Origin of the sequence: Enterobacter cloacae complex sp. CARB60, from assembly GCF_036487345.1 — a bacterium.
Lineage (GTDB): Bacteria > Pseudomonadota > Gammaproteobacteria > Enterobacterales > Enterobacteriaceae > Enterobacter > Enterobacter asburiae_D.
Window position 1 is genome coordinate 1 of record NZ_JAZKLC010000002.1, and the last position, 115343, is coordinate 115343.

Below are 115343 nucleotides of genomic sequence, written 5' to 3' on the forward strand. Positions count from 1 at the left end.
AACGGTGAGCTTAACGCCGCGTTGCAACTGCTCTTTAACAATTTATCAGACAATCTGTGTGGGCACTCAAAGTGACATGGATTCTTAACGTCGCAAGACGAAAAATGAATACCAAGTCTCTGAGTGAACATACGTAATTCATTACGAAGTTTAATTCACGAGCATCAAACTTAAATTGAAGAGTTTGATCATGGCTCAGATTGAACGCTGGCGGCAGGCCTAACACATGCAAGTCGAGCGGTAGCACAGGGAGCTTGCTCCTGGGTGACGAGCGGCGGACGGGTGAGTAATGTCTGGGAAACTGCCTGATGGAGGGGGATAACTACTGGAAACGGTAGCTAATACCGCATAACGTCGCAAGACCAAAGAGGGGGACCTTCGGGCCTCTTGCCATCAGATGTGCCCAGATGGGATTAGCTAGTAGGTGGGGTAACGGCTCACCTAGGCGACGATCCCTAGCTGGTCTGAGAGGATGACCAGCCACACTGGAACTGAGACACGGTCCAGACTCCTACGGGAGGCAGCAGTGGGGAATATTGCACAATGGGCGCAAGCCTGATGCAGCCATGCCGCGTGTATGAAGAAGGCCTTCGGGTTGTAAAGTACTTTCAGCGGGGAGGAAGGCGATAAGGTTAATAACCTTGTCGATTGACGTTACCCGCAGAAGAAGCACCGGCTAACTCCGTGCCAGCAGCCGCGGTAATACGGAGGGTGCAAGCGTTAATCGGAATTACTGGGCGTAAAGCGCACGCAGGCGGTCTGTCAAGTCGGATGTGAAATCCCCGGGCTCAACCTGGGAACTGCATTCGAAACTGGCAGGCTAGAGTCTTGTAGAGGGGGGTAGAATTCCAGGTGTAGCGGTGAAATGCGTAGAGATCTGGAGGAATACCGGTGGCGAAGGCGGCCCCCTGGACAAAGACTGACGCTCAGGTGCGAAAGCGTGGGGAGCAAACAGGATTAGATACCCTGGTAGTCCACGCCGTAAACGATGTCGACTTGGAGGTTGTTCCCTTGAGGAGTGGCTTCCGGAGCTAACGCGTTAAGTCGACCGCCTGGGGAGTACGGCCGCAAGGTTAAAACTCAAATGAATTGACGGGGGCCCGCACAAGCGGTGGAGCATGTGGTTTAATTCGATGCAACGCGAAGAACCTTACCTACTCTTGACATCCAGAGAACTTTCCAGAGATGGATTGGTGCCTTCGGGAACTCTGAGACAGGTGCTGCATGGCTGTCGTCAGCTCGTGTTGTGAAATGTTGGGTTAAGTCCCGCAACGAGCGCAACCCTTATCCTTTGTTGCCAGCGGTCCGGCCGGGAACTCAAAGGAGACTGCCAGTGATAAACTGGAGGAAGGTGGGGATGACGTCAAGTCATCATGGCCCTTACGAGTAGGGCTACACACGTGCTACAATGGCGCATACAAAGAGAAGCGACCTCGCGAGAGCAAGCGGACCTCATAAAGTGCGTCGTAGTCCGGATTGGAGTCTGCAACTCGACTCCATGAAGTCGGAATCGCTAGTAATCGTAGATCAGAATGCTACGGTGAATACGTTCCCGGGCCTTGTACACACCGCCCGTCACACCATGGGAGTGGGTTGCAAAAGAAGTAGGTAGCTTAACCTTCGGGAGGGCGCTTACCACTTTGTGATTCATGACTGGGGTGAAGTCGTAACAAGGTAACCGTAGGGGAACCTGCGGTTGGATCACCTCCTTACCTTAAAGAACCTGCCTTTGTAGTGCTCACACAGATTGTCTGATGAAAAACAGCAGTAAAAATCTCTGCAGGCTTGTAGCTCAGGTGGTTAGAGCGCACCCCTGATAAGGGTGAGGTCGGTGGTTCAAGTCCACTCAGGCCTACCAAACTCCTTTTAAAGGATGAGCGGTACAGAGATTAAAAACGATGGGGCTATAGCTCAGCTGGGAGAGCGCCTGCTTTGCACGCAGGAGGTCTGCGGTTCGATCCCGCATAGCTCCACCATCTTTTACTGCGAACACAAGAAAACTTCAGAGTGAACCTGAAAAGGTGCACTGCGAAGTTTTGCTCTTTAAAAATCTGGATCAAGCTGAAAATTGAAACGACACATCTTAAATGATGTGTTCGAGTCTCTCAAATTTTCGCAATTTGATGGTGAATCGAAAGAAACATCTTCGGGTTGTGAGGTTAAGCGACTAAGCGTACACGGTGGATGCCCTGGCAGTCAGAGGCGATGAAGGACGTGCTAATCTGCGAAAAGCGCCGGCGAGGTGATATGAACCTTTGACCCGGCGATGTCCGAATGGGGAAACCCAGTGTGATTCGTCACACTATCGTTAACTGAATACATAGGTTAACGAGGCGAACCGGGGGAACTGAAACATCTAAGTACCCCGAGGAAAAGAAATCAACCGAGATTCCCCCAGTAGCGGCGAGCGAACGGGGAGCAGCCCAGAGTCTGAATCAGCTTGTGTGTTAGTGGAAGCGTCTGGAAAGTCGCACGGTACAGGGTGACAGTCCCGTACACGAAAACACACAGGCTGTGAACTCGAAGAGTAGGGCGGGACACGTGGTATCCTGTCTGAATATGGGGGGACCATCCTCCAAGGCTAAATACTCCTGACTGACCGATAGTGAACCAGTACCGTGAGGGAAAGGCGAAAAGAACCCCGGCGAGGGGAGTGAAAAAGAACCTGAAACCGTGTACGTACAAGCAGTGGGAGCACCTTCGTGGTGTGACTGCGTACCTTTTGTATAATGGGTCAGCGACTTATATTCTGTAGCAAGGTTAACCGTATAGGGGAGCCGAAGGGAAACCGAGTCTTAACTGGGCGTTAAGTTGCAGGGTATAGACCCGAAACCCGGTGATCTAGCCATGGGCAGGTTGAAGGTTGGGTAACACTAACTGGAGGACCGAACCGACTAATGTTGAAAAATTAGCGGATGACTTGTGGCTGGGGGTGAAAGGCCAATCAAACCGGGAGATAGCTGGTTCTCCCCGAAAGCTATTTAGGTAGCGCCTCGTGAACTCATCTTCGGGGGTAGAGCACTGTTTCGGCTAGGGGGCCATCCCGGCTTACCAACCCGATGCAAACTACGAATACCGAAGAATGTTATCACGGGAGACACACGGCGGGTGCTAACGTCCGTCGTGAAGAGGGAAACAACCCAGACCGCCAGCTAAGGTCCCAAAGTCATGGTTAAGTGGGAAACGATGTGGGAAGGCACAGACAGCCAGGATGTTGGCTTAGAAGCAGCCATCATTTAAAGAAAGCGTAATAGCTCACTGGTCGAGTCGGCCTGCGCGGAAGATGTAACGGGGCTAAACCATGCACCGAAGCTGCGGCAGCGACGCTTATGCGTTGTTGGGTAGGGGAGCGTTCTGTAAGCCGTTGAAGGTGTCCTGTGAGGGGTGCTGGAGGTATCAGAAGTGCGAATGCTGACATAAGTAACGATAATGCGGGTGAAAAGCCCGCACGCCGGAAGACCAAGGGTTCCTGTCCAACGTTAATCGGGGCAGGGTGAGTCGACCCCTAAGGCGAGGCCGAAAGGCGTAGTCGATGGGAAACAGGTTAATATTCCTGTACTTGGTGTTACTGCGAAGGGGGGACGGAGAAGGCTATGTTAGCCGGGCGACGGTTGTCCCGGTTTAAGCATGTAGGCGGGAGTTTTAGGTAAATCCGGAACTCTTTTAACGCTGAGGTGTGATGACGAGGCACTACGGTGCTGAAGTAACAAATGCCCTGCTTCCAGGAAAAGCCTCTAAGCATCAGGTAACACGAAATCGTACCCCAAACCGACACAGGTGGTCAGGTAGAGAATACCAAGGCGCTTGAGAGAACTCGGGTGAAGGAACTAGGCAAAATGGTGCCGTAACTTCGGGAGAAGGCACGCTGATATGTAGGTGAAGCCCCTGCGGGTGGAGCTGAAATCAGTCGAAGATACCAGCTGGCTGCAACTGTTTATTAAAAACACAGCACTGTGCAAACACGAAAGTGGACGTATACGGTGTGACGCCTGCCCGGTGCCGGAAGGTTAATTGATGGGGTTAGCGGCAACGCGAAGCTCTTGATCGAAGCCCCGGTAAACGGCGGCCGTAACTATAACGGTCCTAAGGTAGCGAAATTCCTTGTCGGGTAAGTTCCGACCTGCACGAATGGCGTAATGATGGCCAGGCTGTCTCCACCCGAGACTCAGTGAAATTGAACTCGCTGTGAAGATGCAGTGTACCCGCGGCAAGACGGAAAGACCCCGTGAACCTTTACTATAGCTTGACACTGAACACTGGTCCTTGATGTGTAGGATAGGTGGGAGGCTTTGAAGCGTGGACGCCAGTCTGCGTGGAGCCGACCTTGAAATACCACCCTTTAATGGCTGGTGTTCTAACGTAGACCCGTAATCCGGGTTGCGGACAGTGTCTGGTGGGTAGTTTGACTGGGGCGGTCTCCTCCCAAAGAGTAACGGAGGAGCACGAAGGTTAGCTAATCCTGGTCGGACATCAGGAGGTTAGTGCAATGGCATAAGCTAGCTTGACTGCGAGAGTGACGGCTCGAGCAGGTGCGAAAGCAGGTCATAGTGATCCGGTGGTTCTGAATGGAAGGGCCATCGCTCAACGGATAAAAGGTACTCCGGGGATAACAGGCTGATACCGCCCAAGAGTTCATATCGACGGCGGTGTTTGGCACCTCGATGTCGGCTCATCACATCCTGGGGCTGAAGTAGGTCCCAAGGGTATGGCTGTTCGCCATTTAAAGTGGTACGCGAGCTGGGTTTAGAACGTCGTGAGACAGTTCGGTCCCTATCTGCCGTGGGCGCTGGAGAATTGAGGGGGGCTGCTCCTAGTACGAGAGGACCGGAGTGGACGCATCACTGGTGTTCGGGTTGTCATGCCAATGGCATTGCCCGGTAGCTAAATGCGGAAAAGATAAGTGCTGAAAGCATCTAAGCACGAAACTTGCCCCGAGATGAGTTCTCCCTGACTCCTTGAGAGTCCTGAAGGAACGTTGAAGACTACGACGTTGATAGGTCGGGTGTGTAAGCGCAGCGATGCGTTGAGCTAACCGATACTAATGAACCGTGAGGCTTAACCTTACAACGCCGAAGCTGTTTCGGCGACGAGAGACAGACAATCAATTTCAGCCTGATACAGATTTAACAGAATTTGCCTGGCGGCTTTAGCGCGGTGGTCCCACCTGACCCCATGCCGAACTCAGAAGTGAAACGCCGTAGCGCCGATGGTAGTGTGGGGTCTCCCCATGTGAGAGTAGGGAACTGCCAGGCATCAAATTAAGTAGTAAGCCGGTGCATAAATCCGGTGGTTACAAGCAGTCTTCGGTGGAGCGGTAGTTCAGTCGGTTAGAATACCTGCCTGTCACGCAGGGGGTCGCGGGTTCGAGTCCCGTCCGTTCCGCCACTTATTAAGACATTAAGCCTGCCTTACTGGCAGGCTTAATGGCAAAAAACTTTAGGGGCGTAGCTCAGTTGGTAGAGCACCGGTCTCCAAAACCGGGTGTCGCGAGTTCGAGTCTCTCCGCCCCTGCCATATAGAATCCTTTGCTTCGGCAAAGGATTTTTTTTTGCCTGAAACGCTGCAGAAAACGCTCTTCTTAATTTTCAGCCAGCATCTCTGCTGGCTGATGTCTCAATCCATTACATTGATTTTTAGCAGATCTTTTATCTGCGATTGCTTATCACTGTTTTGCAGCCAAATCGCATACAGCGGTCTGGTAAGCGTGGTGGAATCCATCACGGTGTGCAGCCCAGCTTTAGTGTCTGCCCAGCGAACAGGTAACCAGGTACAACCTTTCAGCAGGGACAGCTGCTGACAGGCGATCTCTGCAGAACTGGTCGTTAACTGTGGGACATCATCAGGTGCAATCAACCCCGTCTCGTGCTGCTGAAAATCCGGCCCCCATTCCAGGCGTAAATAGGTCAGGTCTGCCTTCATCATCGAAGGCTCAGAGGCATAAAGCGCAAGGCCAAACTGCCCCACAATCTGGCTGCTAAATTCGTCCATCTTGGGGGCTTCCGTAGTGATCAGAAGATCAAGCTGGCGCTCATGAAGTTGCTTAACCAGCGACTGCCGCTGTGCAATCCTTGCTTCAAATTGTAGGTGCCCGTGTGAATGATACAGCCTGGTAAGCCACTGACTTAGCATGCATTCCCACAGAGAAGCGCTGGCCCCTATCGAGAACTCATTATGCCTCGAAGTATGTGCCACCTCTTTACGTGCCGCCTGCCAGGTATTCATCAGCGTTTCTGCGTACGGCAGCAGTTTCTCGCCGGCAGGCGTTAAGCGAATATTGTTACGATGGCGGGTAAAAAGATTCACACCCAATTGATTTTCCAGCTGTCGAATACGAAAACTGACTGCTGACTGCGTCAGGTAAAGGGCTTCAGCTGCTCGCCCAAAGTGGCGTGTTCTGCTCACTTCAAGGAAAGTTTTAAGCAATTCCGTATCCACATCTTTCTCCGCAAAATTATTTGTCGTTATGATTTAAATGTTTTGTTTTACACTCTGTCAAGCGTAACTAATACTCCGCGCCATAAATAGCTCGGCCAAAGAATTAGGAGCGTGTAGGATGGCGGAAAGCTTTACGACGACTAATCGTTTTTTCGACAATAAACATTATCCGCGCGGGTTCTCTCGTCACGGCGATTTCACCATCAAAGAAGCTCAACTGCTTGAGCGCCATGGTTATGCCTTTAACGAGCTGGATCTGGGGAAGCGTGAACCTGCTACCGAAGACGAAAAACAGTTTGTTTCTGTTTGCCGTGGTGAGCGTGAGCCGGAGTCTGAAGCGGAACGTGTATGGATCAAGTACATGGCGCGCATTAAGCGTCCAAAGCGCTTCCATACGCTGTCTGGCGGCAAGCCGCAGATGGAAGGTGCAGAAGACTACACCGAGTCTGATGACTAAAATGAAGAGAAGGGGCTACGGCCCCTTTTTTTATGCCAGCAATTTCTGCAAATGCAGCAGTAAACGATCGATAGCGCGGTAGCTCAGCGCCTCCTGCAAATGTTTCCTCTCAATGTCAGTACATCCCTCCACGTCAGCAATGGTTCTGGCCACTTTCAACAAACGCTGCCACGCGCGTATAGACAGCCCGAACCGCGTCAACGTCTCCTCCAGCCATCCCGCATCCTCAACGTTAAGAGAACAAAACTGCCGGATCCCGGCATTATCCAGCCGTGCATTCAGCCTGTTCTGACGAGCGTACTGCCGCGTCTGGGCTGCAATCACCCGCTCGCGTACATCCGCTGAGCTTTCACCCGTCATGCCCGTTTGCCTGAGCAGACCCGGCGGGGGAAGGGGTATTTCGAGGGATAAATCGAAACGGTCGAGGAACGGGCCGGATAATTTACCCAGATAGCGCAACGTCTGCTCTGGCGTACAGCGGTTATGGTTGCCCTGGTAGTGACCCGTCGGGCTGGGATTCATCGCCGCGACCAGCTGAAACCGTGCGGGATAGCTTATTTTGGCTCGCGTACGTGAGATATGTATCTCGCCGGATTCAATGGGTTCCCTCAGTGCATCCAGCACGCGGCGCTCAAATTCAGGCAGCTCATCAAGAAATAGAATGCCATTGTGTGCCAGCGAGATCTCTCCCGGCCCGGGGATAGACCCTCCGCCGACCATTGCCGTCAGTGAAGCGCTATGATGCGGAGAACGAAAAGGACGACGGCGCCACTGTTTTTGCAACGACGTCGAACTGATAAGGCTATATATGGCGGCGCTTTCCAGCGCTTCATGATTATTGAGCGGTGGAAGCAACCCACTCAACCTGCTTGCCAGCATCGTTTTACCCGTACCCGGTGGACCAATTAACAGAAGATTGTGTCCACCTGCGACCGTAATCTCCAGCGCCCGTTTCCCTTGCTCCTGTCCCATAATCTCGCTGAGATCCTCGGGTGCATCCGCTATAACATCATCACACTCCTCCGGCTCGGACAGTTCATGACGCCCTTCCAGCCAGGCACAAACTTCCTGTAAATGCCCCGCGATGAGGCACCCCTTCTCGGCGATAAGACTCACTTCAGATGCGTTTTCATTGGCGACAATGATTTGCCGCCCTGCACGTATGGCTTCCAGCGCTCCCGATATCGCACCGGGAACCCCTCTTAACGCGCCTGTGAGCGCGAGTTCGCCAACGAACTCATACGAGCCTAGCCGTGTCGTATTAAGCTGCTCAGAAGCCGCGAGAAGGGCAATTGCGATAGGTAAATCGTATCGTCCCCCCTCTTTAGGCAGATCGGCGGGCGCAAGGTTGATGGTGATCTTCTTCGCGGGGAAGGTATAACCGCTATTTATTATTGCGCTGCGAACGCGATCCCTGGCCTCTTTAACCGTCGTTTCAGGTAACCCGACAAGCGTGAGTCCGGGGAGTATTAGACGTCAACTAGTTTTGCCGACTGGCGCCAACTACTCTGGCCGCATCCATTGAGCGAGGTTTTAAGCCACGCTGGTTACTGCCTTCGATGTCTTCTTCCGGTAACTTTCTCCTTTTAGCTCGAACATATATCCGTGATGGATCAGCCTGTCCGCTGCCGCCACCGCCATCGTTTCATCCACGAAGATGCTGCCCCACGTGCTGAACGGATGATTGCTGGTTATGACCAGACTGCCGCGCTCATAACGATGGGCGATCAGCTCGAACAGCACACCCGTTTCCGCGTTGTCGCGTTTGACATACCCGAGGTCGTCTATCACTATCACCCGGTAGCGATCCAGTTTCAGCAGAAGCTCGTTCAGTTTCAGTTGTGTCCGCGCTTTTCGCAGCTCCTGCAGCAGCTCTCCGGCACTGTAGAACCGGGCCCGGTAGCCCAGTCCTACAACGCCATCCACGATCGCTGCCGCCAGATGGCTTTTCCCCAGGCCGCTGGCACCGAACAACAGGACATTTTCTCCGGCATCAACCCAGTCTGTCGTTTCGCAGAGCTGCCGGAACTGAGCGTTATTCAGTTCCGGCACCTGGCTGAAGTCATACTCACCCAGCGTTTTCGCCACCGGCAACCGGGCTTCCTTTTTATAGCGGCGCAGTTTTTCGCTCTCGCGCCACAGGAGTTCTTCATTGCACAGCGTCAGCAGATAGCGTGACGGGGTCCAGCCCTCTGCCAGAGCCCGTTTCTCCAGCGCATGCCATTCAGCGCTGACGCGGGTCAGACGCAGTTTGCGCAGACTACGCTCAAGGTGGTGGATATTGCTCACTGCAGACCTCCTTTGCCGCGCAACAGCTGTTCATAACTACTCAGGTTGTGCTGAACCACACTGACTGTCGGCAGCTCCTTTTCCTTTATCCCCAGGAACCGCATCAGGCGGTGCAGATCCAGCTCACCCGGGGTATTCAGCATCTGTTCCATCCCCCGTGCCACGATCGAGATATCGTCATAGCCCGCCGCCAGTTTCAGGGCGTGTACCATCAGGCGACCAGCCATCTCTGGCTCCAGATGATTGCACAGGCGACGCCACAGTTTTCGCCATTCATCGTCCGGCAGGATGTCATTTCTCAGCGTGGCATGGCAGAACGCACCAGGCTTTTTCGCCAGACTGTCGATCACATGCCGGAAGTCGATGCACCTGGCCCGGGTTTTCCCTTTTTCTGGCCTGACGCGGGCGCAGCTCATCACTTCACTGCTACCCACGTAACAGCTCAGGCGATCATCCCACAAGCGGACGCGTAACAGCTGACCGACAAGTCTGGAAGGGACGCTGTAGACGACGTGCCTGACGTTGATGGTACTGCTGCTACTGACCCTCACCGTCAGTTCGTCATAGTCGGCGCTGCGACGCAGCGGCAGTGGTTTCAGATGGGGGCGCTCTTCTTTCACCAGATCCTGGTTGTTGCGGTTGTGGCGCATGACCTGCTGAGTGATGAAGGCCTGGTATTCTTCCACGGTGCTGAAGTCGTTACTGCCCCTAAGCATCAGCGCCTGGCGGATCCGTCTTTTCAGATGCCCGTGGGCGCTTTCAACTGAACCATTTTCGTGGCCACGACCGGCGTTATTGTGCACGCCCTGCATACCGTAGTGCTGGCAGAGGGCAGCATAGCGCTCAGTCAGCTCGCGGCGACCGTCTTCACCCTGGTGTTTCCATGCTGCCCGCAGGCTGTCCGTTTTATGCTCTGTTGGTACGCCACCCAGTTGCCCGAGGGCTTCCTGCAGGCCTTCAGCCAGGGCAGAGAAGCTCTCACCACCCAGTACAACCCGCATCCAGCTCCAGTGGCTCCACTCCAGGCGGAAGTGATACAGCTTATGCGTCAATAACTTGCCACCGATGGTGACAACTACACCTTTCAGCTCGGTAAAGTCCGACAGGCCGCGCAGGCCAGGCTGATGAAGTTGCCGGAACATCACTTCCTGCTCGGCACCATACTGCAGCTTCCACTCGCGCACCCGCCGTTGCATCGTCCTGCGAAGGCTGCTGGGGTACTGACCGGGATATTTATCCTGCAGCATTTCCAGCAGGGTCGTGGGCATCAGAGCAGGTCTTTCCTTCAACAGGGGAACAAGCTCGCTGTCCCAGACGGCCTCAAGCGGATCTTTACGTGTCCGCCAGTGACGATTACCGGTTTTAGACCACTGATCTTTTTCGATCCTGCGACCTGAGCGAACAGAGATACCGGCCTTCATGGCCGAGATATGCTGGGTTACACCTTTTTTACGCTGAGTCATGTAATAACTGACCTGATGAGTATTGAGCGTCACGCCATTTCCTGTGGGATCATGAACATGGTGCTCAGATTACAAAATCGGCCAGAATAATCAGCGCTAACCGGACTGAGTTATTGTCGCCTAATAGGGGAGTCCATTACTCAAATGAACCTCGACGGAAATAAGCGGTGCCTTTACCCCGAGAGCCGCACGCGTAAAAACAACTGACAGTGACATTTGCACTACCTCCTGGTGTGACTATGCCAGCGCCTGTTTTGTCTGTTTAGCGTTATTTTGCTGATTTACGCCGCCTGTTCAGAGATTTTAAGCGCACACTGAAACCATTGCATAACCGTGGAAGCCTCCTCGCAGAATATAAAAAGCCCCGTTTTGACGCTTAAAACCGCAGTAAAAAATGAAAAATATTCATTTTCTATTTTCCTCATATAAAACAACGATTTTAAGAAATATGATTTGCTGGCTAATCAAATGAGCCATAAATAAATCTTGTGTTTGTTTTGAATTCTGTGATAACTCTTTAGGTATTCCTTCGAACAAGATGCAGAAAGAACTGAAAATGACAGCCCTTCTACGAGTGATTAGCCTGGTCGTGATTAGCGTGGTGGTGATTATTATCCCACCGTGCGGGGCTGCACTTGGACGAGGAAAGGCTTAGAAATCAAGCCTTAACGAACTAAGACCCCCGCACCGAAAGGTCCGGGGGTTTTTTTATGACTAAAAAACGTAAATGAGGAGCAGAGAATGACGACTAGCACAAAATTCTGTTTATCCCGATTTATGACGGAGAACTAACTATGAATGGGGCACAGTGGGTAGTACATGCGTTGCGCGCACAGGGAGTCGAAACAGTATTCGGTTATCCGGGTGGCGCAATTATGCCGATTTACGATGCACTGTATGACGGCGGCGTGGAACATCTCTTGTGCCGACACGAGCAGGGCGCAGCGATGGCAGCCATTGGCTATGCCCGAGCGACCGGTAAAACCGGCGTGTGTATGGCGACTTCAGGCCCGGGTGCAACTAACCTCATCACCGGCCTGGCTGACGCGCTGCTGGATTCCGTTCCCGTTGTCGCCATCACCGGGCAGGTGGCGTCTCCGTTTATCGGTACCGATGCTTTCCAGGAAGTCGACGTCCTCGGTTTATCGCTGGCATGCACCAAACACAGCTTCCTCGTCCAGTCTCTGGAAGAGCTGCCGCGCGTAATGGCAGAAGCGTTCGAAGTGGCAAGCTCTGGTCGTCCTGGTCCGGTTCTGGTGGATATCCCGAAAGATATCCAGGTGGCACTCGGCGATCTGGAGCCGCACTTCTCTACCGTTGAAAGCGACGATGCGTTTCCGGATGCGGAAGTGGAAGAGGCCCGTCAGATGCTGGTGCAGGCGAAACAGCCGATGCTGTACGTCGGCGGTGGCGTAGGCATGGCGCAGGCCGTTCCAGCCCTGCGCGAATTTATCGCAACAACGCAGATGCCAGCGACCTGCACGCTGAAAGGTCTCGGTGCTGTCGACGCGGATTACCCATACTATCTGGGCATGCTGGGGATGCACGGCACCAAAGCGGCAAACCTGGCGGTGCAGGAGTGCGATCTGCTCATCGCCGTAGGGGCTCGTTTTGACGACCGCGTCACCGGCAAGCTGAATACTTTTGCGCCGAACGCCAAAGTCATCCATATGGATATCGACCCGGCGGAGATGAACAAGCTGCGTCAGGCGCACGTTGCGCTGCAGGGCGATCTCAACGCGCTGTTACCGGCATTGCAGCAGCCGCTGGATATCAACGCATGGCGTCAGCACACCGCAGACATGCGTGCCGAGCACGCCTGGCGTTACGACCATCCCGGCGAGGCCATCTACGCGCCGCTGCTGTTGAAGCAGTTGTCCGACCGTAAGCCGGCTGACAGCGTTGTCACGACCGACGTAGGCCAGCACCAGATGTGGTCCGCGCAGCACATGACCTACACCCGCCCGGAAAATTTCATCACCTCCAGCGGGTTAGGGACGATGGGCTTCGGTCTGCCAGCAGCCGTTGGCGCGCAGGTTGCCCGCCCTAACGATACCGTTATCTGTATCTCCGGTGACGGCTCCTTCATGATGAACGTTCAGGAGCTCGGCACCGTTAAGCGTAAGCAGTTGCCGCTGAAAATCGTCTTGCTCGACAACCAGCGTTTAGGAATGGTTCGCCAGTGGCAACAGCTCTTCTTCCAGGAGCGCTACAGCGAAACGACGCTCACCGATAACCCCGATTTCCTCACCCTGGCCAGCGCCTTTGGCATCCCTGGCCAGCACATCACCCGTAAAGATCAGGTTGAAGCGGCGCTCGACACCCTGCTGAACAGCGACGGGCCTTACCTGCTTCATGTCTCAATCGACGAACTCGAGAACGTCTGGCCGTTGGTACCGCCTGGTGCCAGTAACTCACAAATGATGGAGAAATTATCATGATGCAGCATCAGGTCGCCGTACAGGCTCGCTTCAACCCGGAAACCTTAGAGCGCGTTTTGCGCGTGGTGCGTCATCGTGGTTTTCAGATTTGCTCTATGAATATGGAAACGGCCACAGACGCCCAAAACATCAGTATCGAATTAACCGTTGCCAGCCCGCGGTCGGTCGACTTACTGTTTAGTCAATTATCAAAGCTGGTAGACGTTGCCCATGTTGCCATCTGCCAGAGCACAACCACATCACAACAAATCCGCGCTTAAGCGTGACAGGACGAAAAAATGACGACAAAAAAAGCTGATTACATTTGGTTCAACGGTGAGATGGTTCGCTGGGAGGACGCGAAGGTCCACGTTATGTCCCACGCGCTGCACTACGGTACCTCCGTATTTGAAGGCATCCGCTGCTACGATTCTCACAAAGGGCCAGTGGTGTTCCGCCATCGCGAACATATGCAGCGTCTGCATGACTCAGCCAAAATTTATCGTTTCCCGGTTTCTCAAAGCGTCGACGAGCTGATGGAAGCCTGCCGCGATGTGATCCGCAAGAACAACCTGACCAGCGCCTATATTCGTCCGCTGGTGTTCGTGGGCGACGTCGGTATGGGCGTGAACCCGCCAGCCGGCTATACCACCGATGTGATCATTGCCGCGTTCCCATGGGGTGCCTACCTGGGTGCAGAAGCCCTGGAGCAGGGGATCGACGCAATGGTCTCTTCCTGGAACCGCGTGGCGCCAAACACTATCCCGACCGCCGCGAAAGCAGGCGGTAACTACCTCTCTTCACTGCTGGTCGGTAGCGAAGCGCGCCGTCACGGCTATCAGGAAGGTATCGCTCTGGACGTAAATGGCTACATCTCTGAAGGTGCGGGCGAAAACCTGTTTGAAGTGAAAGACGGCATCCTGTTTACGCCGCCGTTCACCTCGTCCGCGCTGCCGGGCATAACCCGCGACGCCATCATCAAGCTGGCGAAAGGTCTGGGTATCGAAGTGCGCGAGCAGGTGCTGTCCCGCGAATCCCTCTATCTGGCGGATGAAGTCTTTATGTCCGGAACGGCGGCTGAAATCACGCCGGTGCGCAGCGTAGACGGTATCCAGGTGGGCGAAGGCCGCTGTGGCCCGGTCACTAAACGTATTCAGCAAGCGTTCTTTGGCCTCTTCACCGGCGAAACAGAAGATAAATACGGCTGGTTGGATCAGGTTAATCACTAAGCATAAATTTGGGACGGCACGCACCGTCCCATTAAATAGTCAGACGGGAGTAAATAAAGCATGCCTAAGTATCGTTCAGCCACCACCACCCACGGCCGTAACATGGCGGGTGCCCGCGCACTGTGGCGCGCCACCGGAATGACCGACGCCGATTTCGGCAAGCCGATTATCGCCGTGGTGAACTCCTTCACCCAGTTCGTACCGGGCCACGTGCACCTGCGCGACCTCGGTAAACTGGTTGCCGAACAAATCGAAGCGTCCGGCGGCGTGGCGAAAGAGTTCAACACCATTGCGGTGGATGACGGTATCGCGATGGGTCACGGGGGTATGCTCTATTCACTGCCGTCGCGCGAGCTGATCGCCGACTCGGTTGAGTACATGGTAAACGCCCACTGCGCCGATGCGATGGTCTGTATCTCCAACTGCGACAAAATCACCCCGGGGATGCTGATGGCCTCCCTGCGCCTGAATATTCCGGTGATCTTCGTCTCCGGCGGCCCAATGGAAGCGGGGAAAACCAAGCTCTCCGACAAAATCATCAAGCTCGACCTGGTCGATGCGATGATCCAGGGCGCGGACCCGAAAGTCTCTGACGAGCAAAGCGATCAGGTGGAACGTTCCGCGTGCCCGACCTGCGGCTCCTGTTCCGGTATGTTCACCGCGAACTCCATGAACTGCCTGACCGAAGCGCTGGGTCTGTCTCAGCCGGGCAACGGCTCGCTGCTGGCGACCCACGCTGACCGTAAGCAGCTGTTCCTCAACGCCGGTAAGCGCATCGTTGAGCTGACCAAACGCTACTACGAGCAGGACGATGCCAGCGCGCTGCCGCGCAACATCGCCAGCAAAGCCGCGTTTGAAAATGCAATGACGCTGGATATCGCGATGGGCGGCTCCACCAACACCGTTCTGCACCTGCTGGCCGCCGCGCAGGAAGCCGAAATCGACTTCACCATGAGCGACATCGACAAGCTGTCCCGCAAAGTGCCGCAGCTGTGTAAGGTCGCACCGAGTACCCAGAAGTACCATATGGAAGACGTACACCGCGCGGGCGGCGTGCTGGGCATTCTGGGCGAGCTGGATCGCGCCGGGCTGCTAAACCGTGAAGTGAAAAACGTGCTTGGCCTGACGCTGCCTGAGTCGCTGGACCAGTACGACGTGATGCTGACCAAAGACGACGCGGTGAAAAAAATGTTCCGCGCGGGTCCTGCCGGTATTCGTACCACTCAGGCCTTCTCGCAGGACTGTCGCTGGGATACCCTGGACGATGACCGCGCCGAAGGCTGCATCCGCTCGCTGGAACACGCCTACAGCAAAGACGGCGGTCTGGCCGTGCTGTACGGTAACTTCGCGGAAAACGGCTGCATCGTGAAAACCGCAGGCGTGGACGACAGCATCCTGAAATTCACCGGTCCGGCAAAAGTGTACGAAAGCCAGGACGATGCGGTAGAAGCCATCCTCGGCGGTAAAGTTGTCGCTGGTGATGTGGTGGTGATCCGCTACGAAGGACCGAAAGGCGGCCCGGGCATGCAGGAGATGCTCTACCCAACCACCTTCCTGAAATCCATGGGCCTCGGCAAGGCGTGTGCGCTGATCACCGACGGACGTTTCTCCGGCGGCACCTCCGGCCTCTCTATCGGCCACGTTTCGCCGGAAGCGGCAAGCGGCGGCAACATCGCCATCATCGAAGACGGCGACCTGATCGAAATCGACATTCCGAATCGCGGCATTCAGCTCAAGCTGAGTGACCAGGAGATTGCGGCCCGTCGTGAAGCGCAGGAAGCCCGCGGCGACAAAGCATGGACGCCGAAAGATCGCCAGCGCGAAGTCTCCTTTGCCCTGCGCGCCTACGCGAGCCTTGCCACCAGTGCAGATAAAGGCGCGGTGCGCGATAAATCTAAACTTGGGGGCTAATGATGGCCGAGTCACAACCCTTATCCGCCGCCCCCGAGGGGGCGGAATACCTGAGAGCGGTGCTGCGTGCGCCGGTCTATGAAGCCGTGCAGGTTACGCCCCTGCAGAAAATGGAAAAACTCTCTTCGCGCCTCGACAACGTGATCCTGGTGAAGCGCGAAGACCGTCAGCCGGTGCACAGCTTCAAGCTGCGCGGCGCCTACGCGATGATGGCCGGGCTGACCGACGAGCAGAAAGCGCGCGGCGTGATTACCGCGTCGGCGGGTAACCACGCCCAGGGCGTAGCGTTCTCGTCTGCCCGTCTGGGGCTGAAGGCGCTGATCGTGATGCCGGTCGCTACCGCAGACATCAAAGTCGATGCGGTCCGCGGCTTCGGTGGTGAAGTGCTGCTTCACGGGGCTAACTTTGACGAAGCAAAGGCCAAAGCGATCGAGCTGGCGCAGCAGCAGGGTTTCACCTGGGTGCCGCCGTTCGACCACCCGATGGTGATTGCCGGGCAGGGCACGCTGGCGCTTGAACTGCTGCAGCAGGATGCCCATCTTGACCGCGTTTTCGTTCCCGTTGGCGGCGGTGGCTTAGCCGCGGGCGTGGCGGTGCTGATCAAACAGCTGATGCCGCAGATCAAAGTCATCGCCGTTGAAGCGGAAGACTCAGCCTGCCTGAAGGCGGCGCTGGATGCGGGTCATCCGGTAGACCTGCCGCGCGTCGGGCTGTTTGCCGAGGGCGTGGCGGTGAAGCGCATTGGGGATGAAACCTTCCGCCTGTGCCAGGAATATCTCGACGATATCGTCACGGTTGATAGCGATGCTATCTGCGCGGCAATGAAAGACTTGTTCGAGGATGTGCGTGCGGTAGCGGAACCTTCCGGAGCGCTTGCTCTGGCGGGAATGAAGAAATACATCGCGCAGCACAACATTCGCGGTGAGCGTCTGGCGCACGTGCTGTCTGGTGCCAACGTGAACTTCCACGGCCTGCGCTACGTTTCCGAGCGCTGCGAGCTGGGCGAACAGCGGGAAGCGCTGCTGGCGGTGACGATTCCGGAAGAGAAGGGTAGCTTCCTGAAATTCTGCCAGCTTCTGGGCGGTCGTTCGGTGACGGAGTTTAACTACCGTTTTGCCGATGCCAAAGACGCCTGTATTTTTGTCGGCGTGCGCCTGAGCCGCGGCGTGGAGGAGCGCAAAGAGATCCTCAACCTGCTGCATGAGGGCGGCTACAGCGTGGTCGATCTTTCTGACGACGAGATGGCGAAGCTGCACGTGCGCTATATGGTCGGCGGGCGTCCGTCGAAGCCGCTCAGGGAACGTCTGTTCAGCTTCGAGTTCCCTGAATCGCCGGGCGCGTTGCTCAAGTTCCTGCACACGCTGGGTACGCACTGGAATATCTCTCTGTTTCACTACCGCAGCCACGGCACCGACTATGGCCGCGTGCTGGCGGCGTTTGAACTTGGCGAGCACGAGCCGGATTTCGAAACGCGGCTGAACGAGCTGGGCTATGAGTGTCACGACGAAACCCATAACCCGGCGTTCAGGTTCTTCCTTGCGGGCTAGGGTGCTCGGGAAAATGCCTGATGGCGCTGCGCTTATCAGGCCTACGTTCTTTCGAGCCGTAGGCCGGATAAGGCGCTCGCGCCGCCATCCGGCTAGTGGTTGGGTAGAATATTCCAGAACGCATCAATAAGCGGCTCATGCAGCCGCTTTTTTTGCACGCACACGCCAAGCTCAAATGGCGTCTTCTCGTCGCTGCGCTCCAGAATCATCACGCGATTGCGTACCGGTTCCGGGCTATTTTCCAGCACTACTTCCGGCAGCAGCGCCACGCCGCAGCCCAGCGCCACCATCGACACCATCGCCTCATGGCCGCTGACCGTGGCGTAAATCGACGGGTTGCTGATCTTCTGACGACGGAACCACAGCTCAATGCGGCGGCGCACCGGACCCTGATCGGCCATGATAAACGGCACCGTGGACCAGTCCGGTTTTTCCACCGACACCTGATTGCGCACCGGGCAGGGCAGCGCCGGGGCAATCAGCACCACCGCCAGATTCTCCAGCATTGAGAATGCCACCGCGCCCGGCAGGGTTTCAGGTTTCCCGGCAATGGCGAGATCCGCTTCGCCCGTCACCACTTTTTCCATTGCGTCGGAGGCGTCGCCGGTCGTGAGCTTAATTTCAACCGACGGATGCGCCGCGCGGAAGCGGTCCAGAATGGGCGGCAAATGGCTATAGGCGGCGGTCACGGAGCAGAAAATATGCAGTTCGCCGGAAAGTGATGGCCCCTGCTGGTCAATCGAGTGCCGCAGCTGCTGGTACTGCAACAGTGTCTGCTGGGCAAAAATGCGCAGTTCTTCACCCGCTTCCGTGAGGGTGACGGTGCGGTTGTCGCGCACAAACAGCGGCTGGCCGAGGTCTTCCTCAAGGCGCTGGATCTGGCGTGAAAGCGTGGAGGGGCTAACGTGCATCGCCCGGGCGCTGCGGCCAAAATGGCGGCTTTCCGCCAGGTGCAGGAACATTTTCAGATCGCGTAAATCCACCGATTCCACTCCCTCTTTTTACATTGCAAAAATTGCAACATGACGTTGTGAATATATCAATTTCCGCAATAAATTTCCTGTTGTAATGTGGGTACATTCTCGCTGAAACGCGAACCGAACAATAAGACACACAACATCACGAGGTATCACCCATGGCTAACTACTTTAATACACTGAACTTGCGCCAGCAGCTGGCGCAGCTGGGCAAATGCCGCTTCATGGCGCGCGACGAATTTGCCGATGGCGCGAGCTACCTTCAGGGTAAAAAAGTGGTCATCGTCGGCTGTGGCGCACAGGGTCTGAACCAGGGCCTGAACATGCGTGACTCCGGTCTGGATATCTCCTACGCCCTGCGTAAAGAAGCGATTGCTGAGAAGCGTGCTTCCTGGCGTAAAGCGACCGAAAACGGCTTCAAAGTGGGTACCTACGAAGAGCTGATCCCGCAGGCGGATCTGGTGGTTAACCTGACGCCAGACAAGCAGCACTCAGACGTTGTGCGTTCCGTACAGCCGCTGATGAAAGATGGTGCCGCACTGGGTTACTCCCACGGCTTCAACATCGTTGAAGTGGGCGAGCAGATCCGTAAAGACATCACCGTAGTGATGGTGGCACCGAAATGCCCGGGTACGGAAGTACGCGAAGAGTACAAGCGTGGCTTCGGCGTGCCGACCCTGATCGCGGTTCACCCGGAAAACGATCCAAAAGGCGAAGGCATGGCGATTGCCAAAGCATGGGCTGCGGCGACCGGCGGCCACCGCGCGGGCGTTCTGGAATCGTCCTTCGTTGCCGAAGTGAAATCTGACCTGATGGGTGAGCAGACTATCCTCTGCGGTATGCTGCAGGCCGGTTCTCTGCTGTGCTTCGACAAGCTGGTGGAAGAAGGCACCGACCCTGCCTACGCGGAAAAACTGATTCAGTTCGGCTGGGAAACCATTACCGAAGCGCTGAAGCAGGGCGGTATTACGCTGATGATGGACCGTCTGTCCAACCCGGCAAAACTGCGTGCTTACGCGCTGTCTGAACAGCTGAAAACCATCATGGCACCGCTGTTCCAGAAACACATGGACGACATCATCTCCGGCGAATTCTCTTCCGGCATGATGGCGGACTGGGCGAACGACGATAAAAACCTGCTGACCTGGCGTGAAGAGACCGGCAAAACCGCGTTCGAAACCGCGCCACAGTATGAAGGTAAAATCGGCGAGCAGGAGTACTTCGATAAAGGCGTACTGATGATCGCGATGGTGAAAGCAGGCGTTGAGCTGGCGTTCGAAACCATGGTGGATTCCGGCATTATCGAAGAGTCTGCGTACTACGAATCTCTGCACGAGCTGCCGCTGATCGCGAACACCATCGCCCGTAAGCGTCTGTATGAAATGAACGTGGTGATCTCTGATACCGCAGAATACGGTAACTACCTGTTCTCTTACGCCTGCGTACCGCTGCTGAAAGAGTTTATGACCACTCTGCAGACGGGCGATCTGGGCAAAGCGATTGCGGAAGGTGCGGTTGATAACGCGCAGCTGCGCGATGTGAACGAAGCGATTCGCAGCCATCAGATCGAGAAAGTGGGCCATAAACTGCGTGGCTACATGACCGATATGAAGCGTATCGCGGTAGCGGGCTAACAACCTTGTCGGGTGGCGCTTCGCTTACCCGACCTACAAAACCGTAAGATGTAGGCCGGGTAAGGCGCAGCCGCCACCCGGCTTTTTTATTTGCGATACAGAACTTTGATAATGTGATACCCGAACTGGGTGTGCAGCGGGCCGGTTGGCTCCAGCACCGGGCAGGAGAACACCACTTTATCGAACGCCGGAACCATCTGGCCCTGGCGGAACTCACCGAGTTCGCCGCCGCGTTTGCCTGACGGGCAGATGGAGTGCTTCTTAGCCAGCTTGCCGAAGTCGGCACCGTTTTTAATCTGCTCCAGAAGATCTAAAGCCAGTTTCTCTTCTTTAACGAGAATGTGCACTGCTGCTGCTGTTTTTGCCATGATCGTGCCTTGAATAGGTTGAAATAAATCGGGGCGCAATATACCACGCGTCAGCGGCGATAAAGCACCTTAATGATATGGTAGCCAAATTTGGTTTTTACCGGGCCGTAGGGCTTCAGAAGCGGGCAGCTAAAGACCGCCTGATCGAACGGGCCGACCATCGCACCTTGTTGAAACTCGCCGAGATCCCCGCCATTGCGCCCGGAAGGGCATTTAGAGTAACGCTTCGCCAGATGATCAAAGCTGATGCCGCGCTCCAGCTTGGTCAGGATCTCCTGGGCCAGTTTCTCTTCTTTTACCAGAATATGCAGGGCTGCTGCGGTCTTTTTCATGGTTATGCTCTACGGGTTAAACGCGATTTCTCCACTTTATCATTAGCCGGTAAATCTGCGCCCGGCTTTCTGCTACAATCCACACCCCGTTCGAAGATTGAGCAACACTCCCATGCGTTTAAACCCTGGACAACAACAAGCGGTCGAATTCGTTACTGGACCATGCCTGGTGCTGGCAGGGGCCGGTTCGGGTAAAACCCGCGTGATCACCAACAAAATCGCCCATCTGATCCACAACTGCGGGTATCAGGCGCGACACATAGCGGCGGTCACCTTTACCAATAAAGCGGCGCGCGAGATGAAAGAGCGTGTCGGTCAGACGCTGGGCCGTAAAGAGGCGCGCGGCCTGATGATCTCCACCTTCCACACGCTGGGGCTGGATATCATCAAACGCGAGTATGCGGCGCTGGGAATGAAGTCCAACTTCTCGCTCTTCGATGACACCGATCAGGTGGCGCTGCTCAAAGAGCTCACCGAGGGGCTGATCGAAGATGACAAAGTGCTGTTGCAGCAGCTGATCTCGACGATCTCGAACTGGAAAAACGATCTGATGACGCCGGCCCAGGCTGCGGCGATCGCCAAAGGCGAACGGGATCGGATCTTTGCCCACTGCTACGGTCTGTACGATGCACATATGAAAGCGTGCAACGTGCTGGATTTTGACGACCTGATCTTGCTGCCGACGCTGCTGCTGCAGCGCAATGAAGAGGTGCGCGAGCGCTGGCAGAATAAAATCCGCTACCTGCTGGTGGATGAATATCAGGACACCAACACCAGCCAGTACGAGCTGGTGAAGCTGCTGGTGGGACAGCGCGCGCGTTTCACCGTGGTAGGCGACGACGATCAGTCAATTTACTCCTGGCGCGGTGCGCGCCCACAAAACCTGGTGCTGCTGAGCAAAGATTTCCCTGCCCTGCAGGTGATTAAGCTGGAGCAGAACTACCGCTCCTCCGGGCGTATCCTGAAGGCAGCAAACATCCTGATTGCCAATAACCCGCACGTATTTGAGAAGCGTCTCTTCTCCGAACTGGGCTACGGCACGGAGCTGAAAGTGCTCAGCGCCAACAATGAGGATCATGAAGCGGAGCGCGTGACGGGCGAACTCATCGCTCACCACTTCGTCAACAAAACCGAATATAAGGATTACGCGATCCTCTATCGCGGCAATCACCAGTCGCGCGTCTTTGAAAAGATGCTGATGCAGAACCGCATTCCGTACAAAATCTCGGGCGGCACGTCGTTCTTCTCACGACCAGAAATCAAAGATCTGCTGGCCTATCTGCGCGTGCTCACTAACCCGGATGATGACAGCGCGTTTCTGCGCATTGTGAATACGCCAAAACGCGAGATTGGCCCGGCAACGCTGCAAAAGCTCGGCGAGTGGGCGATGACCCGCAACAAAAGTATGTTTACCGCCAGCTTCGACATGGGGCTGAGCCAGACGTTAACCGGACGCGGGTATGACTCGTTAACCCGCTTCACCCACTGGCTCGGCGAAGTGCAGCGTCTCGCGGAGCGCGAGCCGGTGGCGGCAGTGCGCGATCTCATTCACGGCATCGACTATGAGTCCTGGCTGTATGAAACCTCAGCCAGCCCGAAAGCGGCTGAGATGCGCATGAAAAACGTTAACCAGCTCTTCAGCTGGATGACCGAAATGCTGGAGGGCTCTGAAATCGACGAGCCGATGACCCTGACGCAGGTGGTCACCCGCTTTACCCTGCGCGACATGATGGAGCGCGGCGAGAGCGAAGAAGAGGCCGATCAGGTTCAGCTGATGACCCTGCATGCGTCTAAAGGGCTGGAATTCCCGTATGTCTATCTGGTCGGCATGGAAGAGGGTTTGTTGCCGCACCAGAGCAGCATTGATGAAGACAACGTCGACGAGGAGCGCCGCCTGGCCTACGTTGGGATCACCCGTGCGCAGAAAGAGCTGACGTTCACGCTGTGTAAAGAGCGCCGCCAGTATGGTGAACTGGTCCGCCCGGAGCCGAGTCGTTTCCTGCTGGAACTGCCGCAGGATGACCTGATCTGGGAACAGGAGCGCAAAGTGATTACGATTACCGCAGAAGAGCGGATGCACAAGGGACAGGCTAACGTAGCAAACATCCGCGCCATGCTGGCAAAAGCCAAAGAGAAAGGATAAGTCCGAAGGGCTTGTAGGCCGGGTAAGCGCAGCGCCACCCGGCATTTTTCACGCTCTTACTTTACTTCCAACACCCAGTGCACATAGCTCTGCCACTGGCACTCCTGCTCGATCATCTCGGCCCCTAACGGGTGACGATCAATCCAGTTCTCCGGCAGCGTCAGCGAAAGCTTCTCGTCATCGGCCACCAGATGAATGGCTGGCAGCAAATCATCGCGGCGGCGGCTGGCAAACAGGATCGCCAGACGCAGCAGGCGGCACAGATGCTCTGCTACGCGCGGCGGTACGGCGTTTTGCTGATGCAAAGAGGAGAGGTCTACGGCGTTGGTCTGGTTCAGCAGCAGCGTTGCCAGCAGCTTTTTCTGTGCTGGCGTGTAGCCCGGTAAATCCAGGTTTCGCACCAGATACGCGGCATGAGCCGGTGCCTGCTTAAAATCAATGCTCAGCCCCACTTCATGAAGCGCGCAGGCGCTCAGCAGTAAATCCCGGCTCAGATGATCAAGATCCCAGACGTTAGCGACCCGATCGGCGAAGCGTGACGCCAGCTGGGATACGCGTCCGGCCTGATCGATATCAACCAGAAAACGACGCTGCACGTTGCGCAGGGTACGGCTGCGGATATCCTGATCGACCGACAGATGCAACATCCCGTAAACCAGACCTTCGCGCAGCGCGCCGCCGGCCAGGGTCATGCACTGGATGTTCAGCTCGGTGAAAATAGCGATAAGAATGGCCAGCCCGCTCGGGAAGACCAGCGCGCGTTCCAGCGTCAGGCCTTCAATTTCCAGCTCTTCCAGGCGTCCGCACTGAATGGCACGCTGTTTCAGCTGCTGAAGTTTGGCAAGCGTAATTCGCTCGTCCATTCCCTGCGCCATCATGATTTCCTGCAGAGCCTGCACGGTACCCGAGGCACCCACGCAGACTTTCCAGCCGTGATAGCGCAGCTCGTCCATCACTGGGCGTAACACTTCGCGCGCGGCATTTTCTGCCTCGTCGAAGTTCTCTTTCCCCAGGTTGCGATCGGTAAAGTAGCGCTCAAGCCAGGTCACGCAGCCCATTGACAGGCTGAACAGCGACGTTGCCTGCGCGCCGGTGCCGGTAACGAGTTCGGTACTGGCACCGCCGATATCCACCACCAGGCGGCGATCGTCACCCCCCGTGGTGTGTGCAACACCCTGATAAATCAGGCGAGCTTCCTCTTCTCCGCTGATAACCTGGACAGGACATCCCAGGATTTCCTGCGCTCTGGCAATAAAATCCACGGCGTTAACGGCCAGACGGAGCGTCGCAGTGGCGACCACGGTGATTTGGGCATGCGGAATATCCTGCAGACGCTCGGCAAAGAGTCGCAGACACTGCCAGCCACGTTCCATGGCTTCAGGTGAGAGGTGATTGTCACTGCTCAGGCCCGCCGCGAGGCGGACCTTGCGCTTAATACGCGTCAGCGTTTGTATGCTTCCCGCCACCTCGCGCACAACCAGCATATGAAAACTATTCGAGCCGAGATCGATTGCTGCAAAAAGCGAGGTGGAGCTGAGCATATTTTCTTAACCTGAACGACGACGATTACGCGGCGCGCCGCCGGAACGACGCGGACCATTGCCGGAGCGTGGGCGGGTTAGACGCTTAGGCGGCGGCAGTTCGCTTAACAGCGCTTCCGGATTGTATTTGCTCTGCGGAATAGAGTGACCGATATACGTCTCAATGGCTGGAAGATTCAGCGCATACTCTTCGCACGCAAGGCTAATTGAGTGACCGCTTGCGCCCGCACGACCGGTACGACCGATACGGTGTACGTAGTCTTCGCAGTCGTCTGGCAGATCGTAGTTAAAGACGTGCGTCACGGCCGGAATGTGCAGACCACGAGCAGCAACGTCGGTTGCGACCAGAATATCGAGATCGCCACGGGTAAATTCTTCAAGAATACGCAGGCGTTTTTTCTGCGCCACGTCGCCGGTCAGCAGGCCAACGCGGTGACCGTCTGCAGCCAGATGGCCCCAGATGTCTTCACAACGGTGTTTGGTGTTCGCAAAGATAATGGCGCGATCTGGCCACTCTTCTTCGATCAGCGTTTGCAGCAGACGCATTTTCTCTTCATTGGAAGGATAGAAGAGCTCTTCTTTAATGCGGTGACCCGTTTTCTGCTCAGGTTCCACTTCTACATATTCGGCGTTGTTCATCTGTTCGAACGCCAGTTCGCGAACGCGGTAAGAGAGGGTTGCAGAGAACAGCATATTCAGACGCTGATTGGCCGGAGGCATACGGCGGAACAGCCAGCGGATGTCTTTAATGAAGCCCAGATCGTACATGCGGTCAGCTTCATCAAGCACCACAACCTGGATTGCGCCGAGGTTGATGTGGTTTTGTTTGGCGTAGTCGATAAGACGGCCGGTGGTCCCGATCAGGATGTCCACACCGCTTTCCAGCACTTTCAGCTGCTTATCATAGCCGTCGCCGCCATAGGCCAGGCCAAGCTTCAGGCCGGTAGACTGCGCCAGAGGTTCAGCGTCTGCGTGGATCTGTACCGCCAGTTCTCGCGTCGGGGCCATAATTAGCGCGCGCGGCTGGTTAACTTTGCGGTCTGCAATCGCTGGGTGAGAAAGTAAATAATGAAACGTTGACGTTAAAAACGCCATCGTTTTGCCGGTACCGGTTTGCGCCTGCCCGGCAACATCGCGACCGGCCAGCGTCAGCGGCAGCGCGAGGGCCTGAATGGGCGTGCAGTTATGAAAGCCTTTGGTTTCAAGGGCTTCAATCACTTTCGGGTGCAGCGCGAAGTCGGAAAACTTCTGTTCAGTTAAATGTGTTTTGCTCATAGTGTGGTAGAATATCAGCTTACTATTGCTTTACGAAAGCGTATCCGGTGAAATAAAGTCAACCTTTAGTTGGTTAATGCGACATCAACACGTCGTTGGTGGAGACAAAACCAACGTACCAGGCTTATTCCTGTGGAGTTATATATGAGCGATAAAATTATTCACCTGACTGACGACAGTTTTGACACGGACGTACTTAAAGCTGACGGGCTGATCCTCGTCGATTTCTGGGCTGAATGGTGTGGTCCTTGCAAAATGATCGCCCCGATTCTGGATGAGATCGCCGACGAATATCAGGGCAAACTGACCGTTGCCAAGCTGAACATCGACCAGAACCCGGGCACCGCACCAAAATACGGTATCCGTGGCATCCCAACCCTTCTGCTGTTCAAAAACGGCGAAGTGGCAGCGACCAAAGTGGGCGCGCTGTCCAAAGGTCAACTGAAAGAGTTCCTGGACGCTAACCTGGCGTAAGGTTTCTCCGCTGTGCGTTCAGAGCTCCCGGCTAAATGATGTGGAACTCTGGACGCCCGGCTGAAGTCGTGCTAAGTTAGCTATGACTTCGTTTTAAACATATCTTGTTGTTTGAATCTTGTTTTACCCGATACTTCCCGTTGTTGACATGAACAGTGCGTGAAGTGGCTAAATTCCGGGCTTGTCACTCAATCCGTCTTGTCGTTTCAGTTCTGCGTTCTTTCCCTGTGACCAGACAGCGAACAGACATGAGTTGATGGCCGCTAAACAGGCATGGATGACCCTGCCATACCATTCACAACATTAAGTTCGAGAATCACCCCGAGTTTAAGAACCCACACCATTATGAATCTTACCGAATTAAAGAATACGCCGGTTTCTGAGCTGATCACTCTCGGCGAAAATATGGGGCTGGAAAACCAGGCTCGTATGCGCAAGCAGGACATCATTTTCGCCATCCTGAAGCAGCACGCTAAGAGTGGCGAAGATATCTTTGGCGACGGTGTGCTGGAGATATTGCAAGACGGATTTGGTTTCCTCCGCTCTGCAGACAGCTCCTACCTCGCCGGCCCTGACGACATCTACGTATCCCCTAGCCAAATCCGCCGTTTCAACCTCCGCACTGGTGACACCATTTCAGGTAAGATTCGTCCTCCTAAAGAGGGTGAACGCTACTTTGCGCTGTTGAAAGTTAATGAAGTTAACTACGACAAACCGGAAAACTCGCGTAATAAGATCCTCTTTGAGAACTTAACGCCGCTGCACGCGAACTCTCGCCTGCGCATGGAGCGTGGTAACGGTTCTACCGAAGACTTAACCGCACGTGTTCTGGATCTGGCATCACCAATTGGTCGTGGCCAGCGTGGTCTGATTGTGGCACCGCCGAAAGCGGGTAAAACCATGCTGCTGCAGAACATCGCGCAGAGCATCGCCTACAACCACCCAGACTGTGTGCTGATGGTGCTGCTGATTGACGAACGTCCGGAAGAAGTGACCGAGATGCAGCGTCTGGTGAAAGGTGAAGTGGTTGCTTCTACCTTCGACGAGCCAGCTTCTCGCCACGTTCAGGTTGCGGAAATGGTTATCGAGAAGGCGAAACGCCTGGTTGAGCACAAGAAAGACGTGATCATCCTGCTCGACTCCATCACCCGTCTGGCGCGTGCCTACAACACCGTGGTGCCGGCGTCCGGTAAAGTGCTGACCGGTGGTGTGGATGCTAACGCCCTGCATCGTCCGAAACGCTTCTTCGGTGCTGCACGTAATGTGGAAGAGGGCGGCAGCCTTACCATCATCGCGACGGCGCTGATCGATACCGGTTCAAAAATGGACGAAGTGATTTACGAAGAATTTAAAGGTACAGGTAACATGGAACTGCACCTCTCTCGTAAGATCGCTGAAAAACGCGTCTTCCCGGCTATCGACTACAACCGTTCCGGTACCCGTAAAGAAGAGCTGCTCACCACCCAGGAAGAGCTGCAGAAAATGTGGATCCTGCGCAAAATCATCCATCCAATGGGTGAAATTGACGCGATGGAATTCCTCATTAACAAACTGGCGATGACCAAAACCAACGACGATTTCTTCGACATGATGAAACGCTCGTAACGCAAATAAAGCCAGCGAACGCCACGTTTTTACGTGGCGTTTTTCTTTTATGGACTATACGCTAGTACCACCAACTCCCATTTTTGACTGGTCAGTGCGACAATAAGATAATTCGCACAGTAAAAACATTAATAGCTTGAATAATAAACAAATGGAACTGAAAGAGGTTTGCTTTATAACTTCAGGCTCAGCGCCTTGATGGTTATACTTCCTTGACTAACATTTGTTGAGAACATCCATTGTGAACCTACTTGATACGTTTACTGAACTAACCAGTATTTTCTTGTTTACCACCTGCTTTTTGTTTCTGGCACGTAAGGTGGCGAAATATCTGGGGTTAGTGGATAAACCCAACTTCCGTAAGCGTCATCAAGGCATGATCCCTTTGGTCGGGGGCATCTCTGTTTTCGCGGGGATCTGCTTCACGTTCGCCATTGCGGATTACTATATTCCACATGCCAGACTGTACCTGACCTGCGCGACGGTGCTGGTGGTGGTTGGCGCTCTTGACGATCGTTATGATATTAGCGTCAAAATCCGCGCCTTCGTTCAGGCCGCTGTGGCTATTGCTATGATGGTGTTCGCTAAGCTGCACTTGAGTAGCCTGGGCTATATTTTTGGCTCCTGGGAGATGGAGCTCGGTCCGTTCGGCTATTTCCTGACACTTTTTGCCGTGTGGGTGGCGATTAACGCGTTCAACATGGTTGACGGTATTGATGGTTTGCTGGGAGGTCTGTCCTGCGTCTCATTTGCCGCAATTGGTTTCATTTTATGGTTCGATGGTCAATACAGCCTTGCTATGTGGTGTTTTGCCATGATTGCGGCCATCCTGCCTTATATCCTGTTAAATCTCGGCGCATTGGGCCGACGCTATAAAGTATTCATGGGTGATGCGGGTAGCACGCTTATCGGCTTTACCATTATTTGGATCTTGCTGGAAACTACTCAGGGTGATGTTCACCCCATTAGCCCGGTAACGGCATTATGGATTATCGCTATCCCGTTAATGGATATGGTTGCGATCATGTATCGCCGCCTGCGTAAAGGGATGAGTCCTTTCTCTGCTGACCGTCAGCACATTCATCATTTGATCATGCGAGCCGGATTCACTTCCAGGCAGGCATTTGTGCTTATTACGCTGGCGGCTGCTATTCTAGCGGCGATTGGCGTGACGGCGGAATATACACATTTTGTGCCTGAATGGGCTATGTTGGTATTGTTCTTGCTAGCTTTTTCTCTCTACGGCTACTGCATCAAGCGCGCATGGAAGGTAGCACGCTTCATTAAACGTATTAAGCGCAGGATGCGTCGTAACAGTGGCAAACATACAACATTAACTAAGTAAAACCGGGACTATGATGACTCAACCGTTGGCGGGAGCGAAATCAGTGGTAACTGAGAATGAGCTGGATATTCGGGGTTTGTTTCGCGTGTTATGGGCAGGCAAACTTTGGATTGCGGGGATCGCGCTGGGGTTTGCACTGCTAGCGCTGGCCTATACGTTCTTTGCAAAACAAGAGTGGAGCGCCACGGCAATCACGGACAGGCCAACGGTTAACATGCTCGGGGGGTACTATTCCCAGCAGCAATTCCTGCGAAACCTGGATATCAAAGCCAATCTTGCCACACCTGACCAGGCTTCCGTTATGGATGAAGCCTATAAAGAGTTTGTAATGCAGCTGGCTTCGTGGGATACGCGTCGCGACTTCTGGTCCCAGACGGATTACTACAAGCAGCGTCGGGTTGATAACACCAAGGCCGATGCCGCGATGCTGGACGATCTCATTAACAATATTCAATTTATGCCGGGCGATGCGCTACGTAACGTCAACGACAGCGTCAAGCTGATTGCAGAAACCGCGCCGGACGCCAACAACCTGTTGCGCCAGTACGTCGCGTTTGCCAGCCAGCGTGCCGCAAGCCATCTGAATGAAGAGCTTAAAGGTGCCTGGGCAGCCCGCACCATCCAGATGAAAGCCCAGGTGAAACGTCAGGAAGAGGTGGCAAAAACCATTTTCGGTCGCCGCGTGCATAACATTGAGCAGGCGCTGAAAATTGCGGAACAGCACAATATTTCCCGTACTGAGACGGACGTGCCGGCTGATGAACTGCCTGACTCTGAAATGTTCCTTCTTGGTCGCCCTATGCTGCAGGCGCGTCTGGAAAACCTGAAGGCCGTAGGGCCTGATTTTGACCTCGATTACGATCAAAATCGCGCGATGCTTAATACGCTTAATGTCGGCCCATCCATGGATCCGCGTTTTCAGACCTATCGTTATTTGAGAACGCCTGAAGAACCTGTAAAACGCGACAGTCCGCGCCGCGCATTCCTGATGATCATGTGGGGGATTGTGGGCGCACTCGTTGGTGCTGGCGTGGCGTTAACGCGTCGTCGTACAAACTAAGAACGCCGTTTACGATGAAGGCTACGGCCTTCATCGCCTAATCGAAGAGAATCGATGTGAAAGTACTAACCGTATTTGGCACCAGACCGGAGGCCATAAAGATGGCGCCTCTGGTTCATGCGCTGGCCAGCGATCCTGATATTGATGCGAAAGTCTGCGTCACGGCCCAGCACCGTGAAATGCTCGACCAGGTTTTAACGCTCTTTTCCATCGTCCCGGATTACGATCTGAATATTATGAAACCGGGGCAGGGTTTGACGGAAATCACTTGCCGCATACTGCAAGATCTCAAGCCCATCCTGGAGTCATTCAAGCCCGACGTCGTGCTGGTGCATGGTGATACCACAACAACGATGGCAACAAGTCTGGCTGCGTTTTACCAGCGTATTCCCGTCGGCCATGTTGAGGCGGGTCTGCGTACCGGCAACCTTTATTCTCCGTGGCCGGAAGAGGCCAACCGTACGCTGACCGGCCATTTGGCAATGTACCACTTTGCGCCAACCGAGAACTCGCGTCAGAACCTGCTGCGCGAAAATATTGTCGATAACAAAATCTTTGTGACCGGCAATACGGTCATTGATGCGTTGATTTGGGTACGTGACCGCGTCCTGGCAAACAGCGAATTGCAGGAACAACTTGCCGCCCGCTATCCATTCCTGAATAACGGCAAAAAAACCATTCTGGTTACTGGCCACCGTCGCGAAAGCTTTGGCCGGGGTTTTGAGCAAATCTGCCACGCGCTGGCTGAAATCGCCGCGCAGAACGACGATGTGCAAATTGTCTATCCGGTACACCTTAACCCTAACGTCAGCGAGCCGGTGAACCGCATCCTGGGCCATGTCGAAAATGTTCTTCTGATTGAACCTCAGGACTACATGCCGTTTGTCTGGCTGATGAACCATGCCTGGCTGATCCTCACTGATTCCGGCGGCATTCAGGAAGAAGCGCCCTCTCTCGGCAAACCGGTACTGGTGATGCGTGAAACCACTGAACGTCCGGAAGCGGTGAAAGCGGGAACGGTGCGTCTGGTTGGCACCAACGCGCAACTCATCGTCGAAGAGGTCACGCGCCTGCTGCACGACGATGAAGCGTATCAGGCGATGAGTCGGGCCCACAATCCGTATGGAGACGGGCAGGCTTGTGGTCGTATTTTGCATGCACTTAAACACAATCGGGTATCGCTATGAGTTTTACTACCATCTCTGTCATTGGTCTTGGCTACATTGGCTTGCCCACCGCGGCGGCGTTTGCCTCTCGTCAAAAACAGGTTGTCGGTGTGGATATCAACGCACGCGCGGTGGAAACCATTAACCGTGGCGAAATTCATATTGTGGAGCCCGATCTTGACCGCGTGGTGAAAGAGGCGGTGGAGGGCGGTTTCCTGCGTGCCAGCACGACCCCAGTTGAAGCGGATGCCTACCTGATTGCCGTCCCTACCCCGTTTAAAGGCGACCACGAGCCGGATATGGTTTACGTCGAGGCGGCGGCAAAATCCATTGCACCCGTGCTGAAGAAAGGGGCGCTGGTGATCCTTGAATCGACCTCTCCGGTTGGTGCTACCGAGCAGATGGCACAGTGGCTGGCCGAGGCGCGCCCTGATTTACGTTTCCCGCAGCAGGCGGGTGAGCAGGCGGATATCAACATCGCCTACTGTCCGGAGCGCGTGCTGCCGGGTCAGGTTATGGTCGAACTGATTAAAAACGACCGCGTGATTGGCGGTATGACGCCCGTCTGTTCCGAACGTGCCAGCGCGCTCTATAAGATTTTCCTCGAAGGCGAATGTGTGGTGACCAACTCCCGCACCGCCGAGATGTGCAAGCTGACGGAAAACAGCTTCCGCGACGTCAATATCGCCTTTGCGAACGAACTGTCGCTGATCTGCGCCGATCAGGGGATTAACGTCTGGGAGCTGATTAGCCTGGCGAATCGCCATCCGCGCGTCAACATTCTCCAGCCCGGCCCGGGCGTAGGCGGACACTGTATCGCCGTCGATCCGTGGTTTATCGTGGCGCAGAATCCGGCGCAGGCGCGCCTGATCCGTACCGCGCGTGAAGTGAACGACAGCAAGCCTCACTGGGTGCTCAATCAGGTTAAAGCGACGGTTGCGGATTGTCTGGCAGAGAGCGGCAAGCGCGCCAGCGAGCTGAAAATTGCCTGCTTTGGTCTGGCATTTAAACCGAACATTGACGATCTGCGTGAAAGCCCGGCAATGGAAATTGCTGAGATGATTGCCGAATGGCACAAGGGCGAAACGCTGGTGGTTGAGCCGAATATCCATGAGTTACCGGCAAAACTGGCGGGGCACTGCACGCTGACGGCGCTGGACGACGCGCTGGCGGCGGCGGACGTGCTGGTGCTGCTGGTGGATCATAAAGAGTTTAAAGCGACGTCCGGCGATGCCGTTCGTCAGCAGTATATTGTGGATACCAAAGGTGTCTGGCGTTGAACAGCCTGAATGGGGTGCTTGAGTCCCTGCAGTGGGAGAGTGCCTTTTTCGGCCTGCCGTCGGCCATTGTGCGTCTGCGCGATGACGCGCCGGTGCTGGCTGAATCAGATTTTATCGCCTGGCAACGGGTGCAGGCGAAGATCCCTGCGGAGCGTGCCGATCTGCTTGACGCGCTCCAGCAACACGGCTTTCAGCTGGTTGAAGGTGAGGTAGACCTTTCCATTACCCTCACCCGGCACGATGCGTCCGGCGCGGAAATTGCAACGGATCGGGACATCCCCGTGCTGCGTCAGATGGCGGCCCGGGCGTTTGCGCAGAGCCGCTTTCGTGCGCCCTGGTATGCGCCTGACGATAGCGGACGTTTCTATGCCCAGTGGATAGAGAATGCGGTCAAAGGTACCTTTGACCACGTCTGCCTGGTTTTCCGTGCAGGGGACGGTCAAATCCAGGGGTTCGTCTCGCTGCGTAAGCTCAACGAGCGCGAGGCGCGCATTGGCTTATTAGCCGGGCGCGGCATGGGTGAGAAACTGATGCAGGCGGCGCTGCACTGGGCGCAGCAGCAGCAGCTTGTGACGCTGCGGGTCGCGACCCAACTGGGCAACACCGCCGCGCTTAAACGTTATATTGCGAGTGGTGCCAATGTCGACGCCACCGCCTACTGGTTATACAGGTGACAAGATGATTCCATTTAACGCACCACCCGTTGTCGGAACTGAACTCGACTATATGCAGTCTGCCATGGGCAGCGGCAAACTCTGCGGTGACGGCGGTTTTACCCGTCGCTGTCAGCAGTGGATGGAGCAGCATTTTCACAGCGCCAAAGTGCTGCTGACCCCGTCCTGTACGGCATCGCTGGAAATGGCGGCGCTGCTGCTGGATATCCAGCCCGGCGATGAAGTGATCATGCCGAGCTATACCTTCGTTTCCACGGCGAATGCGTTTGTTCTGCGCGGGGCGAAAATCATCTTTGTGGATATCCGCCCGGACACCATGAACATTGATGAGACGCTGATCGAAGCGGCGATCACTGACAAAACGCGCGCGATCGTGCCGGTTCACTACGCGGGCGTGGCCTGTGAAATGGACACCATCATGGGCATCGCCCAAAAACATAATCTGTTCGTGGTGGAAGATGCCGCGCAGGGCGTGATGTCCACCTACAAGGGACGCGCGCTGGGCACTATCGGCCATATTGGCTGCTTTAGCTTCCACGAAACCAAAAACTACACGGCGGGTGGAGAAGGTGGCGCGACGCTGATTAACGACCGGGCGCTCGTAGAGCGTGCGGAAGTGATCCGCGAAAAAGGCACCAACCGCAGCCAGTTCTTCCGGGGTCAGGTAGACAAATACACCTGGCGCGATATCGGCTCCAGCTATCTGATGGCGGATCTGCAGGCGGCGTACCTGTGGGCGCAGCTGGAAGCGGCGGAGCGTATCAATCTGCAGCGCCTTTCCCTGTGGCAAACGTATTATGATGCGCTTGAGCCTCTGGCCAAAGCCGGCCGTATTGAACTGCCGACCATCCCGGCAGATTGCGTCCACAATGCGCATATGTTCTACATCAAGCTGCGCGATAACGACGATCGCAGTCAGTTAATTGCCTGGCTGAAAGAGGCCGACATTATGGCGGTGTTCCACTATATTCCTCTGCATTCCAGTCCGGCGGGCGAGGAGTTTGGGATGTTCGCGGGTGAAGACCGTTACACCACCAAAGAAAGTGAGCGTTTGCTTCGCCTGCCACTGTTCTACAACCTCGCGCCTGTTAACCAGCGTACGGTGATTAATACCCTTCTGAGTTATTTCGGCTGATATGTCTCTGGCAAAAGCATCGGTGTGGACCGCCGCGTCCACGCTTGTAAAAATTGGCGCCGGGCTGCTGGTCGTCAAGCTGCTGGCCGTCTCATTTGGCCCCTCAGGCGTGGGGCTGGCGGGTAATTTCCGCCAGCTTGTCACCGTCCTTGGGGTGCTGGCCGGTGCCGGTATCTTCAACGGCGTGACCAAATACGTTGCGCAGTATCACGATGATGCGGCTCAGCTGCGCAGGGTGGTGGGCACCTCCTCGGCGATGGTCACGGGTTTTTCGACCCTGATGGCGATTGTTTTTCTGGTGGCGGCGGCCCCCATCAGCCAGGGGTTGTTCGGGCACACCCATTACCAGGGGCTAGTGCGTCTGGTCGCGTTGGTTCAGATGGGCATTGCCTGGGCTAACCTGCTGCTGGCGCTGATGAAAGGATTTCGTGATGCTGCCGGGAACGCGCTTGCCTTAATCCTGGGCAGCATAATCGGCGTGATTGCCTATTACTTCTGCTTTCGCCTGGGCGGCTATGAAGGCGCACTGCTTGGGCTGGCGCTGGTCCCGGCGCTGGTTGTTGTGCCTGCGGCATTTATGCTGATGCGTCGGGGCGTCATCCCTCTGAGCTACCTGAAACCGCAATGGGATAAGGTGCTTGCCAGCCAGCTGGGTAAATTTACCCTGATGGCGCTCATCACTTCCGTCACGCTGCCGGTGGCCTACGTGATGATGCGAAACCTGCTGGCGGCGCATTATAGCTGGGATGAAGTGGGGATCTGGCAGGGCGTAAGCAGTATTTCCGACGCCTATCTCCAGTTTATTACGGCTTCCTTTAGCGTTTACCTGCTGCCAACCTTATCGCGTCTGACGTCCAGACAAGAAATAACGCGTGAGATTTTCCGATCGCTGCGCTTTGTGTTACCCGCTGTGGCGGCTGCCAGCTTTACCGTTTGGTTATTGCGCGATGTCGCCATCTGGCTGCTGTTCTCTGCGAAGTTCACCGCCATGCGCGATCTCTTTGCCTGGCAGCTGGTGGGTGATGTACTGAAAGTGGGTGCTTACGTTTTCGGCTATCTGGTGATAGCAAAAGCGTCCCTGCGGCTGTATGTCCTGGCGGAAATTAGCCAGTTTGCGTTACTGACAGCATTTTCACACTGGCTGATACCTGCGCACGGTGCGCTGGGGGCGGCTCAGGCCTACATGGCAACCTATATCGTTTATTTCGCCGCCTGTTGCGGCGTATTTTTATTGTGGCGTAAATGCGCATGACTGCACTGATTCACATCCTGGGATCGGATATCCCACACCATAACCAGACCGTTTTGCGGTTCTTCAACGACGAGCTGGCATCGGGTAATCCTGATGCGCGTGAGTTTATGGTTGCAGGTCAGGATAAGGGCCTGAGCGCAGCATTTCCGGCGCTAACTGTTCGCTTCTGGCCGGATAAGGCCGCGCTGGCGAAGGCGGTTGTTGCCAAAGCCAAAGCGGATCGTAAGCAACGTTTCTTTTTCCATGGGCAGTTCAATACCGGCCTGTGGCTGGCGCTGCTCAGCGGGGGGATTAAACCCTCCCAGTGCAGCTGGCATATCTGGGGAGCCGATCTCTACGAAGTCTCCCGCGGCTGGAAATTCCGTCTTTTCTATCCGCTGCGCCGCATGGCGCAGGGGCGCGTAGGCAGTGTGTTTGCCACCCGTGGCGATCTCAACTATTTTGCTAAACAGCACCCGAACGTGCGCGGCGAGCTACTCTATTTCCCAACCCGCATGGATCCTGCGCTGAACGCCATGGCGAATGACACGGTGCGTGAAGGCAAGCTAACGATCCTGGTGGGGAATTCCGGCGATCGCAGTAACGAACACGTCGCGGCGCTCAGGGCGGTGCATCAACAGTTCGGCGACGCGGTGAACGTGGTGGTGCCGATGGGCTATCCCGCCAACAACGACGCCTATATTGATGAGGTTCGCCAACAGGGACTTGCGCTGTTTAGCGCAGAAAATCTGCACATCCTCAGCGATAAGCTGGAATTTGACGAATATCTTGCGCTGCTGAGAAAATGCGATCTTGGCTATTTCATCTTTGCCCGGCAGCAGGGAATTGGCACACTGTGTTTGCTGATTCAGGCGGGTGTACCGTGCGTGCTCAACCGCGACAACCCGTTCTGGCAGGACATGGCCGAACAGCATCTTCCGGTGCTGTTCACTACCGATGTGCTCAATGAAGAGGTTGTTCGGGAAGCACAGCGGCAGCTGGCTCTGGTGGATAAAAATTCCATCGACTTCTTTAGCCCGAATTACATTACGCCGTGGCACCGTGCGCTGCGTATCGCAGCAGGAGACAAAGCATGAGTCAGTTGCAATTCAGCGGCTTACTGGTTGTCTGGCTTCTGAGCACTCTGTTTATCGCCACGCTTACCTGGTTTGAATTCCGCCGGGTGCGTTTCAACTTTAACGTGTTCTTCTCGTTACTGTTTCTGCTGACCTTCTTTTTCGGCTTCCCGCTAACCAGCATTCTGGTCTTCCGTTTTGACGTGAGCGTCGCGCCGCCGGAAATCCTGCTCCAGGCGCTTCTGGCGGCGACCTGCTTCTATGCGGTTTACTACGTCACCTATAAAACGCGTCTGCGTTCAGCACAGGCTACTGCCCCGCGTCGGGCGCTTTTTACCATGAATCGGGTGGAGACCCACCTGACGTGGGTGATGCTGATGACCATCGCCCTGGTCAGCGTCGGTATCTTTTTCATGCATAACGGCTTCCTGCTGTTTAAGCTCCACTCCTACAGCCAGATTTTTTCGGCTGAAGTCTCGGGCGTGGCGCTTAAGCGTTTCTTCTACTTCTTCATTCCGGCGATGCTGGTGATCTTTTTCCTGCGCCAGGACAGCAAAGCGTGGCTGTTCTTCCTGGTCAGTACCGTCGCGTTTGGCATCCTGACCTACATGATTGTGGGCGGCACGCGTGCGAACATTATTATCGCCTTCGCGATCTTCCTGTTTATCGGCATCATCCGCGGCTGGATCTCGCTGTGGATGCTGGTTGCGGCAGGGGTGTTTGGCATTGTGGGGATGTTCTGGCTGGCGCTGAAGCGCTACGGGATGAACGTGGCGGGCGATGAGGCGTTTTACACGTTCCTCTACCTGACGCGCGATACCTTCTCGCCGTGGGAAAACCTGGCATTGCTGCTGCAAAACTACGACAAGATTGACTTCCAGGGGCTGGCGCCGATTGTTCGCGACTTCTACGTCTTTATCCCTTCCTGGCTATGGCCGGACCGGCCCGGCGTGGTGCTTAACACGGCAAATTACTTTACCTGGGAAGTGCTGAACAACCATTCCGGTCTGGCAATCTCGCCAACGCTGATTGGTTCCCTGGTGGTGATGGGGGGGGCGTGGTTCATTCTGCCCGGGGCGGTTGCCGTGGGGCTGATTATCAAGTGGTTCGACTGGCTTTACGTGCGTGGCAACGAAGAGACCAACCGCTATAAAGCCGCCATTTTGCACAGTTTCTGCTTTGGTGCCATTTTCAATATGATCGTTCTGGCGCGCGAAGGGCTGGACTCGTTCGTGTCGCGCGTGGTGTTCTTCATGGTCGTTTTCGGCCTCTGCCTGTTGCTGGCCAAACTGCTGTACTGGCTGTTTGACAGCGCAGGGCTTGTGCACAAGCGCGAGCGGCAGGGCAGCACAACGCTGTCGCAAGTCTAAGTAAGGATAGTAATGACTGATAAAATTTCTGCACCGCGCTATGCGCTACGTGGCCTGCAGCTTATTGGCTGGCGCGACATGCAGCACGCGCTGGACTTTCTGTTCGCCGACGGCCAGATGAAATCCGGTACGCTGGTGGCCATCAACGCGGAAAAAATGCTGGCGGTTGAGGATAATGCGGAAGTCAAAAGCCTGATTGAAGCGGCTGAATTTAAATATGCGGACGGGATCAGCGTGGTCCGCTCTATCCGTAAAAAGTATCCTGACGCTAATGTTTCCCGCGTGGCGGGTGCCGATCTCTGGGAGCAGCTTATGGCCCGCGCAGGTGCGCAGGGCACGCCCGTGTTCCTGATTGGCGGGAAGCCGGAGATACTGGCCCAGACGGAGGAGAAACTGCGTCGTCAATGGAATGTTAATATTGTCGGCAGCCAGGACGGTTACTTCAAACCGGAAGATCGGCAGGCTCTGTTTGAGCGCGTTCGTGACAGCGGGGCGAAAATTGTCACCGTGGCGATGGGGTCCCCGCGCCAGGAGATCCTGATGCGCGACTGCCGTCTGGTCTGTCCGGATGCCCTCTACATGGGCGTCGGCGGCACGTACGACGTCTTTACCGGCCACGTGAAGCGTGCGCCCAAGGTCTGGCAAAATCTGGGGCTAGAGTGGCTGTACCGCCTGCTATCGCAACCGACGCGCATTAAACGACAGATCCGTCTGCTTCGCTACCTCACCTGGCATTACACCGGGAAAATGTAATCAAAATGTAGCGCGATATGCTATTCGCGCTGCAACTCGCCTGCAAAACTGCTGATAATCTGTGCAATGCATTCATTTTTTTAATGCATCGTTTGCCATTTGGCAGATTTTAAGAAACCATTCGCTCCGTATTTTAGTACCCCTAAAAAACAATACCCGGTCTTAAGCCGGGAAACAGCAAACACAACCGAGGATCTATGGCAGAGAAAAAACCGGAGCTACAGCGTGGGCTGGAAGCTCGTCATATTGAATTGATAGCGCTGGGCGGCACTATCGGCGTGGGCCTGTTTATGGGCTCCGCAAGTACGCTCAAATGGGCAGGCCCTTCCGTATTACTGGCGTATATTATCGCCGGGCTGTTTGTCTTCTTCATTATGCGTTCCATGGGCGAAATGCTCTTCCTGGAGCCGGTAACCGGCTCCTTCGCCGTTTACGCGCATCGTTATATGAGCCCGTTCTTCGGCTATCTGACGGCGTGGTCATACTGGTTTATGTGGATGGCGGTGGGCATCTCAGAGATCACCGCGATAGGGGTCTACGTCCAGTTCTGGTTCCCGGACATGGTCCAGTGGATACCCGCGCTCATTGCCGTGGGGCTGGTGGCGCTGGCAAACCTGGCCGCCGTGCGCCTTTACGGTGAAATTGAGTTCTGGTTCGCTATGATCAAAGTCACCACGATTATCGTGATGATTGTCGTCGGCCTGGGCGTGATTTTCTTCGGCTTTGGCAACGGTGGACACGCTATCGGCTTTGGCAACCTGACCGAAAATGGCGGCTTCTTCGCCGGCGGCTGGAAGGGCTTCCTGACGGCGCTGTGTATCGTTGTGGCCTCGTATCAGGGCGTGGAGCTGATCGGTATTACCGCCGGTGAAGCGAAAAACCCGCAGGTCACGCTGCGTAGCGCGGTAGGCAAAGTGCTGTGGCGTATCCTGATTTTCTATGTGGGCGCGATCTTCGTCATCGTGACCATCTTCCCGTGGAACGAAATTGGCACGACCGGTAGCCCGTTTGTATTAACCTTCGCCAAAATTGGTATCACGGCGGCGGCGGGTATCATCAACTTTGTGGTCCTGACGGCAGCGTTGTCTGGCTGTAACAGCGGGATGTACAGCTGCGGGCGTATGCTCTATGCGCTCTCGAAGAACAACCAGCTGCCTGCGGCGATGAGCAAAGTCTCACGTGCTGGCGTGCCGGTGGCGGGGGTGGCGGTCTCCATTGTGATCCTGCTGATTGGCTCTTGCCTGAATTACATCATTCCTAATCCGCAGCGCGTGTTCGTTTACGTCTACAGCGCCAGCGTACTGCCGGGCATGGTGCCGTGGTTTGTTATCCTCATTAGCCAGCTGCGTTTCCGTCAGGCGCATAAAAAGGCGATTGAAAGCCATCCGTTCCGCTCAGTTCTGTTCCCCTATGCGAACTATTTGACGATGGCGTTCCTGATTTGCGTATTAATCGGGATGTACTTTAATGAAGATACCCGCATGTCGCTGTTTGTCGGGGTGATCTTCCTTGCGGCTGTAACGGCTGCATATAAGCTTTTTGGCCTGGGTCGCCGTGCCACCACGCATAAAGTGGAGGAATAAGCGGCAAAATGTGCAAACCATAACCAAACGCGCATTTTTTTCAAAAAAGCACTAGACAGCGGGGACGGAGGTACGTAATATCCAGCCCCGCAACGGCGCTAAGCGCCCGTAGCTCAGCTGGATAGAGCGCTGCCCTCCGGAGGCAGAGGTCTCAGGTTCGAATCCTGTCGGGCGCACCATTTACCCGGTGCTGGAGCTGCGGTGGTCTGAGAAGTAGTCAGTACCGCGTGAGTTAAGAATACAGTGGTGGCTATAGCTCAGTTGGTAGAGCCCTGGATTGTGATTCCAGTTGTCGTGGGTTCGAATCCCATTAGCCACCCCATTATTTGAAAGAGTTGTGAATTGCGAAGGTGGCGGAATTGGTAGACGCGCTAGCTTCAGGTGTTAGTGTCCTTTGGATGTGGGGGTTCGAGTCCCCCCCCTCGCACCACGACTTTTTAAATGAATTGAACTAAAAATTCAAAAAAGCAGTACATCGGCGAGTAGCGCAGCTTGGTAGCGCAACTGGTTTGGGACCAGTGGGTCGGAGGTTCGAATCCTCTCTCGCCGACCAATTTTGAACCCCGCTTCGGCGGGGTTTTTTGTTTTCTGCGATTCTTCATCCCCGTCGTCATTCCCCCAACAACGTCCTTTTTCATTGTCGCAATCCAGCGACATGCAACTTGTTGAAATTTAAATAAATAACTATTTATGGGTTTTGCTGTCTCCTCCTGACGACATATTTCTGCGTTTACCGATATGTTGTAGAGATTAAGACGGCGCTCAACAGCATAATTTCCTTTTATCTTAAAATGTTGCGTCATGTAAAACTTCTGGATGTCATGTTGGCACGTTACGTGCAATAATATGCGTGTAGATGCTCATTCCATCTCTTATGTTCGCCTTAGTGCCTCATAAACTCAGGAATGACGCAGAGCCATTTACGGTGCTTATCGTCCACTGACAGATGTCGCTTCGGCCTCATCAGACACCATGGACATAACGTTGAGTGAAGCACCAAATATGTTGTCTTACAGACCTGTTTTAACGCCTGCTTTTATAGCAGGCGTTTTTTTATGGGCGTAAAAAAGGAGGCCGTCTGGCCTCCTTTTTCTTTACTGCTGCGTACCGTTATTTTGCAGCGTCAATAGCAACCCATCACGCCGCATGGCGGCTGCCTCTTCCGGCTTATGCTGCTTGTCCAGCGTATCGGCAAGCCATGCGTAGTCAAAGGCATCAGGACGCTGTTTCAGCGCCGCGCGGAAGGCGAGGCTCGCCTCCTGCCATTCGCCGTGCTTCATCAGCGATTGACCAAGCGTGCTCCACAGCAGCGGGCGGTCACCGACGGTTTTAATCTGCTGACGCAGTATTTTTTCGATTTGCTCAGGGTTATTGGTTTTCAGGCGTGGGATTACCATCACCAGACGATCGTCGTACTGGCGCTTCAGACCGTCGAGAAGGATTTCCTGAGCCGTGTCATGATCGTCACATTCAATGAGATGTTCCGCCATGGCAACCTGCAGAGGAACCTGCTGGCGCGTTTTACGGCTCTGATTCTTCCACCACGTTTTCAGACCGTCGCTGCCCAGGTCGGCGCGCGCCTGATCCATCAGACCAATCCATGCCAGACGCTGAAGCTCATCACGATGTTCATCGTCGCCTACCTCGGCCTTCGCCATTGACGGAATGATGTCCAGCAGCGAGCCCCACGCGCCGGTACGAATATAGGCCTGCTCGGCAAGACGCAGCACTTCCGGATGGCGTGGCGCAACTTCCAGCAGACGATCGATACCGTGGCGAGCCGCGTGATTTTCATTGCGCGCCAGCTGCAGACGAACGCGCGTGATTTCTACCGGAATCGGGTCGCCGTGAGCCAGCTCAGCCGCCCGCTCCAGGTGCTGATTGGCGCGGGCTTCGTCACCGCGCTGCTGCGCCGCTTCGGCTGCGAGCAGATAATTCACCACCGGCTGTTCGGCATGGTCGGCGTTTTTCGACATCAGCTTTTCAACCTGCTGATAGTCACCCTCGGCAAGCTTAAGCAGCGCCTGTTCGGTCTGCTTACGGGCGCGGCGACGTTTACGGCCAACGAACCAGCCGCGCGTGTGGGCACCGGTGCGGAAAATACGGCGCAGGATCCACTCGATCGCAAACAGCACCACCACGCCGAGGATCAGAATGATCGTCAGGCCCGTTACGCTGGTTTCGATGTTGTAGTTATCGGTCTGGATCAGGACGTAGCCCTGATGACCCGCAAGCATGGGGCCCAGCACGATCCCGGCGATCAGCAGGACGAAGAGTAAGAGAACTTTTAGCATCATTACTCTCCCTGCGGTGCGCTTTCAGACGCGGGTGCGGAAGCAGGAGCGGCTGCCGCTCCGCCCGACGGCTCTGCCGGCACGCCCGGCTGCGCCAGAAGGTTACGTACGCGCGTCTGCATCAGTTTCTCCAGAATCGGCTGGCTGGCCAGCTTATCCGGCACGTTCATGGTGATGTTCTGCTGGCTCAGCTTATCAATGTCTTCGAGGAAGGCGGTGGTCGTCGCATCATCGGTGTTGTAGTAGGCGCGTACCCACGTTGAGACGTTATCCAGCGCCTGTTTGTAGGTCTCTTCCTGATGACGCGGCACGGCCTGCGCCGCCACCAGCAAGCGGGAACGAATGTTCTCGCGCAGATAGATATCCTGGTTCGGCGCCAGCAGCGGCACGGCGGTTTCGTCGCGACGGCGGATAGTGATGAAGCTGTCCATAAAGTTCTGCCAGCTTTTCTGCAGGTTTATGCGCCATTCGCTCAGGGAGCTGGAAAGCTCGGTACCGTCGGAATCCATCGGGGAGTCGTCGTCGTTATTATCCGCCAGCTGCAGGTTATCAATCTGATTCGAAAGCTGGTTCACCTTGAGGATAATGCCGTCGTAATCCACCTGCGAGACGGCGGAGAGGCTGGCGATATCTTCGGTGATCGCGCGACGGGCAGCGATGAGGCTCGGGTCGTTCATGTCTGCCAGGCTCGCATCGGCGCTTTTCAGCAGCGCGGCGGCAGTGGTGACGTCCTGATCGCTCCAGAGCTTACGTCCGGCGAGCTTCACCAGGAAGTCAGCCTGCGAGAGCAGCCAGGTTTTGGCATCGGTGCCGGAAATCGTGGCGACTTTCTGCTGCACGTCACCCAGCTGTTTGGTCAGCTCTTCCTGTTTGCTGTTCGCCTCGGCAAGCGCGGCGGCCTGCTGCTTAATCACCGCTTCCAGCTCGGTTTTCTGCGTCTCCTGCGCTTTTTGCAGGGCGGTGAGCTGATTCACCAGCGCATCGCTGGTGGACGTTTGATTAGCCCCCTGTTGCTTCACCAGACCGTACAGGCCCACCCCTGCTGCCAGCGCAATGGCGATGGCAATCGCGCTCAGCGTGAGGCTCGTTTTGTTGCTGCCGTTTTTCTTCTCAGCGGTTTTCTCTGTCGTCTCTGGCTGTGGCGTCGTCTCCACAGTCTCCCTGGTCTCTTCAACCACGGCGGAGGATTTGTCGTGTTCCGTCATTATGGCTTCCCATTTGAGAGTTATTGTAATGCGCGCAGCAGCGCATCGTTGTCGGCGTTATCAGCGATCCGAATATCCTGCCAGCCCAGTTCCCGGGCCTGGTTCGCCAGACGCTCACTGACGACCAGAAGCCGACAGCGGAGTAACCAGTTTTCGCGATACCAAAGCGGTATCAGCGACCAAAGCTGTTGTAACATTTCACCGCTGGTGACCACCAGCGTATTAATGCCGCGCGCGTGCCAGCGCATCGCCTCTTCCGCGCCATCGTAGTGTTTTGCACAGCGCTGATAGCACTCAATGAACGTCACGTCTGCACCACGCTCACGCAGCGTTTCGCCCAGCAGTTCGCGGCCACCGTTACCGCGCAAAATGAGCGCACGCTTTCCGGCAACAGTTTGTAATTCAGGTAATTGTAGCAAGACTTCGCTGATTTCCCGATCTAAAGGGTAACGAACGTCCGCGCTGCTTACGGTATGCAGCGCCAGTGCCGTTGTGCGGCCAATCGCGAAATAGCGGGGGGCGGTTGGCCAGGTCAAACCCTGCTGTTGCAGCTGCGCGTGGGCAAATTCTACGGCATGTTGCGACAGCGCAAACAGCAGGTCGCCTTCCTGAAGGGTATTCATCTGGTCGGCGAGCGCAGAGAGCTCCCGACCGGGGGAGAATTCAATGAGCGGAAAACTCCAGGCCACCTGCCCCAGTGCGCGCAGACGGCTCACTAACTGCTCTCCTGCGGGAGAAGGGCGGGTGACGAGAATACTCATGCAGGGGGCTCTCCATTATAAACGTCAGCCAGAATCTCGCGGGCGCCGTTATCCAGCAGCTCTTCAGCCAGCGACACGCCAAGCTGCTCGGCATCTTGCGCTTTACCGCGACGTTCGCCGCGTACCATCTGCGAACCGTCAGGGGCGCCCACCAGCGCGCGCAGCCACAGTTCACCTTCTGTTAATTCAGCATAGCTGCCAATCGGTACCTGGCATCCCCCTTCGAGGCGGGTATTCATTGCACGCTCGGCTTTTACGCGAATAGCGGTCTCGTCATGGTTCAGCGGTGCCAGCAGTTCGCGGGTACGCACATCGTCCAGACGGCACTCGATGCCGACGGCTCCCTGGCCCACGGCCGGCAGCGACAGCTCTGGCGGCATCGCCACGCGAATGCGCGACTCCAGCCCCAGACGCTTCAGGCCGGCAACGGCGAGAATAATGGCATCGTACTCGCCGTTATCCAGCTTGCCCAGACGCGTGCCGACGTTACCGCGCAGCGAGCGAATGATCAGGTCAGGACGACGTTCTGCGAGCTGACACTGACGGCGTAAACTGGACGTGCCAACCACGCTACCTTCTGGCAGCGCGTCGAGGGAGTCATAGTGGTTAGAGACAAACGCATCGCGCGGATCTTCGCGCTCGCAGATGGTCACCAGCCCCAGCCCTTCAGGGAACTCGACGGGCACGTCTTTCATCGAATGTACGGCGATATCGGCGCGGTTCTCAAGCAATGCCAGTTCCAGTTCTTTGACAAACAGGCCTTTGCCGCCCACTTTCGCCAGGGGCGTATCGAGGATCACGTCACCGCGCGTGACCATCGGCACCAGCTCGACGCGCAATCCACTGTGGCAGGCTTCAAGGCGCTGCTTCACATAATGTGCCTGCCAGAGCGCGAGAGGGCTTTGGCGTGTGGCAATTCTCAAAACATTGTCTAACATGCTTGTTACCGTCATTATCAATCGCTAACCATCCTAACATTGTTGACTCTGGGATGGCAGTTTTACGGTTGATGAAGCGTGAGAGGGACAAGGCGGCGTATTCGTCAGCCATAGCCGTATTCAGGAATTTACACGTACAGAACGGTGCTACACTTGTATGTAGCGCATCTTTCTTTACGGTCAACCGGCAAGGTGTTAAATTGATCACGTTTTAGACCATTTTTTCGTCGCTACCACCAAAAATGATAAGGGCGAAAAAGGGTAACGGTTATCTTTTTGAAATACTGCGGGCCCGCTGTTATTCGTGTTTTGAATAGCTTGCGCCACCCGGAAACATCAGGCGATACGTCTTGTACCTCTATATTGAGACTCTGAAACAGAGACTGGATGCCATAAATCAACTGCGTGTGGATCGCGCGCTTGCTGCCATGGGCCCTGCTTTCCAGCAGGTATACAGTCTGCTGCCGACATTATTGCACTATCACCATCCGCTGATGCCTGGCTACCTTGACGGTAACGTTCCCCAGGGCATTTGCCTTTTCACGCCTGATGAAACCCAACAGCATTACCTGAACGAGCTGGAACTCTACCGCGGCATGCCGCCACAGGAGTCCCCGAAAGGTGAACTGCCGATTACCGGCGTTTACTCTATGGGGAGCACCTCATCGGTAGGGCAAAGCTGTTCTTCGGACCTGGACATCTGGGTCTGTCATCAGTCCTGGCTCGATAACGACGAGCGTCAGCTGCTGCAGCGCAAGTGCAGCCTGCTGGAGAGCTGGGCGGCCTCGCTCGGTGTGGAAGTGAGCTTCTTCCTGATTGATGAAAACCGTTTCCGCCATAACGAAAGCGGCAGTCTGGGTGGTGAGGACTGCGGCTCGACTCAGCACATCTTATTGCTGGATGAATTTTACCGTTCTGCTGTGCGTCTGGCCGGGAAGCGTATTCTGTGGAATATGGTCCCGTGCGAAGAAGAAGAGCATTACGATGACTACGTCATGTCGCTTTACGCGCAGGGCGTACTGACGCCAAACGAATGGCTGGACCTCGGCGGTCTGAGCTCTCTGTCAGCAGAAGAGTACTTTGGCGCAAGCCTCTGGCAGCTCTATAAAAGTATCGACTCACCGTACAAAGCGGTGCTGAAAACGCTGCTGCTGGAAGCCTATTCCTGGGAATACCCTACGCCGCGCCTGCTGGCGAAAGATATCAAGCAGCGTTTGCACGACGGGGAGATCGTCTCCTTCGGGCTGGACGCCTACTGCATGATGCTGGAGCGCGTGACCGAATACCTGAAAGCCATTGATGACACCACGCGTCTTGACCTGGTGCGTCGATGTTTCTATCTCAAAGTCTGTGAGAAATTGAGCCGCGAGCGCGCCTGCGTGGGCTGGCGTCGTGAAGTGGTCAGTCAGTTAGTGAAAGAGTGGGGATGGGACGAAGCGCGTCTGTCCATGCTCGACAACCGGGCCAACTGGAAAATCGATCAGGTGCGTGAAGCGCACAACGAACTGCTCGATGCGATGATGCAAAGCTACCGTAACCTGATCCGCTTTGCGCGCCGTAACAACCTCAGCGTTTCCGCCAGCCCGCAGGACATCGGGGTCTTGACCCGTAAGCTGTACGCCGCGTTTGAAGCGCTGCCGGGTAAAGTCACCCTGGTTAACCCGCAGATTTCGCCAGACCTGTCAGAACCAAACCTGACCTTTATCTACGTACCGCCGGGCCGCGCAAACCGCACCGGGTGGTATCTGTATAACCGTGCGCCAAGCATGGATTCGATCGTCAGCCATCAGCCGCTGGAATATAACCGCTACCTGAACAAGCTGGTGGCCTGGGCCTGGTTTAACGGCCTGCTGACCTCGCGCACGCGCCTGTTTATCAAAGGCAACGAGGTGGTTGATCTCGCTAAGCTGCAGGAGATGGTCGCGGATGTGTCGCACCACTTCCCGCTGCGTCTGCCTGCCCCAACGCCGAAAGCGCTCTACAGCCCGTGCGAGATTCGCCATCTGGCGATTATCGTCAACCTGGAATACGACCCGACGGCGGCCTTCCGCAATCAGGTGGTCCACTTTGACTTCCGCAAGCTGGACGTCTTTAGCTTTGGCGAGCAGCAAAACTGCCTGGTGGGCAGCGTGGACCTGCTGTACCGCAACTCGTGGAACGAAGTGCGTACCCTGCATTTCAACGGCGAGCAGGCGATGATCGAAGCGCTGAAAACCATTCTCGGCAAGATGCACCAGGATGCCGCACCGCCGGACAGCGTTGAAGTGTTCTGCTACAGCCAGCATCTGCGCGGTTTAATTCGTACCCGCGTGCAGCAGCTGGTTTCTGAATGTATCGAACTGCGTCTCTCCAGTACCCGTCAGGAAACCGGGCGCTTTAAAGCGCTGCGCGTCTCCGGCCAGACCTGGGGCCTGTTCTTCGAGCGCCTGAACGTGTCGGTACAGAAGCTGGAAAACGCCATCGAGTTCTACGGCGCGATTTCACACAACAAGCTGCATGGCCTGTCGGTGCAGGTGGAAACCAACCACGTTAAGCTGCCGCAGGTGGTGGACGGATTCGCCAGTGAAGGGATTATTCAGTTCTTCTTTGAAGAGTCGGGCGAGGACGCCGGGTTCAACATCTATATTCTGGATGAGACCAACCGCGCCGAGGTGTATCACCACTGTGAAGGCAGTAAAGAGGAGCTGGTGCGCGACGTCAGCCGCTTCTATTCCTCTTCGCATGACCGTTTCACCTACGGCTCAAGCTTTATCAACTTTAACCTGCCGCAGTTCTACCAGATCGTGAACGTCGATGGTCGTACGCAGGTGATCCCGTTCCGGACCCAGGCCGTAACGCCTGCCGTGCCTGCCAATCAGGAAACCGCGCCGCTGTTGCAGCAGTATTTCTCCTGAGCCTTTTCGCCGGGTGGCGCTGACGCTTACCCGGCCTACGGTTCGAGCCGTTGTAGGCCCGGTAAGGCGTAGCCGCCACCGGGCAACAAAACTACCTGAAACTCACAGCCTCACCCGCCTGCGCCGTCGCCGCCTGTTCCAGCAGATCCCAGAACGGTACCCCGCTACGGTCGCAAACCCATTCCCCGTCTTTCAGATCGAAATGATAGCCGCCCTGTTTAGCGGCTAACCAGACCTGGTGAAGCGGCTCCTGGCGGTTAATAATAATTTTGCTGCCATTTTCGAAGCTCAGGGTCAGAATGCCGCCGTTGATTTCACAATCGATATCGCTGTCGCCGTCCCAGTCGTCAAGACGCTCTTCGATGGTCATCCACAGGTTGTCGGCAAGGCGATGGAATTCACTGTCGTTCATGGTTTTGTTCCTGTTTTTCGTGATGCCGGCAGTATAACCCTAAATAATTCCCGTTGCAGGAAAGCGGCAAACTCTTGCTTTTGTGTCTTCTCCTGCGATGATAGAAACAGATTTGAACTTACGGGCAACTTTATAATGAAAAACGCTTTCCGAACGCTTGCCGTTCTCATCACGCTGTTTAGCCTGACTGGCTGCGGACTGAAGGGACCACTTTACTTCCCACCTGCGGATAAAACCGAGCCGCCGCCGACGAAACCCGTGCAAAGCGGTATTGAGTCTACCACGCCAAATACTAACGATCGTGGCGACAACGGTGGCCCGACTCAGGTTAATCTCTGACGAAAACGTTCTGTACCCGCGCAATGGAGCAAATGATGCAGTTCTCTAAAATGCATGGCCTTGGCAACGATTTTATGGTCGTCGACGCGGTAACGCAGAATGTGTTTTTCTCCCCGGAACTGATCCGTCGCCTGGCGGATCGGCATCTGGGCGTGGGGTTCGATCAGCTGCTGGTGGTCGAGCCACCGTACGATCCCGACCTTGATTTCCACTACCGTATTTTTAACGCCGACGGCAGCGAAGTTAACCAGTGCGGCAACGGCGCGCGCTGTTTTGCCCGCTTTGTCCGCCTGAAAGGGCTGACCAACAAGCGTGATATTCGCGTCAGCACGGCCAATGGTCGCATGGTGCTCAGCGTCACCGATGATGAACTGGTGCGCGTGAACATGGGCGAGCCAAACTTCGAGCCCTCCGTCGTGCCGTTTCGCGCAAACAAAGCGGAAAAGACCTATATTATGCGTGCGGCCGAGCAGACAGTATTGTGCGGCGTCGTCTCAATGGGTAACCCACACTGCGTGATTCAGGTTGATGATGTGGAAACCGCCGCGGTCGAAACGCTCGGCCCGGTGCTGGAAAACCACGAACGTTTCCCTGAGCGCGCAAACATCGGCTTTATGCAGGTGGTGCAGCGCGAGCACATTCGCCTGCGGGTTTACGAGCGCGGCGCGGGCGAGACGCAGGCCTGCGGAAGCGGCGCCTGTGCTGCGGTGGCCGTGGGCATCTCTCAGGGGTTACTGGCAGAAGAGGTTCGCGTTGAGTTACCGGGCGGTCGGCTTGATATCGCCTGGAAAGGACCGGGTCATCCACTGTACATGACTGGCCCGGCGGCACATGTCTATGACGGGTTTATCCATCTATGAAACAACCAGGGGAAGAACTGCAGGAAACAGTGACGGAGCTGGACGACAGAGCTGTTGTTGATTATCTGCTGCGCAATCCTGAGTTTTTTATTCGCAATGCACGCGTCGTCGAAGAGATGCGCGTGCCGCATCCGGTCCGCGGGACCGTGTCGCTGGTCGAATGGCACATGGCGCGCTCGCGCAACCACATCAATCAGCTTGAAGAGAACATGACGCTGCTGATGGAGCAGGCCAGCACCAACGAAAGCCTGTTTTATCGACTGCTGAATCTGCAGGCGCGTCTGGCGTCGGCGCACAGTCTCGAAGAGTTCCTCAGCCGCTTCCACCGCTGGGCCCGGGAGCTGGGGCTGGCAGGCGCAACGATTCGTCTGTTCCCTGACCGCTGGCGCATTGGCGCGCCGTCGGGGTTTACCCATCTGGCGCTCAGCCGTCAGGCGTTTGAACCGCTGCGCATTCAGCGTCTGGGCCATGAACACCACTACCTGGGGCCGCTGAACGGGCCTGAGCTGCTGGTGGTATTACCGGAAGCCAAAGCGATTGGCTCGGTAGCGATGTCGCTGATGGGGCGCGATGGCGATCTGGGGGTGATGTTATTTACCAGCCGCGATGCGCATCACTATGAGCAGGGGCAAGCCACGCACCTGCTGCAGGAGATCGCCCTGATGCTCCCCGAGCTTCTGGAGCGCTGGATTGAGCGCGTATGACGGACGGACTGCTCGCCACTGACGTCTCGCGCTTTCTGCGCTATCTGGGCGTGGAGCGTCAGCTTAGCCCCATTACCCTGCTCAACTACCAGCGTCAGCTTGATGCCATCATGCAGATTGCCGACGAAATCGGCCTGAAAAGCTGGCAACAATGTGACGCTGCGACGGTACGCGGGTTCGTCGTGCGTAGCCGTAAAAAAAATCTCAGCCCGGCGAGCCTGGCACTCAGGCTCTCAGCGCTGCGCAGTTTCTTCGACTGGCTGGTCAGCCAGGGGGGCTTAAAAGCCAACCCGGCAAAAGGGATCGCCACGCCGAAAGCACCGCGCCATCTGCCTAAAAATATCGACGTCGACGACGTAAACCGCCTGCTGGATATCGACCTTAACGATCCGCTGGCCGTGCGCGACCGCGCGATGCTTGAGGTGATGTACGGTGCCGGGCTGCGTCTGTCAGAGCTGGTTAATCTTGATATAAAACACCTCGATCTGGAGTCCGGTGAAGTGTGGGTGATGGGTAAGGGCAGCAAAGAGCGCCGCCTGCCGATTGGCCGCAATGCGGTCTCCTGGATTGAGCACTGGCTTGACCTGCGCGGGCTGTTTGGCACCGAAGAGGATGCGCTGTTCCTGTCGAAACTTGGCAAACGGATCTCGGCGCGTAACGTGCAGAAGCGCTTTGCGGAGTGGGGCATTAAGCAGGGGCTGAACAGCCACGTTCACCCGCACAAGCTGCGCCACTCCTTTGCGACACACATGCTTGAGTCGAGCGGCGATCTGCGCGGCGTGCAGGAACTGCTTGGTCACGCAAATCTGTCGACCACCCAAATCTATACCCACTTAGACTTCCAACACCTTGCCTCGGTGTATGACGCGGCGCATCCACGCGCCAAACGGGGGAAATAATGCGTTTTTACCGCCCACTTGGTCAGATCTCAGCCCTGACGTTTGACCTTGATGACACCCTTTATGACAACCGCGAGGTGATCCTGCGTACCGAGCAGGAGTCGCTGGCGTTTGTGCAGAACTACCATCCCGCGCTGAAAGCGATACAGAACAAGGACTTTCAGAAGCTGCGTCAGTCCCTGCGTGAGACCGAGCCGGACATTTACCACGACGTGACCGAATGGCGTCGTCGTGCGGTTGAGCAGGCGATGCTCAACGTGGGCCTGAGCGTGCAGGACGCGGCCATCGGGGCCGAAGCGGCAATGGAAAACTTCGCCAAATGGCGCAGCCGTATCGACGTGCCGCAGGAGACCCACGAGACGCTGGCGAAGCTTGCTGAAAAGTGGCCGCTGGTGGCCATCACCAACGGCAATGCCCAGCCCGAGCTGTTTGGCCTCAGCGATTACTTTGAATTTGTGCTGCGCGCAGGCCCTCACGGGCGCGCGAAGCCGTTTAGCGATATGTACCATCTGGCGGCGGATAAGCTTAACCTGCCGCTGGGTAACATTCTGCACGTGGGGGATGACCTGACCACGGACGTGGCCGGGGCTATCCGCTGCGGCATGCAGTCCTGCTGGATCAAGCCGGAAAACGCCGACCTGATGACCACGCTGGACAGCCGTCTTCTGCCGCACGTGGAAATTTCACGGTTGGCATCCCTCACGACGCTGATATAATCACCAGTAATATTGTATAAATTACCAGGGGTTTGCAGTTGTAGGCCCGGTAAGCGAAGCGCCACCGGGCGTTTTGCTGTGTTCCTGAATACTATGTGACGGTGCCAATGGACGTTTCTTACCTGCTCGACAGCCTTAATGACAAACAGCGTGACGCGGTTGCCGCCTCGCGCACCAACATGCTGGTGCTGGCTGGGGCGGGCAGTGGTAAGACGCGCGTGCTGGTTCACCGTATCGCCTGGCTGCAAAGCGTGGAGAACTGCTCGCCGTACTCCATCATGGCGGTGACGTTTACCAACAAGGCGGCGGCAGAGATGCGCCACCGTATTGCCCAGCTGATGGGCACCAGCCAGGGCGGCATGTGGGTCGGCACCTTCCACGGCCTGGCGCACCGCCTGCTGCGCGCGCACCATATGGACGCCAACCTGCCGCAGGATTTCCAGATCCTCGACAGCGAAGACCAGCTCCGCTTGCTGAAGCGCCTGATCAAGGCGATGAACCTCGACGAGAAGCAGTGGCCGCCGCGTCAGGCAATGTGGTACATCAACGGCCAGAAAGACGAGGGGCTGCGTCCGCATCACATTCAGAGCTTCGGTAACCCGGTCGAGCAGACCTGGCAGAACGTCTACAAGGCCTATCAGGAAGCGTGCGATCGCGCCGGTCTGGTGGATTTCGCTGAACTGCTGCTGCGCGCCCACGAGCTGTGGCTCAACAAGCCGCATATTCTGCAGCACTACCGTGAACGCTTTACCAATATCCTGGTGGACGAGTTCCAGGATACCAACAACATCCAGTACGCGTGGATCCGCCTGTTGGCCGGCGATACCGGCAAGGTGATGATCGTGGGCGATGATGACCAGTCGATTTACGGCTGGCGCGGGGCGCAGGTAGAAAACATCCAGCGCTTCCTCAACGATTTCCCCGGCGCGGAAACCATCCGTCTGGAGCAGAACTACCGTTCAACCAGCAACATCCTGAGCGCGGCCAACGCCCTCATTGAGAACAACAACGGGCGTCTGGGTAAAAAGCTGTGGACCGACGGCGTCGACGGCGAACCGATTTCGATTTACTGCGCCTTCAACGAGCTCGACGAAGCCCGCTTCGTGGTGAACCGCATTAAAACCTGGCAGGACAACGGCGGCGCGCTGGAGCAGTGCGCCATTCTCTACCGCAGCAACGCCCAGTCGCGCGTGCTGGAAGAGGCGCTGCTGCAGGTGAGCATGCCGTACCGCATTTACGGCGGCATGCGATTCTTCGAGCGTCAGGAGATCAAAGATGCGCTGTCGTATCTGCGCCTCATTGCTAACCGCAACGACGACGCGGCGTTTGAACGCGTGGTCAACACGCCAACGCGCGGCATTGGCGACCGCACGCTGGACGTAGTGCGTCAGGCCTCGCGCGATCGCCAGTTGACGCTGTGGCAGGCGTGCCGCGAGCTGCTGCAGGAAAAAGCCCTCGCCGGGCGCGCCGCCAGCGCATTGCAGCGCTTCCTTGAGCTGATTGACGCCCTGGCGCAGGAAACTGCCGACATGCCGCTGCACGTGCAGACCGACCGGGTGATTAAAGACTCCGGCCTGCGCACTATGTACGAGCAGGAAAAAGGTGAAAAGGGCCAGACCCGTATTGAGAACTTAGAGGAACTGGTGACGGCAACGCGCCAGTTCAGCTACAACGAAGAAGACGAAGACCTGATGCCGCTGCAGGCGTTCCTCTCCCACGCCGCGCTGGAAGCGGGTGAGGGGCAGGCGGACACCTGGCAGGATGCGGTTCAGCTGATGACCCTGCACTCCGCCAAAGGCCTGGAGTTCCCGCAGGTGTTTATCGTTGGCATGGAAGAGGGGATGTTCCCGAGCCAGATGTCGCTGGATGAGGGCGGTCGTCTGGAAGAAGAGCGTCGTCTGGCCTACGTGGGCGTGACGCGTGCGATGCAAAAGCTGACGCTGACCTACGCGGAAACCCGCCGTTTGTACGGCAAAGAGGTCTATCACCGTCCGTCGCGCTTTATTGGCGAACTGCCGGAAGCGTGCGTGGAAGAGGTGCGTCTGCGTGCCAGTATCAGCCGTCCGGTCAGCCATCAGCGCATGGGCTCGCCGATTGCGGAAACCGACACCGGCTACAAGCTGGGCCAGCGCGTGCGTCATTCGAAGTTTGGCGAAGGCACCATTGTGAATCTGGAAGGCAGCGGCGAGCACAGCCGTCTGCAGGTGGCGTTCCAGGGGCAGGGTATCAAATGGCTGGTGGCGGCCTATGCGAAGCTGGAAACAGTCTAACATTCAGAAAAATATCATTATTTTGTAATAATCTGCTAGCCTTATACATTGAAGGTCAATTAATGCCCTTCAGCGTTCCGTTGCGTGTTGACGCCACAGTTATAGCTGGCGTAACATGCGCGCACGATTACGCTAAGAGGACATTCGCCTTGGACACACCCAGTAGATACTGGCTCAATTCCCTGTCATCCAGGAACAACTCCTAAGGCTATCTCCTCTTGCTGATGGCCTTAGTGGTTGTCAGCGACCTGCATTATTCCCGTCGCGCTGAGTCAGGCTGTTTAATGGTCTGAAACCCAATTTGTTTCTGTGTGCCCACCGAACTGTCCGATATTTTTTGCATTGGGAGTCCCGGTCATGTTGAGCGCATTTCAACTCGAAAATAACCGACTGACTCGGCTTGAAGCCGAAGAGTCACAGCCCCTCATTGATGCCGTATGGGTGGATCTGGTCGAGCCGGACGACGATGAGCGCCTTCGCGTACAATCTGAGCTGGGGCAAAGCCTGGCAACCCGCCCGGAACTGGAAGACATCGAAGCATCCGCGCGTTTTTTTGAAGACGAAGACGGTCTGCATATTCACTCCTTCTTCTTCTTTGAAGATGCGGAAGACCACGCGGGTAACTCCACCGTGGCGTTTACCATTCGCGACGGCCGTCTGTTTACCCTGCGCGAGCGCGAGCTGCCGGCATTCCGTCTCTACCGCATGCGCGCCCGCAGCCAGGCGATGGTGGACGGTAACGCGTACGAGCTGCTGCTCGATCTGTTCGAGACCAAAATTGAACAGCTGGCGGACGAAATTGAAAACATCTACAGCGACCTGGAAAAGCTGAGCCGCGTGATCATGGAAGGCCATCAGGGCGATGAGTACGATGAAGCGCTCTCCACGCTGGCGGAGCTGGAGGATATCGGCTGGAAGGTGCGCCTGTGTCTGATGGATACCCAGCGCGCGCTGAACTTCCTGGTGCGCAAGGCGCGTCTGCCGGGCGGTCAGCTGGAGCAGGCGCGTGAAATCTTACGAGATATCGAATCCCTGCTGCCGCACAACGAATCTCTGTTCCAGAAGGTGAACTTCCTGATGCAGGCGGCGATGGGCTTTATCAACATCGAGCAGAACCGCATCATCAAGATCTTCTCGGTGGTGTCCGTGGTGTTCCTGCCGCCGACGCTGGTGGCATCCAGCTACGGGATGAACTTTGAGTTTATGCCGGAGCTGAAGTGGAGCTTTGGTTACCCGGGGGCGATTATCTTTATGATCCTCGCGGGGCTGGCGCCGTATCTGTACTTTAAGCGTCGTAACTGGCTGTAAAAATCTGGCGGGTGGCGCTGCGCTTACCCGCCCTACGATCGAATTCCCTCTCCCTGTGGGAGAGGGTTAGGGTGAGGGCAACATCACAGTCCTTTGCGTACCCTGCGCTGGGTATAAATCGCATCCGCGACGAAAATCGCCAGCGCCACCCAGATAAAGGCGAACGTCACCATCTTATCCGCCCCCGGCACTTCGCCGTAAAACACCACTGCCAGCAGGAACATCAGCGTCGGGCCAATGTACTGAAAGAAGCCCAGCGTGGAGAGACGCAGACGCGTCGCTGCACCGGTGAAGCACAGCAGAGGTATGGTGGTCACCACGCCCGCCGCCATCAGCATCAGGTTCAGCGACCACGGGTTACTGCCCATATGGCTGGTGGCGCTGTCGGCGATGCCGAAGAGATAAATCGCCGCCACGGGCAGCAGCCACAGGGTTTCAAACAGCATCCCGGTTTGGGCTTCCACCGCAATCTTCTTACGCACCAGGCCGTAGAAGGCAAAGCTGAACGCCAGGCCGAGGGCAATAATCGGCAGCGAGCCGAAGGTCCAGAGCTGCACCAGTACGCCGCAGAAGGCCAGAATCACCGCCACCCACTGCATCCGGCGGAAGCGCTCACCGAGGAAAATCATCCCCAGCACGATGTTCACCAGCGGGTTGATGAAGTACCCCAGGCTCGCTTCGAGCATGTGATGGTTATTCACCGCCCAGATAAACAGCAGCCAGTTGCCGCCAATCAGCACCGCTGAAAGCGCCAGCAGGAAGACCTTTTTAGGGGTTTTAAACAGCGTTTTAACGCCCGACCACTGACGGCTGAGGCTCATCAGCGCAATCATAAAGAAGAACGACCAGATAACGCGGTGAGTCAGGATCTCATCGGCCGGAACGTAGGCGATAAGCTTGAAATACGCCGGGGCGATACCCCAAATAAAATAAGCGGCAAGGGCGAGTAAAACGCCCTGCCGCGTCTGTTTAGCATCCATCGGGAAAATCCGTTACAAAGAAGTGAATTAATTTTACCCGATTTTGCCGTATCAACCCACCATATAAGTGGCGGTTGCGCTGGCGATATACACCTGTTCTTCGTTGTGTAACTCAACGCGCGCCACGGCAACTTTATTCCCCGCGCGCAGCAGGCTGCTGGAACAGGTAAAGCGATTTCCGCGCCCCGGGCGAAGATAGTCGACGCGTAAGTCGATAGTACCCATACGCGCCAGACGCTGGCGGAGTTCGTCTTCGTTGATGGTGTCATGGCGGGTCAGCGTACTGCCCACGCAGACCAGGCCTGCCGCCACGTCCAGCGCGGAGGCGATCACGCCGCCGTGCAAAATACTTTGCGCCCAGTTACCCACCATCATCGGCTGGTTGTTGAAGCTCAGTTGGGCGAAGTCTTTCTCGTAACGCTCCAGCTCCAGTCCCAGCGCGCGGTTAAACGGCATATGGTAAACAAAAATCTCGCCCACGAGTTTTAACACTTCTTCGGCGGTAAGCATGGCTGACATGAGGCATCACATCCTTATTGTTAACGAAATGTTGATTTTATGCCTCAGCAACAAGGAATTCCACTTTCAGAAACGAGGATGCAGCAGTTGTCGCAGAAGTCTGTAGAATGTCCGCCACATAACTATTCAGCTAATTTTACTCTTTTGCAGGAGAACACCACCGATGCGGACGTATCTGGCCTGGTTACTGGCGGCGGTTGCGCTGCCCCTCACAGCATATGCGCAGGAAGCGACGATCAAAGAGGTGCATGATAAACCTGCCGTTCACGGCAGCATTATCGCGAACCTTCTTCAGGAGCATGACAATCCGTTCACGCTCTATCCGTATGACACCAACTACGTGATTTACACCCAGACCAGCGATCTCAACAAAGAGGCGATAAGCTCATATAACTGGTCTGATAACGCGCGTAAAGATGAGGTGAAGTTCCAGCTCAGCCTCGCGTTCCCGTTCTGGCGCGGTATTCTGGGGCCGAACTCGGTGCTCGGGGCGTCTTACACGCAGAAATCCTGGTGGCAGCTCTCTAACAGCGGCGAGTCCTCACCGTTCCGTGAAACGAACTACGAGCCGCAGCTGTTCCTCGGTTTTGCAACGGATTATGAGTTTGCGGGCTGGACGCTGCGTGACGTCGAAGTGGGCTTTAACCACGATTCCAACGGCCGCTCTGACCCTACCTCGCGCAGCTGGAACCGTGCCTATACGCGTCTGATGGCGCAGAACGGTAACTGGATGGTGGAAGTGAAGCCGTGGTATGTGGTGGGCGAAACCGATGATAACCCGGATATCACCAAATATATGGGCTACTACCAGCTCAAAGTCGGCTACCAGTTAGGTGATGCCGTGCTCAGCGCCAAAGGCCAGTACAACTGGAACACCGGCTACGGTGGTGCGGAAGTGGGCTTAAGCTATCCAATGACGAAGCATGTCCGTATCTATACGCAGGTGTATAGCGGTTACGGCGAGTCGCTTATCGATTACAACTTCAACCAGACCCGCGTCGGCGTGGGCGTGATGCTGAACGATATTCTCTAGTCTGCTCGAATGTTTTTGCGTTAAACGTTGAAGTTTCTCTCTCAGGCGCTGAAAATAGCGCCTGTTTCATTTCAGGCATATGGGGTTAACGTGGCGCAGGCGGAAGTATTGAATCAGGAGTCGCTGGCTAAACAGGTTTTGCATGAAACCTTTGGCTACCAGCAGTTCCGCCCCGGCCAGGAAACCATCATTGAAACGGTGCTGGAAGGTCGTGATTGCCTGGTGGTGATGCCGACCGGCGGCGGTAAGTCCCTCTGCTATCAGGTGCCCGCGCTGGTGCTTAACGGCCTGACGGTCGTGGTATCCCCTCTTATTTCTCTGATGAAAGACCAGGTTGACCAGCTGCTCGCCAACGGCGTGGCGGCAGCCTGTCTTAACTCCACGCAAACCCGGGAGCAGCAGCAAGAGGTGATGGCCGGGTGCCGCACTGGACAGATCCGCCTGCTGTATATCGCCCCGGAACGCCTGATGCTGGATAACTTCCTCGACCATCTTGCGCACTGGAACCCGGTGCTGCTGGCGGTAGATGAAGCGCACTGTATTTCCCAGTGGGGCCACGATTTCCGCCCGGAATACGCTGCTCTCGGCCAGCTGCGTCAGCGCTTCCCCGAGCTGCCGTTTATGGCGCTCACCGCCACGGCGGATGACACCACGCGGCTGGATATCGTTCGTCTGCTGGGGCTGAACGACCCCTATATTCAGGTCAGCAGCTTCGACCGCCCCAACATCCGCTATATGCTGATGGAAAAGTTCAAGCCGCTGGATCAGCTCTTACGTTACGTGCAGGAGCAGCGCGGCAAGTCCGGCATCATCTACTGCAACAGCCGCGCGAAGGTGGAAGACACCGCCGCGCGTCTGCAAAACCGAGGCTTTAGCGCCGCCGCGTATCATGCCGGGTTAGAGAATCACATCCGCGCCGACGTGCAGGAGAAATTCCAGCGCGACGACCTGCAAATCGTCGTCGCGACGGTGGCGTTCGGAATGGGCATCAACAAGCCGAACGTGCGCTTTGTGGTGCACTTCGACATCCCGCGCAATATCGAATCCTACTATCAGGAAACCGGCCGCGCCGGGCGTGACGGCCTGCCTGCGGAAGCGATGCTGTTTTACGATCCGGCGGACATGGCGTGGCTGCGCCGCTGTCTGGAAGAGAAACCGCAGGGACAGCTGCAGGATATCGAGCGCCACAAGCTCAACGCGATGGGGGCGTTTGCCGAAGCGCAAACCTGCCGCCGTCTGGTGCTGCTCAACTACTTTGGTGAAGGGCGCCAGGAGCCGTGCGGCAACTGCGATATCTGCCTCGACCCGCCGAAACAGTACGATGGCCTGATGGACGCGCGTAAGGCGCTCTCGACCATTTACCGTGTGAACCAGCGCTTCGGGATGGGCTACGTGGTGGAAGTGCTGCGCGGCGCCAATAACCAGCGTATCCGCGACATGGGGCATGACAAGCTGCCCGTCTACGGTATTGGCAAGGAGCAGAGCCACGAGCACTGGGTGAGCATCATTCGCCAGCTGATCCACCTTGGCTTCGCCACGCAGAACATTGCCCAGCACTCCGCCCTGCAGTTGACCGAAGCGGCGCGTCCGGTACTGCGCGGTGACGTTGAGCTCAAGCTCGCCGTGCCGCGCGTCATCGCCCTGAAGCCGCGCGTGATGCAGAAATCCTACGGCGGCAACTACGACCGCAAGCTGTTCGCCAAACTGCGCAAGCTGCGTAAAGCCATCGCCGACGAAGAAAACATCCCGCCTTACGTGGTGTTCAACGACGCGACGCTGATTGAGATGGCCGAGCAGATGCCGCTCAGCGCCAGCGAGATGCTCAGCGTCAACGGCGTGGGGACGCGCAAGCTGGAGCGCTTCGGTAAAGAGTTTATGGCGCTCATCCGCTCTCACGCCGATGGTGATGATGAGGAGTAGTCAGCCGGGCGAAAAAGTGCCAGGATGATGACTCACTGAATTATTTCCCCGCGAGTTAATTATGTTGATGCTATTTCTCACCGTGGCGTTAGTGCACATCGTTGCGCTGATGAGCCCCGGCCCAGACTTTTTCTTCGTATCACAAACGGCCGTCAGCCGCTCCCGCAAAGAGGCGATGATGGGCGTGCTCGGTATCACCATGGGCGTTATGGTCTGGGCGGCCGTTGCGCTGCTCGGTCTTAACCTTATCCTGGCGAAGATGGCCTGGCTGCATAACATCATTATGGTCGGCGGCGGGCTGTACCTGTGCTGGATGGGCTACCAGATGCTGCGCGGTGCGCTGAAGAAAGAAGAGAAAAAACCGGAAGAGCCAAAGGTGGAGCTGGCAACGGGCGGCCGCAGCTTTGTCAAAGGGCTGCTGACCAATCTGGCGAACCCAAAAGCGATTATCTATTTCGGCTCGGTGTTCTCGCTGTTTGTCGGCGATAGCGTCGGTGCGGGCGCACGCTGGGGCATCTTCCTGCTGATCGTCGTTGAAACCTTTGCCTGGTTTACCATCGTGGCCAGCCTGTTCGCCTTACCGGCGATGCGCCGCGGCTACCAGCGTATCGCGAAGTGGATTGACGGCTTCGCCGGCGCGCTGTTCGCCGGCTTCGGCATTCATCTCATCATTTCTCGCTAAGCATGACGCGCTGACGCAAGCAGCGCGCCAACCAGCATAAACAGCGAGCCAAAGACTTTATTCAGGGCCTTCATCTGCTTAGGCCCTTTAATCCACGCCGCAATTCGCTGTGCCAGCGTCGCGTAACCAATCATCACGATGATATCGACGATAATGGTGGTCGCGCCCAGCACCACGTACTGCATCACCTGAGGCTGATGTGGCACGATAAACTGCGGGAACAGCGCGGCGAGGAAAACGATGCTCTTCGGGTTGGTCAGGTTGACGAACACCGCGCGCTTAAACAGATGGCCGCGGTTTTGCGTCTGAGCGAGCGTATTTAGGTTGATGGAGCCTGCCGCGCGCCACTGCTGGATGCCCAGCCAGATCAGATACGCTGCCCCGGCCCATTTCAGCACCTCAAAGGCCAGCACGGAGCGGGAGAACAGGGTCCCCAGACCAATCCCGACCAGCACAATATGAATGCCGAGCCCGGTCTGCAAACCGGCAATCGACGCCGCCGCACCGCGATAGCCGTGGTTGATGGAGGTGGTCATGGTGTTAATGGCGCCCGAGCCCGGTGAAAGACTAAGGATGATGGATGTCAGCAGGTAAGCGAACCACCACTCGAAGGTCATTTGAAACTCCCGAATCGTCTGTTTTTATGCCACAATACGCTATTGTTGAGTCATTTTGTGACCGGTTACGAAAAAACGATATTCCTTGGCTTAGGTGAGTAGAAACCCGATGTTTCAGCAGAAAAAGGACTGGGAAACACGAGAAAACGCATTTGCTGCTTTCTCCATGGGGCCGCTGACCGATTTCTGGCGCCAGCGTGAGGAAGATGAGTTTACGGGCGTCGGCGATATTCCGGTACGCTTTGTGCGTTTTCACGATAAGAAAAATGACCGGGTCATTGTGGTCTGCCCCGGACGTATTGAGAGCTATATCAAATACGCCGAACTGGCCTATGACCTGTTCCATCTGGGCTTCGATGTGTTGATTATCGATCACCGCGGGCAGGGGCTTTCTGGCCGCCTGCTATCGGATACGCATCGCGGCCACGTGGATAACTTCAGCGATTACGTCGACGATCTCGCCGCGTTCTGGCAGCAGGAGGTCGAGCCTGGCCCCTGGCGGAAGCGCTATATTCTGGCGCACTCTATGGGCGGTGCGATTTCAACGCTGTTTTTACAGCGCCACGCGCACCAGTGCGACGCCATTGCGCTCACCGCGCCGATGTATGGCATCGTCATGCGTTTTCCTGACTGGATGGTACGACATATTCTTGACTGGGCTGAGGGCCATCAGCGCATTCGAGAAGGCTATGCCATCGGGACGGGGCGCTGGCGTGCACTGCCGTTTGCGATGAACGTGCTGACCCACAGCCGACAGCGCTATCGTCGTAACCTGCGTTTTTATGCCGATGAACCGCGCCTGCGCGTGGGCGGTCCGACCTATCACTGGGTGCGGGAAGGTATTCTTGCCGGTGAGCAGGTGCTGGCTGGCGTTGGCAATGACGACACGCCAACACTGCTGATTCAGGCTGAAGAAGAGCGTGTGGTGGATAACCGCATGCATGACCGTTTTTGTGAACTCCGCGCTGCCGCCGGCCACCCTTGTGAAGGGGGAAAACCGCTGGTTATTAACGGCGCTTACCATGAGATCCTTTTTGAAAAGGACGCTATGCGCTCAGTCGCGCTCAACGCCATTGTTGAATTTTTCAACAGGCATAATTGATTCTTGTTTTCCACCAGAGGTTGAAATCCCTATGTACCAGGTTGTTGCATCTGATTTAGATGGCACGCTGCTTTCCCCCGACCACACCCTCTCGCCTTACGCGAAAGAGACCTTAAAACTCCTGACCGCCCGTGGCGTGAACTTCGTGTTTGCCACCGGTCGCCACCACGTGGACGTGGGGCAGATCCGCGATAATCTGGAAATCAAATCGTACATGATCACCTCCAACGGTGCGCGCGTGCACGATACTGACGGCAACCTGATCTTTACCCACAACCTGGATCGCGATATTGCCGCCGATCTGTTCGGCGTGGTGCACAATAACCCGAATATTGTCACTAACGTCTACCGCGACGACGACTGGTTTATGAACCGCCACCGCCCGGAAGAGATGCGTTTCTTCAAGGAAGCCGTATTCCAGTACTCACTGTACGAGCCGGGCCTGCTGGAGCCGGAAGGGATCAGTAAGGTGTTCTTCACCTGTGTAAACCATGAGGAATTGCTGCCGCTGGAGCAGGCGATCAACGCCCGCTGGGGCGATCGCGTTAACGTAAGCTTCTCAACCCTGACCTGCCTGGAAGTGATGGCGGGGGGCGTCTCCAAAGGTCACGCGCTGGAAGCCGTCGCGAAACGTCTGGGCTTCGAGCTGAAAGACTGTATCGCCTTTGGTGACGGCATGAACGATGCCGAAATGCTTTCGATGGCAGGCAAGGGCTGCATTATGGAAAATGCGCACCAGCGTCTGAAAGACCTGCACCCGGAGCTGGAAGTGATCGGCACCAACGCAGACAACGCGGTGCCGAAGTATCTGCGCAAACTGTTCCTTGAATAATCTTCATTTGGTTGTTTATTGCTCAGATGTCAACTAAAGAGTTCGCTACAATGCCTCTCCTTCTTTTTGAGAGACAAGCATTGTGGCGCTACTCATTATCACCACTATCCTGTGGGCCTTCTCCTTTAGCCTGATTGGCGAATACCTTGCCGGTTCGGTCGACAGCTACTTCTCGGTGCTGATGCGCGTGGGGCTGGCGGCGCTGGTGTTCCTGCCGTTTCTGCGCACGCGCGGGCAATCGCTGAAAACGATTGTGCTGTACATGCTGGTGGGGGCGATGCAGCTCGGCATCATGTATCTGTTTAGCTTCCGGGCCTACGTCTACCTGTCTGTCTCCGAGTTCCTGCTCTTTACCGTGCTGACGCCGCTCTATATCACTCTGATTTACGACCTGCTCAGCAGGCGCCGCCTGCGTTGGGGATACCTGTTGAGCGCGGCGCTGGCGGTGATCGGCGCGGCGATTATTCGTTATGACAAAGTCAGCGATCACTTCTGGACCGGGCTGATGTTCGTCCAGCTCGCCAACATCAGTTTCGCCATCGGCATGGTGGGCTACAAACGCCTGATGGAGACGCGTCCGATGCCGCAGCATAACGCGTTCGCCTGGTTTTATATGGGGGCCGCGATTGTCGCGGTGGCGGCGTGGTTTATGCTCGGCAATCCGCAAAAACTGCCGACTACCTCCGTGCAGTGGGGCGTTCTGGTCTGGCTGGGCGTAGTGGCGTCAGGGCTGGGGTACTTCATGTGGAATTACGGCGCTACGCAGGTAGACGCCGGTACGCTGGGGATCATGAACAACGTGCACGTTCCGGCAGGGCTGCTGGTCAATCTCGCCATCTGGCAGCAACAGCCGCACTGGCCGAGCTTCATTATTGGGGGAGCGGTGATCCTGGCTTCGCTGTGGGTCCATCGCCGATGGGTCGCTCCGCGCTCCGCACAAACGGAAGATGGTCGCAAGCGTGGTTCCGCGCTGAGCGAATAAACGCCTCCGTAATCGGCTGACGCTGCTCGCCATCGCGCACGGCGGCGTACAGTCGGCTCCACAGTCCTTCACCCAGGGTTTTGGTCTGTACCAGACCCTGGCGTTCAAAACTCTCCACCACCCAGTGCGGCAGCGCCGCGATACCCATTCTGGCCGCCACCATCTGAATCAGCAGCAGCGTGTTATCCACGCTTTTCAGCTGCGGGCTAATGCCTGCGGGCTGCAGGAAGTGGCGCCAGATATCCAGACGACTGCGCTGGACCGGATAAATCAGCAGCGTTTCTGTCGCCAGGTCTTCCGGCGTGATGCGCGTTTTACTCGCCAGCGGATGGTCCGGCGCCAGCACCAGGCGCACTTCATAATCAAACATCGGCGAATAGTGCAGGCCGCTGCGCGGCAGGATGTCAGAGGTCATCACCAGATCCAGCTCACCCTGCTGCAGCGACGGCTGCGGGTCAAAGGTCACGCCGGATTTGAAGTCCATCTCCACCTGCGGCCACTTCTGACGGAAGTTCTCAAGCGCGGGGGTCAGCCACTGAATACAGCTGTGGCACTCAATGGCGATACGCAGTTTGGTTTGCTGCGGTTCGTTGCAGGACTGCAGCGCGCTGGCGATTTGCGGCAGCACCTGATTCGCCAGCTGAAGAAGAATTTCACCTTGCGGCGTAAAGCGTAGCGGCTGGCTCTTACGCACAAAAAGACGGAAGCCGAGGCGTTGTTCCAGATCGCTGAACTGGTGAGAAAGGGCGGACTGGGTCTGATGCAGCGTGGCCGCCGCCGCCGCGAGCGAGCCGCAGTTCCGCAACGCTTGTAGCGTTTTCAGGTGTTTTATCTCGATCATGAAAGTCCTTCACTTCGCCATGAACATTTTGCGCTTGAGGAATATACAGTACCTGCCAATTATAGATGTGTAAACATCTGGACGTCTAAATAACGAATTTCACAAGGGGCATACCATGACAATCCGCAATCACACTCTCGGTTTCCCTCGCGTTGGCCTGCGTCGCGAGCTGAAAAAAGCGCAAGAAAGCTACTGGGCGGGAAACTCCACCCGTGAAGAACTGCTGGCGGTGGGACGCGAGCTGCGCGCCCGTCACTGGGATCAGCAAAAACAGGCGGGCATTGACCTGCTGCCGGTGGGCGATTTCGCCTGGTACGACCATGTTCTGACGACCAGCCTGCTGCTTGGCAACGTGCCGGCTCGTCATCAGAACAAAGATGGATCGGTAGATATCGATACCCTGTTCCGCATCGGCCGTGGCCGCGCGCCAACGGGTGAGCCAGCGGCAGCGGCGGAAATGACCAAGTGGTTTAACACCAACTATCACTATATGGTGCCGGAGTTCGTGAAAGGCCAGCAGTTCAAACTGACCTGGACGCAGCTTCTGGATGAAGTGGACGAAGCGCTGGCGCTGGGCCATCAGGTGAAACCGGTGCTGCTCGGGCCGGTAACCTACCTGTGGCTGGGTAAAGTGAAAGGTGAGCCGTTTGACCGACTCAGCCTGCTGAAGGATATTCTGCCGGTCTACAAACAGGTGCTGATTGAGCTGGGCAAGCGCGGCATTCAGTGGGTACAAATCGACGAACCGGCGCTGGTGCTCGAGCTGCCCCAGGAATGGCTCGATGCCTTCAAACCGGCGTATGACGCGCTCTCCGGGCAGGTGAAGCTGCTGCTCACCACCTATTTTGAAGGCGTGACGCCGAACCTGAAGACCATTACCGCGCTGCCGGTGCAGGGCCTGCACGTTGACCTCGTACACGGTAAAGATGATGTGGCGGAGCTGCACAAGCGCCTGCCAGCGGACTGGCTGCTTTCGGCCGGGCTGATTAACGGTCGTAACGTCTGGCGTGCCGATCTCACTGAGAAATACGCACAAATAAAAGACATCGTCGGCAAACGTGAGCTATGGGTGGCCTCTTCCTGTTCCCTGCTGCACAGCCCGATCGATCTGAGCGTGGAGACCCGCCTGGATGCCGAGGTGAAAAGCTGGTTTGCCTTCGCCCTGCAAAAATGCGAAGAGCTGACGCTGCTGCGCGACGCGCTGAACAGCGTCGACACGGCGGCGATTGCCGAATGGAGCGCACCGATCCAGGCGCGTCGTCACTCGGCGCGCGTGCACAATCCGGCGGTGGAAAAACGCCTGGCGGCCATCACCGCTCAGGACAGCCAGCGCCATAGCCCGTACGAGGTGCGCGCCGAAGCCCAGCGCGCCCGTTTCAACCTGCCCGCCTGGCCGACCACGACTATCGGCTCTTTCCCGCAAACCACGGAGATCCGCGGTCTGCGTCTGGACTTCAAAAAGGGCAATCTGGATGCGAATCACTACCGCACCGGCATCGCGGAACACATCAAGCAGGCGATTATCGAGCAGGAACGCCTGGGGCTGGACGTGCTGGTGCACGGCGAGGCCGAGCGTAACGACATGGTGGAATACTTCGGTGAGCACCTGGACGGCTTTGTCTTTACCCAGAACGGCTGGGTGCAGAGCTATGGCTCCCGCTGCGTGAAGCCGCCGGTGGTCATTGGTGACGTTAGCCGCCCGGAAGCGATCACCGTGGAGTGGGCGAAGTATGCCCAGTCCCTGACCGACAAGCCGGTAAAAGGGATGCTGACCGGTCCGGTAACCATTCTCTGCTGGTCATTCCCGCGTGAAGACGTGACCCGTGAAACCATCGCCAAACAGATAGCCCTGGCGCTGCGTGATGAAGTGGCGGATCTGGAAGCGGCAGGGATTGGCATCATCCAGATTGACGAGCCGGCGCTGCGCGAGGGTTTACCGCTGCGCCGCAGCGACTGGGATGCCTACCTGCAGTGGGGCGTGGAAGCGTTCCGCATCAACGCCGCGGTGGCGAAGGACGACACGCAGATCCACACCCACATGTGCTACTGCGAATTTAACGACATCATGGATTCGATTGCCGCGCTGGATGCCGACGTGATAACCATCGAGACCTCGCGTTCGGATATGGAGCTGCTGGAGTCGTTTGAAGAGTTCGACTACCCGAATGAAATCGGGCCGGGCGTGTACGATATTCACTCCCCGAACGTACCGAGCGTGGAGTGGATTGAAGCCCTGCTGAAAAAAGCGGCCCAGCGTATTCCGGCAGAGCGCCTGTGGGTGAACCCGGACTGCGGACTGAAAACCCGCGGCTGGCCGGAGACGCGTGCGGCGCTCGCCAACATGGTGAAGGCGGCGCAGAATTTGCGTCAGGTGTAGTAATGCTGGATTGCCGGGTGGCGCTATGGCTTACCCGGCCTGTCTGTAGGCCCGGTAAGGCGTAGCCGCCACCGGGCTTTTTTCTTTATGCTTTCTTCCCGCCGTACTGGCTAAACCAGTCCAGCATCCGCTGCCAGCCATCTTTGGCTGATTCTGCGTGATAGCTCGGACGATAGTCGGCGTTAAACGCATGCCCGGCATCCGGGTAGACCACAATCTCCGCCTTCGCATTAGCCGCACGGAGCGCATGGCGCATGGTCTCTACCGAATCAAGCGAAATACCGGTGTCCTGACCGCCATAAAGCCCTAACACGGGGGCATTTAACTCGGTGGCAATATCGACGGGATGTTTCGGTGAATTCAGCGTTTTTTCACCCACCAGTTTGCCGTACCAGGCGACAGCGGCTTTGAGTTGCGGGTTATGCGCGGCATACAGCCAGCTAATGCGTCCGCCCCAGCAGAAACCGGTGACCAGCAGACGATGCGGATCGCCGCCGTTGCGCGCCGCCCAGCTGGCGACGTGATCGAGATCGGCCAGCACCTGAGCGTCCGGGACTTTGCTGACCAGGTTGCTGAGCAATGTTGGAATATCGCTGTAGTCGTTCGGATCGCCCTGACGGAAGTAGAGCTCTGGCGCAACGGCCAGATACCCTTCCAGCGCCAGCCGGCGGCAGAGGTCGCGAATGTGTTCGTGGACACCAAAGATCTCCTGAATCACAATCACGATGGGCAGCGGACCGTCTGCCGATTTTGGCCGTGCGTGATAAGCAGGCATATTCTCCCCCTGCGAGGGAATGGAGGTCTCGCCCGCGGTAATTGCCGCTTCTGGCGTCGACACTATGGTTGAAGCATGTGGGGCCGCAGCAGGTGCAAAACCGGTTTTTTCAGTCATGGCATTCTCCGTACCAATGAGTTAGCGCAAAGGTAAATATAGACACCAGGTTAACAACTCACAGTGCCTTAAACGGTCTATCTTTTGTGCAGCACCTGGCGATATAACTTGTTAATGTGATGTGAATCACCTTTTTATGGAAATTCAATGTAATCATTTTCATTCATGGTGAGGTGCGTCACGAAAATATGCTTACTGCTTCTGTAAAGTACCGTTTTACTTCTTCTGACTAACCGACCCACAGAGGAGTCACCTATGTCTAAGTCTGATGTTTTTCATCTCGGCCTCACCAAAAACGATTTACAAGGGGCTACGCTCGCTATCGTCCCGGGCGATCCTGAGCGTGTGGAAAAGATCGCCGCGCTGATGGATAAGCCGGTCAAGCTGGCTGCCCATCGTGAGTTCACCACCTGGCGCGCAGAGCTGGATGGCAAAGCGGTGATCGTGTGCTCTACCGGTATCGGTGGTCCGTCTACTTCTATTGCTGTTGAAGAGCTGGCGCAGCTGGGCATTCGTACTTTCCTGCGTATCGGTACCACCGGCGCTATCCAGCCGCACATCAACGTTGGCGACGTCCTGGTCACGACCGCGTCCGTCCGTCTGGACGGTGCAAGCCTGCACTTTGCACCGATGGAATTCCCGGCAGTGGCTGATTTCGAATGCACCACCGCGCTGGTTGAAGCCGCGAAGTCCGTAGGCGCAACCACCCACGTGGGCGTAACCGCCTCTTCCGACACCTTCTACCCGGGCCAGGAGCGTTACGACACCTTCTCAGGCCGCGTGGTAAGCCGTTTCAAAGGCTCAATGGAAGAGTGGCAGTCCATGGGCGTGATGAACTACGAAATGGAATCCGCAACGCTGCTGACCATGTGCGCAAGCCAGGGTCTGCGTGCCGGTATGGTGGCGGGCGTTATCGTCAACCGTACCCAGCAGGAGATCCCTAACGCCGAAACCATGAAGCAGACCGAAAGTCATGCAGTGAAAATCGTGGTGGAAGCCGCGCGTCGCCTGATCTAATCCTCTCTTCTGAAATCAAAGGCCGACACGTTCGGCCTTTATTTTTTGCGTAGCGCCTCGCAGGAAAACCCTTTCAAACTGGACGTTTATACAGCACAATTCTATTTTGTGCGGGTAATACGTTGATGCAGGGGGCATTGTGGATATCTCAATCCTGATTTACGCGGTGATTGCGCTGGTGGGCGTGGTGATAGGCTGGCTCATTTCCAGCTACCAGCATGCACAGCAGAAGGCCGACCAGCTGGCAGAGCGAGAAGAGATGGTCGCCGAGTTAAGCGCGGCAAAGCAGCAGCTGGCGCTCAGCGAACACTGGCGCGACGAGTGTGAATTGCTCAATAACGAGCTGCGCAACCTGCGTGATATCAACACCTCGCTGGAGGCCGATCTCCGCGAAGTGACCACCCGCCTTGAATCCACCCAGCTGCATGCGGAAGACAAAATCCGCCAGATGATCAACAGCGAGCAGCGCCTCAGCGAACAGTTTGAGAACCTCGCCAACCGTATTTTCGAGCACAGCAACCGCCGCGTTGACGAACAGAACCGCCAGAGCCTGAACGGTCTGCTGACGCCGCTGCGCGAACAGCTTGACGGTTTTCGTCGTCAGGTGCAGGACAGCTTTGGGCAGGAGGCGCGCGAGCGGCACACGCTGGCGCATGAGATTCGCAATCTCCAGCAGCTGAATGCCCAGATGGCGCAGGAAGCGGTCAACCTGACCCGCGCGCTGAAAGGGGATAACAAAACCCAGGGCAACTGGGGAGAAGTGGTGTTGACCCGCGTACTGGAAGCCTCTGGCCTGCGGGAAGGATATGAATACGAAACGCAGGTGAGTATCGAAAACGACGCCCGCTCGCGTATGCAGCCGGATGTGATTGTGCGGCTGCCGCAGGGTAAAGATGTGGTGATTGACGCCAAAATGACGCTGGTGGCCTACGAGCGCTACTTCAATGCGGAAGATGACTACACCCGCGAGTCGGCGCTGCAGGAACACATCGCCTCCGTGCGTAACCATATTCGTCTGCTCGGCAGAAAGGATTATCAGCAGCTGCCGGGCCTCCGCTCGCTGGACTATGTCCTGATGTTTATCCCGGTAGAACCCGCGTTTCTGCTGGCACTCGACAGACAGCCCGAGCTTATCACCGAAGCGCTCAAAAATAACATTATGCTGGTCAGCCCCACCACGCTGCTGGTGGCGTTACGCACCATTGCGAACCTGTGGCGCTATGAGCACCAGAGCCGCAACGCGCAGCAGATTGCCGATCGTGCCAGCAAGCTGTACGACAAAATGCGCCTCTTCGTGGACGACATGTCCTCTGTCGGGCAGAGCCTGGATCGTGCGCAGGATAACTACCGCCAGGCGATGAAAAAACTCGCCTCCGGACGCGGCAATCTGCTGGCACAGGCCGAATCATTCCGCAGCCTGGGGGTAGAGGTTAAGCGCGAGATTAATCCGGAATTGGTCGAACAGGCCACCGCCCAGGACGACGAGTTTCGCCTGCGAGAAGGGGCGGACGAACAAAAGACAAACAGTGAAGACAACACGTTAGCGGCGGATTTATCACCAGACGAGACCCCAGCGCGTTTCTTTCGCGGTGGTTGAAACGTAGGGCAAACGCGCCCAATCTGTTACACTTCACGAACATTTTACTGATAAGCAGGCTCTAAGATGGCTGACGATTCACAAGACACAACGCACTTTGGCTTTCAGACTGTCGCCAAAGCGCAGAAAGCTGACATGGTGGCCCACGTATTTCATTCCGTGGCGGCGAAGTACGATGTGATGAATGACCTGATGTCGTTCGGCATTCATCGCTTGTGGAAGCGCTTCACCATTGACTGTAGCGGCGTTCGTCGTGGACAAACGGTGCTGGATTTAGCCGGCGGTACGGGCGATTTAACCGCGAAATTCTCTCGTCTGGTGGGCGAAACCGGTCGCGTTGTTCTTGCCGATATTAATGACTCCATGCTGAAAATGGGACGCGAAAAGCTGCGTAACATCGGCGTGGTGGGGAATGTGGAATATGTGCAGGCAAACGCCGAAGCGCTGCCATTCCCGGATAACACCTTTGACTGCATCACGATCTCTTTCGGTCTGCGTAACGTGACCGATAAAGAAAAAGCGCTGCGCTCCATGTACCGCGTGCTGAAGCCGGGTGGACGTCTGCTGGTGCTCGAGTTCTCTAAACCGATCATTGAGCCGCTGAGCAAAGCCTACGACGCCTATTCCTTCCACGTGCTGCCGCGTATTGGCGAGCTGGTGGCTAACGACGCTGAAAGCTACCGTTATCTGGCGGAATCTATCCGTATGCACCCGGATCAGGACACATTAAAAGCCATGATGCAGGATGCAGAATTTGAAAATGTTGAATATTTCAACCTGACGGCGGGCGTCGTCGCGCTGCATCGCGGTTACAAATTCTGAGTGGAGGTGTCCCGTGCCCTTTAAACCCTTAGTCTCCGCAGGCGTCGAGAATGTACTGAACGCTTTTCTGTATCGCGCTCCGGCGCTGAAAGCTGCACGTCAGCGGCTAAACGGGAAGGTATTACGCATTGTTTTAAAAGAGTTCTCGACGCCGCTTGTGCTGGTCTTCAGCGAACGCCAGCTTGACGTTCTGGGGGCGTGGGAAGGTGAAGCCGACTGCTCGGTCATTACGCACATGAGCGTGCTGCCAAAACTGCGCGATCGCCAGCAATTAACGGCGCTTATCCGCAGCGGTGAGCTGGAAGTGGAAGGCGACATTCAGGTCGTGCAGAACTTCGTTGCGCTCACCGACCTGGCGGAGTTCGATCCGGCAGAGCTGCTCGCGCCTTTTATCGGCGACATTGCCGCCGAAGGCATCGGGAAAGTCCTTCATGGTGGTGCCTCCTTTGCGCGTAAAAGCCTCCAACGCCAGCAGCGCTATGCGGCGGAAGTGATGACTGAGGAGTGGCGAATGGCGCCCGGGCCACTGGAAGTTGCATGGTTTGCGGAAGAGACCGCTGCTGCTGAACGTGCGGTTGATGCGTTAACCAAACGGCTGGAAAAACTGGAGGGCAAATGACGCCTGGTGAAATTCGGCGCCTCTATTTTATTATTCGCACCTTTTTGAGCTACGGGCTCGACGAGCTTATCCCCAAAATGCGTATCACGCTGCCGCTTCGTATCTGGCGGCGGATGCTGTTCTGGATGCCCAATCGCCATAAAGGTCAACCGCTGGGTGAGCGTCTGCGCCTGGCGCTGCAGGAGCTCGGTCCGGTTTGGATTAAATTCGGACAGATGCTGTCGACCCGCCGCGATCTCTTTCCGCCTCTCATTGCCGATGAGCTCGCGATGCTGCAGGATCGCGTCGCACCGTTTGACGGCGCGCGCGCGAAAAAGCAGATTGAAGAGGCGATGGGAAATGTCCCCGTCGAGACCTGGTTTGACGATTTCGACATTAAGCCACTGGCGTCGGCCTCTATCGCGCAGGTGCACACCGCGCGTCTGAAGGAAAACGGCAAAGAAGTCGTTATTAAGGTCATTCGTCCGGACATCCTGCCGGTCATCAAAGCGGACATGAAGCTGATTTATCGTCTGGCGCGCTGGGTACCACGCTTGCTGCCGGACGGGCGTCGCCTTCGTCCACTGGAAGTGGTGCGGGAATATGAAAAAACGCTGATTGATGAGCTTAACCTGCTCCGCGAATCGGCAAACGCCATTCAGCTGCGTCGCAACTTTGAAAACAGCCCGATGCTCTATGTACCTGAAGTCTATTCTGACTACTGCAGCCAGGACATGATGGTGATGGAGCGTATCTACGGTATTCCGGTTTCGGATGTGGTGGCCCTGGAGAAACAGGGAACGAACATGAAGCTGCTGGCCGAACGTGGCGTACAGGTCTTCTTTACCCAGGTGTTCCGCGACAGCTTTTTCCATGCGGACATGCATCCGGGCAATATCTTCGTGAGCTACGAACACCCTGAGGATCCGAAGTATATCGGTATCGACTGCGGGATTGTGGGGTCGCTGAACAAAGAAGATAAACGGTATCTGGCAGAGAACTTCATCGCGTTCTTCAACCGCGACTACCGTAAGGTGGCCGAGCTGCACGTCGATTCCGGCTGGGTGCCGCCTGACACCAACGTCGAAGAGTTCGAGTTTGCGATCCGGACCGTTTGTGAACCGATTTTTGAAAAACCGCTGGCGGAAATCTCCTTCGGCCACGTGCTGTTAAACCTGTTCAATACGGCTCGCCGCTTTAATATGGAAGTTCAGCCACAGCTTGTTTTACTTCAGAAAACATTACTTTACGTTGAGGGTGTAGGCCGACAGCTCTATCCTCAGTTAGACTTGTGGAAGACTGCGAAACCTTTCCTTGAATCCTGGATTAAGGATCAGGTTGGCATTCCGGCGCTGGTGCGCTCGCTGAAAGAGAAAGGCCCGTTCTGGATAGAAAAAATGCCTGAAATTCCTGAACTGGTTTATGACAGTTTGCGTCAGAGCAAGAACCTTCAGCACAGTATGGATAAAATCGCCCGCGAGCTTCAGTCCAGCCGTGTTCGCCAGGGACAGTCACGCTACCTCTTTGGGATTGGCGCAACGCTGCTGCTGAGCGGTACGCTGATGCTGATCAACCGTCCGGACTGGCAGATGATGCCCGCCTGGCTGATGGCTGGCGGGGTGGTAGTCTGGCTAGCAGGCTGGCGAAAAACGCGCTGAGCGTGCGTCGCTATCGACAGGTCGCAGACGTATAATGCGACCTGACTCTTTAATCATCTATCCCTGAGGAACATGTATGGGTGGTATCAGTATCTGGCAATTGTTGATCATTGCCGTCATCGTCGTGCTGCTGTTTGGCACCAAAAAGCTCGGTTCTATTGGTTCCGATCTGGGCGCGTCTATCAAAGGCTTCAAGAAAGCGATGAGCGATGATGAGACCAAGCAGGATAAAACCAGCCAGGACGCTGATTTTACTGCTAAATCCATCGCCGACAAGCAAGAAGAAGCCAAAAAGGAAGACGCTAAACGCCACGATAAAGAGCAGGTGTAAGTCGTGTTCGACATTGGTTTTGGTGAACTCCTGCTGGTCTTTGTGATTGGCCTGATTGTGCTGGGGCCGCAGCGTCTGCCGGTGGCAGTGAAAACCGTTGCGGGATGGGTTCGTGCGCTGAGATCGCTGGCCTCGACCGTTCAGAATGAACTGGCGCAGGAGCTTAAGCTGCAGGAATTTCAGGAAAGCCTGAAAAAGGTCGAGAAGGCGAGCATGGATAACCTGACGCCGGAACTGAAAGCGTCAATGGATGAGCTGCGCGAAGCGGCGGAATCGATGAAACGCTCCTATAGCGTTAACGATCCTGAAAAAGCGAGCGATGAAGCGAACACCATCCATAACCCGGTGGTGAAGGGCAGCGAGGAGCAGCGCGAGGGCGTAACGCCTGCCAGCGCTGAACATCAGGCTGCCGCGCCGGAACAGACGCCGCAGGAAACCGAAGTGAAAAAACAGGCGCAGCCGGAAGAGCCGGTAGCAAAAACGGCGGAAGTGAAGCCCGCTGCGTCCGTTTCCGAATCATCCCCCTCGTCGAGTGATAAAGCGTAAACATGGCAGTAGATGATACTCAACCGCTGATTACGCACCTCATTGAGCTGCGTAAGCGCCTGTTAAACTGCATTATTGCGGTTTTACTCATATTCCTGTGCCTGGTCTATTTTGCCAACGATATCTACCAGGTGGTCTCTGCGCCGCTGATCAAGCAGATGCCCCTGGGCGCAACGATGATTGCAACAGACGTTGCTTCTCCGTTCTTTACCCCCATCAAGCTGACCTTCTGGGTGTCGTTGATTGCCTCTGCACCGGTCATTCTTTACCAGGTGTGGGCGTTTGTGGCGCCAGCGCTGTATAAGCATGAACGCAAGCTGGTGATCCCGCTGCTGGTGTCCAGCTCGCTGCTGTTCTATATCGGCATGGCGTTTGCCTATTTCGTTGTCTTCCCCCTGGCCTTCGGCTTCCTCACGCATACCGCGCCGGAAGGGGTCCAGGTGTCGACGGATATCGCCAGCTACCTCAGCTTTGTGATGGCGCTGTTTATGGCGTTTGGCGTGGCATTCGAAGTGCCGGTGGCCATTGTGCTGCTTTGCTGGGTAGGGGTAACAACCCCGGATGACCTGCGTAAGAAGCGTCCATATATTCTGGTGGGCGCCTTTGTGGTCGGCATGCTGCTGACGCCGCCGGATGTGTTCTCGCAGACGCTGCTGGCCATACCGATGTACTGTCTTTTTGAGGTCGGCGTATTCTTCTCGCGTTTCTACGTGGGTAAAGGACGCCGAGCGGATGACGAAGACGATACGTCCGACAAGACCACTGAAGAGTAAAACCAGCCGCCCGTCAGGGCGGTTGTTATATGGGGATTTGCATGTTTGACATCGGACTCAATCTGACCAGCTCGCAGTTTGCGAAAGATCGTGATGAGGTGGTTGCGCGCGCGTTTGCCGCCGGGGTGAAAGGGCTGCTGCTGACAGGCACCAACCTGCATGAGAGCGAGCAGGCGCAGCAGCTGGCGCAACGCTACGATCGCTGTTGGTCTACTGCTGGCGTGCACCCTCACGACAGTAGCCAGTGGATCCCGGAAAGTGGCGACAGCCTGTACAGGCTGGCGAAGACGCCAGACGTTGTGGCGATCGGCGAATGCGGTCTCGATTTCAACCGTAACTTTTCCACGCCTGAAGAGCAGGAAAAGGCGTTCACTGCACAGCTTGCGCTGGCGGCAGAGCTTGGAATGCCCGTATTTATGCACTGCCGCGACGCGCATGAGCGTTTCCTGGCACTTCTCGATCCGTGGCTGGAGAAACTGCCCGGCGCGGTACTGCACTGCTTCACCGGTTCACGGCAGGAAGCGCTGGATTGCCTGAAGCGAGGGCTTTATCTGGGCATTACCGGCTGGGTTTGCGATGAGCGCCGCGGGCTTGAACTTCGGGAGCTGTTGCCAGCGATCCCGGCTGACCGATTGCTCCTTGAAACCGATGCGCCTTATCTGCTACCGCGCGATATGAAGCCCAAACCGGCATCGCGGCGAAATGAGCCCGCGTATCTGGGGCACATTGTTGAGAGCGTTGCGAAGTGGCGCGGAGACGATCCGCACCGGCTTTCGGCGCAGACGGATGACAACGTGCGTAATCTGTTTGGAATAAACGTTTAAAGTTTGCGGAAGTCGGTGTTTTTAACGCTCTGTAGCACCTGCTTGTTCAGCAGATTGAGCAACAGCATAGAGCGTGCTTCCCCGTCCGGCTCGGCAAAAATCGCCTGCAGGCCTTCGAAAGCGCCTTCGGTAATCACGACGCTATCGCCGGTGTAAGGGGTTTCGGGGTCGGTGATCCCTTCAGGCTGCTGATAAACCGACAGCTGGTGAATGACCGTCGACGGGACCGTTGCCGGGTGGGTGCCAAAACGAACGAAGTGGCTGACGCCACGCGTTGCGCTGATGGTGGTGGTGTGGATGACTTCCGGGTCGAACTCCACGAACAGGTAGTTCGGGAACAACGGCTCGCTGACGGTTGTGCGCTTCCCGCGCTGCATTTTTTCAAGCGTGATCACGGGTGTCAGGCAATTTACAGACTGACGTTCAAGATGTTCCTGCGCGCGCTGAAGTTGCCCGCGTTTGCAATACAGTAAATACCAGGCCTGCATAATCACTCTTTCCCTTAGTTCGGGGCGCAAGCATATCAAAACCCTGGCGGGATCGCTAAGTTGATTATAATGGGGGAAAATGGAACAGAACGCATAAGTTCACGCTTATTTAACAAAATTACAGCATCAAGCAGGCTTACGCCGTATAATGAAGCGCTTACAGAGAGGCCATGATTAACTGCATGAAATACCACGATCTCCGCGACTTCCTGACGCTGCTGGAAAAGCAGGGTGAACTCAAACGCATTACACTTCCTGTTGATCCTTATCTGGAGATGACGGAAATTGCTGACCGCACCCTGCGTGCCGGTGGCCCTGCATTACTGTTTGAAAATCCGAAAGGTTACTCAATGCCGGTGCTGTGCAACCTGTTTGGAACACCGCGTCGTGTTGCATTGGGGATGGGGCAGGAAGACGTCACGGCGCTGCGTGAAGTTGGTAAACTGCTGGCGTTTCTGAAAGAGCCGGAGCCACCGAAAGGCTTCCGCGATCTGTTCGACAAACTGCCGCAGTTTAAGCAGGTGCTGAACATGCCCACCAAACGCCTGCGCGGCGCGCCGTGCCAGCAGAAAGTGCTGGAAGGCGATGCGGTAGATCTGACCAAAATCCCTATCATGCAGTGCTGGCCTGAAGATGCCGCTCCGCTGATCACTTGGGGGCTGACCGTTACGCGCGGCCCGCACAAAGAGCGGCAAAACCTCGGTATTTACCGCCAGCAGTTGATTGGCAAGAATAAACTCATCATGCGCTGGCTGTCGCATCGCGGCGGCGCGCTGGATTTCCAGGAGTGGTGCGCCGCGCATCCGGGGGAACGTTTCCCGGTGTCTGTCGCCTTAGGTGCCGATCCGGCCACCATTCTGGGAGCCGTCACCCCCGTGCCGGATACCCTTTCTGAATATGCGTTTGCAGGCCTGCTGCGCGGAACGAAAACCGAAGTCGTGAAGTGTATTTCTAACGATCTCGAAGTTCCGGCCAGTGCAGAAATTGTACTGGAAGGTTACCTTGAGCAGGGTGAAATGGCGCCAGAAGGCCCTTACGGCGACCACACCGGCTATTACAACGAAGTGGATAACTTCCCGGTGTTTACCGTGACGCACATTACGCAGCGTGAAGATGCGATTTATCACTCTACGTATACCGGACGTCCACCGGACGAACCGGCGGTGCTGGGCGTGGCGCTGAACGAAGTGTTTGTGCCAATCCTGCAAAAGCAGTTCCCGGAAATTGTTGATTTTTATCTCCCGCCTGAAGGATGCTCGTATCGCATGGCGGTGGTCACGATGAAGAAGCAGTATCCTGGCCATGCTAAACGCGTGATGATGGGCGTATGGTCTTTCCTGCGCCAGTTTATGTATACCAAATTTGTTATTGTCTGCGATGATGACGTTAACGCCCGCGACTGGAATGACGTAATCTGGGCCATTACCACGCGAATGGACCCGGCGCGCGATACGGTGTTAGTTGAAAACACGCCGATAGATTACCTGGATTTTGCCTCGCCGGTTTCCGGTCTTGGCTCAAAGATGGGACTGGATGCCACAAATAAATGGCCTGGCGAAACCGACCGTGAATGGGGTCGCCCGATCAAAAAAGATCCTGCTGTGACCGCGCGAATTGACGCGATCTGGGACGAGCTGGCCATAATGAATAACGGTAAACCCTGAGCTGACCGTTAAGCCCTATAGACTTCCCGACAGAGAGAGCGAATGACAACCTTAAGCTGTAAAGTGACCTCGGTAGATGCCATCACCGACACCGTATATCGCGTCCGTTTAGTGCCAGAAGCGCCATTCTCTTTCCGCGCGGGTCAGTACCTGATGGTTGTGATGGATGAGCGTGATAAGCGTCCTTTCTCTATGGCCTCAACGCCAGCGGAGCAGGAATTTATTGAGCTTCATATTGGTGCGTCAGAGCTTAACCTGTATGCGATGGCGGTGATGGATCGGATCCTGAAGGAACGTGAAATCGTGGTGGATATTCCGCACGGTGATGCGTGGCTGCGCGATGACGAAGACCGTCCGCTGATCCTGATCGCTGGCGGCACGGGCTTCTCTTATGTGCGCTCTATTCTGTTGACCGCCCTGGCGCGTAACCCGGATCGTGACATCACCATTTACTGGGGTGGCCGCGAAGAGAAACATCTGTACGACCTCTCTGAGCTGGAAGCGCTGAGCGTAACCCATCCTAACCTGCGCATTGAACCGGTGGTTGAGCAGCCGGAAGAGGGCTGGCGTGGTCGTAGTGGGACGGTGCTGACGGCGGTGCTGCAGGATCATGGCACGCTGGCAGGGCACGATATCTATATCGCTGGCCGTTTTGAGATGGCGAAAATTGCCCGTGACCTGTTCTGTAACGAACGTGACGCGCGTGAAGACCGCCTGTTTGGCGATGCGTTTGCCTTCATTTAAATAAAAAACCCGCCCCTGACAGGCGGGAAGAACGGCAACTAAACTCTCTCTCTTCGCCAGTGAAGCCAGTGGCGGTGAGATACCTCTCGTAGGCCGGGAAAGCGCAGCGCCTCCCGGCAAAAGCCCGATGGCGCGATGCTTATCGGGCCTACGTTATAGCCTTACACTCTCTCAAACACCGTCGCGATACCCTGACCCAGCCCGATACACATCGTTGCCAGACCAAACTGGGCATCTTTGCGTTCCATCAGGTTGATCAGCGTCGTGCTGATACGCGCCCCGGAGCAGCCCAGCGGGTGACCGAGGGCGATCGCGCCGCCGTTGAGGTTAATCTTCTCGTCGATCTGCTCCATCAGCCCCAGATCTTTAATGCACGGCAGGATCTGCGCGGCGAACGCTTCGTTCATTTCGAACAGGTCGATGTCGCTGGCGGTTAATCCCGCTTTTTTCAGCGCCAGCTTCGAGGCCGGAACCGGGCCGTAGCCCATGATGGAAGGATCGCAGCCCACGACCGCCATCGAACGTACCCGAGCGCGCGGGGTTAAGCCCAGCTCGCGGGCACGGCTTTCGCTCATCACCAGCATCGCGGCGGCACCGTCTGACAGCGCCGACGAAGTACCTGCCGTTACCGTACCGGTGACAGGATCAAACGCCGGGCGCAGTGTGGAAAGCGCTTCTACGGTGGTTTCCGGGCGGATGACTTCGTCGTAGCTGAACTGCTTCAGTACGCCGTCTGCATCGTGACCGCCAGTCGGGATGATCTCATTCTTAAAGGCGCCGGACTGCGTCGCCGCCCATGCGCGAGCATGAGAGCGCGCGGCAAAGGCATCCTGCATTTCACGGCTGATGCCGTGCAGACGAGAGAGCATCTCGGCGGTCAGACCCATCATCCCCGCGGCTTTCGCCACGTTACGGCTCATGCCAGGGTGGAAATCGACCCCGTGGCTCATCGGCACGTGGCCCATGTGCTCAACGCCGCCCACCAGGCAGGCCTGCGCATCGCCGGTCATGATCATACGCGCCGCGTCGTGCAACGCCTGCATTGATGAACCGCACAGGCGGTTCACGGTGACAGCCGGAACCGAATGCGGGATCTCCGCCAGCAGCGACGCGTTGCGGGCAATGTTGAAACCTTGCTCCAGGGTCTGCTGCACGCAGCCCCAGTAGATATCGTCCAGCGCAGCAGGATCCAGCGCCGGGTTACGCGCCAGCAGGCTACGCATCAGATGCGCGGAGAGGTCTTCCGCACGCACGTTACGGAACGCGCCGCCTTTTGAACGGCCCATCGGGGTGCGAATCGCATCAACAATGACAACCTTTTCCATTGTGACTCCTTAAGCCGTTTTCAGTTCGCCAACCGGACGGGCTGGCTCAACTGCTGGATAGTAGGGTTCGTTATGGCGCGCTTTGTTACGCAGCCCTTCCGGCACCTCATAAAGCGGGCCGAGGTGCTGATACTGCTGAGCCATATCGAGATAGCGGGCGCTGCCGAGCGTGTCCAGCCAGCGGAACGCGCCGCCGTGGAACGGAGGGAAGCCCAGGCCGTATACCAGCGCCATATCCGCTTCTGCCGGGCTGGCGATGATGCCTTCTTCGAGGCAACGCACCACTTCGTTGACCATCGGGATCATCATCCGGGCGATGATTTCATCGTCGGAGAAGTCGCGTTTTGGCTGACTGACTTCAGCCAGCAGGCCATCCACCGCGGCATCTTCTTCTTTCTTCGGTTTGCCTTTGCTGTCTTCTTTATAGCGCCAGAAGCCCAGGCCGTTTTTCTGTCCGAAGCGGTTAGCGTCAAACAGCGCGTCAATGGCGTCGCGATAATCTTTCTGCATGCGCTGCGGGAAGCCTGCCGCCATCACCGCCTGAGCGTGGTGGGCGGTATCAATGCCGACCACGTCCAGCAGATACGACGGGCCCATCGGCCAGCCGAACTGTTTTTCCATCACTTTGTCGATTTTGCGGAAGTCCGCACCGTCGCGCAGCAGCTGGCTGAAACCGGCGAAGTAAGGGAACAGTACGCGGTTGACGAAGAAGCCCGGGCAGTCGTTAACGACGATCGGCGTTTTGCCCATCTTGCTTGCCCACGCCACCACTTTGGCGATGGTTTCGTCAGAGGTTTTTTCCCCACGGATCACTTCGACCAGCGGCATACGGTGTACCGGGTTAAAGAAGTGCATCCCGCAGAAGTTTTCCGGGCGCTTCAGCACGCTCGCCAGTTCGCTAATCGGAATGGTGGAGGTGTTAGAGGCCAGCACGGTCTCAGGACGAACCTTGTCTTCCGTTTCCGCCAGCACCGCTTTTTTGACTTTCGGGTTCTCGACGACGGCTTCGACCACCACGTCCACATGGTCGAAACCGCTGTATTCCAGCACGGGTTGAATGGTGGAAATCACGCCTGCAAGCTTCAGCCCGTCAATTTTTCCGCGTTCCAGCTGTTTATTCAGCAGCTTGGCCGCTTCGGTCATGCCCAGCGTCAGGGATTTCTCGCTGATGTCCTTCATCACCACCGGCACGCCTTTCCAGGCCGACTGGTAAGCGATGCCGCCACCCATAATGCCGGCGCCGAGTACCGCCGCATGTTTTGGCGTCTCAACGTTTTTGGTCAGCTGTTTGGCTTTCCCCTTCACGAACTGATCGTTGAGGAAGATACCGACCAGCGCGCGGGCTTCATTGGTGTGCGCCAGCGGGACAAAGCTCTGATTTTCGAGCTTCAGGGCTTCATCACGGCCCAGGCGAGCCGCGGCTTCAATGGTTTTCACCGCCGTGATCGGCGCCGGGTAGTGTTTACCCGCCGTCTGCATCACCATGCCTTTGGCGATGGTGAAGCTCATGGTGGCTTCAATTTTGCTGAGTTTTAATGGCTCCAGCTTCGGCTGGCGTTTGGCTTTCCAGTCGAGATCGCCGTTGATGGCCTGACGCAGAATGGCGAGTGCGCCTTCAACCAGTTTCTCTGGTTTCACGACGCCGTCGACCAGGCCGATTTTCTGCGCCTGTTCTGCGCCGACATCTTTACCGGCGGCAATGATCTCCAGCGCGCTGTCGGCACCCAGCATGCGCGGCATACGTACGGAGCCGCCAAAGCCCGGCATGATGCCCAGCTTGGTTTCCGGCAGGCCGATGCGCAGGTCCGGCGTCGCCAGACGGTAGTCGGTCGCCAGCACGCACTCGCAGCCGCCGCCCAGCGCATAGCCGTTAACGGCGGAAATGGTCGGGACAGGCAGATCTTCCAGACGATTAAAGACGCTGTTGGCAAAGTGCAGCCACTGGCTCAGCTGTTCTTCCGGGACCAGGAACAGCGAAAGGAACTCGGTGATATCGGCACCGACAATAAAGGCCGCTTTGTTCGAACGCAGCAGCAGCCCTTTTAATTCAGGTTGTTTTTCAAGAACATCCAGCGCATGGCCAAGACTGGCCACCGTCGCGGTATCAAGCTTGTTCACTGAGCCGGGGGCATCGAACACCAGTTCGGCAATGCCATCTTCCAGCCAGTTGAGGTACAGGGTGTCGCCTTTGTAGAGCATGTCAGTCTCCTGAATCCAGCAATTGGATCTGGTCATACCAGATGAATCGGAGTGTGGGATTTATGTTAATAAAATGCAAATTACTCATTAAGAAAATGCTGCATTGATCACGGTCGGTGGAAATCACGCAGCCGGAGTGAGGTGTGCTAAGATGCGATGTCTTGAGGTCAAAAAAACGAAAGGAAGAATGATGGACTCACTGGCTTCGCTTTATAAAAATCATATCGTTACCCTACAGGAACGTACCCGCGATGTACTGGCCCGCTTTAAGCTGGATGCGCTGCTGATCCACTCCGGCGAGCTGATGAATACCTTTCTGGATGACCACGCTTATCCGTTTAAGGTGAACCCGCAGTTTAAAGCCTGGGTACCGGTGACTCAGGTTCCAAATTGCTGGCTGCTGGTGGACGGCGTGAACAAACCGAAACTGTGGTTCTACCTGCCGGTCGATTACTGGCACAACGTAGAGCCGCTGCCGACCTCTTTCTGGACGGAAGAGATCGACGTGATTGCACTGCCGAAAGCGGACGGTATTGGCAGCCAGCTGCCTGCGGCGCGTGGCAACATCGGCTACATTGGCCCTGTACCAGAGCGCGCGCTGGGTCTGGATATTCCGGCAGACAAACTCAATCCGAAAGGGGTGCTGGATTACCTGCACTATTACCGCGCGTATAAAACCGACTACGAACTTTACTGCATGCGTGAAGCGCAAAAAACGGCGGTGAATGGCCACCGTGCCGCGCATGAAGCATTCCAGTCGGGGATGAGCGAGTTCGACATCAATCAGGCCTATCTGACCGCGACAGGCCACCGCGACACCGACGTGCCGTACAGCAATATCGTCGCGCTGAACGAGCACGCGTCTGTGCTTCATTACACCAAACTGGATCACCATGTTCCGTCGGAAATGCGCAGCTTCCTGCTGGACGCAGGGGCAGAGTATAACGGCTACGCGGCCGACCTGACCCGTACCTGGGCGGCGAATGCGGACACTGATTTCGCGCAGCTGATTAAAGACGTGAACGATGAACAGCTGGCGCTGATTGGTACCATGAAGGCGGGAACCAGCTATGTGGATTACCACATCCAGTTCCATCAGCGCATCGCAAAACTGCTGCGTAAGCATCAGATTGTAAAAGACATGAGCGAAGAGGCGATGGTTGAGAACGATCTGACCGGGCCATTCATGCCGCACGGTATCGGCCACCCGCTGGGCCTGCAGGTTCACGACGTTGCGGGCTTTATGCAGGATGATACCGGCACGCACCTGGCGGCACCGTCTAAATATCCTTACCTGCGCTGCACCCGTATTCTGGAGCCGCGTATGGTGCTGACGATTGAACCGGGGATCTACTTTATCGAATCCCTGCTGGCGCCGTGGCGCGAAGGCCAGTTCAGCAAACACTTCAACTGGGAAAAAATTGATGCGCTGAAGCCGTTTGGCGGTATTCGCATCGAAGATAACGTTGTGATTCACGAAAACGGTATCGAGAACATGACGCGAGACCTGAAGCTGGCCTGATGGAAAGCTGGCTGATACCGGCTGAACCGGTCACCTTTGTTGAGGAAATCAAGAAAAGCCGCTTTATTACGCTGCTGGCGCATACCGACGGCGTAGAGGCGGCAAAGGCGTTTGTCGAGTCCGTTCGGGCTGAGCATCCTGACGCACGTCACCACTGCGTGGCGTGGGTGGCAGGGCCGCCTGACGATTCGCAAAGGCTGGGGTTTTCCGACGACGGTGAACCGGCGGGCACGGCCGGTAAACCTATGCTTTCGCAGCTGATGGGCAGCGGCGTGGGTGAAATTACCGCCGTGGTGGTGCGCTACTACGGCGGTATTTTGTTAGGCACGGGTGGGCTCGTTAAAGCGTATGGCGGTGGGGTTCAGCAGGCACTGAATATGCTCATAACCACCCGCAAAACGCCGCTCACCGAATATACTTTACTGTGTGATTACGCCCAGCTATCCGGCATCGAAACGTTGCTGAGGCAGTTTAACGGCGTCATCGCGCACAGTGAATATCAGGCAATGGTGCAATTACGCGTGGCGCTTCCTCAGGCGGAACTGGCTGCTTTTTCAGCAAAACTGGCTGATTTTAGTCGTGGTTCGTTGCAATTGCTGCCGATTGAAGAATAATCCCCACCTCACTTTTGAATACCAAAGGAAGCGGCAGAGATGCATTTTCGTGCCATAACCCGAATCGTTGGACTGCTGGTCATACTCTTTTCCGGGACGATGATTCTCCCTGGACTGGTGGCGCTTATCTACCGGGACGGTGCGGGGCGGGCATTTACCCAGACCTTTTTTGTCGCGCTGGCGATTGGCTCTCTGCTGTGGTGGCCAAACCGTCGTCAGAAAGGTGAGCTGAAATCTCGCGAAGGCTTTCTGATTGTGGTCCTGTTCTGGACGGTGCTGGGGAGCGTCGGTTCGCTGCCCTTTATCTTCTCTGAACAGCCTAACCTGAGCATCACGGATGCCTTTTTTGAATCGTTCTCCGGTTTAACGACCACCGGGGCGACGACGCTGGTGGGGCTGGATTCACTTCCGCACGCCATTCTCTTTTATCGCCAGATGCTTCAGTGGTTCGGGGGGATGGGGATCATCGTCCTGGCGGTGGCTATTCTGCCGATTCTGGGCGTCGGGGGGATGCAGCTCTATCGCGCCGAAATGCCCGGACCGCTGAAAGACAACAAAATGCGCCCGCGTATTGCCGAGACGGCGAAAACTCTCTGGCTTATCTATGTCTTGCTGACGGTGGCCTGTGCGCTGGCGCTATGGTTCGCCGGGATGCCCGCTTTCGACGCCATCGGACACAGCTTCGCGACGATCGCGATTGGTGGGTTCTCCACTCACGATGCCAGCGTCGGCTACTTCGACAGCCCAACGATCAATACCATCATTGCGATTTTCCTGCTGATCTCCGGCTGTAACTATGGCCTGCACTTCTCTTTACTGAGCGGGCGCAGCCTGAAGGTATACTGGCGCGATCCGGAGTTCCGCATGTTTATTGGTGTCCAGCTTACGCTGGTCATCATCTGCACCCTGGTGCTGTGGTTCCATGATGTCTACAACTCCGCGCTGACCACGCTAAACCAGGCGTTCTTCCAGGTGGTATCGATGGCGACGACCGCCGGGTTTACCACGGACAGCATCGCGCGCTGGCCGCTGTTCCTGCCGGTGCTGCTTTTATGCTCTGCATTTATCGGGGGCTGTGCGGGGTCTACGGGCGGTGGCCTGAAGGTAATTCGTATTCTGCTGCTGTTTAAGCAGGGGAACCGCGAGCTGAAGCGCCTGGTCCACCCGAACGCGGTCTACAGCATCAAACTGGGGAACCGCGCGCTGCCGGAACGTATCCTCGAAGCGGTGTGGGGATTCTTCTCGGCGTATGCGCTGGTCTTTATCGTCAGCATGCTGGCGATCATCGCGACGGGAGTGGATGATTTCTCCGCCTTTGCATCCGTCGTAGCAACATTGAATAACCTCGGGCCTGGCCTGGGGGTTGTGGCGGATAACTTTGCCAGCATGAACCCGGTCGCGAAATGGATCCTCATTGCCAATATGCTGTTTGGTCGTCTTGAGGTCTTTACGCTGCTGGTGCTGTTCACCCCTACATTCTGGCGCGAGTAAGGAGCCGTTGATGAAAACACTGATTCTTTTCTCTACGCGAGACGGGCAGACGCGTGAGATTGCCGCGTATCTGGCATCGGAATTAAAAGAGCTGGGTATTTACTCGGATGTGGTCAATCTGAATCGTGCGGAACAGATAACCTGGCAGGATTACGATCGCGTGGTAATTGGCGCGTCAATTCGTTACGGGCATTTCCATCCGGCGCTGGATCGCTTTGTGAAAAAGCACACGGCGGTGCTCAACAAATTGCCCGGTGCGTTTTACTCGGTCAATCTTGTCGCACGTAAAGCCGAGAAGCGTACGCCGCAGACCAACAGCTACACGCGCAAGTTTTTGCTCGGCTCGCCGTGGCAGCCAGACCTGTGCGCCGTCTTTGCCGGCGCGCTGCGCTACCCTCGCTACCGCTGGTATGACCGCTTTATGATCCGCCTGATTATGAAGATGACCGGGGGGGAAACCGATACGCGTAAAGAAGTGGTTTATACCGACTGGTCGCAGGTGGCCAGTTTTGCGCGGGAAATCGCACATTTAACGGGCGATTCGCGACTTAAATAAGCGTTAAGTTTGAAAAGTGAGCGAACGAAAAGTTTTTTGTATTTTGTGCTTGTCACTTCAGAATAACTCCCTATAATGCGCCTCCACTGACACGGAACAACGGCTTACAGGCCGCCGGGTTAGCGGGGTTCAGAGATGAACGCCAGCAGAAGAAAGCGAAAATAAACGCTTGACTCTGAAGCGGGAAAGCGTAATATGCACACCCCGCGCCGCTGCGAAAAGCGAAGCGGCACTGCTCTTTAACAATTTATCAGACAATCTGTGTGGGCACTCAAAGTGACATGGATTCTTAACGTCGCAAGACGAAAAATGAATACCAAGTCTCTGAGTGAACATACGTAATTCATTACGAAGTTTAATTCACGAGCATCAAACTTAAATTGAAGAGTTTGATCATGGCTCAGATTGAACGCTGGCGGCAGGCCTAACACATGCAAGTCGAGCGGTAGCACAGGGAGCTTGCTCCTGGGTGACGAGCGGCGGACGGGTGAGTAATGTCTGGGAAACTGCCTGATGGAGGGGGATAACTACTGGAAACGGTAGCTAATACCGCATAACGTCGCAAGACCAAAGAGGGGGACCTTCGGGCCTCTTGCCATCAGATGTGCCCAGATGGGATTAGCTAGTAGGTGGGGTAACGGCTCACCTAGGCGACGATCCCTAGCTGGTCTGAGAGGATGACCAGCCACACTGGAACTGAGACACGGTCCAGACTCCTACGGGAGGCAGCAGTGGGGAATATTGCACAATGGGCGCAAGCCTGATGCAGCCATGCCGCGTGTATGAAGAAGGCCTTCGGGTTGTAAAGTACTTTCAGCGGGGAGGAAGGTGTTGAGGTTAATAACCTCAGCAATTGACGTTACCCGCAGAAGAAGCACCGGCTAACTCCGTGCCAGCAGCCGCGGTAATACGGAGGGTGCAAGCGTTAATCGGAATTACTGGGCGTAAAGCGCACGCAGGCGGTCTGTCAAGTCGGATGTGAAATCCCCGGGCTCAACCTGGGAACTGCATTCGAAACTGGCAGGCTAGAGTCTTGTAGAGGGGGGTAGAATTCCAGGTGTAGCGGTGAAATGCGTAGAGATCTGGAGGAATACCGGTGGCGAAGGCGGCCCCCTGGACAAAGACTGACGCTCAGGTGCGAAAGCGTGGGGAGCAAACAGGATTAGATACCCTGGTAGTCCACGCCGTAAACGATGTCGACTTGGAGGTTGTGCCCTTGAGGCGTGGCTTCCGGAGCTAACGCGTTAAGTCGACCGCCTGGGGAGTACGGCCGCAAGGTTAAAACTCAAATGAATTGACGGGGGCCCGCACAAGCGGTGGAGCATGTGGTTTAATTCGATGCAACGCGAAGAACCTTACCTACTCTTGACATCCAGAGAACTTAGCAGAGATGCTTTGGTGCCTTCGGGAACTCTGAGACAGGTGCTGCATGGCTGTCGTCAGCTCGTGTTGTGAAATGTTGGGTTAAGTCCCGCAACGAGCGCAACCCTTATCCTTTGTTGCCAGCGGTTCGGCCGGGAACTCAAAGGAGACTGCCAGTGATAAACTGGAGGAAGGTGGGGATGACGTCAAGTCATCATGGCCCTTACGAGTAGGGCTACACACGTGCTACAATGGCGCATACAAAGAGAAGCGACCTCGCGAGAGCAAGCGGACCTCATAAAGTGCGTCGTAGTCCGGATTGGAGTCTGCAACTCGACTCCATGAAGTCGGAATCGCTAGTAATCGTAGATCAGAATGCTACGGTGAATACGTTCCCGGGCCTTGTACACACCGCCCGTCACACCATGGGAGTGGGTTGCAAAAGAAGTAGGTAGCTTAACCTTCGGGAGGGCGCTTACCACTTTGTGATTCATGACTGGGGTGAAGTCGTAACAAGGTAACCGTAGGGGAACCTGCGGTTGGATCACCTCCTTACCTTAAAGAACCTGCCTTTGTAGTGCTCACACAGATTGTCTGATGAAAAACAGCAGTAAAAATCTCTGCAGGCTTGTAGCTCAGGTGGTTAGAGCGCACCCCTGATAAGGGTGAGGTCGGTGGTTCAAGTCCACTCAGGCCTACCAAACTCCTTTTAAAGGATGAGCGGTACAGAGATTAAAAACGATGGGGCTATAGCTCAGCTGGGAGAGCGCCTGCTTTGCACGCAGGAGGTCTGCGGTTCGATCCCGCATAGCTCCACCATCTTTTACTGCGAACACAAGAAAACTTCAGAGTGAACCTGAAAAGGTGCACTGCGAAGTTTTGCTCTTTAAAAATCTGGATCAAGCTGAAAATTGAAACGACACACATGTTATGTGTGTTCGAGTCTCTCAAATTTTCGCAATTTGATGATGAATCGAAAGAAACATCTTCGGGTTGTGAGGTTAAGCGACTAAGCGTACACGGTGGATGCCCTGGCAGTCAGAGGCGATGAAGGACGTGCTAATCTGCGAAAAGCGCCGGCGAGGTGATATGAACCTTTGACCCGGCGATGTCCGAATGGGGAAACCCAGTGTGATTCGTCACACTATCGTTAACTGAATACATAGGTTAACGAGGCGAACCGGGGGAACTGAAACATCTAAGTACCCCGAGGAAAAGAAATCAACCGAGATTCCCCCAGTAGCGGCGAGCGAACGGGGAGCAGCCCAGAGTCTGAATCAGCTTGTGTGTTAGTGGAACGGTCTGGAAAGTCCGGCGATACAGGGTGATAGCCCCGTACACGAAAGCACACAGGTTGTGAACTCGAAGAGTAGGGCGGGACACGTGGTATCCTGTCTGAATATGGGGGGACCATCCTCCAAGGCTAAATACTCCTGACTGACCGATAGTGAACCAGTACCGTGAGGGAAAGGCGAAAAGAACCCCGGCGAGGGGAGTGAAAAAGAACCTGAAACCGTGTACGTACAAGCAGTGGGAGCACCTTCGTGGTGTGACTGCGTACCTTTTGTATAATGGGTCAGCGACTTATATTCTGTAGCAAGGTTAACCGTATAGGGGAGCCGAAGGGAAACCGAGTCTTAACTGGGCGTTAAGTTGCAGGGTATAGACCCGAAACCCGGTGATCTAGCCATGGGCAGGTTGAAGGTTGGGTAACACTAACTGGAGGACCGAACCGACTAATGTTGAAAAATTAGCGGATGACTTGTGGCTGGGGGTGAAAGGCCAATCAAACCGGGAGATAGCTGGTTCTCCCCGAAAGCTATTTAGGTAGCGCCTCGTGAACTCATCTTAGGGGGTAGAGCACTGTTTCGGCTAGGGGGCCATCCCGGCTTACCAACCCGATGCAAACTACGAATACCGAAGAATGTTATCACGGGAGACACACGGCGGGTGCTAACGTCCGTCGTGAAGAGGGAAACAACCCAGACCGCCAGCTAAGGTCCCAAAGTCATGGTTAAGTGGGAAACGATGTGGGAAGGCACAGACAGCCAGGATGTTGGCTTAGAAGCAGCCATCATTTAAAGAAAGCGTAATAGCTCACTGGTCGAGTCGGCCTGCGCGGAAGATGTAACGGGGCTAAACCATGCACCGAAGCTGCGGCAGCGACGCTTATGCGTTGTTGGGTAGGGGAGCGTTCTGTAAGCCGTTGAAGGTGTCCTGTGAGGGGTGCTGGAGGTATCAGAAGTGCGAATGCTGACATAAGTAACGATAATGCGGGTGAAAAGCCCGCACGCCGGAAGACCAAGGGTTCCTGTCCAACGTTAATCGGGGCAGGGTGAGTCGACCCCTAAGGCGAGGCCGAAAGGCGTAGTCGATGGGAAACAGGTTAATATTCCTGTACTTGGTGTTACTGCGAAGGGGGGACGGAGAAGGCTATGTTAGCCGGGCGACGGTTGTCCCGGTTTAAGCATGTAGGCGGGAGTTTTAGGTAAATCCGGAACTCTTTTAACGCTGAGGTGTGATGACGAGGCACTACGGTGCTGAAGTAACAAATGCCCTGCTTCCAGGAAAAGCCTCTAAGCATCAGGTAACACGAAATCGTACCCCAAACCGACACAGGTGGTCAGGTAGAGAATACCAAGGCGCTTGAGAGAACTCGGGTGAAGGAACTAGGCAAAATGGTGCCGTAACTTCGGGAGAAGGCACGCTGATATGTAGGTGAAGCCCCTGCGGGTGGAGCTGAAATCAGTCGAAGATACCAGCTGGCTGCAACTGTTTATTAAAAACACAGCACTGTGCAAACACGAAAGTGGACGTATACGGTGTGACGCCTGCCCGGTGCCGGAAGGTTAATTGATGGGGTTAGCGGCAACGCGAAGCTCTTGATCGAAGCCCCGGTAAACGGCGGCCGTAACTATAACGGTCCTAAGGTAGCGAAATTCCTTGTCGGGTAAGTTCCGACCTGCACGAATGGCGTAATGATGGCCAGGCTGTCTCCACCCGAGACTCAGTGAAATTGAACTCGCTGTGAAGATGCAGTGTACCCGCGGCAAGACGGAAAGACCCCGTGAACCTTTACTATAGCTTGACACTGAACACTGGTCCTTGATGTGTAGGATAGGTGGGAGGCTTTGAAGCGTGGACGCCAGTCTGCGTGGAGCCGACCTTGAAATACCACCCTTTAATGGCTGGTGTTCTAACGTAGACCCGTAATCCGGGTTGCGGACAGTGTCTGGTGGGTAGTTTGACTGGGGCGGTCTCCTCCCAAAGAGTAACGGAGGAGCACGAAGGTTAGCTAATCCTGGTCGGACATCAGGAGGTTAGTGCAATGGCATAAGCTAGCTTGACTGCGAGAGTGACGGCTCGAGCAGGTGCGAAAGCAGGTCATAGTGATCCGGTGGTTCTGAATGGAAGGGCCATCGCTCAACGGATAAAAGGTACTCCGGGGATAACAGGCTGATACCGCCCAAGAGTTCATATCGACGGCGGTGTTTGGCACCTCGATGTCGGCTCATCACATCCTGGGGCTGAAGTAGGTCCCAAGGGTATGGCTGTTCGCCATTTAAAGTGGTACGCGAGCTGGGTTTAGAACGTCGTGAGACAGTTCGGTCCCTATCTGCCGTGGGCGCTGGAGAATTGAGGGGGGGCTGCTCCTAGTACGAGAGGACCGGAGTGGACGCATCACTGGTGTTCGGGTTGTCATGCCAATGGCATTGCCCGGTAGCTAAATGCGGAAAAGATAAGTGCTGAAAGCATCTAAGCACGAAACTTGCCCCGAGATGAGTTCTCCCTGACTCCTTGAGAGTCCTGAAGGAACGTTGAAGACTACGACGTTGATAGGTCGGGTGTGTAAGCGCAGCGATGCGTTGAGCTAACCGATACTAATGAACCGTGAGGCTTAACCTTACAACGCCGAAGCTGTTTCGGCGGACGAGAGACAGACAATCAATTTCAGCCTGATACAGATTTAACAGAATTTGCCTGGCGGCTTTAGCGCGGTGGTCCCACCTGACCCCATGCCGAACTCAGAAGTGAAACGCCGTAGCGCCGATGGTAGTGTGGGGTCTCCCCATGTGAGAGTAGGGAACTGCCAGGCATCAAATAAGTAGAGAGGCCATCCGGAAGGATGGCCTTTTTGCGTTTATACGGCGCACAAACTAATCCCCCAATACCCTGCTTATACGGTAAACTACCTGCGTTTTTGCATCAGGATAGCGTCTATGAACCACTCCCTTAAGCCCTGGAATACCTTTGGCATTCAACGCAATGCTAATCAAATTGTACGTGCCGATACTGCACAGCAGCTGCTGGATGCATGGCAAAACGCGACAGAAAATAACGAACCCGTACTGATTCTGGGCGAAGGAAGTAATGTCCTGTTTCTCGATGATTTTGCGGGAACGGTGATCGTTAACCGCATCATGGGAATTGATGTGGAAGAGCGTGCCGATAGCTGGCTTGTGCACGTGGGTGCCGGAGAAAACTGGCATCATCTGGTGCAATTTACCCTCGAAAAAGGGATGCCGGGTCTGGAAAACCTTGCGCTTATTCCAGGCTGCGCCGGATCGTCACCTATTCAAAACATCGGCGCCTACGGCATCGAACTGAAACATGTCTGTGAATATGTCGACTGCATCGAACTGGCAACCGGAACGGCTAAGCGTTTAACGGCAGAACAGTGCCGATTTGGCTATCGTGACAGTATCTTCAAACATGAATATCAGGACCGCTACGTGATTGTCGCCGTGGGTCTGCACCTGTCGAAGAACTGGCAGCCGGTGTTGACCTACGGAGATTTAACGCGTCTCGATCCGGCTACCGTAACCGCCCGTGACGTTTTTGACTCGGTTTGCCATATGCGGATGACCAAACTTCCCGATCCAAAAGTAAATGGAAACGCTGGAAGCTTCTTCAAAAACCCGGTTATCAGCAGCGAAAATGCAAAAGCCTTCCTTGAAGGATGGCCAGCAGCGCCACATTACCCTCAGGCGGATGGCAGCGTGAAGCTGGCCGCGGGGTGGCTCATCGATCAATGCCAGCTAAAAGGCACTTCAGTAGGCGGTGCTGCCGTTCACCAACAGCAGGCCCTGGTACTGATTAATCAACGCGATGCGACCAGCGATGATGTTGTACAGCTGGCTCATTATGTTCGTCAGCGTGTGGGCGAAAAGTTTAACGTCTGGCTGGAGCCAGAAGTTCGCTTCATTGGCCGCACAGGTGAAGTCAATGCCGTGGAGGCCATCGCGTGAAAGACAATACCATCCCCTTAACCCTGATTAGCATCCTTGCTGACGGTGAGTTTCATTCTGGCGAGCTGCTGGGTGAGCAGCTTGGCATGAGCCGTGCCGGCATTAACAAGCATATTCAGACGCTGCGCGACTGGGGTGTTGATGTGTTCACGGTTCCCGGAAAAGGCTACAGCCTGCCGGAGCCTATTCAATTGCTGAATGAAGAAACGATCCGCAGCCAGATTGGACACGGCAATGTTGCGGTGCTGCCGGTGATTGATTCAACGAACCAGTATCTTCTGGATCGTCTGCCTGAGCTAAAATCAGGCGATGCCTGCGTTGCTGAATATCAACAGGCCGGTCGTGGCCGTCGCGGACGCAAATGGTTTTCGCCATTTGGCGCCAACCTCTATCTGTCCATGTACTGGCGACTCGATCAGGGCCCGGCCGCTGCCATTGGCCTGAGTCTGGTCATCGGCATCGTCATGGCGGAAGTGCTGCACGATCTGGGAGCGGATAAGGTACGCGTTAAATGGCCTAATGACCTGTACCTCAACGATCGTAAACTTGCGGGTATTCTTGTCGAACTGACGGGAAAAACGGGCGATGCGGCACAGATCGTCATTGGCGCAGGCCTCAATATGGTGATGCGCAATGTACAAAATGATGTGGTGAATCAGGCCTGGACTAACCTCCAGGAGGCGGGGATCGTTATCGATCGTAACACCCTTTCCGTACGTATGATTAAAGAGTTGCGTAGCTCACTCACGCTTTTTGAACAGGAAGGGCTGGCACCGTTCCTGTCGCGTTGGGAAAAGCTGGATAACTTCCTCAATCGCCCGGTGAAATTGCTGATTGGTGATAAAGAGATCTACGGAACTTCCCGCGGTATTGACGCACAGGGCGCGCTGCTCCTGGAGCAGGATGGCGCGATCAAACCCTGGATGGGCGGTGAGATTTCACTGCGAAGTGCCGAATAACCGGATTGAGTTAATTATGCGAAAACCCGTCTGCGCGACGCTGGCCGTCATGATGAGTCTGCTGTTCTCGCCTCTCTCTCATGCGGATCGGGCCTGGGAGAGTTATAAGGTCCGCTTTTTCAAACCGGAAGGTCGCATTGTCGATACCGGCAATGGCGGCGTGTCCCATACGGAAGGTCAGGGTTTTGCCATGCTGATGGCGGTGGCCAACGACGATAAAGCCACGTTCGATAAGCTCTGGCAATGGACAGACAGTCAGCTGAAGAACAAAGAAAATGGTTTATTCTACTGGCGCTATAACCCCGCAGAGTCCAACCCGGTCGCCGACAAAAACAACGCTGCAGATGGTGATGTGCTGATTGCCTGGGCGTTGCTCAAAGCCGACGCCCGCTGGCATGACAAGCGCTACAGCGCCGCATCGGATGCCATTACAAAAGCACTGATTGACCACAGCGTGATCCGCTATGCGGGCTACCGCGTGATGCTGCCCGGCGTTCAGGGATTTAAGCTTGAGGGTGAAGTGGTCCTTAATCCTTCCTATTTCGTGTTTCCGGCCTGGCAGGCCTTCGCCGGACGCAGTCATTTGCCGGTCTGGCGCGATTTGATTAAGGACGGGAAACGTCTGCTGGGGAAAATGGGCTCTGGCAAAGCGAATCTGCCCGCTGACTGGGTTTCACTGGCATCTGGCGGCAAGCTGGCTCCTGCTAAAGGCTGGCCGCCGCGAATGAGCTATGACGCGATTCGTATTCCGCTGTACCTTGCTTGGTCTGATAAGCAAAGCCCGTTGCTGACGCCGTGGAAGGCCTGGTTCGGTCAGTTCCCCCGGGAACAAACTCCCGCCTGGGTTAACGTCACGACCAACGAATATGCGCCCTACATGATGGAAGGCGGCCTGTTGGCCGTGCGTGATTTAACGGTGGGACAGCCTTCCGGAGAACCCGAAATCACCTCTAAAGACGACTACTATTCGGCAAGTCTGAAAATGCTGGTGTGGATTTCAGCGCAATAATAACGCACTGACTATCCCCTCTCCCCGATGGGGAGAGGGTGAGGGATAAATCAGTTACTGCGGATACGGTACCCAATCCCCGCCGTTCAGGCGAACGTACGGTTTGTTCTGATATTGAATGACAACCGCGTTGGCGTTCTCTGAGACTTCCGCCGTTTGCGGCAGTTTGCTGGTGAGCTGATCCCAGTTCACGCTATCTTCCACGAACAGCTTCCCGTCAACGGCGCGGGCAACCAGTTCTGAAATCGCCAGATAGCTGGTTGGCTGCGTAATCTCAATCGGTGCGCCCTGATGCGGAGCCTTCATTCCAAAGAATTTGATGCCTGCAGGCACGTTGGTGATGGACGGGCTTGGGATATCACGCAGGCCTGACACCTGCATTCTGTCACCTTTCAGCGCGCCACCGTGCTCAGGCACCACAACCACCATCACTTTACGGCCTGATTTTTCCAGCTCCGTGAAGAACGCGTCCAGCTCGTCGAAGAATTTCTGCGCACGCACTTTATAATCTGCCGTTTTGCTCACGCCCGGGAAATGGTTACCGTCGTGGAGCGGCAGGGTATTAAAGAACGTCGCGCTGCGTGGATTACTGTCTTTTTCGATGGTCTGCAGCCAGCGTTGCAGGACGGCAGTGTCGTCATAAACGGGTGAACCGTCGAAGCCCAGCAGAGAGACAGGAAGACCGGTTTGGTCCATCAGCGGTGCCTGCATGCCACCCTGTTCGCGCACCTCTTTCAGGAAGTTACCGAACTGGCCGTTATGCCCCAGCATCAGATGCTGCGTAAAGCCCAGTTTTGAAAGGTTATCGAACAGATAACACTGGTTGCCGGCGGGTTGATACAGGTTTTTATGCGATGTCTGACCGCAGCTTGCACGCAGCAGGCGGATCGCCGCCGGGCCGCTGTACGAGGTGGCAGAGTTGAAATCTTTAAACTGAATGTCGAAATGTGACCACAGCGGATGAGACATTAAACCGGCGGCGTCCACATCGGCCCAGGAGAGAGAGCAGATGTTGATCACCAGCAGTTCAAACGGTTGAGCATCCGCCGGCAGCGCATCCGGGAATTTAGTCTGTCGCTTGTCTTCTGCGGTATAGAAACTGGAGAGCCAGGCGTTCAGGTTGGTCGAGGTCGGCGGTGCGGTCTGGGTTGGGATATCACCCACCACAGGCGTATCGCCTGCCGTGGTGACGGTTGCCGCTGCGCTTCCCCCTGTGGTGGTCACCGTGGTGGTCGGTTGACCGGCAGGCCACAGCGAAAAGTTCGGCCCAGCCAGCGTCAGCACGTTAAGCCAGATCATAATCGCGACGACAAACACCGTGACGCGGATCCACTGTGACAGGAACAGCCAGGCAACCAGCAGCACAAATACCGCGCCAATCATCTGCCAGTTAATAAAGCGCTCGGTCAGATCGAGGACATAGCTGGCGCTAAAGCCCGCCACCTGCGACCCCTGGCTCATAATGCTGTCAGGCCCCGGTAGCCAGGTATCATGCCAGAACAGCGCAAACCCGACAGGGATGGCTACCCAGTGGCGTAAGCGATGCAGCCTGATATTCGGCAGCGGCATCAGCAGGAAGGCCATAAACACGAGGTTGAGAAGGGGATGGAAATTCAGATAGCCTGCCCACAGCAGACCAAACTTCACCAGAAAGTAGAAGTTCCAGCCGGAAAGGCCGCGCCAGTATTGCCAGAGCGGCGAGGGTGACGAAGCGGTATAGGTAGAGTTAGTCATGTTTTCGGTCTGCCTTGACGTGTGATGCCCGTGTCAGTGTTCCGGCTGGTTTTACGTAGCGAGGTTTTATAAACAGCACCCTGGCCGTATCGCGGATACGGCGTATGGAATGGCGCGCATAGTAGCCAAGCGGGAAAAAGATCAGCGCACAGAATATAACCAGTTGAATGATATCGCTGATATTCATGATGATGCGTTCTCCGCGTTGTCTGTTAATAAGCGAAGGGGTTCCGGAACCCGACGCCACACGTGTCCATCGTGTCTGGCATTGAGGATCGGCTTGGCATCGCTCTTAATGGCGAGCGGCTTAACCCATTGTTCAGGCTGGAGCGCACGCATCTGCACCAGCTCCGCGCCGATGGTATTATCTTCGAACCAAATCATACGGTTCGAGAAAATATCCCCGGTAGGCAGGGGGAAGATGTGGTTAAGTGCCGTATCGAGATCGTTCACCCGGCAGAAGGACAAAAACAGTACCAGGCGATTGTCACCAATGGTCATAATGTCCCCCGTACGGTTCGGGCGACATAAGGTGAGCGCCTGTTCAACGCGAATACCCGGTACGGGACGCAGGGCGACCATGACCCCTTTTCCGTCAGCAGGAAGAAGCGTGTTGCTCATCATGTTGCCGACGGCGTCGCAGAAGGTATCCCATTTTTGGTATCCACGCAGCTTCATCGGCTGCGTCATGGAGAGCAGCGTGGAAATATCTTCCGGTACATGGCGGCTAAACTGCTGGCCCTGAACGCTTTCGATAAGCGTCAGACAGCGTGACAACGGCGCATTCCATGGAATAACCATATTGGCGCCGCAGCCCAGAAGCAGGCGCTCATCGGTGGCGCGCAGGCTGGTATTATTTTCGCGCACGATGATTTTTAACGCACTGCCGCGCTGGCGGCGTAAGGTGTGGATTTGCCTTGCCAGCGTCTCAATCTGGTTATTCTGCATCAGCGAGAAAATAAGGGTTGCCGCCTGGGTTGTGCGGGCTTCATGGAAAAGGGCTTCATTAGATTCAAACAGTGACCAGTTTTCCGACAGGGCAGGTGCTCCCTCTAAAACCGCGATATGGCTCAGGATGCGTTTTTCATCACTGCGCGGCTGCACCACGGTCTCTTCCTGCTGCGCCAGGTGCCACTCGCCCTCGATATGTTTCAGCGTAAGCTGCTGCCTGGCGCTCACGCCTTTTTCATTACACCAGAAGGCAATATCGTAGAGATAGCTGCCCGCCTGGTCACGAATGCTTGCCAGACCGAACAGGGAGCGATATTCGCCCATTAAAAGTGAGAACAGCTTGTCATTATTACTGCCGGGATTGACTATCAATAGCGTGCAATTTTGAAATTTTGCCCATTTATTGATTTTTTCCAGCCATGGCAGCAGTTTTTCAGCAGGCATATTTTGCAGGACGTTATTTGCACATTTAAGAATCACTAAATAGTGATCCGGATCAATAGAGCACTGAACGTCGCGGGACAAAAAGTATAGACTATCGGCTTCCGATGTCATGGAAAATAATCGCACCGTCTGGGGGCCGCGACCACTTTCAAGCGAGATAATTTTCCGGGGTTCTTCGCCCATGCTAATGACGGCCACGCGGGAATCCTTATCCTGAGCGGCAATTGTCTGGTTTACCAGACTGATAGCATCTTCATTACGGTCCGTATTAATCCACCAGACTCCTCCGACTGGCATGTGGCTCAATTCGTCCCATAATGACTGGATGCCAATAGAAAATATGGAGTCCACGGTGTCCCTCTTTTCGTCTAATTTATCTGTATCTCAGTTTACTAGCGAAAGCGTAGAAATAAACCTAACATTGAAATTAAAGAACATCAGATTTAGCATGTAAATGAAATTTCATAGGGCAGGATGCCTCGCTACTTCTGATCTGGCGATTCTACGCAAAGGGATGGAAAAAGAATGGATAATAATGAACCCGGAACCCCAGTCGATTCGACCCTGGGTTACACATTCCAAAACGATTTTCTGGCGCTGACGCAGGCCTTTTCTTTACCTGAAATAGATTACACCGATATTTCCCAGCGGGAACAGTTGGCTGCGGCTATTAAACGCTGGCCGTTATTAGCTGAATTCGCCCATCAACAATAAGGGAGCCATTGATGGCCATACTCGGATTACAGGGTGTCCGTGGCGGTGTGGGTACCACATCAGTTACCGCGGCGCTGGCGTGGTCATTACAGCTTTTAGGTGAATCGGTGCTGGTTATTGACGCCTGCGCCGATAATTTGTTGCGTATGTCGTTTAATGTCGACTTTTCACGCGAAGAGGGCTGGGCCCGCGCGCTGCTTGATGATAAAGACTGGCAGGATGCAGGGATGCGCTATACCTCCCAGCTCGATCTGCTGCCGTTTGGTCAGCTGACCACCACGGAACGCGAGAATGAAGCCGCGTATCAGCGCCTGTTTTCGCAATTCACGCTGGCGCTGCAAACCCTGAAAGAAAAGGGACACTATAAATGGATCCTGCTGGATCTGCCGCACGGTGCCGGCACGCTGACCCGACAGCTCATCGCGCAGTGCGATCATGTGCTCTCGATCGTCAACGTCGATGCGAACTGCCATATCCGCCTGCATCAGCAGGGGCTACCTCAAAATGGCCATATCCTGATTAACGATTTGCGCATCGGCAGCCAGATCCAGGACGATCTGTATCAGGTGTGGCTGCAAAGCCAGCGCCGTCTGCTTCCCATAGTCATCCATCGCGATGAGGGAATGGCGGAATGCCTTGCGTCTAAGCAACCGCTCGGCGAATACCGCAGCGATTCACTGGCGGCAGAAGAGATCCTGACGCTGGCTAACTGGTGTCTGCTGAACTTCGCCAACGGTGCGGAGCAGGCAGGGAGTTCTGTATGAGTCGTCTCGCCAGCTGGTTACTCATCCCGCCGGTCAGTTCGCGTTTGAGCGAACGCTACCGGCATTTCCGCCGGCACGGTGCTTCGGCATTTAGCGCCGCGCTCGGCTGTTTCTGGATGATTCTGGCCTGGATGTTTATTCCACTCGAACACCCGCGCTGGCAGCGCATACGCGCACGGCACAGTGAGCTCTATCCGCACATTAATCCCGACCGGCCGCGTCCTTTGGATCCGGCGCGTTATCTCATTCAGGCCATCTGGCTGGCGGTCACGTCATCCCGCTCAGAGACAATAACGCCGCACTGGCGCAGTTTCTCCCGCGTGCAACAGTTACGCGAACGCTACCACCAGTGGCTGGATAAACTGCCCAACAGCGTAAGCGATAAGACCAGCCACCTGGATAACCACAAAGAGCTCGGGCATCTCCACCCGGGCCTGCGGCGTTTTATCCTCGGCGTGATCGTGGTGTTCTCGCTCATTCTGGCGCTGGTCTGTATTACGCAACCTTTCAACCCTCTGGCGCAGTTCACCTTCCTGATCCTGCTGTGGGGCGTGGCGCTGCTGGTCCGCCGTATTCCGGGCCGCTTCTCGGCGCTGATGCTGATTGTGTTGTCGTTAACCGTCTCCTGTCGATACATCTGGTGGCGTTATACCTCAACCCTGAACTGGGACGACCCGGTCAGCCTGGTGTGCGGCCTGGTGCTGCTGTTTGCAGAAACCTACGCCTGGATCGTGCTGGTGCTGGGCTATTTCCAGGTCATTTGGCCGCTCAACCGTCAGCCGGTTCCGCTGCCTAAAGACACCGCGCAGTGGCCGTCTGTCGATCTCTTTGTACCGACCTACAACGAAGATCTGAGCGTGGTGAAAAACACCATTTATGCGGCGTTGGGCATCGACTGGCCGAAAGACAAGCTCAAGGTCTGGATCCTGGATGACGGCAACCGTCCGGCGTTCCGCCAGTTCGCAGAGGAGGTTGGCGTCGAGTACATCGCCCGTCCGACTCACGAACATGCAAAAGCTGGGAACATCAACAACGCGTTGAAGTATGCCACAGGGGAATTTGTCTCGATCTTTGACTGTGACCACGTGCCGACGCGCTCGTTCCTGCAGATGACCATGGGCTGGTTCCTGAAGGAGAAAGAGCTGGCGATGATGCAGACGCCGCACCACTTCTTCTCGCCGGATCCGTTTGAACGTAACCTTGGCCGTTTCCGTAAAACCCCGAACGAAGGCACGCTGTTCTATGGCCTGGTGCAGGACGGAAACGACATGTGGGATGCCACCTTCTTCTGCGGCTCCTGTGCGGTTATCCGCCGTAAACCGCTGGATGAAATTGGCGGTATCGCCGTCGAAACGGTGACTGAAGATGCGCACACCTCTCTGCGCCTGCACCGTCGTGGCTATACCTCAGCCTATATGCGTATTCCGCAGGCTGCCGGTCTGGCTACGGAGTCACTGTCGGCGCACATTGGCCAGCGTATTCGCTGGGCGCGCGGGATGGTGCAGATTTTCCGTCTCGATAACCCACTGATAGGGAAAGGGCTCAAGCTGGCGCAACGTCTCTGCTACGTCAACGCCATGTTCCACTTCTTATCCGGTATTCCGCGGCTCATCTTCCTGACCGCGCCGCTGGCGTTCCTGCTCCTTCATGCTTATATCATTTACGCCCCGGCGCTGATGATTGCGCTGTTTGTTCTGCCGCACATGATTCATGCGAGCCTCACGAACTCGAAGATACAGGGTAAATACCGCCATTCTTTCTGGAGTGAAATCTACGAAACGGTGCTGGCCTGGTACATCGCGCCGCCGACGATGGTGGCGCTAATTAACCCGCACAAAGGTAAATTCAACGTCACCGCGAAGGGCGGCCTGGTGGAAGAGGAGTACGTCGACTGGGTGATCTCCCGTCCGTATATCTTCCTGGTACTGCTGAATATCGTGGGCGTCATCGCCGGTATCTGGCGCTACTACTACGGCCCGGAAAACGAAATCCTGACCGTCTTCGTCAGTATGGCCTGGGTCTTCTACAACCTGATTATCCTCGGCGGCGCGGTGGCGGTGTCGGTGGAGAGCAAACAGGTTCGTCGCGCGCATCGCGTGGAAATCTGCATGCCTGCAGCGATTGCCCGTGAAGATGGTCACCTCTTCTCCTGTACCGTGCACGACTTCTCTGACGGTGGTCTGGGGATCAAAATCAACGGTCAGGCGAAGGTGCTGGAAGGGCAGAAAGTTAACCTGCTGCTTAAGCGCGGTCAGCAGGAGTATGTCTTCCCGACGCAGGTGGTTCGCGTGGCGGGCAATGAAGTCGGTCTGCAGCTGATGCCGTTGACCAAAAAGCAACATATCGATTTTGTGCAGTGTACGTTTGCCCGCGCGGATACGTGGGCTCTCTGGCAGGACAGCTTCCCGGAAGATAAACCACTGGAAAGCCTGCTGGATATTCTGAAGCTGGGGTTCCGTGGCTATCGTCACCTTGCAGAATTTGCCCCGTCGTCGGTGAAATTAATTTTCCGGTCACTTACTTCGCTGGTTTCCTGGGTCGTGTCGTTCATTCCTCGTCGTCCTGAGCGGGATGAGGCGAAGCAGGCGGACCCGGTTATGGCTCAACAATGATGATAACGCGATGAAAACAAAACTTTCCTGGTTATGTGCAGTGGCAATGGGGATGAATGTTATCCCCGCAACAATGGCTAACGCAGCTCCTGGTAACGCAGCGGCAACGCCTGCGCCAACGGTACCTGTCGTCGCGCAAGCAACCGATCCGGTTGTCACCGCGGCACCTGGTCAAACAGAAAATATCGTGCCGAACCAGCCAACGGAGGGGAACACCCTGCCGGCAGACGGCCAGGTCATCGGGCAGGTGATGCCGGGCGTCCGGGGGGCGAATGCGCCCGTCGTCGCAGACAATGCGCCGTCACGGGACGTGAAGCTGACCTTTGCGCAAATCGCACCGCCTCCGGGCAGTATGGTGCTGCGCGGCATCAACCCTAACGGCGGCATTGAGTTTGGCATGCGCAGCGATGAGGTCGTCTCTAATGCGGTGCTGAACCTTGAATACACCCCGTCGCCGTCTCTGCTGCCGACACAGTCTCAGCTGAAGGTCTACCTGAATGATGAGCTGATGGACGTTCTGCCGGTCACGAAAGAGCAGCTGGGCAAGAAAACCCAGGCTCAGGTGCCGATCAACCCGCTGTTCATCACCGACTTTAACCGTATTCGCCTGGAATTTGTCGGTCACTACCGCGATGTTTGCGAAAACCCGTCCAGCAACACGCTGTGGATGGACGTCGGGCGTAACTCCTCGCTGCAGATGACCTACCAGTCGCTGGCGCTGAAAAACGATCTCTCGGCATTCCCGGTTCCGTTCTTTGACCCGCGTGATAACCGTCCGCTCACGCTGCCGATGGTGTTTGCATCTTCCCCGGACGTGACCGAGCAGCTGGCGGCCACCATTGTGGCGTCCTGGTTTGGTTCACGTGCCGGCTGGCGTGGACAGAGCTTCCCGGCCATGTATGACAAGCTGCCGGACAGAAATGCCATTGTGTTTGCGACCAACGCAAAACGTCCGGCCTTCCTGCGCGATCATCCGGACGTCAAAGCGCCGACCGTTGAGATGATAAGCCACCCGGAAAACCCGTACGTGAAGCTGCTGGTGGTCTTTGGCCGCGACGATAAAGATCTGGTGCAGGCAGCAAAAGCGATTGCCCAGGGCAACGTCCTTTTCCGCGGTAACAGCGTGGTGGTGGATGAGGTCAAACCGCTGCTGGCGCGTAAACCTTATGATGCGCCAAACTGGGTGCGTACCGACCGTGCGGTGACATTTGGCGAGCTGAAAACCTATGAAGAACAGCTGCAGGCGACGGGGCTTGAGCCTGCGCCGATTAGCCTGTCAATGAATCTGCCGCCGGATTTGTACCTGCTGCGTACCAACGGCATTGATATCAATCTGAACTACCGTTATACCGCGCCAGCGACCAAAGACAGCTCGCGCATGGATATCAGCCTGAACAACCAGTTCCTGCAATCGTTCAGCCTGCAAAGCACGCAGGATACTAACCGCCTGATGCTTCGCCTGCCGGTATTGCAGGGTCTGCTGGACGGTAAAACGGATGTCTCTATCCCGGCACTGAAGCTGGGTGCGATAAACCAGCTGCGCTTTGACTTCCAGTACATGAACCCGATGCCTGGCGGCTCGGCGGAAAACTGCATCACCTTCCAGCCCGTACAGAACCACGTTGTGATTGGCGATGAGTCGACCATCGACTTCTCGAAGTACTATCACTTCCTGGCGATGCCGGATCTGCGCGCCTTTGCTAACGCGGGCTTCCCGTTCAGCCGCATGGCCGATCTCTCTGACTCCATTGTGGTGATGCCAAAAGCGCCAAGCGAAGGGCAGGTCACGACTCTGCTGGACACCATGGCGACCGTTGGGGGACAGACGGGATTACCGGCGATTAACGTCACGTTGACGGACGATGGCAGCCAGATTCAGAACAAAGACGCTGACATTCTGGTGATCGGTACCATTCCGGACAAGCTGAAGGATGACAAACGTATCGATCTGCTGGTGAAAGCGGCCCAGTCCTGGGTTAACACGCCGCTGCGCCAGACCGATTTCCCGAGCATTATGCCGGATGAGAACGATCGTCAGGCCAGCGCGCAGACGACGGTAACGTCTCAGGGGGCAATGGCTGCGGTGGTGGGCTTCCAGTCACCATATAACGACCAGCGTAGCGTGGTGGCTCTCCTGGCGGACAGCCCGCGCGGGTATGAGCTGCTTAATACGGCCATGAACGACAGCGGTAAACGTGCCGCGATGTTTGGTTCCGTGTCGGTGATCCGCGAGTCCGGCGTCAATAGCTTGCGCGTGGGTGATGTGTATTACGTAGGCCATCTGCCGTGGTTCGAACGCCTGTGGTATGCGCTGGCTAACCATCCGGTTCTGCTCGCCATCCTGGCTGCGGTTAGCGTGGTCTTGCTGGCATGGGTGCTGTGGCGTCTGCTGCGTATCATCAGCCGTCGTCGTCTGAACCCGGATGAGTAAGATGTGATGAAAGCCTTTCGCTGGTGTGTATTAGCAGCGTTGATGCTGGCGGCGCTTCCTCTTCGCGCCGCCTGTACCTGGCCTGCCTGGGAGCAGTTTAAAAAGGATTACATCAGCGAGGGCGGGCGTGTCGTTGATCCCAGCGACACGCGCAAAATTACGACGTCGGAAGGGCAAAGCTACGCCTTGTTCTTTGCTCTGTCGGCGAACGATCGCAACGCGTTTGACCAGGTGCTGACCTGGACGCGAGATAATCTTGCCAGCGGCAATCTCAACGACCATCTGCCAGCCTGGCTATGGGGTCAGAAAGATAAAGAGACGTGGGCGGTGATTGATACCAACTCCGCCTCTGACGCCGATGTCTGGATCGCATGGTCACTGCTCGAAGCGGGTCGGTTGTGGAAACATCCGGACTATACCCGCACGGGCAAGGCGCTGCTGAAACGCATTGTCAGCGAGGAAGTGGTGAAAGTGCCGGGGCTCGGCGCAATGCTGCTTCCCGGTAAAGTCGGTTTTGCCGATGAACACGTCTGGCGCTTTAACCCCAGCTATCTTCCTCCGCAGTTAGCGAGTTATTTCACTCGTTTTGGTACCCCGTGGACCCAGCTTCGTGAAACCAATCTGCGTCTGCTGCTGGAGAGTGCGCCGAAAGGTTTTTCGCCGGACTGGGTGCAGTATCAGAAAAACAGAGGCTGGCGGTTACAGCAGGATAAGTCGCTGGTGGGCGGCTACGACGCCATCCGCGTTTATCTCTGGGTGGGAATGATGAGTGATAAAGATCCTCAGAAAGCCCGGCTGCTGACGCGCTTCCAGCCGATGGCGGCAAAGACAATGAAACGGGGTGTGCCGCCGGAGAAAGTGGATGTGGTGACGGGTAAACGCACCGGGAATGGCCCGGTCGGGTTTTCTGCCGCCATGCTGCCGTTTTTACAACAACGTGATGCCCAGGCGGTTCAGCGCCAGCGCGTTGCGGACCATTTTCCCGATAACAATGCCTATTACAGCTACGTGCTGACTCTCTTTGGGCAAGGATGGGATCAGCATCGTTTTCGCTTCACCGCTCAAGGTGAATTAATACCGGATTGGGGCCAGGAATGCGCAAGTTCACAGTAAATTTACTCACTTTATCGCTTGGCCTGGCGCTTATGCCGTGGGCCCAGGCCGTCAACTCTCCGCAGCAGAAACAGCTTCTGGAGCAGGTGCGGCTGGGCGAATCGACACAGCGTGAGGATTTGGTTCGTCAGTCGCTCTACCGTCTTGAGCTGATTGACCCGAACAACCCTGACGTCATTGCCGCACGCTTTCGCTACCTGCTGCGCCAGGGCGATAACGCCGGCGCGCAAAAAGAGCTGGATCGTCTGAAAGGGATCGCGCCGGGCTCAAGTGCATACCAGTCATCTCGCAACACGATGCTGCTTTCCACGCCGGATGGCCGCCAGCAGCTCCAGCAGGCGCGATTGCTCGCCACCACGGGACACACGCAGGAGGCGATTGCCGCCTACGACAAGCTGTTTGACGGCAACCCGCCGGGCGGTGACGTGGCGACGGAATACTGGAATGTGGTCGCGAAAGACCCTGCTCGCCGGAATGCGGCCATTAACCAGCTCAAGAAAATAAATACCAGCAGCCCCGGAAATACACAGCTGCAGGCGACGCTGTCCCAGCTTTTGTTCCAGAGCGGACGCCGTGATGAAGGCTTTGCGGTGTTGCAGGAGATGGCCAAATCTACCAATGGCCGTAACCAGGCGTCTGATATGTGGTATGACCAAATCAAAGGCCAGCCTGCCAGCAGCGCCAGCGTCAGCGCGCTGCAAAAATACCTGAGCGTATTCAGCGACGGAGATAGCGTCGCGGCGGCGCGTGCCCAGCTTGAAGCGCAGCAAAAACAGCTCGCCGATCCGGCGTTCCGCGCGAAAGCGGAAGGGCTGGCGGCGGTGGATGCCGGGCAGGGGAGTAAGGCGGTGGCTGAGCTACAAAAAGCCGTCAGCGCCAACCATGCCGACAGTGAAGCGGTGGGCGCCCTTGGTCAGGCCTATTCCCAGAAAGGCGACCGCGCCCGCGCGGTGGCGCAGTTTGAAAAGGCGATTGCCCTCGATCCCCAGAGCGATAACCGGGGTAAATGGGACAGTTTGCTCAAGGTTAACCGTTACTGGCTGCTGATCCAGCAGGGCGATGCGGCGCTGAAGGCGAATAATCCGGCGCAGGCGGAGCGTTACTATCAGCAGGCACGCGGTATCGACAATACCGACAGTTATGCCGTGCTGGGGCTGGGCGATGCCGCCGCGGCGCGTAAAGATAACGACGCGGCGGAACGTTATTATCGCCAGGCGCTGCGTATGGACAGCGGCAACAGCAATGCGGTCCGCGGCCTGGCCAATATTTACCGCGCGCAGTCCCCTGAGAAGGCCTCGCAGTTTATCCAGTCTCTCTCCGCCAGCCAGCGCCGGAGCATTGATGATATTGAACGCAGTCTGACCAACGAGCAGCTTTCCGCTCAGGCAGAACAGCTGGAAAATCAGGGGAAATACGCTCAGGCGGCAGAAATTCAGCGTCGTCGTCTGGCGCTCTCTCCCGGCGACGTGTGGATAACCTATCGTCTCTCGCGCGATCTCTACAGCGCGGGTCAGCGCAGCCAGGCGGATACCCTGATGCGTCAGCTTGCCAGCCAGAAACCGTCCGACCCGGATCAGGTGTACGCCAGCGGGCTCTATCTTTCCGGAAACGATCAGGACCGCGCCGCGCTGGCGCATCTGGACACGCTGCCGCGCAGCCAGTGGAACGGCAATATTCAGGAGCTTGCCGACCGCCTGCAAAGTAACCAGGTGCTGGAAACCGCCAACCGCCTGCGCGACAGCGGCAAAGAGCAGGAGGCGGAAAACCTTCTGCGTCAGCAGCCGACCTCCACCCGCATCGACCTGACGCTGGCGGACTGGGCGCAGCAGCGTGGCGATCTGGCGTCGGCGAAAACGACGTACAGCGCCGTTCTGCAGCGTGAACCGCAGAACGAAGACGCGATCCTCGGCCTGACCGAGATTTATAGCGCGCAGGGTAACAAAGATGCCGCGCGCGCAGAGCTGGCAAAACTGCCCGCCGCGCAAAACGGCCAGCCGCAGTCGCTCAACATGCAGCGCCGGATCGCGATGGCGCAGGCAGGCCTGGGCGATTCCGCTGCCGCAGAACAGACCTTCAACAAAATCATTCCGCAGGCTAAATCGCAGCCCGGCTCCATGGAAAACGCGCTGGTATTACGTGATGCCGCGCGTTTCCAGGCGCAAAACGGGCAGCCTCAGCAGGCGCTGGAAACCTATAAAGATGCGATGGTGTCGTCCGGCGTCACGACGACCCGTCCGGCCGACAACGACAGTTTTACCCGTCTGACGCGTAACGATGAAAAGGACGACTGGCTGAAGCGCGGCGTGCGCAGTGATGCCGGTGACTTGTACCGTCAGCAGGATGTTAACGTCACGCTGCAGCACGACTACTGGGGCTCCAGCGGCACGGGCGGCTATTCCGACCTGAAAGCGCATACCACCATGCTGCAGGTGGATGCCCCGCTCTCTGACGGACGCATGTTCTTCAGAAGCGATCTGGTCAATATGGATGCCGGCTCGTTTGCGACGAAGGACGGGAAGTACGATCCGAGCTGGGGTACCTGTTCTGCGACGCCGTGTAGCGGCAATACCCATCAGTCAGACAATGGCGCAAGCGTTGCCGTCGGCTGGCAGAATAAAACCTGGGCGATGGATATTGGCACCACGCCAATGGGCTTTGACGTCGTCGACGTGGTGGGCGGCATCAGCTACAGCAGCGACCTGGGGCCTGTTGGCTATACCGTTAACGCCCATCGGCGTCCAATCTCCAGCTCTCTGCTGGCCTTTGCCGGACAAAAAGATACCAACACCGGCACCACCTGGGGCGGCGTACGTGCCACCGGTGGCGGCGTAAGCGTGAGCTATGACAAAGGAGAAGCGAACGGCGTCTGGTCCAGCCTGAACGCGGAAACGCTGACGGGTAAAAATGTGGAAGATAACTGGCGCGTACGCTGGATGACGGGTTACTACTACAAGCTCATTAATAAAAACAATGAGCGCCTGACGGTCGGCGTCTCCAATATGCTCTGGCACTACGACAAAGACCTGAGCGGTTATACCCTGGGTCAGGGCGGCTACTACAGCCCGCAGGAGTATGTCTCCTTCGCGCTGCCGGTGACCTGGCGTAAACGCACGGAGAACTGGTCCTGGGAGCTGGGGGGCTCGGTGTCCTGGTCTCACTCCAAAACCAAAGACGAGCTGCGCTACCCGATCCAGAGTCTGATCCCGACCGATGAGCCAGGCCGCTATACTGACCGGGGCGCGATGGAAACCGGCAGCAGCTCCTCAGGCACGGGTTATACCGCGCGGGCGATTATCGAACGCCGCGTCACGTCCAACTGGTTTGTGGGCATGGGTGTGGATATTCAGGAAGCGAAAGACTATACCCCAAGCCATGCGCTGATCTATGTGCGTTACTCTGCTGCAGGCTGGCAGGGCGATATGGACTTACCGCCGCAGCCGCTCATCCCGTACGCAGACTGGTAATCGGATTTTCCTTAATCCATTTGTAAGTCTCTCTTAATAGCGCGGCAATCGGGTATACTCAGGCGCGCCAGGTTTGCACCCTGGCGCGCCCTGCGCTTCGAGTTTTGTGGAGAGTCATTTTGCGTGTCAGCCGTTCCTTAACAATCAAACAGATGGCGATGGTCTCTGGCGTCACCATGCTGTTTGTACTGCTCTTCTGCGTAATTTTGCTGTTTCATGCCGTACAGCAGAATCGCTATAACACGGCTTCGCAGTTAGAAAGTATCGCCCGCTCGGTGCGCGGCCCGCTTTCTGCCTCTATCCTGAAAGGGGATATTCCCGAAGCGGAAACCATTTTAAAACGCATTCAGCCTGCTGGCGTCGTTAGCCGCGCCGACGTCGTCTTGCCCAACCAGTTTCAGGCGCTGCGGATGAGCTTTATCCCGGAGCGTCCCGTCCCGATGATGGTGATGCGCCTGTTTGAACTGCCGGTGCAAATTTCGCTGCCCGTTTATTCACTCGAACGCCCTGCGAATCCGCAGCCGCTGGCCTACCTGGTATTACAGGCGGACCCCTACCGCATGTATAAATTCGTCATGAGCTGGGTGGTTACGTTAGTGACCACTTGCTTACTTATGACGCTGATCCTCAGCGTGGCGCTCACCTGGTGCATTAACAGGCTGATTGTTCATCCGCTGCGCCGTATCGCCCGCGAGCTGAATACGCTTGCGCCGCAGGATCAGCTGGGACATCAGCTTGAGCTGCCGCGTCTGCATCATGACGATGAGATAGGTATGCTGGTGCGCAGCTACAACCTCAACCAGCAGCGCATCCAGCGTCAGCAGGAGGAGTTAAACAGCAGCGCCACGCGCTTCCCGGTGTCGGAGCTTCCCAATAAAGCCTTCCTGATGGCGATGCTGGAGCAGACCGTTGCCCGTCAGCAAACCACGGCGCTGATGGCAATCGCCTGTGAAACCCTGCAGGACACGGCTGGCGTGCTCAAGGAGAGCCAGCGCGAAATGCTGCTGCTGACCCTGGTGGAAAAAGTGAAGTCTGTCCTTGCCCCGCGCATGGTGTTGACCCAGGTCAGCGGCTACGACCTGGTGGTGATTGCCAATGGCGTAAAAGAGCCGTGGCATGCGATCACATTAGGTCAGCAAGTACTCACTGTCATTAATGAGCGGTTGCCCATTCAGGGTATCCAGCTTCGCCCGAGCGCCAGTATCGGTATCGCCATGTACTATGGCGATTTAACGGCGGAACAGCTTTATCATCGCGCGTTCTCGGCGGCGTTTACCGCCCGGCGCAAAGGGAAAAATCAGATCCAGTTCTTCGACCCGGAGCAGATGGAAAAGGCCCAGCAGCGCCTGACGGAAGAAAGCGATATCCTGACCGCGCTGGATAACCGCCAGTTTGCCCTTTGGCTACAGCCGCAGGTGAATTTGCTGACGGGAGAAGTGAAAAGCGCCGAGGCGCTGCTGCGCCTGCAGCAGCCGGATGGTTCGTGGGAGCTGCCGGAAGGGCTGATTGAGCGCATTGAGTCCTGCGGCCTGATGGTTACCGTCGGCTACTGGGTGCTGGAGGAGTCCTGCCGTCAGCTTGCGGCCTGGCAGGAGCGCGGCGTGACGCTGCCGCTGTCGGTCAATTTGTCTGCCCTGCAGCTTATGCACCCGACCATGGTTTCAGAGATGCTGGAGCTGATCCATCGTTACCGAATTAAGCCTGATACGTTAACCCTGGAAGTAACGGAGAGCCGGCGCATTGACGACCCTAATGAGGCGGTCGCCATTCTTAAGCCGCTGCGTAACGCCGGCATTCGCATTGCGCTGGATGATTTTGGCATGGGCTACGCCGGGCTGCGCCAGCTTCAGCACATGAAAACCCTTCCGGTGGATGTGCTCAAAATTGACAAAACGTTCGTCGACGGTCTGCCGGGCGACAGCAGCATGGTGCAGGCGATTATCCAGATGGCACGCAGTCTCAACCTGCATCTTATTGCCGAAGGGATTGAAACCGAAGCACAGCGCGTCTGGCTGGCAGAGGCGGGCGTGGAGAGCGGACAAGGCTTCCTTTTTGCCCCTGCTGTTCCTTCGGATGTCTTTGAACAACGATACCTTTCTGGCGCTGACAACCACGCAAAAGTGTAATTTTGTTGCTGGCTTGTGCGAGCCAGCTCAAAGTTCTTAACATTTGTGTTTCAAATTTGAACTGAGTTTATTTCTGTCCTGTTATGTGGGTGTTATTTTAAAGCCGCAGGTTAACCATAACCTTACAAAGCCTGTGGTTTTTCTTCCCAAGGACACCTTATGAAAACCTCACTCTTCAAAAGTCTTTATTTCCAGGTCCTGACAGCCATCGCCATCGGTATTCTGCTGGGTCACTATTACCCTGAACTGGGCGCGCAAATGAAACCGCTTGGCGACGCGTTCGTTAAGCTCATCAAAATGGTCATCGCTCCGGTGATCTTCTGTACCGTCGTGACGGGCATCGCTGGCATGGAAAGCATGAAGGCGGTAGGTCGTACCGGTGCAGTGGCGCTTCTCTATTTTGAAGTGGTCAGTACCCTTGCGCTGATTATCGGTCTGATCATCGTCAACGTGGTGCAGCCAGGCGCGGGGATGAACGTAGACCCGTCAACGCTGGATGCCAAAGCGGTCGCGGTCTATGCCGAGCAGGCGAAGGACCAGGGCGTGGTGGCCTTCCTGCTGGACGTAATACCGGGCAGCGTCATTGGCGCGTTCGCCAGCGGAAACATCCTGCAGGTTCTGCTGTTCGCCGTGATGTTTGGCTTTGCCCTGCACCGTCTGGGCAGCAAAGGCCAGCTTATCTTTAATGTGATTGAAAGCTTCTCGCAGGTCATCTTCGGCATCATCAATATGATCATGCGCCTGGCGCCAATCGGTGCTTTCGGTGCGATGGCCTTCACCATCGGTAAGTATGGCGTCGGTACGCTGGTGCAGCTGGGCCAGCTGATTATCTGCTTCTATATCACCTGTATCCTTTTCGTGGTCGTGGTGCTGGGGTCCATCGCCCGCGCGACCGGCTTCAACATTTTCAAATTCATCCGTTACATCCGCGAAGAGCTGCTGATTGTTCTGGGGACCTCCTCTTCAGAATCGGCGCTGCCGCGTATGCTCGACAAGATGGAAAAGCTGGGGTGCCGTAAATCGGTAGTCGGGCTGGTGATCCCGACGGGCTACTCCTTCAACCTGGATGGCACCTCAATATATCTGACGATGGCAGCCGTGTTTATCGCTCAGGCGACCAACAGCCATATGGATATTTTCCACCAGATTACCCTGCTGGTGGTGCTCCTGCTCTCCTCTAAAGGCGCGGCAGGCGTGACGGGCAGTGGCTTTATCGTACTGGCTGCCACTATTTCTGCTGTGGGTCACCTGCCGGTGGCGGGTCTGGCGTTGATTCTGGGTATTGACCGCTTCATGTCAGAGGCGCGTGCGTTAACTAACCTGGTGGGTAACGGCGTGGCAACGGTGGTGGTGGCGAAATGGGTGAAAGAGCTGGATCACAAAAAGCTCGACGATACTCTGAATAATCGTTCAACTGACAGCAAAAATCCTGGTTTATCTTCTTAATCTTGTCACAAATGCCCGTATTCCCTTGTCGGGATGCGGGCTCCTGCGCATAATAACTGTTCGTACCTGTCATAATTCGACAAGATTTTTTTGGGTATATTTCACTTCTGACCGTGACGTTTTGCCGAACGCGCGGTCTAATCGACGTGTTTTCATCGTCATCTTTAAGAGTGAAGCGCGTCGCGAAACACTCTTTTTTAACCAGGAATGTTGATCAGGGGTTCACATGCAGGGCACAAAAATTCGACTCTTAACCGGCGGTTTGCTGATGATGGCAGCAGCCAGTTATGTGCAGGCAGATGCGCTCCAGCCAGACCCGGCCTGGCAACAAGGGACATTAGCGAACGGTTTTCAGTGGCAGGTGTTAGCCACTCCGCAACGTCCCAGTGACCGTATTGAAATCCGTCTGTCCATTAATACCGGTTCCCTCTCGGAAAGCACTCAGCAAACCGGTTTTAGCCATTTTATTCCCCGGCTGGCGCTCACGCAGAGCGGCAGCCTGCAAGCGGTTCAGGTGCGTTCGCTTTGGCAGCAGGCCATCGATCCGAAACGCCCGCTCCCACCGGCGGTTCTCTCGTATGACTACACCATGTTTAACCTGAGCCTGCCAAACAACCGTAACGACCTGCTTAAAGAAGCGCTTACGTATCTCTCCGATGCCTCTGGCAATCTGGCGATTACGCCGGACACCGTCAACTATGCGCTGAGCAACAGCGACATGGTGGCGACCTGGCCTGGGGATACCAAAGAGGGCTGGTGGCGTTACCGCCTGAAGGGCTCAACGTTACTGGGACACGATCCGGCCGAACCGCTGAAACAGCCGGTGGACGCTGAACAGGTAAAATCGTTCTACCAGAAGTGGTACACCCCGGACGCGATGACGCTGATCGTGGTGGGTAACGTGGACAGCCGCGCGGTGGTGGAGCAGATCAACAAAGCGTTTGGTGATTTGAAAGGCAAGCGTGAAACGCCAGCCCCTGTCCCAACGCTCTCTCCGCTGCGTGCAGAGCCTGTCAGTATTATGACGGATGCCGTGCGTCAGGATC

The 115343-nt window shown here is 56.0% G+C and carries 89 protein-coding genes, 10 tRNA genes, 6 rRNA genes and 2 pseudogenes (1 of these 107 running past the window's edge); 81 read left to right on the top strand and 26 right to left on the bottom strand.

Annotation, left to right across the window (positions count from 1 at the left end; all coding sequences use genetic code 11):
• Positions 1-172: 172 nt before the first annotated feature.
• The 7 genes from V4835_RS00950 to V4835_RS00980 all read left to right on the top strand — a co-directional run bounded on the left by V4835_RS00950 (position 173) and on the right by V4835_RS00980 (position 5514).
• Positions 173-1712, top strand: a 16S ribosomal RNA gene (locus tag V4835_RS00950).
• Positions 1713-1781: 69 nt separating this feature from the next.
• Positions 1782-1858, top strand: a tRNA-Ile gene (locus V4835_RS00955).
• Between the two features lie 42 nt (positions 1859-1900).
• A tRNA-Ala gene (locus V4835_RS00960) sits at positions 1901-1976 on the top strand.
• Positions 1977-2157: 181 nt separating this feature from the next.
• Positions 2158-5063: ribosomal RNA gene (locus tag V4835_RS00965) — 23S ribosomal RNA — on the top strand.
• Between the two features lie 73 nt (positions 5064-5136).
• Positions 5137-5252: ribosomal RNA gene (gene rrf / locus V4835_RS00970) — 5S ribosomal RNA — on the top strand.
• Together the 16S, 23S and 5S rRNA genes with 4 tRNA genes alongside form the textbook arrangement of a ribosomal RNA operon.
• 56 nt (positions 5253-5308) lie before the next feature.
• Positions 5309-5385 (top strand) — tRNA-Asp (locus tag V4835_RS00975).
• A gap of 53 nt (positions 5386-5438) precedes the next feature.
• Positions 5439-5514 (top strand) — tRNA-Trp (locus tag V4835_RS00980).
• A 99-nt stretch (positions 5515-5613) separates the two neighbouring features.
• On the opposite strand, the gene hdfR is transcribed toward V4835_RS00980, so the two are convergent.
• Positions 5614-6435 (bottom strand): HTH-type transcriptional regulator HdfR, encoded by an 822-nt coding sequence (hdfR, locus tag V4835_RS00985; protein ID WP_029739573.1) that lies wholly within the window; start codon positions 6433-6435, stop codon positions 5614-5616.
• 118 nt (positions 6436-6553) lie between these two features.
• On the opposite strand from hdfR, the gene V4835_RS00990 reads away from it, so the two are divergent.
• Positions 6554-6892: a DUF413 domain-containing protein gene (locus V4835_RS00990; RefSeq protein ID WP_023309658.1), complete on the top strand. Its 339-nt coding sequence runs from the start codon at positions 6554-6556 to the stop codon at positions 6890-6892.
• Positions 6893-6922: 30 nt separating this feature from the next.
• Here V4835_RS00990 and V4835_RS00995 read toward each other — a convergent pair.
• The 4 genes and pseudogenes from V4835_RS00995 to V4835_RS01010 form a co-directional block, all read right to left on the bottom strand.
• Positions 6923-8359 (bottom strand): annotated as a pseudogene (locus tag V4835_RS00995) (YifB family Mg chelatase-like AAA ATPase); the annotation flags it as partial.
• 66 nt (positions 8360-8425) lie between these two features.
• Positions 8426-9181: an IS21-like element ISEc10 family helper ATPase IstB gene (istB, locus tag V4835_RS01000; RefSeq protein ID WP_039817893.1), complete on the bottom strand. Its 756-nt coding sequence runs from the start codon at positions 9179-9181 to the stop codon at positions 8426-8428.
• Complete coding sequence (gene istA / locus V4835_RS01005) at positions 9178-10677, bottom strand: IS21 family transposase (RefSeq protein ID WP_039817891.1); 1500 nt, start codon at positions 10675-10677, stop codon at positions 9178-9180. The genes istB and istA overlap by 4 nt, the downstream gene beginning before the upstream one ends.
• 93 nt (positions 10678-10770) lie before the next feature.
• Positions 10771-10860: pseudogene (locus V4835_RS01010) on the bottom strand (hypothetical protein); the annotation flags it as partial.
• Between the two features lie 340 nt (positions 10861-11200).
• On the opposite strand from V4835_RS01010, the gene ilvL reads away from it, so the two are divergent.
• From ilvL to ilvA, 6 genes are all read left to right on the top strand, one after another.
• Positions 11201-11299 carry an ilv operon leader peptide gene (gene ilvL, locus V4835_RS01015; RefSeq protein ID WP_001311244.1) on the top strand — a complete coding sequence of 33 codons (99 nt, stop codon included), beginning with the start codon at positions 11201-11203 and terminating at the stop codon, positions 11297-11299.
• Between the two features lie 139 nt (positions 11300-11438).
• The gene (gene ilvG / locus V4835_RS01020) at positions 11439-13085 is read left to right on the top strand and encodes an acetolactate synthase 2 catalytic subunit (RefSeq protein WP_331411016.1); all 1647 of its coding nucleotides are present in this window, start codon (positions 11439-11441) and stop codon (positions 13083-13085) included.
• Positions 13082-13345, top strand: coding sequence for an acetolactate synthase 2 small subunit (gene ilvM / locus V4835_RS01025; protein WP_006179206.1), 264 nt, complete (start codon positions 13082-13084; stop codon positions 13343-13345). The genes ilvG and ilvM overlap by 4 nt, the downstream gene beginning before the upstream one ends.
• An 18-nt stretch (positions 13346-13363) precedes the next feature.
• Positions 13364-14293, top strand: a complete 930-nt coding sequence (gene ilvE / locus V4835_RS01030; protein WP_047652201.1) for a branched-chain-amino-acid transaminase — start codon at positions 13364-13366, stop codon at positions 14291-14293.
• 60 nt (positions 14294-14353) lie between these two features.
• Complete coding sequence (gene ilvD, locus V4835_RS01035) at positions 14354-16204, top strand: dihydroxy-acid dehydratase (RefSeq protein WP_063145043.1); 1851 nt, start codon at positions 14354-14356, stop codon at positions 16202-16204.
• A gap of 2 nt (positions 16205-16206) precedes the next feature.
• Positions 16207-17751: a threonine ammonia-lyase, biosynthetic gene (ilvA, locus tag V4835_RS01040; protein ID WP_024907958.1), complete on the top strand. Its 1545-nt coding sequence runs from the start codon at positions 16207-16209 to the stop codon at positions 17749-17751.
• Between the two features lie 92 nt (positions 17752-17843).
• Here ilvA and ilvY read toward each other — a convergent pair whose 3' ends face one another.
• Positions 17844-18734 (bottom strand): HTH-type transcriptional activator IlvY, encoded by an 891-nt coding sequence (gene ilvY / locus V4835_RS01045; RefSeq protein WP_331411017.1) that lies wholly within the window; start codon positions 18732-18734, stop codon positions 17844-17846.
• 152 nt (positions 18735-18886) lie between these two features.
• Here ilvY and ilvC point away from each other — a divergent pair, with 152 nt between their 5' ends.
• Positions 18887-20362 (top strand): ketol-acid reductoisomerase, encoded by a 1476-nt coding sequence (ilvC, locus tag V4835_RS01050; RefSeq protein WP_023333828.1) that lies wholly within the window; start codon positions 18887-18889, stop codon positions 20360-20362.
• A gap of 86 nt (positions 20363-20448) precedes the next feature.
• Here the strand turns inward: ilvC and ppiC (V4835_RS01055) are convergent, their stop codons facing one another.
• Together ppiC (V4835_RS01055) and ppiC (V4835_RS01060) are read right to left on the bottom strand one after the other, a co-directional pair.
• Complete coding sequence (gene ppiC, locus V4835_RS01055; RefSeq protein ID WP_331411018.1) at positions 20449-20730, bottom strand: peptidylprolyl isomerase PpiC; 282 nt, start codon at positions 20728-20730, stop codon at positions 20449-20451.
• Positions 20731-20780: 50 nt separating this feature from the next.
• Positions 20781-21062: a peptidylprolyl isomerase PpiC gene (gene ppiC, locus V4835_RS01060; RefSeq protein ID WP_059311514.1), complete on the bottom strand. Its 282-nt coding sequence runs from the start codon at positions 21060-21062 to the stop codon at positions 20781-20783.
• Positions 21063-21174: 112 nt separating this feature from the next.
• Here ppiC (V4835_RS01060) and rep point away from each other — a divergent pair, with 112 nt between their 5' ends.
• Positions 21175-23205, top strand: a complete 2031-nt coding sequence (rep, locus tag V4835_RS01065; protein WP_331411019.1) for a DNA helicase Rep — start codon at positions 21175-21177, stop codon at positions 23203-23205.
• Positions 23206-23261: 56 nt separating this feature from the next.
• Here the strand turns inward: rep and gppA are convergent, their stop codons facing one another.
• Both gppA and rhlB read right to left on the bottom strand, forming a co-directional pair.
• Complete coding sequence (gppA, locus tag V4835_RS01070) at positions 23262-24746, bottom strand: guanosine-5'-triphosphate,3'-diphosphate diphosphatase (protein ID WP_331411020.1); 1485 nt, start codon at positions 24744-24746, stop codon at positions 23262-23264.
• A gap of 6 nt (positions 24747-24752) precedes the next feature.
• The gene (rhlB, locus tag V4835_RS01075; protein ID WP_063145039.1) at positions 24753-26021 is read right to left on the bottom strand and encodes an ATP-dependent RNA helicase RhlB; all 1269 of its coding nucleotides are present in this window, start codon (positions 26019-26021) and stop codon (positions 24753-24755) included.
• A 144-nt stretch (positions 26022-26165) separates the two neighbouring features.
• On the opposite strand from rhlB, the gene trxA reads away from it, so the two are divergent.
• The 17 genes from trxA (at position 26166) to V4835_RS01160 (ending at position 41326) form a co-directional block, all read left to right on the top strand.
• A complete protein-coding gene (trxA, locus tag V4835_RS01080; RefSeq protein ID WP_006179218.1) occupies positions 26166-26495 on the top strand; it encodes a thioredoxin TrxA in 330 nt (109 codons plus the stop codon).
• A gap of 345 nt (positions 26496-26840) precedes the next feature.
• The gene (rho, locus tag V4835_RS01085; RefSeq protein ID WP_001054528.1) at positions 26841-28100 is read left to right on the top strand and encodes a transcription termination factor Rho; all 1260 of its coding nucleotides are present in this window, start codon (positions 26841-26843) and stop codon (positions 28098-28100) included.
• A gap of 241 nt (positions 28101-28341) precedes the next feature.
• Positions 28342-29445 (top strand): UDP-N-acetylglucosamine--undecaprenyl-phosphate N-acetylglucosaminephosphotransferase, encoded by a 1104-nt coding sequence (gene wecA, locus V4835_RS01090; protein WP_023333824.1) that lies wholly within the window; start codon positions 28342-28344, stop codon positions 29443-29445.
• Between the two features lie 13 nt (positions 29446-29458).
• Positions 29459-30505, top strand: a complete 1047-nt coding sequence (gene wzzE / locus V4835_RS01095; RefSeq protein WP_331411021.1) for an ECA polysaccharide chain length modulation protein — start codon at positions 29459-29461, stop codon at positions 30503-30505.
• Positions 30506-30561: 56 nt separating this feature from the next.
• Positions 30562-31692, top strand: a complete 1131-nt coding sequence (wecB, locus tag V4835_RS01100; protein WP_063145036.1) for a non-hydrolyzing UDP-N-acetylglucosamine 2-epimerase — start codon at positions 30562-30564, stop codon at positions 31690-31692.
• Positions 31689-32951 carry a UDP-N-acetyl-D-mannosamine dehydrogenase gene (gene wecC / locus V4835_RS01105; protein ID WP_063145035.1) on the top strand — a complete coding sequence of 421 codons (1263 nt, stop codon included), beginning with the start codon at positions 31689-31691 and terminating at the stop codon, positions 32949-32951. Before wecB ends, wecC begins: the two co-directional genes overlap by 4 nt.
• Positions 32948-33625: a dTDP-4-amino-4,6-dideoxy-D-galactose acyltransferase gene (gene rffC / locus V4835_RS01110; protein WP_331411022.1), complete on the top strand. Its 678-nt coding sequence runs from the start codon at positions 32948-32950 to the stop codon at positions 33623-33625. Before wecC ends, rffC begins: the two co-directional genes overlap by 4 nt.
• Before the next feature lie 4 nt (positions 33626-33629).
• A complete protein-coding gene (rffA, locus tag V4835_RS01115; protein WP_331411023.1) occupies positions 33630-34760 on the top strand; it encodes a dTDP-4-amino-4,6-dideoxygalactose transaminase in 1131 nt (376 codons plus the stop codon).
• Position 34761: 1 nt separating this feature from the next.
• The gene (gene wzxE, locus V4835_RS01120) at positions 34762-36012 is read left to right on the top strand and encodes a lipid III flippase WzxE (RefSeq protein ID WP_331411024.1); all 1251 of its coding nucleotides are present in this window, start codon (positions 34762-34764) and stop codon (positions 36010-36012) included.
• On the top strand, positions 36009-37088 hold the full coding sequence (locus tag V4835_RS01125; RefSeq protein ID WP_331411025.1) for a TDP-N-acetylfucosamine:lipid II N-acetylfucosaminyltransferase: 1080 nt from the start codon (positions 36009-36011) through the stop codon (positions 37086-37088). The genes wzxE and V4835_RS01125 overlap by 4 nt, the downstream gene beginning before the upstream one ends.
• Complete coding sequence (wzyE, locus tag V4835_RS01130; RefSeq protein WP_121423329.1) at positions 37085-38437, top strand: ECA oligosaccharide polymerase; 1353 nt, start codon at positions 37085-37087, stop codon at positions 38435-38437. Before V4835_RS01125 ends, wzyE begins: the two co-directional genes overlap by 4 nt.
• Before the next feature lie 12 nt (positions 38438-38449).
• The gene (gene wecG, locus V4835_RS01135) at positions 38450-39190 is read left to right on the top strand and encodes a lipopolysaccharide N-acetylmannosaminouronosyltransferase (RefSeq protein ID WP_331411026.1); all 741 of its coding nucleotides are present in this window, start codon (positions 38450-38452) and stop codon (positions 39188-39190) included.
• A 197-nt stretch (positions 39191-39387) separates the two neighbouring features.
• Positions 39388-40773, top strand: a complete 1386-nt coding sequence (thrP, locus tag V4835_RS01140) for a bifunctional threonine/serine APC transporter ThrP (protein ID WP_331411027.1) — start codon at positions 39388-39390, stop codon at positions 40771-40773.
• 102 nt (positions 40774-40875) lie between these two features.
• Positions 40876-40952: transfer RNA gene (locus V4835_RS01145), tRNA-Arg, on the top strand.
• 67 nt (positions 40953-41019) lie between these two features.
• A tRNA-His gene (locus tag V4835_RS01150) sits at positions 41020-41095 on the top strand.
• A 22-nt stretch (positions 41096-41117) separates the two neighbouring features.
• Positions 41118-41203 (top strand) — tRNA-Leu (locus V4835_RS01155).
• A 46-nt stretch (positions 41204-41249) separates the two neighbouring features.
• Positions 41250-41326: transfer RNA gene (locus tag V4835_RS01160), tRNA-Pro, on the top strand.
• A gap of 541 nt (positions 41327-41867) precedes the next feature.
• Here the strand turns inward: V4835_RS01160 and hemY are convergent.
• From hemY to hemC, 4 genes are read right to left on the bottom strand one after another with little or no spacing between them, the layout of a single operon-like run.
• The gene (hemY, locus tag V4835_RS01165; RefSeq protein ID WP_063145046.1) at positions 41868-43067 is read right to left on the bottom strand and encodes a protoheme IX biogenesis protein HemY; all 1200 of its coding nucleotides are present in this window, start codon (positions 43065-43067) and stop codon (positions 41868-41870) included.
• Between the two features lie 2 nt (positions 43068-43069).
• Positions 43070-44272, bottom strand: a complete 1203-nt coding sequence (gene hemX, locus V4835_RS01170; protein WP_331411028.1) for a uroporphyrinogen-III C-methyltransferase — start codon at positions 44270-44272, stop codon at positions 43070-43072.
• Positions 44273-44292: 20 nt separating this feature from the next.
• A complete protein-coding gene (hemD, locus tag V4835_RS01175; RefSeq protein WP_331411029.1) occupies positions 44293-45033 on the bottom strand; it encodes a uroporphyrinogen-III synthase in 741 nt (246 codons plus the stop codon).
• Positions 45030-45971, bottom strand: a complete 942-nt coding sequence (gene hemC / locus V4835_RS01180; protein WP_063145024.1) for a hydroxymethylbilane synthase — start codon at positions 45969-45971, stop codon at positions 45030-45032. The genes hemD and hemC overlap by 4 nt, the downstream gene beginning before the upstream one ends.
• Positions 45972-46321: 350 nt before the next feature.
• Between hemC and cyaA the strand changes: the two genes are divergently transcribed.
• Positions 46322-48865, top strand: coding sequence for a class I adenylate cyclase (gene cyaA, locus V4835_RS01185; protein WP_063145023.1), 2544 nt, complete (start codon positions 46322-46324; stop codon positions 48863-48865).
• A 91-nt stretch (positions 48866-48956) separates the two neighbouring features.
• Here the strand turns inward: cyaA and cyaY are convergent, their stop codons facing one another.
• Positions 48957-49277 (bottom strand): iron donor protein CyaY, encoded by a 321-nt coding sequence (gene cyaY, locus V4835_RS01190; RefSeq protein WP_023333807.1) that lies wholly within the window; start codon positions 49275-49277, stop codon positions 48957-48959.
• Positions 49278-49412: 135 nt separating this feature from the next.
• Here cyaY and lptM point away from each other — a divergent pair, with 135 nt between their 5' ends.
• From lptM to corA, 8 genes are all read left to right on the top strand, one after another.
• Positions 49413-49616, top strand: a complete 204-nt coding sequence (gene lptM / locus V4835_RS01195; protein WP_331411030.1) for an LPS translocon maturation chaperone LptM — start codon at positions 49413-49415, stop codon at positions 49614-49616.
• A 35-nt stretch (positions 49617-49651) separates the two neighbouring features.
• Entirely contained in the window at positions 49652-50476 is an 825-nt protein-coding gene (gene dapF / locus V4835_RS01200; protein WP_331411031.1) for a diaminopimelate epimerase, read from the top strand.
• Positions 50473-51180 (top strand): DUF484 domain-containing protein, encoded by a 708-nt coding sequence (locus V4835_RS01205; RefSeq protein ID WP_331411032.1) that lies wholly within the window; start codon positions 50473-50475, stop codon positions 51178-51180. Before dapF ends, V4835_RS01205 begins: the two co-directional genes overlap by 4 nt.
• The gene (gene xerC, locus V4835_RS01210) at positions 51177-52079 is read left to right on the top strand and encodes a tyrosine recombinase XerC (RefSeq protein WP_331411033.1); all 903 of its coding nucleotides are present in this window, start codon (positions 51177-51179) and stop codon (positions 52077-52079) included. The genes V4835_RS01205 and xerC overlap by 4 nt, the downstream gene beginning before the upstream one ends.
• Complete coding sequence (yigB, locus tag V4835_RS01215) at positions 52079-52795, top strand: 5-amino-6-(5-phospho-D-ribitylamino)uracil phosphatase YigB (RefSeq protein ID WP_331411034.1); 717 nt, start codon at positions 52079-52081, stop codon at positions 52793-52795. Before xerC ends, yigB begins: the two co-directional genes overlap by 1 nt.
• A gap of 107 nt (positions 52796-52902) precedes the next feature.
• A complete protein-coding gene (gene uvrD, locus V4835_RS01220; RefSeq protein ID WP_331411035.1) occupies positions 52903-55065 on the top strand; it encodes a DNA helicase II in 2163 nt (720 codons plus the stop codon).
• Between the two features lie 149 nt (positions 55066-55214).
• The gene (gene ysgD, locus V4835_RS01225) at positions 55215-55271 is read left to right on the top strand and encodes a YsgD/CorL family protein (RefSeq protein WP_212743980.1); all 57 of its coding nucleotides are present in this window, start codon (positions 55215-55217) and stop codon (positions 55269-55271) included.
• Between the two features lie 151 nt (positions 55272-55422).
• Positions 55423-56373, top strand: coding sequence for a magnesium/cobalt transporter CorA (corA, locus tag V4835_RS01230; RefSeq protein ID WP_008501540.1), 951 nt, complete (start codon positions 55423-55425; stop codon positions 56371-56373).
• 83 nt (positions 56374-56456) lie between these two features.
• On the opposite strand, the gene rarD is transcribed toward corA, so the two are convergent.
• Both rarD and yigI read right to left on the bottom strand, forming a co-directional pair.
• Positions 56457-57353 carry an EamA family transporter RarD gene (rarD, locus tag V4835_RS01235; protein ID WP_023333804.1) on the bottom strand — a complete coding sequence of 299 codons (897 nt, stop codon included), beginning with the start codon at positions 57351-57353 and terminating at the stop codon, positions 56457-56459.
• A 51-nt stretch (positions 57354-57404) separates the two neighbouring features.
• A complete protein-coding gene (gene yigI / locus V4835_RS01240) occupies positions 57405-57872 on the bottom strand; it encodes an acyl-CoA thioesterase YigI (RefSeq protein WP_032644790.1) in 468 nt (155 codons plus the stop codon).
• A gap of 163 nt (positions 57873-58035) precedes the next feature.
• Between yigI and pldA the strand changes: the two genes are divergently transcribed.
• The 3 genes from pldA to rhtC all read left to right on the top strand — a co-directional run bounded on the left by pldA (position 58036) and on the right by rhtC (position 61507).
• The gene (gene pldA / locus V4835_RS01245) at positions 58036-58905 is read left to right on the top strand and encodes a phospholipase A (protein WP_023333803.1); all 870 of its coding nucleotides are present in this window, start codon (positions 58036-58038) and stop codon (positions 58903-58905) included.
• 90 nt (positions 58906-58995) lie between these two features.
• On the top strand, positions 58996-60825 hold the full coding sequence (gene recQ / locus V4835_RS01250; RefSeq protein WP_029741834.1) for an ATP-dependent DNA helicase RecQ: 1830 nt from the start codon (positions 58996-58998) through the stop codon (positions 60823-60825).
• Positions 60826-60886: 61 nt separating this feature from the next.
• Positions 60887-61507: a threonine export protein RhtC gene (rhtC, locus tag V4835_RS01255; RefSeq protein ID WP_010426287.1), complete on the top strand. Its 621-nt coding sequence runs from the start codon at positions 60887-60889 to the stop codon at positions 61505-61507.
• Here the strand turns inward: rhtC and rhtB are convergent.
• Positions 61504-62124: a homoserine/homoserine lactone efflux protein gene (rhtB, locus tag V4835_RS01260; RefSeq protein WP_008501533.1), complete on the bottom strand. Its 621-nt coding sequence runs from the start codon at positions 62122-62124 to the stop codon at positions 61504-61506. The two genes, rhtC and rhtB, sit on opposite strands and share 4 nt — an antisense overlap.
• A 109-nt stretch (positions 62125-62233) precedes the next feature.
• Between rhtB and pldB the strand changes: the two genes are divergently transcribed.
• The 3 genes from pldB (at position 62234) to V4835_RS01275 (ending at position 65040) form a co-directional block, all read left to right on the top strand.
• Complete coding sequence (pldB, locus tag V4835_RS01265) at positions 62234-63226, top strand: lysophospholipase L2 (protein ID WP_063145017.1); 993 nt, start codon at positions 62234-62236, stop codon at positions 63224-63226.
• Positions 63227-63257: 31 nt separating this feature from the next.
• Positions 63258-64058: a sugar/pyridoxal phosphate phosphatase YigL gene (gene yigL / locus V4835_RS01270; protein ID WP_063145016.1), complete on the top strand. Its 801-nt coding sequence runs from the start codon at positions 63258-63260 to the stop codon at positions 64056-64058.
• An 82-nt stretch (positions 64059-64140) separates the two neighbouring features.
• On the top strand, positions 64141-65040 hold the full coding sequence (locus V4835_RS01275; protein WP_063145015.1) for a carboxylate/amino acid/amine transporter: 900 nt from the start codon (positions 64141-64143) through the stop codon (positions 65038-65040).
• Here V4835_RS01275 and metR read toward each other — a convergent pair.
• A complete protein-coding gene (metR, locus tag V4835_RS01280) occupies positions 64928-65881 on the bottom strand; it encodes an HTH-type transcriptional regulator MetR (protein ID WP_063145014.1) in 954 nt (317 codons plus the stop codon). The two genes, V4835_RS01275 and metR, sit on opposite strands and share 113 nt — an antisense overlap.
• A gap of 115 nt (positions 65882-65996) precedes the next feature.
• On the opposite strand from metR, the gene metE reads away from it, so the two are divergent.
• The gene (gene metE, locus V4835_RS01285) at positions 65997-68258 is read left to right on the top strand and encodes a 5-methyltetrahydropteroyltriglutamate--homocysteine S-methyltransferase (RefSeq protein ID WP_331411036.1); all 2262 of its coding nucleotides are present in this window, start codon (positions 65997-65999) and stop codon (positions 68256-68258) included.
• 85 nt (positions 68259-68343) lie between these two features.
• Here the strand turns inward: metE and V4835_RS01290 are convergent, their stop codons facing one another.
• A complete protein-coding gene (locus tag V4835_RS01290; protein ID WP_063145012.1) occupies positions 68344-69150 on the bottom strand; it encodes a dienelactone hydrolase family protein in 807 nt (268 codons plus the stop codon).
• Positions 69151-69405: 255 nt separating this feature from the next.
• Here V4835_RS01290 and udp point away from each other — a divergent pair, with 255 nt between their 5' ends.
• From udp to tatD, 9 genes are all read left to right on the top strand, one after another.
• Positions 69406-70167 carry a uridine phosphorylase gene (udp, locus tag V4835_RS01295; RefSeq protein ID WP_003860792.1) on the top strand — a complete coding sequence of 254 codons (762 nt, stop codon included), beginning with the start codon at positions 69406-69408 and terminating at the stop codon, positions 70165-70167.
• 139 nt (positions 70168-70306) lie between these two features.
• Entirely contained in the window at positions 70307-71764 is a 1458-nt protein-coding gene (rmuC, locus tag V4835_RS01300) for a DNA recombination protein RmuC (RefSeq protein ID WP_331411037.1), read from the top strand.
• A gap of 66 nt (positions 71765-71830) precedes the next feature.
• Positions 71831-72586, top strand: coding sequence for a bifunctional demethylmenaquinone methyltransferase/2-methoxy-6-polyprenyl-1,4-benzoquinol methylase UbiE (gene ubiE / locus V4835_RS01305; RefSeq protein ID WP_023309612.1), 756 nt, complete (start codon positions 71831-71833; stop codon positions 72584-72586).
• A 13-nt stretch (positions 72587-72599) separates the two neighbouring features.
• Positions 72600-73205, top strand: a complete 606-nt coding sequence (ubiJ, locus tag V4835_RS01310; protein WP_331411038.1) for a ubiquinone biosynthesis protein UbiJ — start codon at positions 72600-72602, stop codon at positions 73203-73205.
• The gene (gene ubiB, locus V4835_RS01315) at positions 73202-74842 is read left to right on the top strand and encodes a ubiquinone biosynthesis regulatory protein kinase UbiB (protein ID WP_331411039.1); all 1641 of its coding nucleotides are present in this window, start codon (positions 73202-73204) and stop codon (positions 74840-74842) included. The genes ubiJ and ubiB overlap by 4 nt, the downstream gene beginning before the upstream one ends.
• A 76-nt stretch (positions 74843-74918) precedes the next feature.
• Entirely contained in the window at positions 74919-75173 is a 255-nt protein-coding gene (tatA, locus tag V4835_RS01320) for a Sec-independent protein translocase subunit TatA (protein WP_063145007.1), read from the top strand.
• A gap of 3 nt (positions 75174-75176) precedes the next feature.
• Positions 75177-75719: a Sec-independent protein translocase protein TatB gene (gene tatB / locus V4835_RS01325; protein ID WP_063145006.1), complete on the top strand. Its 543-nt coding sequence runs from the start codon at positions 75177-75179 to the stop codon at positions 75717-75719.
• A 2-nt stretch (positions 75720-75721) separates the two neighbouring features.
• Positions 75722-76492, top strand: a complete 771-nt coding sequence (gene tatC, locus V4835_RS01330; protein WP_023309607.1) for a Sec-independent protein translocase subunit TatC — start codon at positions 75722-75724, stop codon at positions 76490-76492.
• Positions 76493-76533: 41 nt separating this feature from the next.
• The gene (gene tatD, locus V4835_RS01335) at positions 76534-77316 is read left to right on the top strand and encodes a 3'-5' ssDNA/RNA exonuclease TatD (protein ID WP_331411040.1); all 783 of its coding nucleotides are present in this window, start codon (positions 76534-76536) and stop codon (positions 77314-77316) included.
• On the opposite strand, the gene rfaH is transcribed toward tatD, so the two are convergent.
• Positions 77313-77804, bottom strand: coding sequence for a transcription/translation regulatory transformer protein RfaH (rfaH, locus tag V4835_RS01340; RefSeq protein ID WP_331411041.1), 492 nt, complete (start codon positions 77802-77804; stop codon positions 77313-77315). The genes tatD and rfaH overlap by 4 nt on opposite strands.
• A 173-nt stretch (positions 77805-77977) precedes the next feature.
• Between rfaH and ubiD the strand changes: the two genes are divergently transcribed.
• Together ubiD and fre are read left to right on the top strand one after the other, a co-directional pair.
• Positions 77978-79468 (top strand): 4-hydroxy-3-polyprenylbenzoate decarboxylase, encoded by a 1491-nt coding sequence (gene ubiD, locus V4835_RS01345; RefSeq protein ID WP_162269347.1) that lies wholly within the window; start codon positions 77978-77980, stop codon positions 79466-79468.
• A 42-nt stretch (positions 79469-79510) separates the two neighbouring features.
• Positions 79511-80212: an NAD(P)H-flavin reductase gene (gene fre, locus V4835_RS01350; protein WP_008501516.1), complete on the top strand. Its 702-nt coding sequence runs from the start codon at positions 79511-79513 to the stop codon at positions 80210-80212.
• A 161-nt stretch (positions 80213-80373) separates the two neighbouring features.
• On the opposite strand, the gene fadA is transcribed toward fre, so the two are convergent.
• The gene (gene fadA, locus V4835_RS01355; protein WP_008501515.1) at positions 80374-81537 is read right to left on the bottom strand and encodes an acetyl-CoA C-acyltransferase FadA; all 1164 of its coding nucleotides are present in this window, start codon (positions 81535-81537) and stop codon (positions 80374-80376) included.
• A 9-nt stretch (positions 81538-81546) separates the two neighbouring features.
• Positions 81547-83736: a fatty acid oxidation complex subunit alpha FadB gene (gene fadB, locus V4835_RS01360; RefSeq protein WP_331411042.1), complete on the bottom strand. Its 2190-nt coding sequence runs from the start codon at positions 83734-83736 to the stop codon at positions 81547-81549.
• Positions 83737-83926: 190 nt separating this feature from the next.
• Here fadB and pepQ point away from each other — a divergent pair, with 190 nt between their 5' ends.
• The 12 genes from pepQ to V4835_RS01420 all read left to right on the top strand — a co-directional run bounded on the left by pepQ (position 83927) and on the right by V4835_RS01420 (position 96498).
• On the top strand, positions 83927-85258 hold the full coding sequence (gene pepQ / locus V4835_RS01365) for a Xaa-Pro dipeptidase (RefSeq protein ID WP_331411043.1): 1332 nt from the start codon (positions 83927-83929) through the stop codon (positions 85256-85258).
• On the top strand, positions 85258-85872 hold the full coding sequence (locus V4835_RS01370; protein ID WP_331411044.1) for an IMPACT family protein: 615 nt from the start codon (positions 85258-85260) through the stop codon (positions 85870-85872). The genes pepQ and V4835_RS01370 overlap by 1 nt, the downstream gene beginning before the upstream one ends.
• A 39-nt stretch (positions 85873-85911) precedes the next feature.
• Positions 85912-87363, top strand: coding sequence for a Trk system potassium transporter TrkH (gene trkH / locus V4835_RS01375; protein WP_023309600.1), 1452 nt, complete (start codon positions 85912-85914; stop codon positions 87361-87363).
• Positions 87364-87373: 10 nt separating this feature from the next.
• The gene (hemG, locus tag V4835_RS01380) at positions 87374-87919 is read left to right on the top strand and encodes a menaquinone-dependent protoporphyrinogen IX dehydrogenase (RefSeq protein ID WP_063145000.1); all 546 of its coding nucleotides are present in this window, start codon (positions 87374-87376) and stop codon (positions 87917-87919) included.
• Between the two features lie 377 nt (positions 87920-88296).
• Positions 88297-89836 (top strand): 16S ribosomal RNA (locus tag V4835_RS01385).
• 69 nt (positions 89837-89905) lie between these two features.
• Positions 89906-89982 (top strand) — tRNA-Ile (locus tag V4835_RS01390).
• Between the two features lie 42 nt (positions 89983-90024).
• Positions 90025-90100, top strand: a tRNA-Ala gene (locus V4835_RS01395).
• 180 nt (positions 90101-90280) lie between these two features.
• Positions 90281-93187: ribosomal RNA gene (locus V4835_RS01400) — 23S ribosomal RNA — on the top strand.
• Positions 93188-93261: 74 nt separating this feature from the next.
• A 5S ribosomal RNA gene (rrf, locus tag V4835_RS01405) occupies positions 93262-93377 on the top strand.
• A 124-nt stretch (positions 93378-93501) separates the two neighbouring features.
• A complete protein-coding gene (murB, locus tag V4835_RS01410) occupies positions 93502-94530 on the top strand; it encodes a UDP-N-acetylmuramate dehydrogenase (RefSeq protein ID WP_331411045.1) in 1029 nt (342 codons plus the stop codon).
• Entirely contained in the window at positions 94527-95489 is a 963-nt protein-coding gene (gene birA / locus V4835_RS01415; RefSeq protein ID WP_331411046.1) for a bifunctional biotin--[acetyl-CoA-carboxylase] ligase/biotin operon repressor BirA, read from the top strand. The genes murB and birA overlap by 4 nt, the downstream gene beginning before the upstream one ends.
• A gap of 16 nt (positions 95490-95505) precedes the next feature.
• Entirely contained in the window at positions 95506-96498 is a 993-nt protein-coding gene (locus V4835_RS01420) for a glycosyl hydrolase family 8 (RefSeq protein WP_331411047.1), read from the top strand.
• Between the two features lie 54 nt (positions 96499-96552).
• Here V4835_RS01420 and bcsG read toward each other — a convergent pair whose 3' ends face one another.
• From bcsG to bcsE, 3 genes are read right to left on the bottom strand one after another with little or no spacing between them, the layout of a single operon-like run.
• Positions 96553-98232: a cellulose biosynthesis protein BcsG gene (gene bcsG / locus V4835_RS01425; RefSeq protein ID WP_063145660.1), complete on the bottom strand. Its 1680-nt coding sequence runs from the start codon at positions 98230-98232 to the stop codon at positions 96553-96555.
• Positions 98225-98422 carry a cellulose biosynthesis protein BcsF gene (bcsF, locus tag V4835_RS01430; RefSeq protein ID WP_024908822.1) on the bottom strand — a complete coding sequence of 66 codons (198 nt, stop codon included), beginning with the start codon at positions 98420-98422 and terminating at the stop codon, positions 98225-98227. Before bcsF ends, bcsG begins: the two co-directional genes overlap by 8 nt.
• Positions 98416-99978 carry a cellulose biosynthesis c-di-GMP-binding protein BcsE gene (bcsE, locus tag V4835_RS01435; protein ID WP_063145659.1) on the bottom strand — a complete coding sequence of 521 codons (1563 nt, stop codon included), beginning with the start codon at positions 99976-99978 and terminating at the stop codon, positions 98416-98418. The genes bcsF and bcsE overlap by 7 nt, the downstream gene beginning before the upstream one ends.
• 174 nt (positions 99979-100152) lie before the next feature.
• Here bcsE and bcsR point away from each other — a divergent pair, with 174 nt between their 5' ends.
• The 9 genes from bcsR to V4835_RS01480 all read left to right on the top strand — a co-directional run.
• Positions 100153-100341 (top strand): cellulose biosynthesis protein BcsR, encoded by a 189-nt coding sequence (bcsR, locus tag V4835_RS01440; RefSeq protein WP_008503237.1) that lies wholly within the window; start codon positions 100153-100155, stop codon positions 100339-100341.
• Between the two features lie 11 nt (positions 100342-100352).
• The gene (bcsQ, locus tag V4835_RS01445; RefSeq protein WP_063145658.1) at positions 100353-101105 is read left to right on the top strand and encodes a cellulose biosynthesis protein BcsQ; all 753 of its coding nucleotides are present in this window, start codon (positions 100353-100355) and stop codon (positions 101103-101105) included.
• Positions 101102-103717, top strand: coding sequence for a UDP-forming cellulose synthase catalytic subunit (gene bcsA, locus V4835_RS01450; RefSeq protein WP_331411048.1), 2616 nt, complete (start codon positions 101102-101104; stop codon positions 103715-103717). The genes bcsQ and bcsA overlap by 4 nt, the downstream gene beginning before the upstream one ends.
• Before the next feature lie 10 nt (positions 103718-103727).
• On the top strand, positions 103728-106148 hold the full coding sequence (gene bcsB, locus V4835_RS01455) for a cellulose biosynthesis cyclic di-GMP-binding regulatory protein BcsB (protein ID WP_331411049.1): 2421 nt from the start codon (positions 103728-103730) through the stop codon (positions 106146-106148).
• Positions 106149-106154: 6 nt separating this feature from the next.
• On the top strand, positions 106155-107261 hold the full coding sequence (gene bcsZ / locus V4835_RS01460) for a cellulose synthase complex periplasmic endoglucanase BcsZ (RefSeq protein WP_331414063.1): 1107 nt from the start codon (positions 106155-106157) through the stop codon (positions 107259-107261).
• On the top strand, positions 107243-110725 hold the full coding sequence (bcsC, locus tag V4835_RS01465; protein WP_331411050.1) for a cellulose synthase complex outer membrane protein BcsC: 3483 nt from the start codon (positions 107243-107245) through the stop codon (positions 110723-110725). Before bcsZ ends, bcsC begins: the two co-directional genes overlap by 19 nt.
• A 119-nt stretch (positions 110726-110844) precedes the next feature.
• The gene (hmsP, locus tag V4835_RS01470) at positions 110845-112851 is read left to right on the top strand and encodes a biofilm formation regulator HmsP (RefSeq protein ID WP_331411051.1); all 2007 of its coding nucleotides are present in this window, start codon (positions 110845-110847) and stop codon (positions 112849-112851) included.
• A gap of 159 nt (positions 112852-113010) precedes the next feature.
• On the top strand, positions 113011-114297 hold the full coding sequence (locus V4835_RS01475) for a dicarboxylate/amino acid:cation symporter (RefSeq protein ID WP_032662127.1): 1287 nt from the start codon (positions 113011-113013) through the stop codon (positions 114295-114297).
• Positions 114298-114523: 226 nt separating this feature from the next.
• Positions 114524-115343 carry the 5' portion of a M16 family metallopeptidase gene (locus V4835_RS01480; RefSeq protein ID WP_063145653.1) on the top strand. The gene runs 674 nt beyond the window's last position, so the window shows 820 of its 1494 coding nt (coding positions 1-820); it begins with the start codon at positions 114524-114526; the stop codon falls past the right edge of the window.

What these genes read in the sequence shown, in the direction of transcription:
- tatC (WP_023309607.1), top strand. Translation starts at nt 75,722, where the DNA reads ATGGCAGTAGATGATACTCAACCGCTGATTACGCACCTCATTGAGCTG.
- rffA (WP_331411023.1), top strand. Translation starts at nt 33,630, where the DNA reads ATGATTCCATTTAACGCACCACCCGTTGTCGGAACTGAACTCGACTAT.
- tatA (WP_063145007.1), top strand. Translation starts at nt 74,919, where the DNA reads ATGGGTGGTATCAGTATCTGGCAATTGTTGATCATTGCCGTCATCGTC.
- bcsQ (WP_063145658.1), top strand. Translation starts at nt 100,353, where the DNA reads ATGGCCATACTCGGATTACAGGGTGTCCGTGGCGGTGTGGGTACCACA.
- bcsR (WP_008503237.1), top strand. Translation starts at nt 100,153, where the DNA reads ATGGATAATAATGAACCCGGAACCCCAGTCGATTCGACCCTGGGTTAC.
- wecC (WP_063145035.1), top strand. Translation starts at nt 31,689, where the DNA reads ATGAGTTTTACTACCATCTCTGTCATTGGTCTTGGCTACATTGGCTTG.
- gppA (WP_331411020.1), bottom strand. Translation starts at nt 24,746, where the DNA reads ATGCTCAGCTCCACCTCGCTTTTTGCAGCAATCGATCTCGGCTCGAAT.
- udp (WP_003860792.1), top strand. Translation starts at nt 69,406, where the DNA reads ATGTCTAAGTCTGATGTTTTTCATCTCGGCCTCACCAAAAACGATTTA.
- rhtC (WP_010426287.1), top strand. Translation starts at nt 60,887, where the DNA reads ATGTTGATGCTATTTCTCACCGTGGCGTTAGTGCACATCGTTGCGCTG.
- fadB (WP_331411042.1), bottom strand. Translation starts at nt 83,736, where the DNA reads ATGCTCTACAAAGGCGACACCCTGTACCTCAACTGGCTGGAAGATGGC.
- ubiE (WP_023309612.1), top strand. Translation starts at nt 71,831, where the DNA reads ATGGCTGACGATTCACAAGACACAACGCACTTTGGCTTTCAGACTGTC.
- uvrD (WP_331411035.1), top strand. Translation starts at nt 52,903, where the DNA reads ATGGACGTTTCTTACCTGCTCGACAGCCTTAATGACAAACAGCGTGAC.
- ppiC (WP_331411018.1), bottom strand. Translation starts at nt 20,730, where the DNA reads ATGGCAAAAACAGCAGCAGCAGTGCACATTCTCGTTAAAGAAGAGAAA.
- thrP (WP_331411027.1), top strand. Translation starts at nt 39,388, where the DNA reads ATGGCAGAGAAAAAACCGGAGCTACAGCGTGGGCTGGAAGCTCGTCAT.
- yigL (WP_063145016.1), top strand. Translation starts at nt 63,258, where the DNA reads ATGTACCAGGTTGTTGCATCTGATTTAGATGGCACGCTGCTTTCCCCC.
- pldA (WP_023333803.1), top strand. Translation starts at nt 58,036, where the DNA reads ATGCGGACGTATCTGGCCTGGTTACTGGCGGCGGTTGCGCTGCCCCTC.
- trkH (WP_023309600.1), top strand. Translation starts at nt 85,912, where the DNA reads ATGCATTTTCGTGCCATAACCCGAATCGTTGGACTGCTGGTCATACTC.
- V4835_RS01290 (WP_063145012.1), bottom strand. Translation starts at nt 69,150, where the DNA reads ATGACTGAAAAAACCGGTTTTGCACCTGCTGCGGCCCCACATGCTTCA.
- V4835_RS01125 (WP_331411025.1), top strand. Translation starts at nt 36,009, where the DNA reads ATGACTGCACTGATTCACATCCTGGGATCGGATATCCCACACCATAAC.
- xerC (WP_331411033.1), top strand. Translation starts at nt 51,177, where the DNA reads ATGACGGACGGACTGCTCGCCACTGACGTCTCGCGCTTTCTGCGCTAT.
- bcsZ (WP_331414063.1), top strand. Translation starts at nt 106,155, where the DNA reads ATGAAAGCCTTTCGCTGGTGTGTATTAGCAGCGTTGATGCTGGCGGCG.
- pepQ (WP_331411043.1), top strand. Translation starts at nt 83,927, where the DNA reads ATGGACTCACTGGCTTCGCTTTATAAAAATCATATCGTTACCCTACAG.
- tatD (WP_331411040.1), top strand. Translation starts at nt 76,534, where the DNA reads ATGTTTGACATCGGACTCAATCTGACCAGCTCGCAGTTTGCGAAAGAT.
- rarD (WP_023333804.1), bottom strand. Translation starts at nt 57,353, where the DNA reads ATGGATGCTAAACAGACGCGGCAGGGCGTTTTACTCGCCCTTGCCGCT.
- wzyE (WP_121423329.1), top strand. Translation starts at nt 37,085, where the DNA reads ATGAGTCAGTTGCAATTCAGCGGCTTACTGGTTGTCTGGCTTCTGAGC.
- rhtB (WP_008501533.1), bottom strand. Translation starts at nt 62,124, where the DNA reads ATGACCTTCGAGTGGTGGTTCGCTTACCTGCTGACATCCATCATCCTT.
- ilvA (WP_024907958.1), top strand. Translation starts at nt 16,207, where the DNA reads ATGGCCGAGTCACAACCCTTATCCGCCGCCCCCGAGGGGGCGGAATAC.
- wzxE (WP_331411024.1), top strand. Translation starts at nt 34,762, where the DNA reads ATGTCTCTGGCAAAAGCATCGGTGTGGACCGCCGCGTCCACGCTTGTA.
- metR (WP_063145014.1), bottom strand. Translation starts at nt 65,881, where the DNA reads ATGATCGAGATAAAACACCTGAAAACGCTACAAGCGTTGCGGAACTGC.
- V4835_RS01420 (WP_331411047.1), top strand. Translation starts at nt 95,506, where the DNA reads ATGCGAAAACCCGTCTGCGCGACGCTGGCCGTCATGATGAGTCTGCTG.
- ubiB (WP_331411039.1), top strand. Translation starts at nt 73,202, where the DNA reads ATGACGCCTGGTGAAATTCGGCGCCTCTATTTTATTATTCGCACCTTT.
- wzzE (WP_331411021.1), top strand. Translation starts at nt 29,459, where the DNA reads ATGACTCAACCGTTGGCGGGAGCGAAATCAGTGGTAACTGAGAATGAG.
- bcsA (WP_331411048.1), top strand. Translation starts at nt 101,102, where the DNA reads ATGAGTCGTCTCGCCAGCTGGTTACTCATCCCGCCGGTCAGTTCGCGT.
- hemY (WP_063145046.1), bottom strand. Translation starts at nt 43,067, where the DNA reads ATGCTAAAAGTTCTCTTACTCTTCGTCCTGCTGATCGCCGGGATCGTG.
- rfaH (WP_331411041.1), bottom strand. Translation starts at nt 77,804, where the DNA reads ATGCAGGCCTGGTATTTACTGTATTGCAAACGCGGGCAACTTCAGCGC.
- ilvG (WP_331411016.1), top strand. Translation starts at nt 11,439, where the DNA reads ATGAATGGGGCACAGTGGGTAGTACATGCGTTGCGCGCACAGGGAGTC.
- V4835_RS01370 (WP_331411044.1), top strand. Translation starts at nt 85,258, where the DNA reads ATGGAAAGCTGGCTGATACCGGCTGAACCGGTCACCTTTGTTGAGGAA.
- rep (WP_331411019.1), top strand. Translation starts at nt 21,175, where the DNA reads ATGCGTTTAAACCCTGGACAACAACAAGCGGTCGAATTCGTTACTGGA.
- ilvC (WP_023333828.1), top strand. Translation starts at nt 18,887, where the DNA reads ATGGCTAACTACTTTAATACACTGAACTTGCGCCAGCAGCTGGCGCAG.
- V4835_RS01475 (WP_032662127.1), top strand. Translation starts at nt 113,011, where the DNA reads ATGAAAACCTCACTCTTCAAAAGTCTTTATTTCCAGGTCCTGACAGCC.
- fadA (WP_008501515.1), bottom strand. Translation starts at nt 81,537, where the DNA reads ATGGAAAAGGTTGTCATTGTTGATGCGATTCGCACCCCGATGGGCCGT.
- wecG (WP_331411026.1), top strand. Translation starts at nt 38,450, where the DNA reads ATGACTGATAAAATTTCTGCACCGCGCTATGCGCTACGTGGCCTGCAG.
- cyaY (WP_023333807.1), bottom strand. Translation starts at nt 49,277, where the DNA reads ATGAACGACAGTGAATTCCATCGCCTTGCCGACAACCTGTGGATGACC.
- murB (WP_331411045.1), top strand. Translation starts at nt 93,502, where the DNA reads ATGAACCACTCCCTTAAGCCCTGGAATACCTTTGGCATTCAACGCAAT.
- rhlB (WP_063145039.1), bottom strand. Translation starts at nt 26,021, where the DNA reads ATGAGCAAAACACATTTAACTGAACAGAAGTTTTCCGACTTCGCGCTG.
- metE (WP_331411036.1), top strand. Translation starts at nt 65,997, where the DNA reads ATGACAATCCGCAATCACACTCTCGGTTTCCCTCGCGTTGGCCTGCGT.
- yigI (WP_032644790.1), bottom strand. Translation starts at nt 57,872, where the DNA reads ATGTCAGCCATGCTTACCGCCGAAGAAGTGTTAAAACTCGTGGGCGAG.
- ilvD (WP_063145043.1), top strand. Translation starts at nt 14,354, where the DNA reads ATGCCTAAGTATCGTTCAGCCACCACCACCCACGGCCGTAACATGGCG.
- lptM (WP_331411030.1), top strand. Translation starts at nt 49,413, where the DNA reads ATGAAAAACGCTTTCCGAACGCTTGCCGTTCTCATCACGCTGTTTAGC.
- yigB (WP_331411034.1), top strand. Translation starts at nt 52,079, where the DNA reads ATGCGTTTTTACCGCCCACTTGGTCAGATCTCAGCCCTGACGTTTGAC.
- ilvM (WP_006179206.1), top strand. Translation starts at nt 13,082, where the DNA reads ATGATGCAGCATCAGGTCGCCGTACAGGCTCGCTTCAACCCGGAAACC.
- hemG (WP_063145000.1), top strand. Translation starts at nt 87,374, where the DNA reads ATGAAAACACTGATTCTTTTCTCTACGCGAGACGGGCAGACGCGTGAG.
- ilvL (WP_001311244.1), top strand. Translation starts at nt 11,201, where the DNA reads ATGACAGCCCTTCTACGAGTGATTAGCCTGGTCGTGATTAGCGTGGTG.
- bcsG (WP_063145660.1), bottom strand. Translation starts at nt 98,232, where the DNA reads ATGACTAACTCTACCTATACCGCTTCGTCACCCTCGCCGCTCTGGCAA.
- bcsB (WP_331411049.1), top strand. Translation starts at nt 103,728, where the DNA reads ATGAAAACAAAACTTTCCTGGTTATGTGCAGTGGCAATGGGGATGAAT.
- bcsC (WP_331411050.1), top strand. Translation starts at nt 107,243, where the DNA reads ATGCGCAAGTTCACAGTAAATTTACTCACTTTATCGCTTGGCCTGGCG.
- ppiC (WP_059311514.1), bottom strand. Translation starts at nt 21,062, where the DNA reads ATGAAAAAGACCGCAGCAGCCCTGCATATTCTGGTAAAAGAAGAGAAA.
- corA (WP_008501540.1), top strand. Translation starts at nt 55,423, where the DNA reads ATGTTGAGCGCATTTCAACTCGAAAATAACCGACTGACTCGGCTTGAA.
- dapF (WP_331411031.1), top strand. Translation starts at nt 49,652, where the DNA reads ATGCAGTTCTCTAAAATGCATGGCCTTGGCAACGATTTTATGGTCGTC.
- ilvE (WP_047652201.1), top strand. Translation starts at nt 13,364, where the DNA reads ATGACGACAAAAAAAGCTGATTACATTTGGTTCAACGGTGAGATGGTT.
- hemD (WP_331411029.1), bottom strand. Translation starts at nt 45,033, where the DNA reads ATGAGTATTCTCGTCACCCGCCCTTCTCCCGCAGGAGAGCAGTTAGTG.
- fre (WP_008501516.1), top strand. Translation starts at nt 79,511, where the DNA reads ATGACAACCTTAAGCTGTAAAGTGACCTCGGTAGATGCCATCACCGAC.
- hemC (WP_063145024.1), bottom strand. Translation starts at nt 45,971, where the DNA reads ATGTTAGACAATGTTTTGAGAATTGCCACACGCCAAAGCCCTCTCGCG.
- trxA (WP_006179218.1), top strand. Translation starts at nt 26,166, where the DNA reads ATGAGCGATAAAATTATTCACCTGACTGACGACAGTTTTGACACGGAC.
- V4835_RS01205 (WP_331411032.1), top strand. Translation starts at nt 50,473, where the DNA reads ATGAAACAACCAGGGGAAGAACTGCAGGAAACAGTGACGGAGCTGGAC.
- pldB (WP_063145017.1), top strand. Translation starts at nt 62,234, where the DNA reads ATGTTTCAGCAGAAAAAGGACTGGGAAACACGAGAAAACGCATTTGCT.
- rho (WP_001054528.1), top strand. Translation starts at nt 26,841, where the DNA reads ATGAATCTTACCGAATTAAAGAATACGCCGGTTTCTGAGCTGATCACT.
- V4835_RS00990 (WP_023309658.1), top strand. Translation starts at nt 6,554, where the DNA reads ATGGCGGAAAGCTTTACGACGACTAATCGTTTTTTCGACAATAAACAT.
- hemX (WP_331411028.1), bottom strand. Translation starts at nt 44,272, where the DNA reads ATGACGGAACACGACAAATCCTCCGCCGTGGTTGAAGAGACCAGGGAG.